110 protein-coding genes, 21 tRNA genes, 1 rRNA gene, 4 pseudogenes, 1 riboswitch and 1 other annotated feature (1 of these 138 running past the window's edge) are annotated in these 115343 nt (G+C 41.5%); of the genes and pseudogenes, 35 read left to right on the top strand and 101 right to left on the bottom strand.

The window, feature by feature from the left end; genetic code table 11:
* Positions 1–34, bottom strand: the 5' portion of a protein-coding gene (locus E2R53_RS19980) for a DUF948 domain-containing protein (protein ID WP_070876543.1). Its footprint begins 413 nt before the window's first position; only the first 34 of its 447 coding nucleotides appear in the window; its start codon is at positions 32–34; the stop codon falls past the left edge of the window.
* Between the two features lie 214 nt (positions 35–248).
* Here E2R53_RS19980 and E2R53_RS19975 point away from each other — a divergent pair, with 214 nt between their 5' ends.
* A complete protein-coding gene (locus E2R53_RS19975) occupies positions 249–1364 on the top strand; it encodes an aminopeptidase (protein ID WP_133313493.1) in 1116 nt (371 codons plus the stop codon).
* A gap of 48 nt (positions 1365–1412) precedes the next feature.
* Here E2R53_RS19975 and murC read toward each other — a convergent pair whose 3' ends face one another.
* The 6 genes from murC to E2R53_RS19945 form a co-directional block, all read right to left on the bottom strand.
* Positions 1413–2711 carry a UDP-N-acetylmuramate--L-alanine ligase gene (murC, locus tag E2R53_RS19970; protein ID WP_133313492.1) on the bottom strand — a complete coding sequence of 433 codons (1299 nt, stop codon included), beginning with the start codon at positions 2709–2711 and terminating at the stop codon, positions 1413–1415.
* 499 nt (positions 2712–3210) lie between these two features.
* Positions 3211–5919 carry a DNA translocase FtsK gene (locus E2R53_RS19965; RefSeq protein WP_133313491.1) on the bottom strand — a complete coding sequence of 903 codons (2709 nt, stop codon included), beginning with the start codon at positions 5917–5919 and terminating at the stop codon, positions 3211–3213.
* Between the two features lie 152 nt (positions 5920–6071).
* On the bottom strand, positions 6072–6683 hold the full coding sequence (gene ytpR, locus E2R53_RS19960) for a YtpR family tRNA-binding protein (protein WP_133313490.1): 612 nt from the start codon (positions 6681–6683) through the stop codon (positions 6072–6074).
* Positions 6684–6685: 2 nt separating this feature from the next.
* Positions 6686–7504, bottom strand: a complete 819-nt coding sequence (locus tag E2R53_RS19955) for a DUF1444 domain-containing protein (RefSeq protein ID WP_133313489.1) — start codon at positions 7502–7504, stop codon at positions 6686–6688.
* 29 nt (positions 7505–7533) lie between these two features.
* Positions 7534–7851, bottom strand: coding sequence for a thioredoxin family protein (locus E2R53_RS19950; protein WP_133313488.1), 318 nt, complete (start codon positions 7849–7851; stop codon positions 7534–7536).
* Positions 7852–7989: 138 nt separating this feature from the next.
* Positions 7990–8490: a hypothetical protein gene (locus tag E2R53_RS19945; RefSeq protein WP_133313487.1), complete on the bottom strand. Its 501-nt coding sequence runs from the start codon at positions 8488–8490 to the stop codon at positions 7990–7992.
* Positions 8491–8629: 139 nt separating this feature from the next.
* On the opposite strand from E2R53_RS19945, the gene E2R53_RS19940 reads away from it, so the two are divergent.
* A complete protein-coding gene (locus tag E2R53_RS19940) occupies positions 8630–9064 on the top strand; it encodes a YtoQ family protein (protein WP_133313486.1) in 435 nt (144 codons plus the stop codon).
* A gap of 11 nt (positions 9065–9075) precedes the next feature.
* On the opposite strand, the gene E2R53_RS19935 is transcribed toward E2R53_RS19940, so the two are convergent.
* Positions 9076–9603 (bottom strand): DUF84 family protein, encoded by a 528-nt coding sequence (locus E2R53_RS19935; RefSeq protein WP_133313485.1) that lies wholly within the window; start codon positions 9601–9603, stop codon positions 9076–9078.
* Positions 9604–9693: 90 nt separating this feature from the next.
* On the bottom strand, positions 9694–10767 hold the full coding sequence (locus E2R53_RS19930) for a M42 family metallopeptidase (RefSeq protein WP_133313484.1): 1074 nt from the start codon (positions 10765–10767) through the stop codon (positions 9694–9696).
* 319 nt (positions 10768–11086) lie between these two features.
* Between E2R53_RS19930 and E2R53_RS19925 the strand changes: the two genes are divergently transcribed.
* The gene (locus tag E2R53_RS19925; protein ID WP_133313483.1) at positions 11087–11398 is read left to right on the top strand and encodes a PepSY domain-containing protein; all 312 of its coding nucleotides are present in this window, start codon (positions 11087–11089) and stop codon (positions 11396–11398) included.
* 61 nt (positions 11399–11459) lie between these two features.
* Here E2R53_RS19925 and E2R53_RS19920 read toward each other — a convergent pair whose 3' ends face one another.
* Positions 11460–12308, bottom strand: a complete 849-nt coding sequence (locus E2R53_RS19920; protein WP_133313482.1) for a YtnP family quorum-quenching lactonase — start codon at positions 12306–12308, stop codon at positions 11460–11462.
* 53 nt (positions 12309–12361) lie between these two features.
* Positions 12362–13006, bottom strand: coding sequence for a tRNA (guanosine(46)-N7)-methyltransferase TrmB (gene trmB, locus E2R53_RS19915; protein WP_133313481.1), 645 nt, complete (start codon positions 13004–13006; stop codon positions 12362–12364).
* Between the two features lie 343 nt (positions 13007–13349).
* On the opposite strand from trmB, the gene E2R53_RS19910 reads away from it, so the two are divergent.
* Complete coding sequence (locus tag E2R53_RS19910) at positions 13350–13628, top strand: YtzH-like family protein (protein ID WP_133313480.1); 279 nt, start codon at positions 13350–13352, stop codon at positions 13626–13628.
* Here the strand turns inward: E2R53_RS19910 and E2R53_RS19905 are convergent.
* From E2R53_RS19905 to thpR, 7 genes are all read right to left on the bottom strand, one after another.
* Positions 13625–14431, bottom strand: a complete 807-nt coding sequence (locus E2R53_RS19905) for a phosphotransferase family protein (protein ID WP_133313479.1) — start codon at positions 14429–14431, stop codon at positions 13625–13627. The genes E2R53_RS19910 and E2R53_RS19905 overlap by 4 nt on opposite strands.
* A 191-nt stretch (positions 14432–14622) precedes the next feature.
* A complete protein-coding gene (pulA, locus tag E2R53_RS19900) occupies positions 14623–16761 on the bottom strand; it encodes a type I pullulanase (protein ID WP_133313478.1) in 2139 nt (712 codons plus the stop codon).
* Between the two features lie 71 nt (positions 16762–16832).
* Entirely contained in the window at positions 16833–17783 is a 951-nt protein-coding gene (locus E2R53_RS19895; RefSeq protein WP_133313477.1) for a diacylglycerol/lipid kinase family protein, read from the bottom strand.
* Positions 17784–17879: 96 nt separating this feature from the next.
* Positions 17880–18821 (bottom strand): NERD domain-containing protein, encoded by a 942-nt coding sequence (locus tag E2R53_RS19890; RefSeq protein WP_133313476.1) that lies wholly within the window; start codon positions 18819–18821, stop codon positions 17880–17882.
* A gap of 13 nt (positions 18822–18834) precedes the next feature.
* Entirely contained in the window at positions 18835–19524 is a 690-nt protein-coding gene (locus tag E2R53_RS19885) for an LrgB family protein (protein ID WP_133313475.1), read from the bottom strand.
* Positions 19524–19901 carry a CidA/LrgA family holin-like protein gene (locus E2R53_RS19880; RefSeq protein ID WP_133313474.1) on the bottom strand — a complete coding sequence of 126 codons (378 nt, stop codon included), beginning with the start codon at positions 19899–19901 and terminating at the stop codon, positions 19524–19526. The genes E2R53_RS19885 and E2R53_RS19880 overlap by 1 nt, the downstream gene beginning before the upstream one ends.
* A 54-nt stretch (positions 19902–19955) precedes the next feature.
* Positions 19956–20507, bottom strand: a complete 552-nt coding sequence (thpR, locus tag E2R53_RS19875; protein WP_133313473.1) for an RNA 2',3'-cyclic phosphodiesterase — start codon at positions 20505–20507, stop codon at positions 19956–19958.
* A 172-nt stretch (positions 20508–20679) separates the two neighbouring features.
* Between thpR and cysK the strand changes: the two genes are divergently transcribed.
* A complete protein-coding gene (cysK, locus tag E2R53_RS19870) occupies positions 20680–21612 on the top strand; it encodes a cysteine synthase A (protein ID WP_133313472.1) in 933 nt (310 codons plus the stop codon).
* Between the two features lie 230 nt (positions 21613–21842).
* On the opposite strand, the gene E2R53_RS19865 is transcribed toward cysK, so the two are convergent.
* The gene (locus E2R53_RS19865) at positions 21843–23021 is read right to left on the bottom strand and encodes an MFS transporter (protein ID WP_133313471.1); all 1179 of its coding nucleotides are present in this window, start codon (positions 23019–23021) and stop codon (positions 21843–21845) included.
* A gap of 187 nt (positions 23022–23208) precedes the next feature.
* A complete protein-coding gene (gene pepV / locus E2R53_RS19860; protein ID WP_133313470.1) occupies positions 23209–24603 on the bottom strand; it encodes a dipeptidase PepV in 1395 nt (464 codons plus the stop codon).
* A 187-nt stretch (positions 24604–24790) separates the two neighbouring features.
* Between pepV and E2R53_RS19855 the strand changes: the two genes are divergently transcribed.
* Together E2R53_RS19855 and E2R53_RS19850 are read left to right on the top strand one after the other, a co-directional pair.
* Positions 24791–26092 (top strand): NCS2 family permease, encoded by a 1302-nt coding sequence (locus E2R53_RS19855; RefSeq protein ID WP_133313469.1) that lies wholly within the window; start codon positions 24791–24793, stop codon positions 26090–26092.
* A 308-nt stretch (positions 26093–26400) separates the two neighbouring features.
* Positions 26401–26625 carry a DeoR family transcriptional regulator gene (locus tag E2R53_RS19850; protein ID WP_029278908.1) on the top strand — a complete coding sequence of 75 codons (225 nt, stop codon included), beginning with the start codon at positions 26401–26403 and terminating at the stop codon, positions 26623–26625.
* Positions 26626–26727: 102 nt separating this feature from the next.
* Here the strand turns inward: E2R53_RS19850 and E2R53_RS19845 are convergent, their stop codons facing one another.
* Positions 26728–27453, bottom strand: coding sequence for a pseudouridine synthase (locus E2R53_RS19845; protein WP_133313468.1), 726 nt, complete (start codon positions 27451–27453; stop codon positions 26728–26730).
* Positions 27454–27550: 97 nt separating this feature from the next.
* A complete protein-coding gene (locus E2R53_RS19840; RefSeq protein WP_133313467.1) occupies positions 27551–29173 on the bottom strand; it encodes a putative polysaccharide biosynthesis protein in 1623 nt (540 codons plus the stop codon).
* A gap of 183 nt (positions 29174–29356) precedes the next feature.
* On the opposite strand from E2R53_RS19840, the gene E2R53_RS19835 reads away from it, so the two are divergent.
* Positions 29357–30634 (top strand): NAD(P)/FAD-dependent oxidoreductase, encoded by a 1278-nt coding sequence (locus E2R53_RS19835; protein ID WP_133313466.1) that lies wholly within the window; start codon positions 29357–29359, stop codon positions 30632–30634.
* Positions 30635–30647: 13 nt separating this feature from the next.
* Here the strand turns inward: E2R53_RS19835 and E2R53_RS19830 are convergent, their stop codons facing one another.
* From E2R53_RS19830 to E2R53_RS19745, 18 genes and pseudogenes are all read right to left on the bottom strand, one after another.
* Positions 30648–30830 carry a sporulation protein Cse60 gene (locus tag E2R53_RS19830; RefSeq protein ID WP_070876571.1) on the bottom strand — a complete coding sequence of 61 codons (183 nt, stop codon included), beginning with the start codon at positions 30828–30830 and terminating at the stop codon, positions 30648–30650.
* Positions 30831–31070: a DUF2553 family protein gene (locus E2R53_RS19825; protein ID WP_133313465.1), complete on the bottom strand. Its 240-nt coding sequence runs from the start codon at positions 31068–31070 to the stop codon at positions 30831–30833.
* A gap of 340 nt (positions 31071–31410) precedes the next feature.
* Positions 31411–31725, bottom strand: a complete 315-nt coding sequence (locus E2R53_RS19820) for a rhodanese-like domain-containing protein (RefSeq protein WP_133313464.1) — start codon at positions 31723–31725, stop codon at positions 31411–31413.
* Between the two features lie 351 nt (positions 31726–32076).
* Positions 32077–34491 (bottom strand): leucine--tRNA ligase, encoded by a 2415-nt coding sequence (gene leuS / locus E2R53_RS19815; RefSeq protein ID WP_133313463.1) that lies wholly within the window; start codon positions 34489–34491, stop codon positions 32077–32079.
* 104 nt (positions 34492–34595) lie between these two features.
* Positions 34596–34827: a binding site (T-box leader), on the bottom strand.
* A gap of 169 nt (positions 34828–34996) precedes the next feature.
* Positions 34997–35320, bottom strand: a complete 324-nt coding sequence (locus E2R53_RS19810) for a DUF4257 domain-containing protein (protein ID WP_133313462.1) — start codon at positions 35318–35320, stop codon at positions 34997–34999.
* A 241-nt stretch (positions 35321–35561) separates the two neighbouring features.
* Entirely contained in the window at positions 35562–36338 is a 777-nt protein-coding gene (locus E2R53_RS19805; RefSeq protein ID WP_133313461.1) for a 3-hydroxybutyrate dehydrogenase, read from the bottom strand.
* 18 nt (positions 36339–36356) lie between these two features.
* The gene (locus E2R53_RS19800) at positions 36357–37676 is read right to left on the bottom strand and encodes a GntP family permease (protein WP_133313460.1); all 1320 of its coding nucleotides are present in this window, start codon (positions 37674–37676) and stop codon (positions 36357–36359) included.
* Positions 37677–37687: 11 nt separating this feature from the next.
* Positions 37688–38029 (bottom strand): annotated as a pseudogene (locus tag E2R53_RS19795) (CoA-transferase); the annotation flags it as partial.
* A 203-nt stretch (positions 38030–38232) separates the two neighbouring features.
* Positions 38233–38409 (bottom strand): annotated as a pseudogene (locus E2R53_RS19790) (CoA-transferase); the annotation flags it as partial.
* Between the two features lie 240 nt (positions 38410–38649).
* Positions 38650–40017 carry a sigma-54 interaction domain-containing protein gene (locus tag E2R53_RS19785; protein ID WP_133313459.1) on the bottom strand — a complete coding sequence of 456 codons (1368 nt, stop codon included), beginning with the start codon at positions 40015–40017 and terminating at the stop codon, positions 38650–38652.
* Between the two features lie 108 nt (positions 40018–40125).
* Positions 40126–41316: an MDR family MFS transporter gene (locus tag E2R53_RS19780; protein WP_133313458.1), complete on the bottom strand. Its 1191-nt coding sequence runs from the start codon at positions 41314–41316 to the stop codon at positions 40126–40128.
* Between the two features lie 188 nt (positions 41317–41504).
* Complete coding sequence (locus E2R53_RS19775) at positions 41505–42839, bottom strand: ABC transporter permease (protein WP_133313457.1); 1335 nt, start codon at positions 42837–42839, stop codon at positions 41505–41507.
* Entirely contained in the window at positions 42829–43527 is a 699-nt protein-coding gene (locus tag E2R53_RS19770; protein WP_133313456.1) for an ABC transporter ATP-binding protein, read from the bottom strand. Before E2R53_RS19770 ends, E2R53_RS19775 begins: the two co-directional genes overlap by 11 nt.
* An 11-nt stretch (positions 43528–43538) precedes the next feature.
* Positions 43539–44528, bottom strand: a complete 990-nt coding sequence (locus E2R53_RS19765) for an ABC transporter permease (protein WP_133313455.1) — start codon at positions 44526–44528, stop codon at positions 43539–43541.
* Positions 44522–45400, bottom strand: coding sequence for an ATP-binding cassette domain-containing protein (locus E2R53_RS19760; RefSeq protein ID WP_133313454.1), 879 nt, complete (start codon positions 45398–45400; stop codon positions 44522–44524). Before E2R53_RS19760 ends, E2R53_RS19765 begins: the two co-directional genes overlap by 7 nt.
* Positions 45393–45782 (bottom strand): GntR family transcriptional regulator, encoded by a 390-nt coding sequence (locus E2R53_RS19755; RefSeq protein WP_133313453.1) that lies wholly within the window; start codon positions 45780–45782, stop codon positions 45393–45395. Before E2R53_RS19755 ends, E2R53_RS19760 begins: the two co-directional genes overlap by 8 nt.
* A gap of 754 nt (positions 45783–46536) precedes the next feature.
* Positions 46537–46698 (bottom strand): glycogen biosynthesis protein GlgD, encoded by a 162-nt coding sequence (locus tag E2R53_RS19750; protein ID WP_070876588.1) that lies wholly within the window; start codon positions 46696–46698, stop codon positions 46537–46539.
* A gap of 14 nt (positions 46699–46712) precedes the next feature.
* Positions 46713–46976 carry a YtzC family protein gene (locus E2R53_RS19745; RefSeq protein WP_133313452.1) on the bottom strand — a complete coding sequence of 88 codons (264 nt, stop codon included), beginning with the start codon at positions 46974–46976 and terminating at the stop codon, positions 46713–46715.
* Positions 46977–47155: 179 nt separating this feature from the next.
* Here E2R53_RS19745 and E2R53_RS19740 point away from each other — a divergent pair, with 179 nt between their 5' ends.
* Together E2R53_RS19740 and E2R53_RS19735 are read left to right on the top strand one after the other, a co-directional pair.
* On the top strand, positions 47156–48121 hold the full coding sequence (locus E2R53_RS19740) for a TIGR01212 family radical SAM protein (protein WP_133313451.1): 966 nt from the start codon (positions 47156–47158) through the stop codon (positions 48119–48121).
* Entirely contained in the window at positions 48118–48696 is a 579-nt protein-coding gene (locus E2R53_RS19735) for a class I SAM-dependent methyltransferase (RefSeq protein ID WP_133313450.1), read from the top strand. Before E2R53_RS19740 ends, E2R53_RS19735 begins: the two co-directional genes overlap by 4 nt.
* 35 nt (positions 48697–48731) lie before the next feature.
* On the opposite strand, the gene E2R53_RS19730 is transcribed toward E2R53_RS19735, so the two are convergent.
* Both E2R53_RS19730 and E2R53_RS19725 read right to left on the bottom strand, forming a co-directional pair.
* Positions 48732–49778, bottom strand: coding sequence for a tetraprenyl-beta-curcumene synthase family protein (locus E2R53_RS19730; protein ID WP_133313569.1), 1047 nt, complete (start codon positions 49776–49778; stop codon positions 48732–48734).
* 52 nt (positions 49779–49830) lie between these two features.
* Positions 49831–50619 (bottom strand): alpha/beta hydrolase, encoded by a 789-nt coding sequence (locus E2R53_RS19725; RefSeq protein ID WP_133313449.1) that lies wholly within the window; start codon positions 50617–50619, stop codon positions 49831–49833.
* Positions 50620–50712: 93 nt separating this feature from the next.
* On the opposite strand from E2R53_RS19725, the gene E2R53_RS19720 reads away from it, so the two are divergent.
* The 3 genes from E2R53_RS19720 (at position 50713) to E2R53_RS19710 (ending at position 53278) form a co-directional block, all read left to right on the top strand.
* Positions 50713–51234 (top strand): gamma carbonic anhydrase, encoded by a 522-nt coding sequence (locus tag E2R53_RS19720; protein ID WP_133313448.1) that lies wholly within the window; start codon positions 50713–50715, stop codon positions 51232–51234.
* 288 nt (positions 51235–51522) lie between these two features.
* Entirely contained in the window at positions 51523–52077 is a 555-nt protein-coding gene (locus E2R53_RS19715; protein WP_133313447.1) for a phosphatase PAP2 family protein, read from the top strand.
* 58 nt (positions 52078–52135) lie between these two features.
* Complete coding sequence (locus E2R53_RS19710; protein WP_133313446.1) at positions 52136–53278, top strand: glycosyltransferase family 4 protein; 1143 nt, start codon at positions 52136–52138, stop codon at positions 53276–53278.
* Positions 53279–53305: 27 nt separating this feature from the next.
* On the opposite strand, the gene asnB is transcribed toward E2R53_RS19710, so the two are convergent.
* Both asnB and metK read right to left on the bottom strand, forming a co-directional pair.
* Complete coding sequence (asnB, locus tag E2R53_RS19705; protein ID WP_133313445.1) at positions 53306–55195, bottom strand: asparagine synthase (glutamine-hydrolyzing); 1890 nt, start codon at positions 55193–55195, stop codon at positions 53306–53308.
* Positions 55196–55427: 232 nt separating this feature from the next.
* Positions 55428–56630, bottom strand: coding sequence for a methionine adenosyltransferase (gene metK / locus E2R53_RS19700; RefSeq protein ID WP_070876597.1), 1203 nt, complete (start codon positions 56628–56630; stop codon positions 55428–55430).
* A 190-nt stretch (positions 56631–56820) separates the two neighbouring features.
* Positions 56821–56954, bottom strand: a riboswitch (SAM riboswitch).
* Positions 56955–57265: 311 nt separating this feature from the next.
* On the opposite strand from metK, the gene pckA reads away from it, so the two are divergent.
* The 4 genes from pckA to E2R53_RS19680 all read left to right on the top strand — a co-directional run bounded on the left by pckA (position 57266) and on the right by E2R53_RS19680 (position 61584).
* Positions 57266–58855 carry a phosphoenolpyruvate carboxykinase (ATP) gene (gene pckA / locus E2R53_RS19695; protein WP_133313444.1) on the top strand — a complete coding sequence of 530 codons (1590 nt, stop codon included), beginning with the start codon at positions 57266–57268 and terminating at the stop codon, positions 58853–58855.
* Between the two features lie 167 nt (positions 58856–59022).
* Positions 59023–60210, top strand: coding sequence for a dicarboxylate/amino acid:cation symporter (locus E2R53_RS19690; protein WP_133313568.1), 1188 nt, complete (start codon positions 59023–59025; stop codon positions 60208–60210).
* A 243-nt stretch (positions 60211–60453) separates the two neighbouring features.
* A complete protein-coding gene (locus E2R53_RS19685) occupies positions 60454–60762 on the top strand; it encodes a CD3324 family protein (RefSeq protein WP_286166323.1) in 309 nt (102 codons plus the stop codon).
* Positions 60763–60915: 153 nt separating this feature from the next.
* Positions 60916–61584 carry a FusB/FusC family EF-G-binding protein gene (locus E2R53_RS19680; protein WP_133313443.1) on the top strand — a complete coding sequence of 223 codons (669 nt, stop codon included), beginning with the start codon at positions 60916–60918 and terminating at the stop codon, positions 61582–61584.
* A gap of 47 nt (positions 61585–61631) precedes the next feature.
* On the opposite strand, the gene E2R53_RS19675 is transcribed toward E2R53_RS19680, so the two are convergent.
* Positions 61632–61874, bottom strand: coding sequence for a DUF2584 domain-containing protein (locus tag E2R53_RS19675; RefSeq protein ID WP_070878780.1), 243 nt, complete (start codon positions 61872–61874; stop codon positions 61632–61634).
* Positions 61875–61938: 64 nt separating this feature from the next.
* Positions 61939–62721 carry an alpha/beta hydrolase family protein gene (locus tag E2R53_RS19670; RefSeq protein ID WP_133313442.1) on the bottom strand — a complete coding sequence of 261 codons (783 nt, stop codon included), beginning with the start codon at positions 62719–62721 and terminating at the stop codon, positions 61939–61941.
* Positions 62722–62855: 134 nt separating this feature from the next.
* Between E2R53_RS19670 and E2R53_RS19665 the strand changes: the two genes are divergently transcribed.
* From E2R53_RS19665 to E2R53_RS19650, 4 genes are all read left to right on the top strand, one after another.
* Positions 62856–63842: an ABC transporter substrate-binding protein gene (locus E2R53_RS19665; RefSeq protein WP_133313441.1), complete on the top strand. Its 987-nt coding sequence runs from the start codon at positions 62856–62858 to the stop codon at positions 63840–63842.
* 12 nt (positions 63843–63854) lie between these two features.
* Positions 63855–64628, top strand: a complete 774-nt coding sequence (locus E2R53_RS19660; RefSeq protein WP_133313440.1) for an ABC transporter ATP-binding protein — start codon at positions 63855–63857, stop codon at positions 64626–64628.
* The gene (locus E2R53_RS19655; RefSeq protein WP_133313566.1) at positions 64615–65421 is read left to right on the top strand and encodes an ABC transporter permease; all 807 of its coding nucleotides are present in this window, start codon (positions 64615–64617) and stop codon (positions 65419–65421) included. Before E2R53_RS19660 ends, E2R53_RS19655 begins: the two co-directional genes overlap by 14 nt.
* Positions 65422–65621: 200 nt before the next feature.
* Positions 65622–66590: a S8 family peptidase gene (locus E2R53_RS19650; RefSeq protein ID WP_133313439.1), complete on the top strand. Its 969-nt coding sequence runs from the start codon at positions 65622–65624 to the stop codon at positions 66588–66590.
* A gap of 41 nt (positions 66591–66631) precedes the next feature.
* Here the strand turns inward: E2R53_RS19650 and E2R53_RS19645 are convergent, their stop codons facing one another.
* The 5 genes from E2R53_RS19645 to E2R53_RS19625 form a co-directional block, all read right to left on the bottom strand.
* On the bottom strand, positions 66632–67183 hold the full coding sequence (locus tag E2R53_RS19645; RefSeq protein WP_133313438.1) for a hypothetical protein: 552 nt from the start codon (positions 67181–67183) through the stop codon (positions 66632–66634).
* A 107-nt stretch (positions 67184–67290) separates the two neighbouring features.
* Complete coding sequence (gene ytkD, locus E2R53_RS19640; RefSeq protein WP_133313437.1) at positions 67291–67761, bottom strand: RNA deprotection pyrophosphohydrolase; 471 nt, start codon at positions 67759–67761, stop codon at positions 67291–67293.
* A gap of 66 nt (positions 67762–67827) precedes the next feature.
* The gene (locus E2R53_RS19635; RefSeq protein WP_133313436.1) at positions 67828–68160 is read right to left on the bottom strand and encodes a hydrolase; all 333 of its coding nucleotides are present in this window, start codon (positions 68158–68160) and stop codon (positions 67828–67830) included.
* Between the two features lie 68 nt (positions 68161–68228).
* Positions 68229–68633: a phage holin family protein gene (locus E2R53_RS19630; protein ID WP_133313435.1), complete on the bottom strand. Its 405-nt coding sequence runs from the start codon at positions 68631–68633 to the stop codon at positions 68229–68231.
* Positions 68634–68921: 288 nt separating this feature from the next.
* A complete protein-coding gene (locus E2R53_RS19625; RefSeq protein ID WP_070878770.1) occupies positions 68922–69362 on the bottom strand; it encodes a Dps family protein in 441 nt (146 codons plus the stop codon).
* Positions 69363–69471: 109 nt separating this feature from the next.
* Between E2R53_RS19625 and ytzI the strand changes: the two genes are divergently transcribed.
* Both ytzI and E2R53_RS19615 read left to right on the top strand, forming a co-directional pair.
* Positions 69472–69639 carry a YtzI protein gene (gene ytzI / locus E2R53_RS19620; protein ID WP_133313434.1) on the top strand — a complete coding sequence of 56 codons (168 nt, stop codon included), beginning with the start codon at positions 69472–69474 and terminating at the stop codon, positions 69637–69639.
* Positions 69640–69909: 270 nt separating this feature from the next.
* A complete protein-coding gene (locus E2R53_RS19615; RefSeq protein WP_133313433.1) occupies positions 69910–71265 on the top strand; it encodes a S8 family serine peptidase in 1356 nt (451 codons plus the stop codon).
* A 43-nt stretch (positions 71266–71308) separates the two neighbouring features.
* On the opposite strand, the gene E2R53_RS19610 is transcribed toward E2R53_RS19615, so the two are convergent.
* Both E2R53_RS19610 and E2R53_RS19605 read right to left on the bottom strand, forming a co-directional pair.
* Positions 71309–72280, bottom strand: coding sequence for a TIGR03943 family putative permease subunit (locus E2R53_RS19610; RefSeq protein WP_133313432.1), 972 nt, complete (start codon positions 72278–72280; stop codon positions 71309–71311).
* A gap of 19 nt (positions 72281–72299) precedes the next feature.
* Entirely contained in the window at positions 72300–73307 is a 1008-nt protein-coding gene (locus E2R53_RS19605) for a permease (protein ID WP_133313431.1), read from the bottom strand.
* A 212-nt stretch (positions 73308–73519) separates the two neighbouring features.
* Here E2R53_RS19605 and folE2 point away from each other — a divergent pair, with 212 nt between their 5' ends.
* Entirely contained in the window at positions 73520–74422 is a 903-nt protein-coding gene (gene folE2 / locus E2R53_RS19600) for a GTP cyclohydrolase FolE2 (protein ID WP_133313430.1), read from the top strand.
* Positions 74423–74612: 190 nt separating this feature from the next.
* On the opposite strand, the gene rpsN is transcribed toward folE2, so the two are convergent.
* Positions 74613–74882, bottom strand: a complete 270-nt coding sequence (gene rpsN / locus E2R53_RS19595; protein WP_133313429.1) for a 30S ribosomal protein S14 — start codon at positions 74880–74882, stop codon at positions 74613–74615.
* A 237-nt stretch (positions 74883–75119) separates the two neighbouring features.
* Here rpsN and E2R53_RS19590 point away from each other — a divergent pair, with 237 nt between their 5' ends.
* Together E2R53_RS19590 and E2R53_RS19585 are read left to right on the top strand one after the other, a co-directional pair.
* Positions 75120–75287, top strand: a complete 168-nt coding sequence (locus E2R53_RS19590; protein WP_083328338.1) for a Fur-regulated basic protein FbpA — start codon at positions 75120–75122, stop codon at positions 75285–75287.
* Entirely contained in the window at positions 75287–75412 is a 126-nt protein-coding gene (locus E2R53_RS19585) for an FbpB family small basic protein (RefSeq protein WP_133313428.1), read from the top strand. The genes E2R53_RS19590 and E2R53_RS19585 overlap by 1 nt, the downstream gene beginning before the upstream one ends.
* A gap of 60 nt (positions 75413–75472) precedes the next feature.
* Here the strand turns inward: E2R53_RS19585 and purU are convergent, their stop codons facing one another.
* The 6 genes and pseudogenes from purU to E2R53_RS19555 all read right to left on the bottom strand — a co-directional run bounded on the left by purU (position 75473) and on the right by E2R53_RS19555 (position 79628).
* Positions 75473–76324, bottom strand: coding sequence for a formyltetrahydrofolate deformylase (gene purU, locus E2R53_RS19580; protein WP_286166322.1), 852 nt, complete (start codon positions 76322–76324; stop codon positions 75473–75475).
* 97 nt (positions 76325–76421) lie between these two features.
* A pseudogene (locus tag E2R53_RS23870) lies at positions 76422–77698 on the bottom strand (MATE family efflux transporter).
* The gene (locus E2R53_RS19570; RefSeq protein ID WP_286166334.1) at positions 77695–78294 is read right to left on the bottom strand and encodes an ABC transporter ATP-binding protein; all 600 of its coding nucleotides are present in this window, start codon (positions 78292–78294) and stop codon (positions 77695–77697) included. Before E2R53_RS19570 ends, E2R53_RS23870 begins: the two are co-directional and overlap by 4 nt.
* Entirely contained in the window at positions 78288–78530 is a 243-nt protein-coding gene (locus tag E2R53_RS19565; RefSeq protein ID WP_165971046.1) for an EamA family transporter, read from the bottom strand. Before E2R53_RS19565 ends, E2R53_RS19570 begins: the two co-directional genes overlap by 7 nt.
* Positions 78524–79011, bottom strand: a pseudogene (locus E2R53_RS19560) (opine metallophore biosynthesis dehydrogenase). Before E2R53_RS19560 ends, E2R53_RS19565 begins: the two are co-directional and overlap by 7 nt.
* Before the next feature lie 143 nt (positions 79012–79154).
* Positions 79155–79628: an S-ribosylhomocysteine lyase gene (locus E2R53_RS19555; RefSeq protein ID WP_070878755.1), complete on the bottom strand. Its 474-nt coding sequence runs from the start codon at positions 79626–79628 to the stop codon at positions 79155–79157.
* A 143-nt stretch (positions 79629–79771) separates the two neighbouring features.
* Between E2R53_RS19555 and yidD the strand changes: the two genes are divergently transcribed.
* Positions 79772–79999: a membrane protein insertion efficiency factor YidD gene (gene yidD / locus E2R53_RS19550; RefSeq protein WP_133313426.1), complete on the top strand. Its 228-nt coding sequence runs from the start codon at positions 79772–79774 to the stop codon at positions 79997–79999.
* Here the strand turns inward: yidD and E2R53_RS19545 are convergent.
* Positions 79990–80553, bottom strand: a complete 564-nt coding sequence (locus E2R53_RS19545) for a beta-class carbonic anhydrase (RefSeq protein ID WP_133313425.1) — start codon at positions 80551–80553, stop codon at positions 79990–79992. The two genes, yidD and E2R53_RS19545, sit on opposite strands and share 10 nt — an antisense overlap.
* A gap of 148 nt (positions 80554–80701) precedes the next feature.
* Between E2R53_RS19545 and E2R53_RS19540 the strand changes: the two genes are divergently transcribed.
* A complete protein-coding gene (locus E2R53_RS19540) occupies positions 80702–81877 on the top strand; it encodes a GTP-binding protein (RefSeq protein ID WP_133313424.1) in 1176 nt (391 codons plus the stop codon).
* 122 nt (positions 81878–81999) lie between these two features.
* The gene (locus E2R53_RS19535; protein WP_133313423.1) at positions 82000–83016 is read left to right on the top strand and encodes a metal ABC transporter substrate-binding protein; all 1017 of its coding nucleotides are present in this window, start codon (positions 82000–82002) and stop codon (positions 83014–83016) included.
* Between the two features lie 49 nt (positions 83017–83065).
* On the opposite strand, the gene E2R53_RS19530 is transcribed toward E2R53_RS19535, so the two are convergent.
* On the bottom strand, positions 83066–83992 hold the full coding sequence (locus E2R53_RS19530) for a CobW family GTP-binding protein (RefSeq protein ID WP_165971045.1): 927 nt from the start codon (positions 83990–83992) through the stop codon (positions 83066–83068).
* An 89-nt stretch (positions 83993–84081) separates the two neighbouring features.
* Positions 84082–84324 carry a type B 50S ribosomal protein L31 gene (locus E2R53_RS19525; RefSeq protein WP_133313421.1) on the bottom strand — a complete coding sequence of 81 codons (243 nt, stop codon included), beginning with the start codon at positions 84322–84324 and terminating at the stop codon, positions 84082–84084.
* A 194-nt stretch (positions 84325–84518) separates the two neighbouring features.
* On the opposite strand from E2R53_RS19525, the gene E2R53_RS19520 reads away from it, so the two are divergent.
* The 3 genes from E2R53_RS19520 (at position 84519) to E2R53_RS19510 (ending at position 87293) form a co-directional block, all read left to right on the top strand.
* Positions 84519–85874 (top strand): cytochrome ubiquinol oxidase subunit I, encoded by a 1356-nt coding sequence (locus E2R53_RS19520; RefSeq protein ID WP_133313420.1) that lies wholly within the window; start codon positions 84519–84521, stop codon positions 85872–85874.
* Between the two features lie 21 nt (positions 85875–85895).
* On the top strand, positions 85896–86939 hold the full coding sequence (locus E2R53_RS19515) for a cytochrome d ubiquinol oxidase subunit II (RefSeq protein WP_133313419.1): 1044 nt from the start codon (positions 85896–85898) through the stop codon (positions 86937–86939).
* Between the two features lie 195 nt (positions 86940–87134).
* On the top strand, positions 87135–87293 hold the full coding sequence (locus E2R53_RS19510; RefSeq protein WP_070878746.1) for a DUF1540 domain-containing protein: 159 nt from the start codon (positions 87135–87137) through the stop codon (positions 87291–87293).
* Positions 87294–87371: 78 nt separating this feature from the next.
* On the opposite strand, the gene E2R53_RS19505 is transcribed toward E2R53_RS19510, so the two are convergent.
* The 10 genes from E2R53_RS19505 to E2R53_RS19460 all read right to left on the bottom strand — a co-directional run bounded on the left by E2R53_RS19505 (position 87372) and on the right by E2R53_RS19460 (position 99463).
* A complete protein-coding gene (locus E2R53_RS19505; protein WP_133313418.1) occupies positions 87372–88262 on the bottom strand; it encodes a metal ABC transporter permease in 891 nt (296 codons plus the stop codon).
* Positions 88259–89584: a metal ABC transporter permease gene (locus E2R53_RS19500; protein WP_133313417.1), complete on the bottom strand. Its 1326-nt coding sequence runs from the start codon at positions 89582–89584 to the stop codon at positions 88259–88261. The genes E2R53_RS19505 and E2R53_RS19500 overlap by 4 nt, the downstream gene beginning before the upstream one ends.
* Positions 89585–89590: 6 nt before the next feature.
* Complete coding sequence (locus tag E2R53_RS19495; RefSeq protein WP_133313416.1) at positions 89591–90349, bottom strand: metal ABC transporter ATP-binding protein; 759 nt, start codon at positions 90347–90349, stop codon at positions 89591–89593.
* 15 nt (positions 90350–90364) lie between these two features.
* A complete protein-coding gene (locus E2R53_RS19490) occupies positions 90365–91291 on the bottom strand; it encodes a metal ABC transporter solute-binding protein, Zn/Mn family (RefSeq protein WP_133313415.1) in 927 nt (308 codons plus the stop codon).
* Between the two features lie 608 nt (positions 91292–91899).
* Positions 91900–93009, bottom strand: coding sequence for an o-succinylbenzoate synthase (gene menC / locus E2R53_RS19485; protein ID WP_133313414.1), 1110 nt, complete (start codon positions 93007–93009; stop codon positions 91900–91902).
* On the bottom strand, positions 93002–94453 hold the full coding sequence (locus E2R53_RS19480; protein WP_133313413.1) for an o-succinylbenzoate--CoA ligase: 1452 nt from the start codon (positions 94451–94453) through the stop codon (positions 93002–93004). Before E2R53_RS19480 ends, menC begins: the two co-directional genes overlap by 8 nt.
* Before the next feature lie 194 nt (positions 94454–94647).
* Positions 94648–95466, bottom strand: a complete 819-nt coding sequence (menB, locus tag E2R53_RS19475) for a 1,4-dihydroxy-2-naphthoyl-CoA synthase (RefSeq protein WP_070878739.1) — start codon at positions 95464–95466, stop codon at positions 94648–94650.
* 28 nt (positions 95467–95494) lie between these two features.
* Entirely contained in the window at positions 95495–96298 is an 804-nt protein-coding gene (gene menH, locus E2R53_RS19470; protein WP_133313412.1) for a 2-succinyl-6-hydroxy-2,4-cyclohexadiene-1-carboxylate synthase, read from the bottom strand.
* Positions 96295–98052 carry a 2-succinyl-5-enolpyruvyl-6-hydroxy-3-cyclohexene-1-carboxylic-acid synthase gene (gene menD, locus E2R53_RS19465; RefSeq protein ID WP_133313411.1) on the bottom strand — a complete coding sequence of 586 codons (1758 nt, stop codon included), beginning with the start codon at positions 98050–98052 and terminating at the stop codon, positions 96295–96297. The genes menH and menD overlap by 4 nt, the downstream gene beginning before the upstream one ends.
* On the bottom strand, positions 98039–99463 hold the full coding sequence (locus E2R53_RS19460) for an isochorismate synthase (protein WP_133313410.1): 1425 nt from the start codon (positions 99461–99463) through the stop codon (positions 98039–98041). Before E2R53_RS19460 ends, menD begins: the two co-directional genes overlap by 14 nt.
* Positions 99464–99762: 299 nt before the next feature.
* On the opposite strand from E2R53_RS19460, the gene E2R53_RS19455 reads away from it, so the two are divergent.
* Both E2R53_RS19455 and E2R53_RS19450 read left to right on the top strand, forming a co-directional pair.
* The gene (locus E2R53_RS19455) at positions 99763–100698 is read left to right on the top strand and encodes a 1,4-dihydroxy-2-naphthoate polyprenyltransferase (protein ID WP_133313409.1); all 936 of its coding nucleotides are present in this window, start codon (positions 99763–99765) and stop codon (positions 100696–100698) included.
* A gap of 120 nt (positions 100699–100818) precedes the next feature.
* Positions 100819–101562, top strand: a complete 744-nt coding sequence (locus E2R53_RS19450; RefSeq protein ID WP_133313408.1) for a TraR/DksA C4-type zinc finger protein — start codon at positions 100819–100821, stop codon at positions 101560–101562.
* Positions 101563–101688: 126 nt separating this feature from the next.
* On the opposite strand, the gene E2R53_RS19445 is transcribed toward E2R53_RS19450, so the two are convergent.
* Positions 101689–102141, bottom strand: coding sequence for an SRPBCC family protein (locus E2R53_RS19445; RefSeq protein ID WP_133313407.1), 453 nt, complete (start codon positions 102139–102141; stop codon positions 101689–101691).
* A gap of 105 nt (positions 102142–102246) precedes the next feature.
* On the opposite strand from E2R53_RS19445, the gene E2R53_RS19440 reads away from it, so the two are divergent.
* Positions 102247–103041, top strand: a complete 795-nt coding sequence (locus E2R53_RS19440) for a TIGR00266 family protein (protein WP_133313406.1) — start codon at positions 102247–102249, stop codon at positions 103039–103041.
* 336 nt (positions 103042–103377) lie between these two features.
* Here the strand turns inward: E2R53_RS19440 and E2R53_RS19435 are convergent, their stop codons facing one another.
* From E2R53_RS19435 to rrf, 27 genes are all read right to left on the bottom strand, one after another.
* Positions 103378–105786, bottom strand: a complete 2409-nt coding sequence (locus tag E2R53_RS19435; protein WP_133313405.1) for a glycogen/starch/alpha-glucan phosphorylase — start codon at positions 105784–105786, stop codon at positions 103378–103380.
* Entirely contained in the window at positions 105776–107227 is a 1452-nt protein-coding gene (gene glgA, locus E2R53_RS19430) for a glycogen synthase GlgA (RefSeq protein ID WP_133313404.1), read from the bottom strand. The genes E2R53_RS19435 and glgA overlap by 11 nt, the downstream gene beginning before the upstream one ends.
* The gene (locus tag E2R53_RS19425) at positions 107224–108252 is read right to left on the bottom strand and encodes a sugar phosphate nucleotidyltransferase (protein ID WP_133313403.1); all 1029 of its coding nucleotides are present in this window, start codon (positions 108250–108252) and stop codon (positions 107224–107226) included. Before E2R53_RS19425 ends, glgA begins: the two co-directional genes overlap by 4 nt.
* Positions 108253–108333: 81 nt before the next feature.
* Positions 108334–109479: a glucose-1-phosphate adenylyltransferase gene (locus tag E2R53_RS19420; protein ID WP_133313563.1), complete on the bottom strand. Its 1146-nt coding sequence runs from the start codon at positions 109477–109479 to the stop codon at positions 108334–108336.
* Positions 109433–111364, bottom strand: a complete 1932-nt coding sequence (glgB, locus tag E2R53_RS19415; RefSeq protein WP_133313402.1) for a 1,4-alpha-glucan branching enzyme — start codon at positions 111362–111364, stop codon at positions 109433–109435. The genes E2R53_RS19420 and glgB overlap by 47 nt, the downstream gene beginning before the upstream one ends.
* Before the next feature lie 1298 nt (positions 111365–112662).
* Positions 112663–112734: transfer RNA gene (locus tag E2R53_RS19410), tRNA-Glu, on the bottom strand.
* A gap of 16 nt (positions 112735–112750) precedes the next feature.
* Positions 112751–112841 (bottom strand) — tRNA-Ser (locus E2R53_RS19405).
* A gap of 5 nt (positions 112842–112846) precedes the next feature.
* Positions 112847–112921, bottom strand: a tRNA-Asn gene (locus E2R53_RS19400).
* 34 nt (positions 112922–112955) lie between these two features.
* Positions 112956–113032, bottom strand: a tRNA-Ile gene (locus tag E2R53_RS19395).
* A 4-nt stretch (positions 113033–113036) separates the two neighbouring features.
* Positions 113037–113110 (bottom strand) — tRNA-Gly (locus E2R53_RS19390).
* Between the two features lie 16 nt (positions 113111–113126).
* Positions 113127–113202: transfer RNA gene (locus tag E2R53_RS19385), tRNA-His, on the bottom strand.
* A 40-nt stretch (positions 113203–113242) separates the two neighbouring features.
* Positions 113243–113318 (bottom strand) — tRNA-Phe (locus E2R53_RS19380).
* A 192-nt stretch (positions 113319–113510) separates the two neighbouring features.
* Positions 113511–113586 (bottom strand) — tRNA-Asp (locus E2R53_RS19375).
* Between the two features lie 3 nt (positions 113587–113589).
* Positions 113590–113666, bottom strand: a tRNA-Met gene (locus E2R53_RS19370).
* Between the two features lie 230 nt (positions 113667–113896).
* Positions 113897–113989: transfer RNA gene (locus E2R53_RS19365), tRNA-Ser, on the bottom strand.
* A 16-nt stretch (positions 113990–114005) separates the two neighbouring features.
* Positions 114006–114082, bottom strand: a tRNA-Ile gene (locus E2R53_RS19360).
* Positions 114083–114087: 5 nt separating this feature from the next.
* Positions 114088–114164: transfer RNA gene (locus E2R53_RS19355), tRNA-Met, on the bottom strand.
* Between the two features lie 31 nt (positions 114165–114195).
* A tRNA-Ala gene (locus E2R53_RS19350) sits at positions 114196–114271 on the bottom strand.
* Between the two features lie 18 nt (positions 114272–114289).
* Positions 114290–114366: transfer RNA gene (locus E2R53_RS19345), tRNA-Pro, on the bottom strand.
* A gap of 4 nt (positions 114367–114370) precedes the next feature.
* Positions 114371–114447 (bottom strand) — tRNA-Arg (locus E2R53_RS19340).
* A 19-nt stretch (positions 114448–114466) separates the two neighbouring features.
* Positions 114467–114555, bottom strand: a tRNA-Leu gene (locus E2R53_RS19335).
* A gap of 9 nt (positions 114556–114564) precedes the next feature.
* Positions 114565–114636, bottom strand: a tRNA-Gly gene (locus E2R53_RS19330).
* Positions 114637–114645: 9 nt separating this feature from the next.
* Positions 114646–114726: transfer RNA gene (locus E2R53_RS19325), tRNA-Leu, on the bottom strand.
* A 14-nt stretch (positions 114727–114740) separates the two neighbouring features.
* Positions 114741–114816 (bottom strand) — tRNA-Lys (locus E2R53_RS19320).
* 169 nt (positions 114817–114985) lie between these two features.
* Positions 114986–115061 (bottom strand) — tRNA-Thr (locus E2R53_RS19315).
* A 60-nt stretch (positions 115062–115121) separates the two neighbouring features.
* Positions 115122–115197: transfer RNA gene (locus E2R53_RS19310), tRNA-Val, on the bottom strand.
* A gap of 21 nt (positions 115198–115218) precedes the next feature.
* Positions 115219–115334: ribosomal RNA gene (gene rrf, locus E2R53_RS19305) — 5S ribosomal RNA — on the bottom strand.
* Positions 115335–115343: the final 9 nt, after the last annotated feature.

Genomic DNA, 115343 nt, shown 5'->3' with positions numbered 1-115343 from the left:
TTAGTGCAACAGCTAAATATAAAATAATTTCCAACTTCAGCACCTCCAATAAGCGATAGTAACTGTTTCCCTCAAGTATTTAATTATAAACATAAAGATTTTTCATACAGCTAGTATTCTACAAAAAAAATGGGATTCCTTTTCTATTATGACCGTGTTTTTAAATTTTCAATAAATATTTTAAATTTTTTTCTGACATCGGTTACAATAGACATGTATTACTTATTCGCATACCGGGAGGAAAACAAGTGAAAGACCCAAGAATTCAAAAGCTTGCAAAGAACTTGATCAATTATTCAGTCAAGCTCCAAAAAGGAGAAAAGGTACTGATTGAAAACTTTGGCCTGCAAAGAGAATTAGTTACAGCACTCGTCCATGAAGCATATGCTGCAGGCGGATATCCGTTTGTTTCTCTTAAAGATCAGCAGGTGGACCGTGCTCTCCTGCTCGGGGGACAGGAAGAACAGTTTGGCATGATGGCTGAGTTTGAAGCAAATGTCATGAGCAAAATGGATGCCTATATTGGCCTTCGTTCAGGAGACAACATCAACGAGCATGCTGATGTGCCTGACACTCAAATGAAGCTGCATGGCAGAACAATCGGCCAAAAAGTTCACCGTGATATTCGTGTTCCTAAAACAAGATGGGTTGTTTTGCGTTATCCGAACTCATCAATGGCTCAGCTCGCAAAGATGAGCACAGAAGCATTTGAAGATTTTTATTTTGATGTGTGCAACCTGGATTACGGAAAAATGGACAAAGCTATGGACGCGCTTGCCGATTTAATGAATCAAACAGATGAAGTAAGAATTACAGGGCCGGGAACGGATTTGGTTTTCTCCATTAAAGACATTCCTGCTGTTAAATGTGCAGGGGAAATGAATATCCCTGACGGTGAGGTTTATACAGCTCCGGTTCGTGATTCTGTTAATGGAACGATTACATACAATACTCCGTCTCCATATAACGGCTTTACATTTGAAAATGTAGTGCTTACATTTAAAGACGGAAAAATTATTGAAGCTGCAGCAAATGATACTGAACGCATCAACAGCATTTTCGATACAGATGAAGGAGCAAGATTTATCGGTGAATTTGCAATTGGCGTTAATCCATTCATTCAGCATCCGATGCAGGACATTCTTTTTGATGAAAAAATTGACGGGAGTTTCCACTTCACTCCAGGTCAGTGCTATGACGATGCTTTCAATGATAACCATTCTAACATTCATTGGGATATGGTAAACATTCAGCGCCCTGAATACGGGGGCGGAGAAATGTATTTTGACGGCGTGCTCATCCGAAAAGACGGCCGTTTTGTCATTGAGGCGCTAGAAGGCTTGAATCCTGAAAATCTGAAATAAGCGCAAAAAAAGCATGAGGCGTTCTCGCCCATGCTTTTTTTGTACTTATTATGCCAGAGCCTTTTCGTAAGCCTGCTGGTATTTCTGAATGTCTCCAGCTCCCATGAAAACGAGAACTCCATTTTCATGCTGCTTTAAGACGGCCGTTTCTTCTTCATCAATTAAAGAGGCGCGATCGATTTTATCTTGCAGATCCTGAATCGACAGTTTCCCGATATTTTCGCGTGCAGAACCGAATATGTCGCAAAGGTAGACCGTATCAGCTTTCTTCAGGCTGTCCGCGAATTCCTCTAAAAACGATTGAGTGCGTGAAAAGGTATGCGGCTGGAATACCGCAACGATTTCACGGTCCGGATATTTCTGTCTTGCAGCGTCAATCGTAGCTGTGATTTCAGTAGGATGATGAGCATAGTCATCAATAAGAACCTGGTTGCCGATTTTCTTTTCATTAAAGCGGCGCTTGACACCTTCAAATGTTTGAAGCTGTGCCTGAATCACTTCTGCATCAATCTCTTCGTAATGACAAAGTGCAATGACAGAAAGTGCGTTCAGTACACTGTGATCGCCGAATGTCGGAATTTTAAAGGATGCATAAAAAGTGTTTCTGACAAATACATCAAAGCTTGTTCCATCAGTTGCTTTGACAACATTGCGTGCCTGAAAGTCATTTTCTTCACTGAAGCCGTAATAAACGACAGGGACGTTTGCCTGAATATGCTGAAGATGCTCATCATCACCGCAGGCAATAATGCCTTTTTTGACTTGCATAGCCATCTCTTGAAATGCTTTAAACACATCATCGATGCTGCTGAAGTAATCTGGATGATCGAAATCGATATTCGTCATGATGGCATAATCAGGATAATAGGACAAGAAATGTCTGCGATATTCACATGCTTCAAAAACAAAGTATTCGCTTTGCTCCATCCCTCTTCCAGTTCCATCTCCAATTAAAAATGAAGTTGGCTTCGCTCCCTGAATAACGTGGGCAAGCAAGCCTGTGGTTGAAGTTTTGCCATGGGCACCTGTAATGCCGACACTTGTAAACTTCTCCATAAACTCGCCCAAAAACGTATGATAGCGAATAACCTGAAGTCCAAGGCTGTGTGCTTCCTCAATCTCCGGATGGGAATCAGGAAACGCATTTCCAGCTATGATGGTTAATCCTTCTTTGATATTATCTTTTGAAAATGGAAAAAGCGGAATACCGCGCTGTTCTAAAGCTTTTTGAGTAAAAATGTTTTTTTCAATATCAGATCCCTGAACTTCGTAGTTCATATCGTGCAGAATCTGTGCAAGGGCGCTCATTCCAGTCCCTTTTATTCCAACGAAATGGTAAACAGTCATAAATAGAACCTCCAACAAACGTCTATCTGTTTGACATTATATGATTCTTATCCCAATTTGCAACCCAGGTTTAATTAGAATGCATAAGATAGCGGATATGTAGTATAGCTTACGATTTAACATTATAGCAGAACGCTATATAGATAACTATAAGAAAAGCGTCCGTCATAACTGACAAACAAACCAGGCATTTTTTATTTTTATTTATTAGGTGAATGTAACGGGTCGATTTATCCTGCCCAATGCATATTAAACGATATCCATGAACTTGGCAAGTGCGTAATAAAAAGGCAATGTTTTCCTGTCCCTTTAAACAATACGGGCAGATGCTTCAAAATCTGTCTTCATTCGCGCGGAAAAATTGGGGAAACTGTGTAAAAACAGTTTTCCCAATCCCTGGTGATAATAACTTCTTCAGAAAAAAATTTCTATTTGGGAGAAGATTTACCATAAAATACACCTTTTGTATTTTTATGATAAAGTCAAACCCAGCTCTCCATTACATTCCGCTTTCTTGAATGGTTTCAAGGTCCTGCTCTGAAATCAGGACTTCACGGGGTTTACTTCCTCTCGCTTCTGAAATAATTCCCTGTTTTTCCATCATGTCCATAAGCCTTGCTGCACGGTTGTATCCGATTCTGAATCTTCTTTGCAGGCTGGATGTTGATGCTCCTCCCTGATCTACCACATATTCACATGCTTCAAGCAGCAGTTCATCTTCTTCGCTTCCTATGCTGGACTTCTTCATCAGATCTTCCTGTTCAAATAAAAAGACCGGCTTCATCTGTTTTTTGGCATGGCTGACGACACGTTCAATTTCTTCGTCAGATACAAAGTTCCCCTGAATGCGGACAGCTTTGGATGTGCCATTTTCTAAAAAGAGCATATCCCCTTTACCGAGCAATTTTTCTGCTCCGGCTGAGTCGATAATTGTTCTGGAGTCCACTTGAGATGAAACAGAAAAAGCAATTCTGGTCGGAATATTCGACTTGATTAATCCAGTGATAACATCAACAGATGGTCTTTGTGTAGCAACAATTAAATGGATTCCGCACGCTCTTGCCTTTTGAGCAATGCGGCAGATTGCTTCTTCTACATCAGCTGGAGCTGCCATCATTAAATCAGCAAGTTCATCAATGACAATGACGAGATACGGCATGTGCTCACCGCTGTTATGCTTGGCAACAAGTTCATTATAGCGGGAAATGTCCCTTGCTCCTGCATGTGCAAGTAATTCATACCGTCTTTCCATTTCTTCCACAGCCCATTTCAATGCTCCAGTTGCCGCTTTTACATCCGTAATGACCGGACTGACAAGATGGGGAACATTGTGATACGGGGCAAGCTCGACCATTTTAGGGTCAATCAGAAGCAGCTTCACTTCATGAGGCGAAGCTTTGTAAAGCAAACTTACTAAAATGGTATTGATACACACGCTTTTGCCTGAACCTGTTGCTCCGGCAATTAATCCATGCGGCATTTTTTTCAGATCCGTCACAACAGCCTGTCCTGAAATATCAAGACCCAGGGCAGCTGTCAGCGGAGACGGATTATTTCTGAAGTCCGCGCTTCTTAGAATTTCGCGCAAATAGACCATTTTGCTGTGCCTGTTCGGTACTTCTATCCCAATTCTGTTTTTACCCGGAATAGGGGCTTCTATGCGGATATCTTTAGCTGATAAGCTAAGTTTGATATCATCTGTTAAATTGGTAATCTTATTTACTTTCACACCAGGTTCAGGCTGGACTTCAAGACGGGTAACCGCAGGACCCTGTGTAACATGAACAACTCTTGCTTTCACATTGAAATTTTCAAGAGTCACATTCAGCAATTCTGTTTGTTCCCGCAGCCAATCCACATCATCAACATATTCCTTAGGCGGAATGTTCAAAAGCTGCAATGAGGGGAAAAGATAAGATGATCCCGAATTTGAAGAGCTCTCGGACTTTTGAATTTTTTGTTTATCTCTTCCAAACATCATGACATTAAATGGAACGGTTGATCTGCCAGAACGAATTGATTCTCCTTCTTTTGAAGGCTGTTCATCCGTTATTTCAGGTGCAGTTTTTCCTGGTAAATCCATTATCCTTGTTTCCTCTTCTTTATCATGAGAAATCACTTCATGAGCATCCGTCTGAAACAATTCATAATCGCTTGCCGTTATAACGCCGGCTTCTGGAGTTTCTTCAGACTCTTCAGACTCTTCAACTGGGTTCCATTCGGGCATTGTTTGCTTTTCTTTGTTTACACCAATACTCTCGAAGGGTTCCTCTTCTGCCTTAACAATAGGCGGATCTACTTGTTCTGTCAGGAGCAATCCGGTTTCATCAGAAGCTGCCGCTACTTCTCTATTTTCATACGGAAGAGGCTGTACTTCTTTTTTATAAGTTTGAAATGATGAAAGAATGCTTATTTCTTCTTGATCGTCCTCATGCTCAAAAGAAAGGAGCTGGGTATCTGTCTTCAATTCTTCATTTGGGACGCTGATTTCTGGAATCATTACAGGTACAGGCTCTGTTTCTTCTGTACTTAGAATCACCTGCTCATCTTCTCTGGGAATTTCACGCACGGGTGATACAGGAATTTCCGCTGCTTCACGTTCTCTCATTCTCGCAGCTTCTCTTTTCAAAAGTTCGGCCCGTTTATGTTCATTTAATTTAGACATAACGGATTCAGTAGATTGCGCTGCCTCCTGAAAGCTTTTAAATAAACTTGAAACTGGCTCGCCGCTGCTTTGACCCGCTTCATTTCTTGGACTGATCCGATACTCCAGGGGCTCTTGGTTATCTCTTGGCCTGAAGCCGTAAATTGGAGAAGGTATTTCAGTTGGATGAAATGGCCTCTTTGAATCTGATTTTGTCTTTATTCTGGCTGATTTACCCGGAATACTCCCTGTGCTGCTTACTTTCTTAGGCTTCGTCCTTTCAGTCTTTGCACTTTTTGGACTTTTCCTTCTAGGTTCTGGACGGGTTTTTTGATGATCAGGAATCATCGGAAATTTAAAATTGCCTTTAGGATATTGATAGGCTACTTTTGTTTCTACATTTTTCACATTAGAAGGCTGCGTTTTTGGCGGCACAGGTGCTCTATGTACAGGCTGCTGCTGTTGTTCTGGAATTTGCCTTTTTTCAGCTGCTGTTTTTTCTAAGTGCTTGTCTGTCTCTGTTTCACCGGCAAAATAATTGATCATTTTTGAAAACCAACTCATAAAAACCACTCTTTCAAAGGTTTCGTCTTATTTACTATTGTAACAGTTAATCCTATCTTTTAAAGATGAAAAAAGCCACTAGAAAATTCCCTAGTGACTTTTTAACTTTTAAATAGAGTATTCGCTTTAAAAAATGTGTTTATGGGAGTCCGTTATTTTTTTAAAAAATCGGCCCCGATTTCATAATGATCGTCTAAAACTAAAATCCCTTTTTCCTGTGGTGCATCAGGCAGATCTAATTCCTTTGCAGAGCAGATCATTCCGCTTGAAGGAACGCCTCTGAGCTCAGCATCCTTAATCACGAGGCCGTTTGGCATGATTGCTCCAACTTTAGCCACAACAACTTTTTGTCCGCTGTCGACATTGGGTGCACCGCACACAATTTGAAGTTTTTCTCTGCCGGTATTAACTTGGCATATGCTCAATTTATCGGCGTTTGGATGTTTTTCTTTTGATTCTACCAAACCAACTACAAATTTCGGGGAAAGATCAGCATGCAGCTGTTCCTCAAAGCCATTTTGATGCAGGCTGGCATTCAAATCATTAAGCAGATTCTCAGTCAATTCAACAACGCCGCCGCTGCTCTTGATTACAAAATAAGAAGATGCATTGAAGAGATTGTATCCGGCCGTTTCTCCTGAAACACTGTTGAATATCCGGACTGCATTTCCCTTCTTTTCAAATGCTCTATCTTCTTCTGACACTTCAGTCATTGAGATCAGCAGGGTATCCCCTACACCTTCTTTGTTATAAGATACGCGCATTATTATTTCCCTTCCTCTTCCTTTTTTGCCCGGTTCTTTGCAAGAATAAAGATCGGCTCAAGCTCGCGGTTTTCATACAGAAAAGATAGAGCTGTAATAGGCACCCTTCCGCTTGCAAAAAAGCTCATGGCCATCTGGCCTAAAATATCATAACCTGTATCATTTCTGATGTCCGCAATAATCAGAACATCCTGATGCGGCACTGCAATGGCCATCGCCCCCTCCATTTTTTTATGGAACGAATCAAGGATGGTGTCATTAAGCAGACGGCTCGCATCATAGCCATCATTTGCATTTAAAAAGTAGAAGACATTTCCTGCAACATGATCTTCTTTTACACTGGTCTGCAGTGACCTGAGATTGAACCTTGCCATTTCTTTCATTTTGCTGAACGTCCAGTTCTCTCTTTCCATCATTTTCACATCAATTAAACGATAGGAATTTCCAAGGTCCAGCGCATAATAGATTCTCGTTTCAGCTGTATGTTCTTCATGAATCAGCAAAACGCCGTCAGAGGATTCCACAGGAAAGGATGTTGATCTGATAACAGGGAAAATCCCTTTTTCTTTGCCTGTCAGTTCCTGTTCAACATTCATAACTGTCAATGCTTCTTCGATGTAATAAATTAATTCATCAACAGCCGCGTCTTTTTTCTCTTCCCATTTAGCAATAATGCCGGGAAGAGATATCGTCATTCCCTTTTTAGTCGTATCATCTTCGACACGCAATTGATCCTTTTCTCTATCAAAATGGCTTGTCCAATCTTTGTGTTTTAAGCGCTCTTTGATTGTCTCTGCCATTTTTCTTGAAGTCATTTTCATGTTTCATTCCGCTCCCTGCCGAAACTGTTTTATGAAGATAATCCGTCTATAAATTCCTGAATCTGCTCTTTCGTTTTACGGTCCTTGTTCACATAACGGCCTGTTTCCTGTCCTTTGCTGAATCCGACAAAACTCGGTATGCCAAATACATTTAATTCAGCGCAAAGATCAATAAATTGGTCCCTGTCTACATAAAAAAAAGTGAATTTGTCATTTTCAGCCTGAAGTTCCGGCAAAAACGGGTCAATAAAACGGCAGTCTGGGCACCAGTCAGCTGAAAACATAAGAATCACATTTTCTTTTTGAATTACTTCGTTATATTGATCCATTGATTGTAATTTTTCCATGTTATAACCTCCAGTAATATCGTTTCCAATTTGTGTATTCATCCATTCGCATCATACCAAAAGAAGCAATTGGTTACCAACAGTTTTGCCTGTATAAAAGAAAAAGCCCCTTTGAGGCCAAAGGAGAATTCTCTTGTTTTAATAGGTAACAGAAGACACAATTCCCATCATTTGTTCAGCTGTATCTGCAACATTGCGCCCGTTTGTTTGTGTTGTCATTTTAACTCCGCCTATTCCGGCAGAAACCTCATACTCATCGTCTTTCAGTTTATCGACGAGAACGTATCCGAACCTTCCATTCTCCTTAAAGGTTTCTTCTACTATTGGATCTTTGTATTGCTCAAGCAGAGAATCGTAAAATACGGTACTGTCCTCTTTTTCTTTATCATTAACAAATAAAATATATTGGTCATCATCACGTTTGAAAATCAAATTATTATTTTTGGCAGATTCAACTTTATAGCCTTCAGGCAAATGATAGTTAAAAGTGCCGCTTTCTTCATTTGCAGCAGCCGGCTTGCTTGTAAAAGTCTTTTTTGTCTGATCGATCGTTGCCGTTTGCATTTCTTCTTCATTCATTGAACAGGCTAATAAGGAAAAAAGAGAAGCAAAGATGATGCCTGCTAGCATTTTCTTCAAGAAAAACCCTCCTTATTCAATAGGAAAATAGGACCCTTTTCTATAATAACCCTTTCATTTTAGAATTGACAAGAGAGCTTTGTTTTATGAAAAGAAAAAAAGGGTAAAGGAATTTTTAAAAAAGAGGTGTATTTTTGGAATGAAGCTGCATGTTTACTTAGCTGGAGAAATACATAGTAATTGGAGAAGTGAAGTTAAAGAGAAGACCGGGAATCTTCCAATCATTATTACAGGACCAATGGAAAACCATGATAGATCTGATCTGATTGGAGAAGAAATACTGGGCACACAGCCCAATGCTATTTTCAAAGATGAAGCTGCATCAAAAATTAATAATTTCAGATCAAAGATTTTGATGGATCAAGCAGATATTGTGATTGCTTTATTTGGAGAAAAATATAAACAGTGGAATACTGCAATGGATGCAAGCAGTGCATTGTCGAACAAAAAGCCGTTAATTATCATTCGGCCGGAGAATCTGCACCACCCTCTCAAAGAGCTTTCTTCCAAAGGCGATGTCACGGTAGAAACGATTGATCAGGCAATTGCAGTCTTATCCTATTTGTTTGAATAAAAGCAGCGGCTTTATTTGCCGCTGCTCTTGTTTTGCATGTAAAAATATTGTCCGAATAAAAGTTTTGAAATGTGAGTAAACATTTCTGTCCGGTTCACCATGCCATTTGTGAAAATTCCAATGGCTCCTTCATTCTGACTTACATTAAATTGGTTCGCATATTCATCCATAACGATGCCAAGCTCAACACCCGATTTCACCTTCGCGCCAACATCATCCGGGAGCAAGATTCTGGCGCCGCCTGCAACTATTGGTGCAAAGCCAGCTCCTGTCAAAGCACCCCAGTTGCATAAATAAAAACCTTGACTGGTTTCAATTATGCCTCCTTCAAGGCCTATGCCAAGATCAGCAAGCTCCATCTCTCTTGCATTTTCCGCCCTGTTAATGGCTCCCTGTATGGTTTCTTCATCTGAAAACGGCTGATCGGATACTCCGGATGGGACTTTTAAGCTTTGGAATGTAATATGATCATAATTAGATAGAGCTGCTTTTACCGCATTTATTTTTGCTGGGTTTAAGGTTCCAATTGCTGTTTTCATTCTTTTTTCTCCTAAGACATCTATAGGCAAATTTTTATCTTTTTATCTCTAAAAAAGGGAAACCACAGCAGTGATTTCCGCTTCTACTCTTTATGAATTTTGCTTAATTGTATCCAATGTCGTTTGATCACAAGCTTTTACAAGAGTGACTATTAATTCTTTTGCTGCAGCATAATCGTCAATATGGACAATTGAAGCTGCCGTATGAATATAACGCGAGCAGATGCCAATAACGGCTGAAGGAACACCGTCATTTGAAGTATGAACACGTCCAGCATCTGTTCCGCCTTGCGACACGAAATACTGATATGGGATATTATTGGATTCTGCTGTGTCTAAAACAAATTCCCGCATTCCTCTATGTGTCACCATTGTCCGGTCTAAAATGCGGAGCAGCGCGCCTTTGCCGAGCTGGCCAAACTCATGCTTTGCTCCGCTCATATCATTTGCAGGGCTCGCATCAAGAGCAAAGAACAAATCAGGCTGAATCATATTTGCAGCAGTTTGTGCTCCTCTTAGCCCTACCTCTTCCTGTACAGTCGCTCCGGAATAAAGAGTGTTTGGAAGCGTTTCGTTCTTCAGCTCTTTTAACAGCTCAATGGACAATCCGCAGCCGTAGCGGTTATCCCAGGCCTTAGCCATGATCTTTTTAGGGTTTGCCATTGGAGTAAAAGGACAAACAGGAAGAATCTGCTGTCCTGGCTTAATTCCAAGCTCTGCTGCATTTTCTTCTGAATCTGCCCCAATATCAATCAGCATATTTTTTATCTGCATCGGTTTGTTACGCTGATCCTCACTTAATAAATGGGGAGGAATCGATCCGATGACGCCGGGAATTGCTCCTTTATCTGTTATGACCTCAACGCGCTGTGCAAGCAGCACCTGACTCCACCACCCGCCAAGCGTCTGGAATCTTACCATTCCGTTTTTCGTGACCCCCGTTACCATGAATCCAACTTCATCCATGTGCCCTGCAACCATAATCTTGGGACCTTCTGAATGACCGCGCTTTACCCCGAAAATACTTCCTAAACGGTCTTGAACAATCTCATCTGAGTACTTGCTGAGCTCAGAACGCATGAATTTACGCACCGCATGCTCATTTCCCGGTGCACCCGGAAGTTCCGTTAATGTTTTAAAAAGCTCTAACGTCTCTTGGTTCATCCATCATATCCCCTTTACGTATGTATTCTTTTATTTTACAGAAAGTTATCGTTTCGTGCTACTAAAGAAAAGCACAGCAGCTGATCAAAAACTGAAGAAAGATAAAAATAATCTGTGAAAACTGGACTTCTTTGTTTCAATCTCATTGGTTAATTCTTTATGATAGTAGCGGTAAATTATATCTTTCTAACAATTTTCTGTTTTTTCCAGCTTTATTTAGCCGTCCGCCTTATGTTTCAGCTTAAAGCTCTATTCACTTAACAACCGTGCAAATCTTCGGTATACTTAAATCAAAGTGTTAAGGATGGAGGAGATCGTGATGAATTGCAGAAAAGCATTCATTGGTATTGGAATTGGCCTGGCTGCTGCATACATTTTCAAGGATCAATTAAAGCCGGCATATATTTCTTCTGAAAAAGCTCTTGCAGTTGTGAAAAATGCATTTAAGGAAAAAGGTCCAATCAATGGATCATGGATCTATACAGTCCGCGAATCCTATACCGATTCTGGTGAGACGTACAGTATTTATAAAGCAGGCATTACCAGAACAGCTGACTCGGAGCTCGAACAATATGAGGCATTTGTGGATGCAAAAAGCGGAAATATCCTTCACGTAGAACAAATTGCTTAAAGATAAACATCCTGATTGATATGTAAAATGGCATGGAGATACTGCTCTCCATGCCATTTTTTTATTCTGGTCGAATTCTCTCAACTTTATCGATCATTTCTCTTTTTTCATTAAACTTAATGGCGCGGTAAAAGGCGTCATGATAAAAAGACAGCCAAGTTTGTTTTTCGCCCGCATACCCGAGCCATTTTTGCTTCTGCTGAATCGAATTCATTGGATAATCATCGTATGCCAGCACCCATAAAGGATTGGAGTGGGCATGTGTAGGCATGAGGTCTGCCATATGGAGAAGTATTTCTCCATTATCCTCTACTTTGATTACGCTGTGTCCATTACTGTGGCCGCCCGTGTGAATCATTTCTATGCCCGGCACCGGTTCTGTTTTCTCTTCAAAGGGAACGACCTGTTTTTCGATAGCCAGCCAATTTTCCTTCCAGTATGTATTAGCGGACCTGATATTAGGTTCTCTCATTTCCTTCCATTCGGTTGAAGACGTGATAATTTTTGCACGTGGAAATACTGATACAAGTTCATCATTTACGAGCTTGGTCAGACCGGAAACGTGGTCGAAATGCAAATGCGTCATAAGAACATAATCAATATCTTCAGCTTTCAATCCCATTTCATTCAATGAAGCGATTACATTTGATTCAGCGGTTACACCAAAATTCCGCTTTTGCTTATCGGTAAGCCTTCCTGAACCAATACCGCTGTCGATCAGCAAATTGATGCCCTCTTTTTGAACAAGGATTGGATCCGTGCGAAGCTCAATCTGATTGAGTTCATTAACAGGATATTTTTTTGACCATAGCGGTTTGGGAACGACCCCAAACATTGCGCCTCCATCAAGATAAGTTACCCCGCCGTCAAGCCATGTGAACGTTGTTTGACCTATTTTTAAAGTTTCCATATTATCCCCTCCATTTCAATCATAACAAAAAAACCCGCGTCCGTGGACATGGGTTACTTTTTTAAAAATTTCACTTCAGAGCGATAGATTCTTTGCCCTTTTTGTGAAAATTTCTCTTCATATTCGGTCATGATGTTGCCTTCATATTCGCTCTTGTGCAAATCCAGGCTTACGTAAGTTAAAAGCAGGCCATAGGCTGAGAAGCTTTGAAGCGAATACTCGAACAGCCCCTGATTATCTGTTTTAAAGTGAATTTCACCTTCATCAACCAAGATATCTTCATACCTTTTAAGAAATGTTTTAAAGGTTAATCTGCGTTTTTCATGTCTCGTTTTCGGCCATGGATCAGAGAAATTCAAATAAACTCTCTCAATTTCGTCTTTGGCAAAAATGTCAGTCAGATCTTCTGCATTCTCATTGAGCAGAAGAATGTTTGTTCGTTCTGCGTCCGCCGCTCTTTGAAGAGCCCCAACAATGACACTTTCAGACAATTCTATGCCAATATAATTGATGTTTGGATTAGCGACTGCCATTCCAACCACAAATTGTCCTTTTCCTGTCCCAACCTCAATATGAATCGGGTTATGATTCCCAAAGAGTTCATTCCATTTTCCTTTATACTCTTTAGGATTTTGTATCACAATATTTGAATGCCCGGCAATAAAATCATTGGCCCAGGGCTTATTACGCAATCGCATGAAGCACACCTCTATCGATTTAATGTCGCCATAAAAGATATCATGAATGAGAAGGGTGTGCAAGAGGAATTCCATGTAAAAATGTGTATTTTAATGAAGGTTTATAATTGTCTATCGGCATGAATCAAAGCTCTATCAGTGAAAATCAAGTTTCTGTCAGTAAAAATCAGGATTTAAACCGGTTTCTATAGCTGTGAATCACTTCAACGCCAGGCTGAATTGAAGCGTATTTCACTTCGCGAAAAAATGACCAGGCCCGACGGGAACTGGTCATTTTTTATTCAGAATGAAATGGCTGTTTCCTGCACAAATTAAGACAAGAATCTGTAAAGGAGTGTTTGCCGTGCCGCTACAATATCAGCATCAAGTTGAATTATTAAAGGATATATTGACTGAACATCAAAGTGACTGCTGCGGAACAGTTGCAGAATGTGAACAGCTGGAGCGTGTCATCAAATCTCTGATGGTTAATTCAAACATTCAGCAGGATTTAAAAAACGTCCTGCAAAATATTTATTCGTACAGTCAGGACGGAAAAAATTCTTCAGAACTGAATTCCTATATAACATCTCAGCAAAATGTACTTACACAATGGATTGATGATATTGATTCATTTTCTTAATTTAACTTGGAAATCATTTGCCGAAGGTAGTTATGCCACTCATTTGTTTCCTTTTCGTTGTGTTTCGCCCGATACCACAGTGTATAGGTAATCGTTTGCGCAAGCACATACCAGTACATTCTTGCACGAAGCTGATCGGTCATATTCAGGCCATAAGTGGACAGCCAGCTTTCCCAGTCTTTTTCGTCTATATACCAGTATAAAAGCATGCCGATATCGATTGCAGGATCAGCAATCAAAGCCCCGTCCCAGTCTATCAGATATAGCTGTTCATCGTTGGACAGCAGCCAATTATTATGATTCACATCACAATGACAGACCACTTTATCTTCGCAGTCCACATAAGGGAGATTGGACTCCAGATAATGAAGCGCCTGTATGACTTCTGGGAGATAAAAGTTTTCAAACTCAACCGTTTGCTTTAAATCCTCTAAAATAATTGAAGGAGTAAGCGGTTGCTTTCCCAGACGTTTCAGCATATCCAGCAGCTCTTTAGAATGATGGATTTTATGAAGCAGTTCCGCAACATTTTCGCCGTTCATATCGCTTGGCTTCAGTTCACGGCCGCTTAGCCAGTGCTGTGCTGTTATCACATCGCCATTTTCCAGCCTTTTTGTCCATACCAGCTTAGGAACAATTCCTTCAGCAGACAGAACGGCCAAGAATGGAGAACTATTTCGTTTTAAGAACAATTTTTGCCCTTCTCGCTGTGCAAAATATGCATCGCCTGTTGCTCCGCCAGCAGGAGATAGCTCCCACTCGCTTCCTAGTAGTTGTTCCAACCAGTTCACCTTCAATTTCAACCCAACATTTCATTTATAAGTTTGGAATAGGGAAGGCAATAGGCAGTGTACAGCCTGTTTGCTTCACCTTCTGTTTTTTCATTAAGTCAATTAAAAAAGACAGCTATTCAAAGATAAAAAATCAGGTACCGATAGCTATCCTTTTAAATTTTATCGTTTATAAGCAATTTTAGTCAAGAAAAACCGAAAACCTACTTTTGGAATAAGACAAAAGTCCCTATTTCTTTCACCTCAAATGATTCACTTACAAGCTTGGCTGAGTTTCCTTCAATCTGATTGATATATGGACCTGAAGCAAATTCCCATTGACCTTCGCCCGGCAATGAAATAACCTTTCCATTTTTATGGCAGCAATGAATGACCGCAATCCTGCTCCATGGCCCATATGAGCCTACATCGTTTAAGCAGTAGGCGTAAATGCCATCCTCATTCATAAAAATCTGATAGTGCCTGCTTATTTCCTCTGAGGAATTAAATCTGAATGCACCATGAGATTTCCTAAGAGAAATAAGGTGCTGAATGTATTTGATATCTTCTGAGTGATGCTCTCTTTCATTCCAGTCCAGCTGATTGATCTTGTCTGGAGAGTTATAGCTGTTCTCCACACCCTGCTTTGTGCGGTAAAACTCTTGGCCGCTATGAAGAAATGGAATTCCCTGTGCAAGAATGACCATGCCGGCAGCAAGCTTCTGCCTCATCCGTTTATCTTCAATCGGATCATTCGGAAGACACAAATTCATTTTATCCCATAATGTATGGTTATCATGTGATTCTACATAATTGATTGATTGAGCGGGACTCTGAAAATGGGCAATCGAACCGCTCATGATTTTTGCCAGCATTTCTGGATTTCCAGTATTGCCCAGAATAAATCCCCTGTCCAGCACTTCAAAAGTGCTTCCTTTAATATTGTCTCTGAACTGATCGTTAAAAAATGCGATACCCGGCATTTTTGCGGCATTTGCAATAATCGCTTTTTTTTCAAATGCAAGCGGGGTAAGCAAATCCCAGCCCTCTCCTAAAATAAGAATTTCAGGCTTTAACCGTTTACAAACCTCGTTCACCATGTTCATGGTCTCAATATCCAAAATCCCCATTAAATCAAAGCGAAAACCGTCTACATCGTATTCCTTCAGCCAAAAAGTGACTGAATCCACAATAAACTTTCCCGCCATTTTCATTTCAGACGCAAAATCATTGCCTACTCCAGTTCCATTTGAAGGGAGACCATTATGGTCATGCCGAAAATAATATCCAGGAACAATCTTCTCAAATGCTGAGTTTTCCCTGATGTAAACATGATTGTAAACCACATCCATTATGACTCTTATACCCATTGCATGGATAGATTGAATCGCCGTCTTTAACTCCCTGATTCTTGAATAAGGATCTTCCGGATCAGATGAGTAGCTGCCTTCTGGCGCATTAAAATGAAGCGGATTGTACCCCCAATTATAATGCTCCAAAACATTCTGCTCATTAACTCCTTCGAAATCATTGAATGGGAGCAATTCCAAATGAGTAATGCCAAGTTCCTTCAAATAAGAAATGCCTGAAGTCATTCCCATCCCAGTTTTTGTGTCAGCTTCTGTGAACGCTGCATATTTTGCTTTTTGATTGTTTCCGCTGTTAGGATGGATGGTAAAATCACGTATATGCGCTTCATAAATAATGGCATCTGTTAATTGGCTAAGCGGAGCTGGTGTATATTTCTCAACCGCTGTCATGTCAAAATCTGCGATGACCCCGTAAACGCCATTCATGGATACCGCTTTTGCATAGGGATCAACTGCTTCATTCCAGATTAAATTCACACACACAAGATACGTGTAGAAAACGCTGTCAAAATTGCCTTTCAGTTCGATCGTCCAAACGCCTTTGTCCCAGCGCTTCAGCGGAAGTGTTTCCTCGCGCTGTTCGCTTGGAAACAGCAATTTCACCTGAACATCCGTCGCTGTAGGAGCCCAAAGTTTCATTGTGACAGAATCTTTGCTGAAACGCACTCCAAGGTCATCACCGTTATAATAAAAATGTTCATCAAAAGCAGCCGTCCGAATAACTGCACCTATTTGCAGATCTGTTTTATTACCCTGTTCATCACATACTTCATACAATTTCCCAAACGGTATTATGGATGAATCAAGTCTGCATTGATATTTAACTCTGTTTTCTATATCCTGCTGCCGCTCGCATTGAAGCTTCAGCCGGGTTTCGCCGTCCAGAAGAAAAAATGTCTTATTGCCAGTGGCCTGCATCTCTTTTGGGATAAGGATTGTAATTAAGTTCATTTCATCAAGGTATGCATGATATACACGTTGTACCGATAACATTTTATTCACCTGCCTGCAAAAGTTGTTTCATCACATCAGTATACCCATTGTGAAACAACTTGATATTAGAGTTACGTATAATACTTTATGCTTTTAGGTCTCAATGTGACTGTGACCGGTGTTTCGCCTATGTATTCTCCGTCAGCATGAATCATGAGCGGAGCAGCCCCGGCTATTTTTATTTTCCTTGCTGTAAACGTATGAATTTCTTTTAAAGATGTGTGCTTACCTGCAAAAACCAGACCAAAAAGCATCAGCAGCTTTAATCTTGATAAATTATGCACAACGATGAGATCAAGTACACCGTCATCTGGTTTTGCAGCTGGTGATATTTTCATTCCTCCCCCATAAAAAGGGTGATTGCTTACTGCAGCGAGCCAGACATTTTCAAATACATAATCTGTGTCATCAACAGTCAAAGTTACCGCGCTTGGCTTGTAATTAAAAAGCCCTTTCAGCAGGGCAGCTATATAAATAAAAGAACCTGCCCGGAATTTATTCAGCCATTTCTTTAATTCCATTTCGTTTGAAAGCTTTGCAACATACGCATCAAATCCTGCGCCCATGCTGTTTACAAAGAAACGGTTCATCTGCCCTGTATGATATTGACCAAGGTCAAAGCTTTTTACTTGCCTTTGCAGCCCGCGAAAAATGGATGACGGATCTTTAGAAGAAAGGTTGTACCCTCTCTTAAAGTCATTGCCGGATCCGGCTGGAATAAATCCGATTTGCACAGAATGAAATTCACTCAGCCCATTTACGATTTCATGAATTGTCCCGTCTCCGCCAATTCCAATAATTGTCTTCAGGTGATAATCCTGAATCGTCGCGATTTGCCTGGCCAGTATTTCAGCATGACCTGAATATTCAGTTAAAAAAGAACGATAGTCTGCTTGATTCCGTTCAAGTTCAGCTTTTACCTTTTTCCAAACACGTAATGATCTGCCATTCCCGGCAACAGGGTTAATGATAAAGTATATGCTGTTTTTCATTCTTAGCTCCATTATCTTCAATAATTCCATGAATATCTCCTGAGATATTCCCAGTCTAGTAAAATTATAGCTTTTTTTGGTGAAACTGTATGTATGAAACGATAAAAAAATACGCCTAAAGGCGCATTAATCGTTTCTGCGGAAGGAGTCAATCAAGCATTGAGACAAAAGAATCTCAGCAGCTTTCAGCTGATCATGCTTAATAGGGGTTGAAGAATCTCTGTATATTTGAAACCATTGACTGAAATTCCGTTTGTCTGCAATTGTTACGTCGTATGGCGCCTGGGGAAACTCAACGAACCCATTTTTGCACACCAGCACCTTTTTTATTTCAAGTTTGATATTTCTTTCTCTGAGTAATTGTTTCACGATTGTTCCAGTCCGATTCAGACTGATTAATGGAGAAAGCTGTTTTTTTTCATGACCTCCCGGATTCACTGTCCAGAAGCGTTCAGATGAACCTTCAAAAACATCGTGCTGTTCTCCTTCCAAATAATGTATACAAACGATTTCTCTCGGGCTTATTAAAATCGGGTCAAGCGCAATGGATGTATTCTTCATTTTGAAAACAGGATGATACATGATGAGATGCTGGTCCGGCAATTTCTGAAGAAGTTCATGCAACCTTTCATCTTCGAAAAATGATGCATCTGCATAAGATTTTTCACGAATGGTAGACGTTGCCCACTTCATTTGGAACCTAAAGATGTGATTCATAAATTTGACTTTCAACTCCTCCATGGACCGGGGAACAGAGTGAAAGATCAATTCCATTGTATCTGTTTGCTGGTCATCAGCCGGATTGGTCAAATCGTAAGACAGGGTTTCTTCTTTCTTCCCGATTTTTTTTCTCACCATGCTTAGAAAATTCTCTTTTTCCTCTTTTCCTTCTGCCTCATCCAATGTCTCCGTTTGGCGGCTTACAAAATGCTGGAACTCGTTATTTTCGTATGCCAGCTTGATCATTTGCCATTGCTGTTTTTTCAAGCGCAGAAATTGGCTTTGGTAGCGGTATAGATCCATTTCATAGCGTGATATGCAGGAATGAACCTTGATTAATTGAGCCAACTTTTTCAACTCCTCAAAGCATATTTAAAATAAATGGTGCGAGCAGCGGGCAAATAATCGCTGTAAAAATGGCACATAAAGTCATTGAAATCGAGCTGATTGCACCTTCAAGCTCTCCAAGCTCCAGTGCTCTGGCCGTCCCTGTTCCATGGGATGCCGCACCAAGTCCAATTCCTTTTGCTACTGAATGATGAATGCCAAAAAGATGCAGCAAAGATGGGCCAAACATGGCACCAGAGACCCCTGCAATGACAACATAAATGGCAGCAAGCGCAGGGATACCGCCCATCATATCTGCAATATCCATTGCAATCGGATTTGTGACTGATTTTGGTGCAAGAGATAAAATCAGCTCTTTATCCACATGAAAAAGCCCTGCAAGAAGCGTTCCGCTGCCTATGCCAATGATGCTTCCCGCAAAAACACTTGCAACAATCGTGAGAGCATATTTTTTCAGAATCCGGCGGCTTTCATATAAAGGATAGGCCAAAGCCACAACCGCAGGACCAAGCAGCCCGTCAATCCAGATGCCGCCTTTCATGTACTCTGCATAATCCGTTCCGCTTCCCATTAAAAGAAGAATGATAATAAAAGTGCATGTAGCTATAGGTACAAGAAAAGGAAGCGGATATTTCTTATAGAGCTGCCTCATGGCTGCATAAACAACAATCGTTAAAGCTATGTACAGTACTGCTAAAAACATTAGACTTCTCCTCTTTTTTCGGACACTTCCGAATTCATAAGCCTTTGACCGATGGCAGCGGACGAAATCATAACCAGTGCCGTACTGAATAGAGCGACAAGCGCACTGATGATTCCTTTTCCGCTGAACAAATCAAAATGATCGATTAAACCAACCGTCGCCGGTATAAAAAGCAGGGATAAATGACTTAACAGCATAGAACTTCCTGCTTTTAAAAGCGGCAGCCTGATGATCTTTAAAGAGAGGCAGAAAAACAGAAGAAACATGCCGATGATACTTCCTGGCATAGACAGCTGCAACATCTGCTGTATATAGATTCCAGCCAGGTAAAAAAGATATAAACAAGCAATTTGAATTAAAATTTTTATCCATTTCATGATTATCCCTGCTTTGCATTTGTTGGTACACAGGATGACAGGCAAACCTTTTTTTCAGCGCAGCATCACGTTGTGTATAGAATGATATTTAGGCACTTCATCCAGCTTTGTCTTGAAAAGATCCACAGAAGTCACTTTAAAGCTCAGCTTTTCAGGTGAAGGAATGAGCTGTTTTAAAAAATCATTTTCTGAGATCCATTTTCTTGCCACTGTAATATGAGGAGCAAACGGACGCTCGTCCAGTTTAAAACCAGCATCCTGACATATCTGATAAACCTCGCTGCGAAGCTCTGCGAGGTTTTCAGATTCCTCTATTCCCAGCCAGAAAATCCTTGGAGACTGCGGTCTCCCGAATGTCTGGAATTCAGTAATCTGCAGATCAAAGGAATGATAGCCGGCAAGGTTTTTCTCAAGAATCTGCTTCACCTGATTTAATTGATTTTCAGATGATGGATGGCCTAAAAAGGCCAGTGTAAGATGATAATCAAGCGGGTGCACCCAAGATTTAAACAGTTTTTCTTCCCTTAAGAGGGACGTTTGATCATAAATAGATTTTGCTACAGCTTCCTGAAGTGAAATACCTATAAAAAAATGTGTCATTGTCATTTTTTAAGACTCCTGTTCTTAATTGTTTTCAGAAGTGTCTTATTATAGCCAAGAACGCAAAAATTACTTTAGTTTTCATTTTATCAAAGATATAGGCAAGAATATAATCAAGCGCTTTGGATGGCTGATGAAAAATTATATGCTATCATATCAAATAAAGGAGCTGAGAGAAATGCGTGTAGTTGAAAATATAGCCGATTTAATTGGCAATACTCCCTTATTAAAATTAAATCGGCTGAACCCTTACAACGGAGCGGACGTCTATTTGAAGCTTGAGTTTTTCAATCCGAGCGGAAGTGTAAAGGACAGAGCCGCGTTAAATATGATCATTGAGGCTGAAAGACAAGGCCTTTTAAATAAGAACTCCACGATTATTGAACCGACTTCAGGCAATACCGGCATTGGGCTTGCAATGAACGCCGCTGCGAGAGGCTATAAAGCCATTCTCGTTATGCCCGACACGATGACCCAGGAACGAATTAATCTATTAAAAGCTTATGGCGCTAAAGTCGTTCTGACGCCTGGCGATGAGAAAATGCCGGGTGCCATCAATAAAGCGAACGAACTGGCAAAAGAAATTCCGGACAGCTTTGTTCCAATGCAGTTTGATAACGAAGCAAATTCAGATGCCCACCGCAAATCCACAGCGCCTGAAATTATTTCAGCAATGGACAAGCTTGGCAAAAAACTGTCTGCATTTGTGGCAACTGCCGGAACAGGCGGAACCATTACAGGAACTGGCGAAAGGCTGAAAGAGCATTATCCTGATTTGACTGTTCACGTTGTTGAACCAGCAGGATCTCCTGTCCTATCGGGCGGAAAACCCGGCAAGCATAAGCTTGTAGGCACCAGTCCAGGATTCATCCCTGAAATTCTGAATCAAAGCGTCTATGATGAAATTTTCAAAATTAAAGATGATCAGGCTTACGACATTACACGCCGCCTTGCCGCAGAAGAAGGCATATTGGTCGGCCCTTCATCAGGCGCTGCCTGTTTTGCTGCGCTGGAAGTAGCAAAACGTCTCACTCCTGATGATGTTGTCGTGTGCATCGCCTGCGACACAGGCGAGCGCTATTTATCAAGCGATTTATTTCTTCAGGAATAACGAAAAGCGGAATCGCCCGTTTAGCGCAGGCAGACAGATAAGGCTCAGACTGGAAAGTCCGGGTTTGACTTTTCAGGCTGAGACGTTCTGGCCGAGGACCTGGGCGATGGAGCTAGACAATACGAAAAGCGGAATCGCCCGTTTAGCGCAGGCAGACAGATAAGAAATCACCTATCCGCAGCCCATTCACTATTATCATTTCCTTAGCAGCAGAAAGAGCTGCCCGGCATTTAAACCGGAGCAGCTTTTCTCATTCTGATATTCATGATAGCTAAAACAAGTAACGCGATGGATGAGAGGATTCCAAAAAACAAATACACATATAGAATAGAAAAACCTTCTAAGATCAATCCTCCGAAAAAGGTGCAAAACCAGTTTCCGAGACCATTTCCTACAGATGAATAAAGGGAAATGGCTGTCGCCCCAACAGAAATTGGCGCAAGATCTCTCACATACTGAAGGGCTGCCGGAATAAACAAGCCGACTGAAAACCCTTGAGCGATGGTCGTCACATAAACGACTCCAAGCGGAGGTTCAATAAAATACAGAAACCATCTGATGCTTGAAATAAAAGTTGCCATCATGAGAATGTTCATCATCCCAAGTCTGCTGATCCAGCTGCTTGCGAATTTCATAAAAGGCGCTTCACTGCCTGCTGCAAGAAGAAAGGCTATGCCAATTCCAGTCAGTCCCCCGCCAAGCTCCGCCACAAAAATTCCAAAGTAAATATTGTTCGCTAAGATCGGACCGAGCACGAGAAACGCAACGAATAAAAACAAAAAATACCTTGGAACATTTGCAAGCTCTTTTATTCCTTCCCTGATGCTGATTTGCATTGTCTTATTTTCATTAGGAAGCTGATAGGCGAAAAACACTGCAATAAATAAAATAAGGGCAAACGCATAGAAGATCATGCTTAATGAAAAATGCTCGGAAAGCTGTCCGACAGCCATAACGGCAACCGCAAATCCAACCGCTCCCCACAGCCGGATCGAACCGTACTCCGTTTTCGTTTTTTGAACGTAATTCATGGAGATGCTGTCTGATAAGGGAATCAGCGCACTCTGTACAATTGCAAGGAGCGAAGCGATGGCGATCATCCAGATATATGTATCAATCATTGAAAAAACAAGTCCAAAAACCCCTGCAAGCGTCAGTGCAATTGTCAATAAAACAGTTGGTTTTTGCGTCATGTCACTCAAAATACCCCATAAAGGCTGAATTAAAATCATGACTACAGGACTGATGCTCATGATCATGCCAATCTGGCTTCCAGTAAGTCCGGCACTGTCTTTAAGATAAACCGGCAGCAGCGGAAACAGCGAACCGAAAGCAAAAAACACTAAAAAATAAAATGAATAGAAATGAACTCTAGTTGTACGATGCTCTCTTTGCAATGAATACTCCAATACAGCAGCCTTCTTTCTTTAATGTTCGCTTCAATTAAACTATAAAACCATATCAGAACACATAACCCTAATTAAATCGGGAGTTTCTATAAATGGCCAAACTCCCAGAAAAACCGCCCTCCAGTAACAGAGAGCGGCCAAAAAGCTTCTTCAATCATCCTACCACAACAGGATGGATTCGTTAACATTATTTTGCCAATTCATAAATGGCTTGTGCATAAATGGCAGTAGCTTTAAGCAGATCGTCAATGATGACATATTCATCTTTTTGATGAGCGACATCAGGTCTTCCCGGGAACATCGGTCCAAATGCCACACCAGCCTTCAGAGAACGGGCATAGGTTCCGCCTCCAATTGCAATCAGTTCAGCACGATCTCCTGTCTGTTCCTCATATACTTTTTTCAGTGTTTGAATCAATTCATGTTCAGCATCGACATAATGAGGCTTTGAATCACTGAAAGTTTCCAGCTGAAACTCGGTGATTGATTTTAATCCTTCAGAAATTCTTTCAACATCACCAGTTACAGGATAGCGGATATTCACACCAAGCTCACCTGATTTTTCACTGTCGAACGAAATGATGCCAAGATTAACAGTCAGCGGACCGCTCACCTCATCCTCACATTGAATGCCAAGCTTCTCACCGCTCGTGTCATTGCTGAAGAAGGCAACAATTTGTCTGATAAATCCTTTTCCGTTATGATCCAATTCTTCATCTGCAAGGAAGAGGGAGAGCAGAAGTCCCGCATTCTTGCCCGTGTGCGGCAGGCTCCCATGCGCAGAAACACCCTCAGCTTTAAGGGTAAGCACTCCATTTTCTTCAGAAGCGCTGCCTTTAATATCATATTGATTTAAGTACTTGTTATATTTTTCTTTAAGTCCCTGTGCATCCTCAGACTGAATCAGTGCTTCTGCATAATCAGGAACCATATTGAAGCGCCTTCCTGATTGAAAAGATAGAAGTTTTGTTCCGGCTTTGCTGCTTAGTGTTTTATCAAAGAAGTATGTAAGCTTTGCATCGATAATTCCTTTTTCAGCATTAATAATCGGAAAATCTGCATCAGGTGCAAAGCCGAGTGCAGGCATTTCTTCATGTTTAAAATAGTGATCAACACATCCCCAGTCACTTTCTTCATCTGTTCCAAGAATCATGCGGACTCTTTTGTTCAATGGCAGTCCAAGGTCTTTTACAATCTTCATCGCATAATAAGCAGCCATCGTCGGTCCCTTATCATCAATGGCTCCGCGCGCAAAGATTTTCCCGTCTCTTATTTCCGCACCAAAAGGATCGCTGCTCCATCCGTCACCTTCGGGCACAACATCGACGTGACACAGAATTCCAACGATCTCATCCCCTTGTCCCATTTCCAGGTGCCCTGCATAGCCTTCGAGATTCTTAGAAATAAAACCGTCTTTTTCTCCTTTTTCAAGCATATAAGTCAAAGCTTCATTAATTCCTTTTCCAAATGGAGCTCCTTCCTTGACTGTTTTTTTATCAAGCAAACTTTTAATACGCAAAAATTCTTGAGTGTCTTTAATAAAATCTTCTTTTCTGCTTAAAACTTCCTGCATCCAATCCATTTTCAAAACCCCTTTTCATATTTATTTCAATAGGTCCTTACCTAGTAAGATACCAAAGGACGGGGACATAAGAAAGCTTCTTTAGGAGAAACTATAAGAAGCATAAAAAGAATAATCCTTGCAATTTACCTGAAAAACGAATATTATTATAAATGTTTTGTAAAACGTTCGTTAATTGGAGGCTCTTATGTTTAAACTAAAAGAAAATCAAACGACAGTGCGCACAGAAACGTTGGCAGGTCTTACAACGTTTTTAACTATGGTTTACATTGTCGTCGTTAATCCTATTATCCTTGCAGACGCTGGTGTCCCTTTTGACCAGGTGTTTACTGCAACTATCATTGCAGCTATCGTCGGTACATTGTGGATGGCACTTGCAGCAAATTATCCGATTGCCATTGCTCCTGGTATGGGGCTGAATGCCTATTTTGCTTATTCCGTTGTCGGAGGCCATCAGGTTAGTTATCAAATTGCATTTGCTTCTGTATTTGTAGCAGGTATTCTATTTCTGATCTTATCTTTAACTCCGTTCCGCAAAAAATTGATAGAAGCGATTCCAGCCAATTTAAAATATGGAATCACAGCAGGAATCGGTCTTTTCATTGCCTTTATTGGTCTTCGCTTAACTGGAATTGTGACAGATCATCCAGAAAACCTTGTAACGCTTGGAGATTTGACTTCTCCTCCTGTCGTACTGGCACTTGCCGGTCTTGCTGTTACGCTCGTATTAATGAGTTTAAATGTACATGGCGCCCTCTTTTTCGGGATGATCATTACTGGAATTATCGCTTTCTTTACTGGTGAACTTTCATTTAAAGAAGGATTTGTTTCTATGCCGAGCCTGCCGGAAGGATTTATTATCCTGAATCCTGCTGAAGCAATCGGACAAGTGGTTCAGCACGGCCTTTATGCCGTGGTATTTTCTTTCCTGCTTGTTACAATCTTTGATACAACCGGCACGATGATCGGTGTTGCACAGCAGGCTGGATTAATGAAGGGCAATGAATTGCCGAATGCACGCAAAGCCCTTTTAGCCGACTCTGCAGCAACTACCGTAGGAGCCATGTTTGGAACAAGCCCTACGACGGCCTATATTGAGTCCTCTGCAGGAGTAGCTGCCGGCGGACGTACAGGTCTTACTACATTAACAGTTGCTGTGCTCTTCGGATTAACAGCGTTCTTCAGCCCTCTTGTCGGCGCCGTATCTGGAATTGCCGCAATTACCGCTCCAGCCTTAATTATTGTTGGAAGCTTAATGATGGGCAATATTGCAAAGATTAACTGGAATGAAATTGATGAAGCATTCCCGGCGTTTCTCGTCATCATCAGCATGCCGCTTACATCAAGCATTGCAACAGGTATTGCACTTGGATTCATTTCATACCCCCTTATGAAAATAGCAAAGGGTAAATGGAAAGAAGTCCATCTGTTCGTTTATATTTTTGCTGTTTTATTCTTTATACAGCTCGTTTTCCTTGGAGGACATTAATAATAATGTGAAAAAGCATCCATACTAAAAAATGGATGCTTTTTCTATATAAACACAAAAATGTCATACTATTCAGAATTAACTACATATAGTAAAATATGATATATAAGTTTTAACTTTATGTCATTAGATTAAAACTATGTAAAAATTTTGTTAATTCGAGCATTTCACTAGTATGAAGCTGTCGAAATCGTGTAAAATATTGTTGTAGCGTTCATAATTTAGATATGTACAGTAACATCTGCAGTAGGGGACATCGTAGGTTGTAGTAGGCTATGCCGTACGATCAAATGATAAGGAGTGGTTTTTTGAAACCTTCAACAAACCGTATGCTAACTCGTATCAAATCTGTCTACATGTTTATCCATGAAAGAGGTACTGTGACAACTCAGCAGCTTGTCGACGAATTTGGTATTACACCACGAACCATTCAAAGAGATTTAAATGTGTTAGCGTATAATGACCTGGTTCGGAGCCCAAGCCGAGGCAAATGGACAATTACACAGAAGAAGGTTAGAAAAATGTCTTCTTAATGAAGAGACTGAACAATGGAAAACCGAAACGTTTTGTATACATAAGAAAACCAGCCAATCATTATATGGCTGGTTTTTTTTCTGATGGTTTAAGTCGTTCTTTTATAATTCAACTGCTTTAGCATTCTGCAGGGCTTCCACTTCTTCATCCGTAAGCTCGCGGTACTCCCCTAATGCCAAATTTTCATCAAGCAAAAGCGGTCCCATGCTGATTCTTTTTAGGTAGGTTACTTTTTTTCCGACAGCTTCAAACATTCGTTTTACCTGATGAAATTTGCCCTCTGTGATGGTTATGTTTATTTCAGACTGCTCGTCTGCTGAAAGAATAACAAGAGATGCAGGTTTTGTCACATATCCATCATCAAGCTCTACACCTTGTTTAAACGCTGCTGCATCCTCTTCAGTCACTTTGCCGAGTATTTTTGCATAATACGTTTTGGGTACATGTTTTTTTGGAGACAACAGCTGATGTGACAGCTGGCCATCATTCGTAAGCAGCAGAAGCCCCTCCGTATCTTTATCAAGGCGTCCTACCGGAAACGGCTTGTAAACCGCGTCTTCCATTTCCAGCAAGTCAATAACGGTTTCCTGAACAGAATCCTCTGTAGCCGAGAGATAGCCGCCTGGTTTATTCAGCATCAAATAAATATGCTCCTTATATTCTACTGTCTCCCCATGTACGGTAATCATTTGCGCTGCAGGATCGACATGTGTCTTAGCATCTTTAATACTGATTCCATCCGCTTTTACTGCACCTGTTTTTAACAGCTGCTTGACTTCTTTTCGACTGCCGTAGCCGATGTTTGATAAAAGTTTATCTATTCTCATTAAGATCCTCCTATTAAGAAAAGCGCAAGCGCCCGATTAGCTCAGGCATGACAGAACGGATCCACTCGCCATCGAAGCACAAAATTTTATACTTTCTTTATTCAGCAGCCTTCTTCTTTCGATTTAAAAATGAAAAACGATTTCCCAGAAGTTTTTCAAGCAAGTGTGAACGGTGTGCAGCATACAAATAGGCTGCCGCTCCAAGACCTATTGAAATCAACAGGATAATAACAGATTGCATCTTGCCATCTGCATAATCTATGAAAATGGACAAGATCGATTGAGATACGGAAACTACAAGTGCCATAAAGGCTGTGAGAATCGCTATAAAAACCGTCCGTTTAAAAAGCAGTTTAAAGGAATAGCCGGCGTGACGGTGAATCATGGCAAAACTATATATAATAGATGCACCAAATCCGAGTGCAGTGGCCAATATCGAACCCAGGCCCTGATATGCTTCAATCAGCGGTGCATTTACTGCAAGCTTAATGATCAATCCGAACGCAAGTGATATGACTGCAAGCTTCTGCTTGTTAATTCCTTGAAGAACAGCCGCTGTAACAGTGAAAAATGAAAACAGAAGGGCTACGGGAGCAAACCATCTGAGTAGACCAGGCCCATCCGGGTCATTTTCATAAAACACCATATAAGCAGGCTCAGCAAGTATCACAAGGCCGACAATCGCAGGCAGTGTCAGAAAAATGATAATCTGAAATGCCTGGTCAATCTGCCGGTTCACAAGCGTCATGTTTTTATTCGTAAATGACTTTGTGATGGTAGGAACAAGTGTAAGACCAAAAGCAGTTGCAAGTGAAACAGGAATCATTACCAGTTTAGGCAAGTATAAAGTGACAATTGAAAAGATATCCGTTGAAATTTTTTCAAATCCGCCTGCCACCATTGCCTTATTAAAGGTATTTGTATCGATGTACGTATATAAAGGAATAGCAAGTCCAACAAAAACAAACGGGCCGGCATAGGAGAAAAGCTCCTTGAACATCCGGCCGGCCGGCATGTCAGCAGACGCTACAGCATTTTCCCTCAATGCATCAAGTGTATGTTTGCGTTTTTGCCAATAAACAAATAAGACCAGCAGCCCGCCTATTGCTCCTACAAATGCAGCAAATGTAGAATACCCGACAGCAGTGACAAGCGTTCCGTTAAACACTTTTAAAACCAGGTATGTTGAAGCGAGCAAGAAAGCAATTCTTACAATTTGCTCAATAACTTGGGATACAGCAGTCGGTCCCATAGATTGATGGCCTTGAAAGAATCCCCTGATTAAACTCATGATCGGAACAACAATCAGTGCAAGACTGACCATTCGAATAACCAGAACGGCATCATCTATCGTGGTATTTCCAAGCTCTCTCTGACCAAGCGAGCTTTCAGCCAAAAACGGAGCCAAAAAGTAGAGAATGGCAAAAGCTAAAACTCCTGTTCCAAACATAACGGAAATGCCGACTCTGAACATTTTCCTGCTGGTAGCGTAATCTCCGATGGAATTATACTTGGAGACAAATTTTGATACCGCCTGGGGAAAACCCATTGTCGCAATTCCAAGGAATACGGCGTACTGGGCATATCCTATTTGATATAATGCACCGCCGTCCTTTCCGACAAGCGCGTAAAATGGAATAATGTAAATCATCCCTAATAATCTCGATATATAGGTGCCGAGCGTTAATACTAACGTTCCTCTTAATAATTTATTCGACATTTATGAAATCACCAATTTCTCTCTGAAGATTCAACTTTTCTATTTTAACACAAGAAACCGCCATAACAATAATGTTTGTGCACAGCTCAACCGATAATAAAATGGCCGTATTTTGATTTCTTCCAGATTCAGCTATAATAAGATAGGAAATAAGGTTTTTAGAAAGAAAAAGGTTGTGAACAAATGAAATATGATGTGATCATTATCGGAGGCGGCCCTTCTGGTTTGATGGCGGCAATTGCGGCCGGCGAACAAGGTGCTGATGTACTCCTGCTGGATAAAGGAAATAAGCTGGGAAGAAAGCTCGCCATTTCCGGCGGGGGACGCTGCAATGTAACGAACCGGCTGCCAATCGATGAAATTGTAAAGCATATCCCGGGAAATGGACGTTTTTTATATAGTGCTTTTTCAGAATTCAGCAATGAAGATATCATTCGTTTTTTTGAAAAGCTTGGCATACAGCTTAAAGAAGAAGATCACGGCAGAATGTTTCCTGTAACAGATAAGGCTCAATCTGTTGTAGATGCGCTGCTTAATCAGCTGAAAAAACTTCATGTGACGATACGGACAAATGAACCTGTTGAAACAGTGGATTATAAAGAAGGAAAAGCTGCGGGAGTTCTTTTAAAGAATGGAGAATACATCAGCACAAACGCTGTGGTCATTGCAGTTGGCGGCAAAAGTGTCCCCCACACAGGAAGCACGGGGGATGGCTATGCATGGGCTGAAAAAGCCGGCCATACCATTACAGAGCTTTTTCCGACAGAAGTTCCGATTACTTCAAATGAGCCGTTCATTCAGGAAAAAACATTGCAGGGGCTGTCGCTCAGAAATGTTGCATTAAGTGTCCTGAATCCTAAAGGCAAAGTCATTAAGACCCACCAAATGGACATGATTTTCACCCACTTTGGCATCTCAGGACCTGCTGTTCTGCGCTGCAGTCAGTATGTGGTAAAAGCTATGAAAAAGTTTAAATCAACTTCGATTCAGATGAGCATCGATTCTTTCCCTGATGTAAATGCAGAAGAATTGTTCCAGCAAACAGTGAAGCTGTTAAAAGCAGAACCTAAAAAGGCCGTTAAAAATGTATTAAAAGGCTTTTTGTCTGAACGTTATCTTCACTTTTTATTGGAGCGGAACGGAATTGATCAGCAAGTGACATTTGCGAACTTATCCATGGAGAAATTGCGCGGTTTTACAGGAGACTGCAAGCAGTTCCAGTTTAACGTGCATGGAACATTGTCCATTGATAAAGCATTCGTGACTGGCGGAGGTGTATCCGTTAAAGAAATACATCCAAAACAAATGGCTTCCAAATTGATGAATGGTCTCTACTTTTGCGGAGAAATTCTTGATATCCATGGATACACCGGAGGGTACAACATTACGTCTGCGCTCGTTACAGGCAGACTCGCCGGCAAAAATGCCGCAGAATATGTAAAGGAAGCGGCTATCCTGTAGCTGCTTCCTTTTTTTAAGTTCTATATAAGACTAACGCTGAAAAACAATAAAGCTGCTCGCCATCTTCATTGCAGGCAGCCGCCACGTTGTACTTAATATCCACAAGCTGTTCGTCTGAGATTGATTTTAAAAAGTGGTTAATTTCACGTTCAAGATCTTTTTCATGCTCTTTATCAAAAACGGCTACCTTGTACATTTAACACCATCCCATATCATACCCTTCTGCATATTGCTGCTGAAGCTCGCAATTTCGTTCATAAATCCGGTAAAACCTGTCCTCTTCCACAACAAATCCGCTTTCTAATTCATATTCCCGTCCCTCAGAAGTTATGACAAGCTTCCCGATATACTCCTTTCCAATGTACAATTCCATGAAATCCCCATGGAGCCTTGCAAGCACCCGGTCCGTTACATCAAGCTTGTGATATTCAGACATATCACATCCCTCCTTATTTTATTGTATTTTGGCTGCTCTAAGATTATGATAGCGTTTTCATTGTTTGGTTGGTTTAAATGCTGAACAACCTAATCCGTTACACTGGGAGTAATATGGAAAAAAGTTAGTAATTCCTCCAGTACGGAAAGTATTTCTCCAGTTTTCGCCAGTAAAGAAGCTATTCCGGCAAGTAAAAATACGAATCTGGCAAGTAACCTATAAACTTACGCTCCCAAATTGGCGGCTCTTATTCCAGAACGCGAGTCCTAACAATCCCTTCTCAACAAATGCCGAAACAATAAAAAAAATCCCTGTTCTGAACAGGGATCCTACCTTAACTTTAACCTAATTCACTTTTGCGTTTAGTATCGCCCTTCCAGTCAAGCATGCCGCCGGCCATATTTGTAACCTTATAGCCTTGGTCCTCAAGGTATGCGCAGACATTTCCGCTGCGTCCGCCTGAGCGGCAGATAATGATATATTCTTTCTCTTTATCAAAAGCATCGAGCTTTTCAGGGATTTCTCCCATTCGAATGTGTTTTGCTTCTGGTATCATGCCTTCTTCTACTTCGTCATCCTCGCGCACATCTACAAGATTCAATGTTTCGCCGCTTTTAAGTTTCTTATGTAATGCTTCTGTCGAAATTTCTTTCATTTAGATTACTCCCTTTCACTAGCAGATGAGATTATTATACCAAAGCGGCATGAGGTCATACCAGTTTAAGACATCTATCCTGCGATAACAAAAAAGCAGGCACTGCATCAGCGCCTGCAACTGTTTTTTTAAATGTTAAACCGCCTTCTAAATGCTCGGTCAGTCAAACCCAGACTTTCGGGGGAATTCTTACTCTGCCTGCCTGTGCTGAACAGTCGGTTCCGCTTTTCTCATTGTCCAGCTACACCTCCTAGCCCCTCGGCCAGAACGGATCCGCCAGCAAAGGCAAAAAGCGCCTTTTCTGCCGAATCCTTATCTGTCTGTCGGGTCTGAACAGTCGGTTCCGCTTTTCTAGTTTGCTACGATGTTTACCAGCTTTCCTGGCACCGCAATGATTTTACGGACAGTCTTGCCGTCTACTTGTTCTTTAACTGCAGCATCAGAAAGGGCAATTTCCTGCATTTCCTCCCGTGTTGCATCTTTTGGAACATGTAATTTTGCCTTTAGTTTGCCGTTAACCTGAACGACAATTTCAACTTCATCTTCAACTAATTTGCCTTCGTCATAAGCAGGCCATGTTTCATAGGAAATCGTTCCTTCATGTCCAAGCTTTTCCCATAATTCCTCAGCAAGATGCGGAGCAACCGGAGACAATAATTTCACAAATCCTTCCACGTAGACTTTTGGAAGTACAGTTGCTTTGTATGCTTCGTTGATGAAGACCATCAATTGAGAAATAGCTGTGTTAAATCGCAAGCCCTCGTAATCTTCCGTTACTTTTTTAACTGTTTGATGGTAGACACGCTCTAAGCTGTCAGACATGTCATCTGTCACTTTTGGACTTAATGCCCCGTTATCTTCAATGAATAAACGCCACACACGATCCAAGAAACGGCGTGCTCCGTCTAACCCTTTTTCAGACCAAGCAATTGAGGCTTCAAGCGGCCCCATGAACATTTCGTATAAACGTAAAGTATCTGCTCCGTGACTTGCTACAATGTCATCCGGATTTACAACATTTCCTTTAGATTTACTCATTTTTTCATTGTTTTCGCCAAGAATCATTCCCTGGTTGAACAACTTTTGGAATGGCTCTTTTGTCGGCACAATTCCAAGGTCAAATAAAACCTTATGCCAAAATCTTGCGTACAGCAAGTGAAGAACAGCATGCTCGGCTCCGCCGATGTACGTATCAACAGGAAGCCACTTTTTAATTTTTTCCGGGTCTGCAAGATGATCTGAATTTTTTGGATCAATATAGCGCAAGTAGTACCAGCAGCTGCCGGCCCATTGAGGCATTGTATTTGTTTCGCGTCTGCCTTTTTTGCCTGTTTCAGGATCTGTCACATTCACCCATTCTTCAATCACGGCAAGCGGTGATTCGCCTGTACCGGATGGGCGGATTTCTGTTGTTTTCGGCAATGTTAACGGAAGCTGATCTTCAGGTACCGCAGACATTGTGCCGTCTTCCCAATGTATGATCGGAATCGGCTCACCCCAGTAGCGCTGACGGGAGAAAAGCCAGTCGCGGAGACGATATGTGATTTTCTTTTCGCCTTTTTTATTTGTTTCAAGCCAGTTAATCATATTTTCAATGCCGTCTTGTTTATTTAAGCCATTAAGGAAGTCAGAGTTTACATGAAGTCCATCACCTGTGTAAGCTTCATTCTCAACATTTCCGCCTTCTACTACTTCTTTAATAGGCAGATCGAATGTTTTTGCAAATTCATAGTCTCTTTCATCATGAGCCGGAACCGCCATAATAGCTCCTGTTCCGTAGCTGACTAAAACATAATCGGCAATCCATATTGGCATTCTCTCGCCATTTGCGGGATTTAGTGCATATGCGCCAGTGAATACACCCGTTTTTTCTTTAGCTAAATCTGTTCTTTCAAGGTCACTTTTGCTTTTTACTTTATTGATATAAGCGGCAACCGCTTCTTGCTGATCTTCAGTTGTAATCTCTTTTACAAGCACATGCTCAGGTGCAAGTACGGCATATGTTGCTCCGAAAAGAGTATCAGGTCGGGTAGTGAAGACAGTGAACGACTGTTCATGACCGTCAATGCCAAAATGAACGTGAGCACCTTCTGAGCGGCCGATCCAATTGCGCTGCATCTCTTTAATGCTCTCTGGCCAATCCACTTCTTCCAAGTCTTCAATTAATCTGTCCGCATATGCAGTAATTTTAAGCATCCATTGTTTCATTGGACGGCGCTCAACAGGGTGGCCTCCACGTTCACTTTTGCCGTCAATAATTTCTTCGTTTGCCAAAACCGTTCCAAGTGCAGGACACCAGTTTACAGCGACTTCATCTACATATGCCAATCCTTTTTTATATAGTTGAAGGAAGATCCACTGCGTCCATTTGTAATATTCAGGATCCGTTGTATTGATTTCACGATCCCAGTCATAAGAAAAGCCCAGACTCTGAATTTGACGGCGGAACGTATCAATATTTTTTGCTGTAAATTCAGCAGGGTCATTTCCTGTGTCAAGCGCGTACTGCTCAGCCGGAAGACCGAATGCATCCCAGCCCATTGGATGAAGAACGTTGAACCCCTGCATCCGTTTTACACGGGACAAAATGTCTGTTGCCGTAAAGCCTTCAGGGTGTCCTACATGCAAACCTGCTCCTGATGGATACGGAAACATATCCAGCGCGTAAAATTTCGGTTTGCCTTCGTCTTCTGTTGTTTTAAATGTTTTATTTTCAAGCCAGTAATTCTGCCACTTTTTCTCAACTTTTTCGTGCTTAAAACTCATATAGATCCTCCTCAAATTGGTGCGTTGCTCTTCGCTATTAGTATTCAGTCTGAACGGCTGTTCCCCGGATTAAACCGCACAACAGAAAAAAACCTCTCATCCCAATAAGGGACGAGAGGTTTGATTTCCCGCGGTACCACCCAATTTAGCGCCAGCAATAGGCACTCACTTAAGCATCCGTAACGTGGATCACGACAGACATTACTGTGCAGTCAGCACTGCAGTTGACGTCTGTAACTCAAAGGCGAGTTCACATACAATAGATGATTGACTCGCACCTGCCGTCAATTCTCTGAGCATCTATAGTCTGCTACTATTCCTTATCTCCGTTCATATCGTATACCTTTATATATTATATTTTATAGAAATTGTTACCGTGATGCAAGTTGTTAAATAAAGAAAAAAGCGGAAATCAGATGATGGGCGGCAGAGATATTCAATTTCTGCGAAATGAGAAGTGTAAGATGTTGAGAGAGTAAGAAGTGAGTTTGCTGTCATCAGGAGATTATTTTGCTTGACGCTCATTGTCTTTTTCTGGCTGCGCTGCGCTGTCCTGCTGCTGTCTGACAAAGTCAAAACTCCTTAATACCGCTTCCCCGCTGTACCCAGCGATAATAGAAAGCACGACAAGCTGAAATGAGGATGAGGGTTCTGTAGATAAAACAAGCAGGATTGAAGCTGTCATTCCCATTGCGATATCTTCCCAGAATCCTAAGTAGATAAACCGTTTCGTCATTCTTGGTTTTTCTATCCTTCCTTTCTTTTTAATATGACCGAGTAAACCCATTAACCCCCCAATCAATGACGCCACAACTACTGTCTGCAGCATAAGATCACCTTCCTAAAGCCGTAATAATTTCGGCACGCGACTTCAGGTACAAGATATTTAAGCTTCTCTTTGCTTGTACAGATTTATGAAAAAATAGAAGCTTGTTTTACTTCCATTATATGTGAATGGAGGTAAAACAAGCTTGATTAAATAGAAGGAATTTTCAGGAAACTATTTATCATACTTTTTCACTAGACCGAACGTTTTTTCGGTTTTTAGAATAAGCGATAAGTACCATTCATCACTGCACCGTGTATCCGCCATCAATGACAGCTGCCTGACCAGTCACTCCTTTTGCTTTTTCACTTGCCAAAAATAATGCATAATCAGCAATTTCAGACACTTGAAGCAATCTTTTTTGCGGGACAAGCGGATAGATGACTTCCTCCAGAACACTTTCTAAAGGAACGTTTCTTGTCTTTGCGAGATCACTCAGCTGATTTCTGACAAGCGGCGTGTCGACGTAACCGGGACAAATGGCATTAACAGTGATGCCGTCTGCAGCACCCTCAAGCGCTGCAACTTTTGTCAATCCAATCACACCATGTTTGGCACTGTTGTAGGCGGATTTTCCGGCGAACCCGACAAGACCGTTTATTGATGATAGATTGATGATTCTGCCGAATTTCTGCTTCTTCATGATTGGAAAAACATGTTTCGTAGCAATAAATGGTGCAACAAGCATCACATTGATAAGAAGCTCAAATTTTTCTGTCGGGAAATCTTCAATCATTGAGACATGCTGAAGTCCTGCATTATTCATTAAGATATGAATGGTTCCAAATTCTTCTACTGTCTGCGAAATGGCTGCCGCAATATCTTCTTCACTTGTCACATTGCATCTTATACCGATCGCCTCATACCCTGAGGCTTTCAAGGATTCGGCACTTTCGGCCACTTTTTCTTCGTTTAAATCTGTTAGGGCTACTCTAGCTCCGTTTTCTGCAAAAGCCTTTGCCATTTCAAAGCCAATGCCCTGCGCAGCTCCTGTTATAAAAACAACCTGATCTTTTACCAAAATAGTAAACCTCCAGTATTAAATTCCCAGTCCAAGAGAGAACAAGATGATTGCAAGTATTGTGCCTAATGCAGGAACAATTACGGTTAATGCACCCACAGCACCATACGCAGCCTGATGGGATTCTCCGCAAATTGCGCGGACCGTTGTAACAACATACCCATTGTGCGGCAATGAATCAAGCGCTCCGGAAGAAATCGAGATTGTGCGGTGAAGTGCTTCCGCATTGACACCCATATCCAAATAGTGAGGCGCAAGTAATGGAAGGGCAATTGCCTGGCCGCCAGAAGATGAACCTGTTATACCTGCAATAACACTGACAGCGATGGCTCCGCCGATCAGAGGGCTGCCCGGGATGCTCGTCATTGCATTGACAGCGGCTTCAAATGCAGGCACTGCTTTAGCAACGCCGCCAAATCCTACTACAGCTGCTGTGTTTCCGATTGCTATAAGAGCACCCATCGTTCCTTCGGAAACAGCGTTCCAGAACGATTTGAAATATTTTCTGTTTAATAAATAAGTCGCGATCACACCGCCAAGGAGAGCGATAATTAAAGCAGACTGCTTTAACGAATCATGGAAAATAAATGAGATGATAAGAACGACCAGCAGCGGAAGCATTCCAAGGAACGGATTCGGCAAATCACGATTTTCATTTTGAGGATCATTGTCCCTCGCTTCAAACCTTTCCCCTTTGCCCACTGCTTTGCTGATCATTCGTTTCAGCCACCAGTAGCCGAAAATCATCATGAAGATGGCAACGATTAAGCTGACTTCCCAGCCTGCATATGGAGTTGTGCCTAAAAACTCAATTGGGATCCAGTTTTGAATCTCAGGAGATCCAGCTGAAGTCATCGTAAAAGTAACAGAACCAAAAGCAAGTGCTGCCGGAATAAAACGGCGGGGCAGGTCAGCCTGTCTGAATAAGCTGATTGCCATCGGATACACAGAGAACGCTACAACGAATAAGCTTACGCCTCCGTATGTCAGTACAGCACAGGCAATAACAATGGCCAAAACAGCGCGCTTCATCCCAATTTTGGAAACGATCCACTGGGAAACGCTGTCTGCTGCACCGCTGTCCTCCATTACCTTACCGAATATGGCTCCAAGCAGGAACATTAAGTACCATGAAGTAACAAAGCTTGAGAACCCTGTCATATAATTTCCTACGAAATTGGCTTCCCCTTCACCTACAAGCTGCGGAAACAGCGGCATTCCGCTCAGAACCGCAACAAATAATGCACATAATGGACCTGCAACAAGCAGGTTCATGCCTTTCATTGTTAAAAAAATTAATAATGCCAGACCGCCGATTAACCCGATCATGCTTAACATTTACATTCCCCCTAGTCCAACTGTCTCTGTTTTAAAAGATGTTCACTGACAATCAGTTCAGGCTCTGTCACCGCCTGAATTTCTTCCACAGTATAACCGTCATAAACCTGGGCAAGCTTCAGACCATCCTCAGTCACGTCTATAACAGCCCGGTCTGTAATAATCCTGTTTACTACACCTTTTCCGGTAAGAGGAAGCGAGCATTCCTTTACAATCTTGGGAGCTCAATTTTTAGAGACATGCTCCATGATCACAACAATTTTTTTCGCACCATGCACAAGATCCATAGCGCCGCACATGCCTTTAATCATTTTTCCGGGAATCATCCAGTTTGCAGGATCGCCTGAAGCCGATCACCTCCTTGCGACAAGGTTTGGCATACCTATTCCCAAATTTACATAGTAACCGCTTTCAATTCCCTGTTCATCTCTTATTGCGATTTTTTCCCTCTGTGTATGCTTCTCTCCTGTCATCCTTTTCACCTTCATTACACTTTTTAACGGTCAATCTCTCAATCTTCTTTTGCTGTACAACTTGAATAAGACGCTGAACATAAACGATTTTTCAAAAGCAGTCCAAGACTCAAAATCATCTACACCGCAATGCTTGAGATCACAGTCAAAATCTTAACTTCTGTTTCTACTAGAGCAAACAGCAGATTTTCTGGAATGTTACAAAGACCAAATCCGTCGACCATAAGCGTTGATCCATCTTTTATTCCTTTAATGGCATCGCTAAAGGTTGATGAATTGTTTTTACCCTCCCTTCTTTGTTCTCGCTATTATATATGCAAGAGGCGTGCCAACTTTAAAAAAGAAGAAAAAGAGTAGTAAACTGTTCACAGATTCATTAAATATTCCGATTTTTCGGAAAATAAAATGAACTTGGACAAGTTTTATATGAAGTAGGCGATATGGCCTGTATAAGAAAAAGGAATAGTCCAGAATTCCGGACTCCATTCCGAAATTCTGGACTATATCGTCAGCTCATATTTTTGTATTTTCTCATACATGCTTGATTTACTGATGCCCAAAGATTTAGCCGCTTTCTGCTTATCGCCGCTCCATTTTTTTAAAGCAGCAATGATTACTCTTTTTTCCGTTTCTTCAAGCATCACTTTTAACGTAATATCTTCCGTTTCGAAGGAATGAATGTTCCGGATGTAGTCAGGAATGGCTTCAATTCCTATAATGACATCATCAGTCAGATGAATGGCCGCTTCTATGACATTTTCAAGCTCTCGGATGTTGCCTTGCCAATGATATTGATAGAAGGTATTCATCACATCTTCATGAATGCCGATAATCCGTTTGCCTGTGCGCAGGGAAATCTTCTTCATGAAGTGATTGACCAGAATCTCTATATCTTCAATCCGCTCCCTAAGCGCCGGAATATTAAACGGAATGACACTTATGCGGTAATAGAGATCTTCCCGGAAGCGATTTTCTTTCATCATCAATTCAAGCGGACGATTGGTTGCCGCAATCACCCGAACATCCAGCGGAATGCTTTTTATGGAACCAACCGGCTCGAGTTCCTTTTCCTGCAGCACGCGAAGCAGCTTAACCTGCATATGCAATGACATATCTCCAATCTCATCAAGAAAAATGGTTCCTCCATTTGCAAGCTGGAATTTCCCCTTCTTGCCGCCTTTTTTTGCCCCAGTAAACGCTCCTTCCTCGTAGCCGAAGAGTTCAGATTCAAGCAGATGCAGAGGTATAGCCCCGCAGTTTACTTTAATAAATGGCTGATCATTGCGGTGGCTCAGCTGATGAATGCTATGAGCAAATAATTCTTTTCCTGTCCCGCTTTCGCCCCTTAAAAGAACAGAGCTGTCGCTTGCAGCAATGGCTTTTACTTTTTCTTTTAATTCTAAAATTTTTCTCGAATTTGATTTAATATCATTTAACGTATACTTCGCACCCGTCTGCTCCTGCTGATCAAGATATTTTTGAATAGATGATAAATGATGCCTCACTTGGCTGTTCATTTCATTCCATTCTTTTGTATCTCTGAACATAACGGTCCCAAACGCTCCGACAATCTTCCCGTTTGCAAAGATCGGAATTCGGTTGGCAATCATGTAATTCCCTCTAATATATTGAAGATCTGCAATTTCTTCCTTTTCAGTCTGAACGACCAGATGCATTCTTGTATTTTCGATCACATCCGTTACGTGCTGTCCTTGTACGGTATTGCGGTCTACCTCGAGAAATTTGCAATAGTCTTCATTCATATAAATGACTTTCCCTTTATCATCTACAATCACTATCCAGGCAAATGCATTTTCAATAACGGTTTCAAAAATCTCTTTTGCATATGGAAAGCTTTGATTGAACATGGTTTCTCCCACCCATTAACCCTTTTTTATCATCGTATCACAAAAGATATGAAAACGGTTGCGTTCCTTATATTTAAAAAAGAGAAGCGCCTGTTTGCGCTTCTCTCCTTATGAATTCATTACTGGTTCACTTACAGTCTGTTCTTTCATTTTTTTATCGTAGATTGAGGTTGTGAACATTGCAAGGAAAAGCAAACCTATCAAAACGAGGAAAAGCATGTTCATTCCGTACATATCTACCAGAACCCCGCCGAGGAGAGGACCAATCATCCTTCCGCCTGTCGCTGTACTGTTGACGAATCCCTGATAAAAACCTTCTTTCCCCTTAGGTGCAAGGTCGTTTGCTATCGTTGGGACTGCAGGCCACACAAGCATTTCTCCAACTGTCAAAATAATCATTGCAGCCATAAATCCGCTGAACGCATCTGCAAACGAAACCACTGCAAACGAAACGATAAAAATAACAAATCCTATCATCATCTGTTTTTTAATGGATTCCGCAAAATACTTAACAAAGGTATTCACTAAAGGCTGGGCAAAAACAATTAATGCCCCGTTGATGGTCCATATTAAGCTGTATTGGGTAAGCGGAATGCCAAGCTCCTGAGTATGTGCAGCAATTGTCGATTGCCACTGCACATATGCCACCCAGCAAAGTGCATATCCTGAGCAAAGAATCATAAGGGCAGTAAATTTATCATTTTTTCTCACTTTAGATGACTGCTGCAGGATCGATGTTTGTGCTGCTGGACGTGCAGCTATATTTCGATATCCGAAACATGCAAGCAAGAAAAAAACAGCATACAAGGCTGCATTCGCAATGAAAATATATTGAAAGGAATACCCTGCAATTAATCCTCCAAGTGCTGCTCCGACAGCGACTCCTGCATTTTGAGAGACATAAATGGCATTAAAAGCCTTCCTGCCGCCCTCAGGCCAAACAGTTCCAGCGAGTGCATACATAGAAGGAAACACAATTCCGGATCCAAAACCTGCAAGTGTCAAAAAGACGATATATGATGGCCAGCCATGAAAAAACACCAGACCTAAAATAGCTGCAAACGTAAGGATAATCCCGCTTAAGATTGATCGATACCCTCCAAAACGGTCAAATAAAACACCGCCAATCAGATTTCCCGCCACACTCGCAGCAGAGTTTAACATCAGAACAAATCCGGCAACGGTTAACGATTTGCCAAGATGATCATGAATATAAATCGTATTTAAAGGCCATAGAAACGATGATCCCGTTACATTGATCAGCATGCCAATAATCAGTAGCCATAAAGAACGCGGCATGATAAAACCTCCTTCAAAAAACTCACAAAAAAGCACGAAAGCATCAGTTTGCCTTCGCGTCTTTTTTAATCCATTGAAGATTGTAGTCTTTTTTAGAGAAGAATGCAATAAAGAAATGCTGGATCCGCTGTTCAGTTCAAAGAAGCAGAAAAGGAATAACGGTTCGGGGGCTTACTCCCTGCTTCTCGTTATAGTTCACGTCTCAATGCTGAAAGGACATTAATGTTAGTTGCTTTCACTGCAGGTCTCAAGCCTGAGATAACTGCTACTCCCACGCTGATCGCACTCGCAATCAGGACAAGGCTGAGCGGAATAGAAGAGAAGGTAAAATCTACTCCATCCATACTTCCCTCTGAGACCGATTCTAAGATGAGAGGGATAGCGAAATTAGCAGCCAAACTGATTACGTAAGAAATCGCGACTCCGAGCAATGCGCCAAGGATGCCAATAAATGCACTTTCCAATAAGAATATTCTTCTAATTATACTAGGCTGCGCACCAATTGCTTTCATGATGCCAATTTCCTGTGTTCGTTCTGTCACAGCCATGGTCATCGTATTAAAAATTCCGATTGAGGCGATAAGGACTGCTACCGTTCCAATGAAAATCAGTCCTGCTTTAAATGCATTAAAGAATAAATTCAAATTATCCAGTTCTTCGGTAATTGAATACACGAGATAATCCTTTTCTTTTAATGCTTCAGTGACTCCTTCTACATGATCAATACTTGTTGTATAAACAAGTACATGATCATACTCAGCCATTTCAATTTCTGAAGCTCCATCTGCCGTCTCAGCAAAAGCAGTCATTTCAGGTTTCCATTTTTCACTGATATAGACAGAAGCATCTTCGATGTAATCCCTTGCAGGCTCTTTTGCAATCCCTGTGATTTTAAACTTCCAGCTTTTTTCTGCAGACTTCCCGTCTACTTGCTCGATCATTGAAAATACTATTTCTTTCCCAATCAGTTCCCCGCTGTATCCTTCTGGCGGTGTTAGAGCTGAGTCCGAATTTTGATCGATTTCATTCTGTGTTTTTCTTTCTCCTTCAGTAAGCAGGGCTTTCCCAAAGTGATAGCCCACAATTACTTCATTATCATTTTTTGGAATACTTCCAGTTTCAAGTTCTAAATTCCCTCTGAGCTCCTGTTCCATATTTGTGAGAATGGGGTTCGCAGAATAAGATGTCCTGTCTGAAAGCTTAACGGCTTTTTCAGCAGTTGGAGAAACACCTGATCTTCTCACTACTGCTGCAACATTCTTCATGTTCTCAAGCTCATTTATCTGAGCCGCTCCAGTCTCTTCATATTTGCCGTCTGTTTCTTTTCCGCTGATTTGAATTTCATTCAGTTTTTGTGCACTTAACAGCTCTTCCTGCATACTTTTTTGCATGCCAAATCCAACAGACGCAAGGACAATTAAAAAGGCGCAGCCTATCGTTGTAGCAAGGATGGTCATAAATACCCGCATCCGGTTTTTCTTCATATTGCGTTTCACTAAGCTTAGCTGGTCTTTAAATTTCAACCGGAACAACTCCTTCCTTTAGAACACCATCTTGAAGCTCAAATCTGCGGTCACTGTAGGCAGCTACTTCCTCATCATGCGTGATGATGAAAAAAGTAATACCTTTTTCAGCGTTTAATTTTTTGATCAGCAGAAGAATCTCTTTTTCTGTTTCACTGTCAAGGCTTCCTGTCGGCTCATCAGCCAGGATGATTTCCGGATTAGTAATTAAAGCACGGCCAATTCCAACACGCTGCTGCTGACCTCCGGAAAGTTCATTCGGATAATGGGATGAATGGTTTTCCAGTCCAATGCGATAAAGCATCTCTGTCACGATTGTTTTGCGTTCAGACGAAGGTATGCCCTTTAATGTCAAAGGAAGTTCTATATTTTCAAAAGTCGTCAGGCTGGGTATCAGCTGAAAGCTTTGAAAAATAAACCCGAAAGTGTTTAACCTGAACTCAGCCCATTCCTTCTCATTGAAATCTGTCACAACTGTACCGTCTACCAGGATCTTGCCGGCTGACGGCGGAATAAAACCGGATACAAGATTCAGCAAAGTCGATTTTCCGGAACCGCTTCTGCCGACTATCGATGCAATTTCCCCTTTTTTCACTTCAAGTGTTACATCTTTTAAGACCGGAATTTCTTTTTCACTGCCTTTTTTCCCAACCTTAAAGGAGTGACTTAAATGTTCAACTTTTATCATGTTTCCCTCTCCTATGACTGCTTTGTTTTTTTATAAATCAAGTAATAGCCAAGTATGATACTGACTGCTGCACCAATAATGGCACCTAAGATATAGCCTGTAAAACTTTCATTAGAGATACCGTATCCCATTGAACTGAAACCAAGCACACCGAGCAGAATAACTATTATTTGAACTGGTAAATTCAGCTGTTTCCACAAAAAGAAATTGCCGTTTCGCTCATTTGGATGCTTAATGAACGAAATATAACCAATAAGATAGAAAATGATCGCCATACTGCCTGGAATGGCGAAATAGTACCTGTAAGCGGATGCGGTCTCCCGAAAGAACGTCCCCCCGAAAAATTGAAGAGCCGGAGTAAGTAATAACCCTGCTTCATACAACATTTCCATTTCTGGATAGGAAACAATCCTGAATGCCTCGACATTCATCCCAATAACAAACGTAAACAGCAGCGGCAGAACAGAAGCACTGATTGCTGTCAGCCCCTGCGCAAATGGTGTTCCGGTAAGTGCTCCTGCTGACAAGGTCAAAGTATAAAACATAGTAAGGGAAGAAAAGTAGATAAAATAATAATTAAGCAGAGGCTCTGAAACAGCGATATCGTGCCATTCGATATAGCTGCCTGATAAAATCAGCGAAATGAGTGTAGAAAATACGATTATTCCAATAGCTAAAATCCATTTCACAAAGAATATTTTCGACCTCTTATACGGCAGTGCTAAAGTAAAATCCATTATTCCCTTAGCCCGTTCTGTTCCCATTTGATTAATAGCAATAAAAAAGAGAAATAAGGTGCTGATGAAAAGAATCGGATCTTCCCCAAATCGAATGACAAAAGGTTCCAGAGTATAGGTTGGATGCTTTTTCAAAAATTCCATATAACTTGAATACTGTGACCAAATGGCAAATGGCAATGCGAACGAATTAAATATAAACAAGAAGAGAAAAAGTGTTCTTACTTGCTTAAATTCTTTTTCAAAAAGACCTCCTCCTACCATCTCCGCTTCCCTCCAAACTTAGCGATAAATACTTCTTCTAAATTGACCGGAAGCTGATTCCACACTTTAGGATTCAGTGCTCTCAGCCAATTCTGACTCTCTTCGTCATCTCTTTTTAGAAGAAGGGTATAAAAGACACCCGTATAATCTAGAATTGAGATGTTCCGTTTTCTGATTTTCAGATGAACATCCTCTTCAAATACAGCCTGAATTTTCATGTAATCTTCTTTAACTGCGTCCATTTCCATCACATTTGTAAGAGATTTCCCTTCCAAAAAACCAATGCGGCTGCTAATTCGTTCAATATCTTCTAACCGATGGGATGTTATGAGAATAGCCGTTTCCCTTTCTGCAACTTCATCTATCATCAGCTGCAGGAGATCATGACGTGTTACAGCGTCGATGCCGTCTGTCGGTTCATCAAGGAGAATCACTGCAGGCCGGGTCGCAAATGCAAGAATCAGGGCGAGCTGTTTTTTCAAACCTGTTGAAAGCTCACGGTATTTTTTCGTTTCAGGAATAGCGTATCTGTTGATCAGTTCATTTGAGTAGGTCACATCAAAATCAGGATAAAGCGGCTTTAGAATACGCACTAGTTCCCTGTATGTGTATCTGTCATAGAAAGGATTCTGAACAGACACGAAAATGACTTTTCGTTTGATAAGAGGATTTTCTTTAATAGAGACACCCTCAAACAAAATCTCACCTTCATCCGGGAGAATAATTTGCTGAATCAACCGTAAAATCGTTGTTTTCCCTGAACCATTCCGGCCAAGTAATCCAAATATTTCTCCCTTGCCAAGCTTCAGTGAGATGGAATCAAGAACTTTTTCTCCATCAAGCGTTTTCGAAAGATTCTTCAGCTCAATCATCTTTTCCACCTCTCATTTCCCTGCTGATTTCCTCAATCCATCTATGGAGGATTTCAATGTCCACACCTGCATATACCGCATCTACAATAAGCGGTTTTAACTGTTCTTTAATCATCTCCATCTTCCCCTGATCCAATGTTATTTGGGCATTCTCGGATACAAAGGTTCCTCTGCCCCTTAATGTTTCAATCATGCCTTCCCGTTCTAATTCTTTATAAGCTTTGCTCACTGTATTTGGATTGGCAATAATCATTGTTGAGAGCTCCCTTACAGACGGCAGTTTTTCACCTGGCTTTAAAACTCCCTTTAAACAAAGTTCTTTCATCTGCTGTATGATTTGCTCATAGATTGCTGTTGAACTGCGCGGATCAATGTGAATCATCGGTCTCCCTTCTTTCTTTAACCGGGATATATATAGTTTCTAATGTACTAGGTGTATTATGTTATATAGTACACTTAGTACATTATATTTTTTTACATACATTGTCAATTGCTTTTTTAAAAAAAAGGCTGTTTTCGCATAGATTGTTGTTTTTGATTCCCTCTATAAATTTGGTTATTGTGCAGAAAAGTAGAATCAACCGCATGTCATGTTTCCACTCTTTTGGTTTTTGCACTTTAAGGTGGAATCAACCACATGCTTTGTTTCCACCCTTTTGGTTTTTGCACGGAAACGTGGAATCAATCGCTTGCTTTGTTTCCACCCTTTTGGTTTTTGCACTTTAAGGTGGAATCAACCACATGCTTTGTTTCCACCCTTTTGGTTTTTGCACTTTAAGGTGGAATCAACCACATGCTTTGTTTCCACCCTTTTGGTTTTTGCACGGAAACGTGGAATCAATCGCTTGCTTTGTTTCCACCCTTTTGGTTTTTGCACGGAAACGTGGAATCAATCGCTTGCTTTGTTTCCACCCTTTTGGTTTTTGCACTTTAAGGTGGAATCAACCGCATGCTATGATTCCACAATTTTGGTTTTTGCACTGAAACGTGGAATCAGCCGCATGTTATGATTCCACAATTTTGGTTTTTGCATTAAAAAGTGGTTTCAACCGCATGTTCTAGCCTAAAACAACAAGCCTTAAGAAAAGAGCCTAAAAAAATGAAAACTGCCTCCATAATGGAAGCAGTTTTCATTCTTATTCTGAACGCTGTTTTGATTTTACAGGCTGTCCCTGCTGCTCGTACTTTTTCTTGGATTGCTTAACAGGATCGAAATCTTTTCCAAATTCAACATCCTGATTATTTGCGCCGTTTCTTGTCTTTTGTTCAGGATTATTCTGTTTTGAACGTTTTTTCATCTGACACAGTCCTCCTAATGATCCAGTAAAATCATTTCATTTTGAAGCTGCTGAAGCTGAAGGCGCATTCTGTAAAGCTGCTCTTTTTGCTGATCGTCGGCGCTTAATGTTAAAGAATTGCACTCATTTACCGCATCCTCAAGCATTTGCTGAGCTTGTGAATACTCTGTGTCATTGTAATGCTCCTGCTTAGATCCTTCAGCATATTGATTTCTGGCATAGTCATACGTATTTGTGCATCGGTCGAGACATTCAGTTACAGATTGTCTTGTTGCCATTTTGCAAACCCCCTATAAGTAAATGAAGCATTTCACTTCATTACGGATAGTTTGCTCAATTTCAGCATTCAAATTACGGAAAAACAATTGGAAATGACGGCACATGTGTTTGTCAGGGAGACAAACACCATGATAAAATGCTCTGATGGCTATTTACGATTTAAGGAGGTTTTTCTAGTTTGAAGCAGATAAACCCTTTTCCATTTGCAGCAGATGAAAAACGGTATCATACATGGAATTATCATTTAAGAAATCACTTTGGACATAAAGTTTTTAAAGTAGCATTAGACGGAGGGTTTGACTGCCCCAATCGCGACGGTACAGCAGCATACGGCGGCTGCACATTTTGCAGTGCAGCCGGTTCAGGCGATTTTGCAGGAAACCGGGCAGAGGATCTTGTTACTCAATTCAATCAAATAAAAGATAAAATGCACGAAAAATGGAAGAACGGCAAATATATGGCTTATTTTCAAGCATATACAAATACTCATGCACCAGTTGAGGTCCTGCGTGAGAAATTTGAATCTGTTCTTAAATTGGATGGCGTTGTCGGATTATCTATTGCAACACGGCCTGACTGCCTTCCCGATGATGTTGTTCAGTATCTTGCCGAATTAAACAAAAGAACATACCTTTGGGTCGAACTCGGGCTGCAGACTGTTCATGAGCGGACAGCACTGCTTATAAACCGTGCTCACGATTATGAATGCTATAAAGAAGGCGTAGAAAAGCTCCGCAAACATAACATTCGGGTTTGTTCCCATATTATTAACGGTCTTCCGCTTGAATCAAATGAAATGATGATGGAAACAGCCCGTGCCGTTTCAAAACTGGATGTCCAGGGGATTAAAATCCATCTTCTTCACTTATTAAAAGGGACGCCAATGGTAAAGCAGTTTGAAAAGGGAAAAGTGGAATTTTTAACAAAAGAAGACTATGTTAGCCTGGTATGCGACCAGCTTGAAATTCTGCCTCCGGAAATGATTGTTCACCGGATTACAGGGGATGGACCAATTGATTTAATGATTGGGCCAATGTGGAGTGTGAATAAGTGGGATGTTCTGAACTCCATTGATGCAGAACTTAAAGCACGGGGCAGTTATCAGGGAAAATATTTTCAGAAAGAACAGGTAATCGCAGAATGAAATTAGAACGGGTGCTTCCTTTTGCAAAATCCATCTTATCCAAGGCAGTGACTGAAGGTGACATTGCAATAGATGCGACAATCGGAAACGGGCATGATACGGTTTTTCTCGCAGATCTTGTCGGTGCAACCGGGCATGTTTATGGGTTTGATATTCAGGATGATGCCATTTTGGCTACATCAGCAAAACTGTCAGAACACTCATTATCAGACCGCGTGACACTATTCAAAGAAAGTCATGAAAAGGCAGCTGCCTGCTTGCCGGCGTTTGTCTCAGGAAATATAGCTTCTGCAATCTTCAACTTAGGCTATTTGCCTGGCGGCGACAAAGAAATCGTCACGAAGCCAGAGTCAACGATTGGAGCAATTGAACAGCTCTTTTCCATGATGAAGCAGGGCGGAGTCATCATTCTTGTCATATATCACGGTCACCCTGGCGGGAAAATGGAACGTGATGCTCTATTAGAATATGCAGGACAGCTCGATCAAAAAAAGGCGCACGTTCTGCAATATCAATTTCTTAATCAAAAGAACAGTGCTCCATTTGTAATAGCAATTGAAAAAATGCAGGCATAGCAAGAGACCGGGAAAAAAATCCCGGTCTCTTTTCCTTAAGAGCTTCTGGCAGCCATTTTCTGAATAGCCCGGTAGGCCCGTCCATTCCAATAAAAGAACGAAGACGTTTTTCCGCCAAGTTTAATTAACTGTCTGGCAAGCTTCCCGAGGTCTTTTCTTGACGTTACTTTCTCGTCGGATAAATAAACACCAAGCAGTCCTCTGTGAATAAGTTTATGAAAGTTTTCATGAGGAATTCCGCTGAGGTTTGATTCAGCCTGAAGGATGAAATGCTCAAGCCTCATCATCATTTCCTTCTCGGTCTCATAGTAATTGCAGAAATTCAAATCTCCGCCGATCCGGTCTTCTTCCTGATCAATTAGATAGTCGAGCAGAATGTGCAGGCCTTGAACGTACGGAAAATAGCTTTCACGGATGCGGAATGCTTCTTTTTCGCTGAAATCATCCCGGAATGCGTAAGAGACCAGACAAAAAATGCCTAAAGTTGATCCTGCGCATGCAGAAAATTCATACCACTTCATGTCCGGCAATCCCTGTTTGTTTTTTTCAAACCATGTTTCAAGCCTTGGAATGCGCTCATCCATAGTTACATGCTTATGTACTTGCAAATCACAGTAATAACAGGACAATTCGAGCAGATGCTCAGAAATAAGAGAGTAGTTACCGAGTCTGCTTAATATATTCTGGCAAGTGGATACGAGTGCGTGCAAATATCCGCCGTCATTTTGATCGGTGCGGTAAGAATAGTAATTCTTCAGGGGTGCTCCTACAGTCAGTGCATCATTCATTGATTGATGAAGCATGGCAAAATCCAATGGATCAAGCGATGTACTTCGGTCGCATAAATTATCAAGATAATCACTTATGGTCTGATAAGCTACAATAAATTCAATGCATTCATGCTTGTTTGTCTCTGATAAAAGGCCAAAAATCCCTCCGCCCTCACAGTGGAAGGATTTATCATTTATACTTGCCAGCGCCTGGTTTCTTAGTTCCGCATTTTGAATCTGATTTGCTTTTTCTCTCCATCCATTTAGATGGGTATGCACAATCGGAAAAATATCTTTATAAATTTTCGCCATTAGTCGCAGCGGGTGCTGCGGTATTGCCGTCAATAAGATCACCTCTTTATTCTCACCTCTCTAAATGTGCATCCACAAATGATTGAGCATACTTAAATACTTGATCCCGCTCAGGCTCATTAAAAATTTCATGATAAAAGCCTTTCCATTCTTTAAAAGCTTTTTCTGACAAAGCAGCACGGTTGAACCATGTCTTAACAGCCGAGCTGTCAACCACTTTATCGTCCCCGCCCTGCATAACAAGAAGGGGTAAATCAGGAAACTTCTTCACGTTAATATGCGCCTGCTCAATTGCCTTAATTAATTCACGATACCATCTTATGGACACCTTTGTCACATAAAGTGTATCATTCTCATCGGCGTCTCTCACTTCTTTATTTCTTGTAGCTATACTTACAGATAAGCCGGAATCAACTCTCAATGCCGGAGCAATAATGTTTAATGGTTTAGAAATCAGCTCCATCGCTTTACTTGGCTTATATACGAGGCCCAGGCATGGTGAAGATAAAATAACACCGTTTATATGCTGGTGTTTTTCCTGCATAGCCCGTATGACGATCAGCCCGCCCATGCTGTGACCCAGTAAAAAAAGAGGCAATCCAAGCTTACGTGCTTCATCCACCCATACATTAAATTCCGTGATATACTCGTCAAATGACAGAATATGACCCCGTCTTCTCGTCGATGTCCCTTGACCTGGGAGATCTCCCATAATGACATGATATCCGGAGCACTTCCACATTTCAACGAGCCAGCGGTAACGTCCGTGATGTTCTGCTGCACCGTGCACAATTACGATAACACCCTTAGGATTCGGGTCTTCACATTCCCATTTCCACACGATCTTGTTCACACCTTTCTTTTCAGAAAATAAGTTTTAGTTTGCTATAATAACGATGTGTACATTTTACATATATAAAGGAGATTTTAATTTATGATATACCCTTATAAAGAAAGCTTTCCGCAAATTTCAAAATCGGCATTTATCGCAGATTCCGCTGTAATTACCGGTGACGTCATAGTTGGTGATGAATCAAGCATCTGGTTTCATACGGTGATAAGAGGCGATGTTTCACCTACAGTTATTGGAAGCAGGGTTAACATACAAGATCAGTGCTGTCTTCATCAAAGCCCGGATGCTCCTCTTATCATTGAAGATGAGGTAACTGTGGGCCATCAAGTCATTTTACATAGCTCGATTATTAGAAAGCAATCATTAATCGGGATGGGTTCCATTATACTCGATGGTGCAGAAATAGGCGAAGGTGCTTTCATTGGTGCTGGCAGCTTAGTCCCCCAAGGTAAGAAGATTCCGCCAAACACACTTGCGTTCGGAAGACCTGCCAAAGCAGTCCGCGAATTAAATGAGGAAGATCGAAAAGACATGGAGCGCATTCGCCGCGAGTATGCTGAAAAAGGTCAATATTACAAGAAGATTCAGGAGAACCAAGAATAAATGATCCTCTCTCTTCATATAAGTTAACACCGAGTAAAGGGTGTTTTCATCTGCGTATTTCCGTGAAATTGCCCTTGTCTGCGATTTCACGGTTTTTTTATTAGCTGAAATTTATCAGCTCCTTAAATCTTTTCGTGAAAATAGCTTTAGTATGGTTAAGGCTGTTCTAAACTATCCTGGTGTTATTTTGTAAATAATTTACTTGTGAATTTTACATTTCCTTATTATTTGCTAAATATTTGTGTTTTACAATGTGGTTAAACAGTGTTGAAAAGGAGCATCCGATTGATGACCAAACTAATGGAAAACATGTACGATTTCGAATGCAGATTGTTCCGCAGTGTTAACCGGCATTTTGACCGGAAATTTATGAATTGCTTTTTCCGCAATATTACACATATTGGCGGAGCTACCTTCACGATTTCCATTTGTCTGCTGCTTATATTTATGACGGGCGGCGAAACACGCATCGCGGCCATCGCAAGTGCAGCAGCACTGCTCATTAGTCATCTGCCTGTAGCATTTGTCAAAAAACGCTATCCGCGGAAACGTCCCTATCTTGCTTTATTAGAAATAAAAGTAACGGCAAACCCGTTAGAAGATCATTCTTTTCCATCAGGACATACAACAGCAATATTTTCAGTTATTATTCCTTTTATTTTCATCCTCCCTCAGTCAGCCATCCTGCTTCTGCCGCTTGGAATCATCATCGGTGTCTCAAGAATGTATCTGGGCTTGCACTACCCTTCTGATGTCCTGGCAGGTTGTTTACTCGGCACTACAGCAGGCATTACTTGTTTTCTTCTTATTAATAAATATTTCGGGGCTTCTCTGATTCTCTAAGTTCCAGCTGAATTTGAAATAAACTCAGGCTACTGTAACTGATTTATGGAGGGATAAGATGAAAATTGCGATATTCACAGACACGTTTGCACCGGATGTAAATGGTGTTGCGAGAACGTTAAAACGTCTTACCGATTATTTAGAAAGCAAAGGGCATGAATACAAAGTTTTTGCTCCCGAAAGCACAAAGGAATCTCTTTTTTCAAGCCATATCCACAGGTTTGCGAGTTCTTCCTTTTTTTTATACCCGGAATGCAGGCTTGCCTGGCCGAACATGCTGCAAGTAAAGTCTGAGCTCACCAGGTTTAAGCCTGACATTATTCATGTAGCCACTCCTTTTAACATTGGTTTATGCGGACTGCATTATGCCAAGAAATTAAATATCCCCATTGTCGGTTCATATCATACGGACTTTGATCAATATCTGGAGTTTTATGATCTTCAGATATTCTCAAAGATTTTATGGAAATATATGCATTGGTTCCACAGGCCTTTGGAGAAAATCTTTGTGCCTTCTGAAGAAACAAAGCAGCAAGTGCTTCATCAGGGATTTGAAAATGTCCATATATGGTCCAGGGGTGTAGACTGCGAATTATTTCATCCTAACTATCTGCGGAAAGAAGTCACGCTGGAATATCAAATAAGAGAAAAATTCATCTTAACTTATGTTGGACGGCTTGCTCCCGAAAAAGATGTTCAGACATTAATGAAGATCTCTCACCAGCTTCCTCTGCACATAAAAAGCAAAGTCCACTTTTTAATTGTCGGGGATGGACCGTCCAAAGAAGAAATGATGAAAGATGCACCGGACAATATGACATTTGCCGGTTACGAAAGCGGCGAAAAGCTTGCAAAGATCTATTCTAGCTCTGATCTATTTGTCTTTCCCTCACCTACCGAAACTTTTGGAAACGTTGTTCTTGAATCATTCGCTGCAGGGACTCCTGTTATCGGGGCAGACTCAGGCGGAGTAAAAAACATTATCCAGCAGGGAAAAACAGGGTATTTATGCAGCTCAGGATCTGCCTCAGAGTTCATCAGCGCCATTGAAACTCTTTTGCAAAATGATGCTTTGAGGTATCAGATGGGAATGAGTGCTCGTGCTTATGCCCTTAGTCAAACATGGGACAGCATATTTGAAGGACTCCTTAATGAGTACAGTGAAGTCCTTCATCAGCATGAGTTTATCCGTTATGCTTAAAAGCCTCTTCATATGAAGAGGCTTTTCTTATATTGCAGCAGCATGCTCGTCTCGGTTAAAGCTGTATACATTTTCTATAAAAACCTGATGCCAGAGAATAAATGTTAAAATCGTCCATATCCTTCTGCTGTAATCCGCTTCCCCTTTTCTATGCTTCTCAAGAAGTTCATGTGCAAATCCCTTATTGATCAGACCATCCAATTCACTTTCTGAAATGAGGGCACTCGCCCACTCATACATCTCATGTTTCAGCCAATTTCGGATTGGTACTGGGAACCCAAGCTTTCTTCTGTTAAGAACGTGTGGTGGAACTAGATCACGGACAGCCTGGCGAAGCAGATATTTGGTCTCGCCATTTTTCACTTTCCATTCATAGGGAATAGCAGCTGCTGCTTGAAATACCTCTTTATCCAGAAAGGGAACTCTTAATTCAAGAGAATGAGCCATTGTCATTTTATCCGCTTTAACTAGAATGTCTCCTTTCAGCCACGTCATGAGGTCGATATACTGCATTTTTGAAACACTGTCAAGATGACGGACATTTTCAAAAAGATCTCCTGTGATTTCTGTTGGATTGACATACTGATCTCTTCCTGTAAGCAGCTGTTTTTTCTCATCTGCAGAGAAAATGTTGGCATTTCCTATATAGCGTTCCTCCAGAAGGGTTGTTCCCCTTTCAATAAAGCTTTTGCCTTTCATTCCCTCAGGAAAGATGGATGCAAGCTGTTTTAATGCCTGCCTGATGCTTGCTGGAAGATGCCCAAAGACAGACAGATCATAAGGCTCTTTATAAATGTTATAGCCTGCAAACAACTCGTCTGCCCCTTCACCTGATAAAACAACCTTTACATGCTTGCGCGCTTCCCGGGCAAGAAAATACAGCGGTATAGAAGCAGGATCTGCTACTGTATCATCCATATGCCAGATTATCCTGGGAAGCTCTTTCATAAACTCCGTATGATCTACATAATACGAGAAGTTTTCTACTCCAATGGCAGCTGCGGTTTCTTTTGCAACATCGATTTCACTGTAGCCCTCCTGCTTAAATCCTACAGAAAATGTTTTCAGGCTTGGATGGAACTGACTTGCAATGGAAGCAATGATACTCGAATCAACACCGCCTGACAGAAAAGAGCCAACCGGAACATCGCTTCGCATATGCATTTTCACAGAATCGACTAACACAGTTTGAATGGCATCAATCATTCTGCTCCCATCACTGGCAGGGACCGGATTCATCTTTGGTTCCCAATACTTCTCCAAAACCATTCGATCGCCAGCCTCTTTTGTCACACAATATCCTGGCGGTACTTTGTGAACCTCTTTCTGGATGGTATCAGGATCAGGGACATATTGAAAAGAAAGATAATGCTGTAAAGATACATCATTAACATGAGAGGTTCTTATGTATTCCTTCAAGCATTTCATTTCAGAAGCAAAAAGCACAGTGGATCCATCTTCTATGTAGTATAGAGGCTTTATCCCAAAATGATCTCTTGCAGCAAAAAGGTGCTGCTCCTGCGCATCCCAGATCAGAAAGGAAAACATCCCCCTCAAATAGCGAAGAACATCCTTGCCAAATAGATGATACAGGGCAACGATCACTTCTGTATCTGTTTCTGTTTTTAACCTTTCTCCTTTTCGGAATAGGAGTTCTCTAAGCTCCACATAATTATAAATTTCGCCGTTAAAAACAATCTGATAGCGGTCATCGTCTCCATATGGCATAGGCTGATGCCCGCCATCTACATCAATAATGCTAAGCCGCCTAAAAGCAAGGATGGCATGCTCATCCTCAAACATTCCGCTGTCGTCAGGTCCTCTATGCACAATTTGCCTGCTTGCTGCCTCTATATACTCCCGGTACCTTTTTGTTTGTACTTTTTCAAAATCAATAACTCCTGCAAAACCGCACATGTTTTTTCCCTCCATAAATACTGATTGTTTATTAAACGACAGTTATTGGGATAATGTTGCAGGTTTTTACAAAATAATACAAAATAAAGTCTAAGGATGAGATTATGTATTTGAATAGCAATGGTACAATTACTTCAATTACCTCAGTCAATCTCCCGCTGATCAGAACCAGCTATTACGCATAAAAAAAAGGATGAAACCCGCCGCAAAGCAGGGTTCATCCTTCATTTAATTAGCGGTTTAACGCTTGCTCTTTAAGAGCTTCTGCTTTATCCGTTCTTTCCCATGGAAGGTCAAGATCGTTACGGCCGAAGTGTCCGTAAGCAGCTGTTTGTTTGTAAATTGGGCGGCGAAGATTCAGCATATTGATGATTCCTGCCGGACGAAGGTCAAAGTTAGCACGAACAACGTCAACTAACACATCTTCTTTCACTTTGCCTGTTTCGAATGTATCGATTGCGATTGATACTGGCTGTGCCACACCAATTGCGTAAGCAAGCTGAACTTCACATTTATCAGCAAGGCCTGCTGCTACAATGTTCTTAGCTACATAGCGTGCTGCATAAGCTGCAGAGCGGTCAACTTTTGTCGGATCTTTACCGGAGAATGCGCCGCCGCCGTGACGGGCATAGCCTCCGTAAGTATCAACGATGATTTTACGGCCTGTTAAGCCTGCATCGCCCTGTGGTCCGCCGATAACGAAACGGCCCGTCGGGTTGATGAAGTATTTAGTATCTTCATCAATTAATTCTTTTGGTACAACAGGGTTAATAACATGCTCTTTTACGTTGCGCTGAATTTGCTCCAATGAAATTTCAGGGTGGTGCTGAGTTGAAATAACAATTGTATCAATGCGAACTGGCTTGTCATTTTCATCGTACTCAACTGTTACTTGAGTTTTACCATCCGGACGAAGGTACGGAAGAATTTCTTCTTTGCGTACTTCCGTTAAACGGCGTGAAAGTTTGTGAGCAAGCGAGATCGGAAGCGGCATTAATTCTTTCGTTTCGTTATTGGCAAAACCGAACATTAATCCTTGGTCACCTGCACCAATTGCCTCAATTTGCTCATCTGTCATTTTTCCTTCACGTGCTTCAAGCGCCTGGTCAACACCCATCGCGATGTCTGCTGACTGCTCATCAATTGAAGTAAGTACTGCACATGTTTCTGCATCAAAACCATATTTTGCACGAGTGTAGCCAATTTCTTTAACCGTTTCGCGAACGATTTTTGGAATGTCCACATAAGTAGAAGTTGTAATTTCACCAGCAACCAGAACAAGACCTGTTGTAACAGATGTTTCACAAGCTACACGGGCATTTGCATCTTTTTCTAAGATTGCATCTAAAATCGAGTCAGAAATCTGGTCACAAATTTTATCAGGATGACCTTCAGTTACAGACTCTGAAGTAAACAGACGACGTTGTTTAGTCATTAAAGTTTTCCTCCTCAAAAGGTTAGATGATACGGAACTCATTCCCTTTCATATTTTGACCATTCGGCAAAATATTTCAGTTGGCATGTTTTAGGAGAATCCACGAGTACTTTCAGGCAAAATATATTTATTCGAAATAAAAAATCCTTTCCCGCGAGGAAAGGTTATTTACTAAAATCGTAGCCTTTCGCTCTTATCGATCAAGGGCTTTCGCCTTGCATCAGGTTAGCACCTTTGCTCGCAAAAATTCATGAATGAATTTTAAGAATAAAGCAGGTTGCTGGGTTTCATTGGGCCTGTCCCTCCACCAGCTCGGGATAAGAGAATCCGTTCAAGGACATATAATATCGTATATTTCCTACAGGTGTCAACAAAAAATGACAAGGTTTTCGGATAAGATTTTTCTATTCCCTTCAGATATGTTTCCACAAAATGCGGAAATAAAAACACTTCCTATTATATATGTATCATTTTCATCAAAAACGTTCTTTAAACAGTTCCATTTCATCAAATTGTACGTAGAATAAGTTAAATAGTATAGACTATTTATTTTAATGTGTTATACTAATTAAGAAGAGTCACTTAAGATATAGTTAAAAATAATAATAGAAATATAGGTAAAGGATGGGTATGGGATGAATTCAATCGAAATTACAAATGAGCTTGATGTGTTACTTAAAGGGGAAAATGCATTTCATAACTTATCAGTTCCTGTTCTTGTTGAAAAAGTCTTAGAACGGGGTGAAGGAACATTAACTTCGACGGGAGCAGTCCGGGCAACAACGGGTACTTACACAGGACGTTCACCTAAAGATAAATTCATTGTAAATGAAAATTCAACAAATGACAAAATTGAGTGGGGAGCTGTTAATCAGCCTTTCTCAGAAACGGCATTTGAAAAGTTGTACTTAAAAGTTCTTTCATACTTAAAAGACCGCAATGAGCTCTTTGTTTTCAAAGGCTTTGCCGGCGCTGACGCAAAATACCGACTGCCGATCCAGGTTGTAAATGAATTCGCATGGCATAACCTGTTTGCTCAGCAATTATTTATCCAGCCAGAGAGCGGGGATGAGCTGATTCAGCACGACAATCCTTTCACAATCGTATCGGCTCCAAACTTTAAAGCAGATCCTGCAGTGGATGGAACAAATTCTGAAACATTTATCATCATTTCATTTGAGAAAAGAACCATTCTCATCGGCGGAACTGAATATGCTGGAGAGATGAAAAAATCCATTTTCTCTGTCATGAACTATCTGCTTCCTGAAAGCGGCATCCTGCCAATGCACTGCTCAGCAAATGTTGGCCAGGAAGGCGATGTTGCCCTTTTCTTCGGTCTGTCAGGAACGGGAAAAACAACCCTTTCCGCTGATCCAAAACGCAAATTAATCGGTGATGATGAGCACGGCTGGTCAAATGCAGGTGTTTTTAATATCGAAGGAGGCTGTTATGCCAAGTGCATCAACCTCTCACGTGAAAAAGAACCTCAAATTTTTGATTCAATAAGATTCGGATCAGTGCTTGAAAATGTAGTCCTTGACGATGATACAAGAATTGCTGACTATGATGATACTTTCTTTACTGAAAATACAAGAGCGGCTTACCCGCTTGAAGCAATGGATAACATTGTGAAGCCTAGTATTGCCGGGCACCCTCATACAATTGTCTTTTTAACGGCTGATGCATTTGGAGTACTGCCTCCTATCAGCAAGTTAACAAAAGAACAGGCCATGTACCACTTTTTAAGCGGATACACGAGCAAGCTTGCTGGAACTGAACGCGGCATTACATCACCTCAGGCTACATTCTCAACATGCTTTGGATCGCCTTTCCTCCCGCTTCCAGCTACTGTTTATGCAGAGATGCTCGGCCGGAAAATCGATGAGCATCAGGCTAATGTATTCTTAGTAAACACTGGCTGGACTGGCGGAGAATACGGAACGGGCCAGCGCATGAAACTGAAATATACCCGCGCAATGGTTCAATCCGCTCTTGAAGGTGAATTAGACAATGTGGAAACTGTCACAGATGAAAACTTCGGACTTCAAATTCCAATTCATGTACCAGGTGTACCTGATGAAGTGCTGCAGCCGGTTAAAACTTGGAACAGCGTGGATGCTTATAATGAAAAAGCAAAAGAACTAGCAGGCAAATTCAAACAGAATTTCAAAAAATTCAATAATGTTTCAGCTGAGATCGAGACCCTTGGCGGACCAGCTGTATAAACTTTTCAAAAGCTATGCCATACACTCTGGCATAGCTTTTTCATTTTCTTTTCCATATATTAATAAAATAAAAATGAACATTTTTATACCAAACCCTTCATACCTGTGCTAAAGTAATTCTATAACACATGTACACATGTATTTTTCAGGAGGACAACATCATGAAATTGAAGCTCGGTCTTTTGCCGCAAATCATACTAGCTATTATTCTCGGTGTCGTAATCGGCAGTATTTCACCAGAATGGCTGATAAAAGGATTTGCAACATTTAATGGGATATTCGGCAACTTTATAGGCTTTGTCATTCCATTTATCATTATTGGATTTATTGCACCTGGCATCGGACAGCTTGGTAAAGGTGCCGGTAAATTGCTTGGAATCACTACAGGTCTGGCCTATATCTCTACGATTTTCGCAGGACTGCTTGCATTCGCTGCCAGTTCTTCTATTCTGCCAAAATTCATTTCTGGAAATCAGCTCGTAAAGACTGATAATCCTGAGGAATTTTTATTAAAACCATACTTTGAAATTGGAATGCCTCCTGTTATGGAAGTCATAAGCGCTCTCCTATTCTCTTTCATCATTGGAATTGGACTTGCATCCATCAAAGGAAATACTCTTCAAAATGCGTTTGAAGATTTTCAAAAGATCGTTGAGAAATTGATAAAAACAGCGATTATTCCGCTTCTTCCATTCCATATTTTTGGCATTTTCGCAAATATGACTTACGGTGGACAAGTTCAGTCGATTTTATCTGTTTTTGCAAAAGTTTTTGCGCTTATTATCGTGCTTCATATCACAATGCTTCTTATTCAATATTGCACTAGCGGTTTGCTGACTAAAAACAATCCAATAAAGCTGCTGAAGATTATGTCTCCTGCATACTTTACAGCACTCGGGACACAATCATCCGCAGCTACAATTCCCGTTACGCTTGGACAAGTTAAAAAAACAGGCGTTCAGGCAAAGATAGCAGACTTCAGTGTACCTTTGCTGGCAACTGTTCACTTGTCAGGAAGTACGATTACACTTGTTTGCTGCGCAATGGGTGTTCTGTTTATGAACGGAACAACTCCTTCGTTTGAAATGATGATTCCATTTATCCTTATGCTTGGTGTTACAATGGTAGCCGCACCCGGAGTACCCGGTGGTGCAGTTATGGCCGCAATCGGCCTGCTAAAAACAATGCTCGGTTTTGATCCGACAATGGTATCACTTATGATTGCTCTATACCTTGCTCAGGACAGCCTGGGCACAGCCACAAATGTTACAGGTGACGGAGCTCTAACAATGCTCGTCGATAAATTCAGCACAAAAAAGCCCCAAAAGATTAAGGAATCACAGCTTGCTGGATAAAATGAAAAAGGTAACGTTCAGACTCAGGTCTGAACGTTTTTGTTTTTCGAGATAGATCCATATGATAAAATTGCATAAAAAAGTAAATTACTTTTAAGGGGGTGATGTTTTTGGTGAATTCAGTCCGTTTGCCAGATTCTGCAGCGTCTCATGCAAAGCCCGGCAGTAAAAAGGCGATACTTTGCATGGGGCGGACACTGATTTAAATCGCCCAAAGCGTTTGCCTTTTCTATTCCTGCGGCTTTGCGCCTTATTTATACAATCACAAATAAGGGGCTGGCAGAAATGAAATATGTGAACGCAACCGCTATCTTACCTGAGGAGCTGATTGCAGAAATTCAGCAGTACATTCAGGGAGAGACCCTCTACATTCCAAAACCGGAAACAGCGCACCATAAGTGGGGCACACGCTCCGGGGGAAGAAAGGCGCTTGACGACAGAAACCGTTCGATTAAAAACGGTTTTAAAAGCGGCAAAAAAATTCATGAATTAGCTGAAGAATTTTACCTTTCAGCCGAAACAATCAAAAAGATTGTCTATACGAAATCATAGTAAAACAGCACTGATTGATCCTATGGATAATCAGTGCTGTTTTGTGCAGAGTTTATTTCTTAATCATTCTCACCATATAAAAAATGAAGCACTTCTTTTATTATAAAATTAAGCCTTTTATTATTAAGGCTGCATGAATGGAGTGAACATACTATAGAACCTTTTATCAGAAGTGACCAATATAATTATATAAAGGCGCAAACACAGCTGCTTGTGAATGGATATGGAACGGTTAATGACCCGAACGTATTAAATGCCTTAAAATCTCTAGCACTGGAAAGGACATTAACTTTATTTGACGAAATTGAACCTGAACAAATTGATTTGCTCTCACCCATAAATGCGGTAAAAGATAAGTCTGATGCGGATGTCTTTCTCTTACGTTTGAAACCTTTTGTTATCCCGTTTAAACATGTAACCGAGCAAACGATAAAAAAGCTGTTTCCAAAAGCTAAGAAAATAAAGGCTCCTTCTTCATTAGAAGAACTGGATTTCACGGAAATTTCATACTTAAGCTGGCATGATAAAGGATCTGGCAAACAATATATAATAGCCCCTCAATCTAATAAACTCATCGGCCTGCAGGGCACGTTCAGCAGCATCCATCAAAAAGGCATCTGCACGATCTGCAACAGGTTTGAAGAAGCAGGAATGTTTACTGCAGAAATCAAAGGAGCCGAACCTGGAACTTTCATTAAACGCGGAAATTATATTTGCCAGGACCCTTATACATGCAACCAAAATATCACTTCAATGACGAAGTTAAATGAATTTTTGGCCTTGATGAAAAATAGCACGCTGAAGGACCGGATGTCTGAATAAATACACAAAAAAAGCTGCCAGCAGGCAGCTTTTCTTAAGTTAGAATGTTAATTTGTCGATTTCAGCGCAATCAGCTGATAAGTCAGAATGGTTTTAGAATCAGAAAGCTCAAGTTTTTTAATCAGAGCCTGTCCGCTAACGTCCCCTTCTTTTGTTTTTCTGACTTCAACGGGAATCTCAAGCGGATAAATGCGATAGCCCTCTTTCTCGAGAGAAAATAGATTCTCTTCTAATCGGTTTTCTCTCCCTTTTGTCACGATCATCGTGTTCAATTCTAAAGGCATACCCATCTCCATCACTCCTTTTTCATATATCGTTATTTTAACATATTCATTCGGCTCAGGATCTCCGTTTTTATTGCTTTTTCATCCAGGAAGTCAGCTCTCTTACTACTTTTCGGTTAACTGCAGGAGGAAAGTAATGTGTATATTCTTCAAAATACATCGTATCTGCGCTTTTTCCAAGTTCACCGAGTCTTTTTTCAAGAAGGTAAGCATGTTCGACTGATACATTTTGATCATGAGCACCATGAATAATAAGAATTGGAGCCTTTAATGAATCCAAATTATACAGCGGAGTTCTCCACTTATATCTTTCAGGATATTTAGAAGGTGTCCCTCCTATCACCCGCTTCATCATTCTCCGTAAATCCTCCCGCTCCTCATATGTAAGGGCCATATCAGAAACGCCGCCCCATGTAACGACTGATCGGACGTCCGGGTCTAAAATCCCTGCAAAAAGCGCCATCACTCCTCCCCTTGAAAAACCGAAGACATGTATTCGTTCCTGATTAACTTTAGGATGGTTTTTTAAAAGAGTGAGCGCATGCAGAGCATCGTATCTGTCATCTCCCGCGAAATCTTCGTTTCCTTCTCCCCCTTGATTGCCGCGGTAAAATGGAGCCATCACGACAAATCCTTCTGAAGCAAATTGCACAATTCGTCCAGCTCTGACCTTGCCAACATTTTTAATGCCGCCTCTTAAATATAGAAAACCTTCATATTTTCCTTCTTCCTCAGGTTCAGCAAGAAGTCCTTTTACCTTTAGCCCGTCGGATAAATAGGTGACGAGCTGCAGTCTGATTTTAGGATTAGGCGACGGCAGCAGCTGACGCTCGATAATTGAACCATTCTCCATTTTCTTGCACCTCGCAAAATCAATTATAGGCATTCACACATTTTTTTCGCTCTCATACATTATTCTAGGCGTTACAAAACAGGATACTCATTTTAATATTTTTTGATGGTGTCTGTCACCAAGGAGGATTTTATATGAAAAAAAGTCTCATCGGCTTTGCGGTACTCGCTCTTCTTATTTTTACACTAAGTGCGTGCAATCAAAACAAGCCGGAAAAAATCAGGTTGGCTGAGGTTACCCATTCCATTTTTTATGCACCATTATATGCGGCAATGTCTGAAGGTTTTTTTGAAGAAGAAGGTCTTGATGTTGAGCTTACAACAACATGGGGCGGAGATAAAACAATGACAGCTCTTCTCTCAGATGGTGCGGATATTGCACTTGTCGGCTCTGAAACGTCGATTTACGTTTCTGCTCAAGGCTCTAAAGATCCCGTAATCAATTTTGCCCAGCTTACACAAACGGACGGCACCTTTCTAGTCTCAAGAGAAAAAATAGAGAATTTCAGCTGGGATCAGCTGAAAGGCAGCACTTTCCTTGGCCAGCGGAAAGGCGGAATGCCGCAGATGGTTGGAGAATTCGTCTTAAAGGAGAATGGTATTAATCCGCAAAATGATTTAAATCTGATTCAAAATATTGATTTTGCCAATATTCCGAGCGCCTTTGCTTCTGGAACCGGCGATTTTGTCCAGCTTTTTGAGCCTACAGCAAGCATTTTTGAAAAAGAAGGCACCGGCCACATTGTGGCATCATTCGGGAATGAATCCGGAAAAGTTCCATATACAACATTTATGGCAAAAGAAAGCTTCTTAAAAGAGGATTCAGAAGCAGCAGAAAAATTCACAAAAGCCATTTATAAAGCTCAGCAATGGGTGGAAGAAAACAGCGCTGAAACCATTGCAAAGGCTATTGCCCCGCAATTTAAAGATACAGACCTGGAGCTTATCACAACAGTAGTCGAACGCTATAAAGAGCAGGGATCTTTTGCGACTGATCCAATCCTTGATGAGGCAGAATGGACGAATCTTCAAAACATCATGGAAGAAGCGAACGAATTGCCTGCACGCATTGAGCACGGAACACTGGTTAATACGAAGTTCGCAGAAGACGCTGCAAAGTAAGGAGGTTTCAGCATGTCTTTCTTGACGGTCCAGCATATCCACCATATGTACTTTACAAAAGAAACAGCAACTCTTGCATTAGAGGATATTGATTTACAAGTAGAGGAAGGAGAATTCATCTCCTTTCTTGGCCCAAGCGGATGCGGCAAAACTACATTGCTGTCCATTATCGCGGGCCTGATCTCACCTACAAAGGGCAGCATTTTAATGGAAGGCAGACCGGTCAAACATGACACATCTGCCATTGGATACATGCTGCAGCAGGATTACCTTTTCCCTTGGAAAACAATTGAAGAAAACATTCTGCTCGGATTAAAAATCGGAGGCAGCCTATCAGCTGATTCGAAAAAGAAAAGCCTTTCACTGCTGAAAGATATGGGGCTTGAGAATGTCGAGAAGAAATATCCTCGCCAGCTTTCAGGCGGTATGAGACAGCGTGCAGCTCTGGTCAGAACACTCTCAACGAATCCTAAGCTTCTCATGCTTGATGAACCTTTTTCTGCACTGGATTATCAAACAAAGCTTAAGCTCGAAGACCTGGTTTGGAGCACTTTGAAGGATTTCAGGAAAACAGCTCTGCTTGTCACACATGATATCGGCGAAGCCATCGCTATGAGTGACCGCATCTTTCTTCTTTCCTCAAAACCTGGCAGAATCGCTCAGATCTTTCAAGTTCCAGAAGAATTAAAAAGCATAACACCATTTTCAGCGAGACAGCATCCCTCCTTTACAGACCTGTTTCAGCACATTTGGAAGGAGCTGGATCAGCTTGATGGAAAAGAATGAATTAAACAAACTGCATCAATCCTATTTAAAAAGCTTAAAAAAAGAGAAAAACTGGGTAAGGTTTTATCAGCTTCTTATCTTTATCACGTTTTTCTCCCTTTGGGAAATAGCAGGAAAGAGAGAATGGATTGATCCTCTGCTGTTCAGTTATCCTTCTAAAATATGGAACTTATTTTTAGTAAAGATTGCTGACGGATCTCTTTTATCAAACTTGAGCGTCACCTTATTTGAAACCGTTCTTGGCTTTATCATCGGCACCCTCTCCGGTACTGTGCTTGCAGCTGTTCTATGGTGGTCTAAGCGGCTGTCAAATATTCTTGATCCTTACTTGGTCATTTTAAACGCTATGCCCAAGGTAGCGCTCGGACCTATTTTAATTGTTGCGCTTGGACCGGGTTATTTCTCTATCATTGCAATGGGTGCCATCATCTCTATCATTATAACAACAATCGTAGTTTATACGGCATTCAGAGAAATGGATTCCAACTATCTGAAGGTGCTTCAGACATTTGGCGCATCGAAATGGCAGATGTTCAAAGAAGCCGTACTGCCTGCATCATTTCCAACCATCATATCGACTCTTAAAGTCAATGTAGGCCTCTCTTGGGTTGGTGTCATTGTAGGAGAATTCCTGGTATCCGCAAAAGGATTGGGTTACATGATCATTTACGGTTTTCAGGTCTTCAACTTTACGCTTGTCCTTCTCTCGCTTATCATCATTGCCTGCTTTGCAACCATTATGTATCAGGCCGTTGAACTGCTGGAGAGAAAGCTGGTTAAGGATGATGAATAGCAAATACGGTCTTAATTGGGCCGTATTTTTGTTTTTTCATTCTGAATAGTCCCTATGCCATTTTCATTATTCATCACTAGTCTATTTGGCATTTGCCAGAATTCATAGAAAATGATAGTATTTAACAGAAAGTTCTGATTATTATACCTCTGTCTCTGGCCTTAACATTTGTTTCTTAAGAAATGATAGGAGGGGTTGTAATGGAAAAGTCTATTAAATTGATTCCGTACAAAGTTGACAATCATCTTGTAGAGGCTCAGCAAATCCCGGAAGGCGTGGATATGATTCAAGCCCCCGCATTATGGAGCAAAGGATTTAAAGGCAAAGATGTATTGATTGCAGTAATTGATACAGGATGTGACGCACAGCATCCGGATTTAGAGGGCAGAGTAATCGGCGGCCGCAACTTTACTGATGATGATAATGGAGACCCTGAGGTATTTACCGATTACAGCGGCCACGGAACTCACGTAGCGGGTACGATTGCTGCCGTAAATGCGGAATCAGGTGTGATTGGTGTTGCACCTGAAGCTAAGCTGCTTATTTTAAAAGCACTTGCTGGAGAAGAAGGGTCAGGTGCCTATGAGTGGATTATCAATGCCATTGAATATGCCATTTCAGAAAAGGCTGATATCATCTCAATGTCTCTCGGCGGACCATCCGATGTGCCTGAGCTTCACGAAGTGATACAAAAAGCTGTACAAAACCAAATTCTCGTTGTGTGTTCAGCAGGCAATGAAGGAGACGGCAACAGCAAAACATCGGAATTCTCATACCCCGGCTGCTACAATGAAGTCATTTCAGTCGGAGCTATCAGCCTCCAGCGAAAATCTTCTTACTTTACCAATTCAAATAATGAAATAGACGCCGTGGCACCTGGCGAGAAAATCATTTCTACCATTCCCGGCGGAAAATATGCCGTATTCAGCGGAACATCCATGTCTGCACCGCATGTTTCAGGCGCTCTTGCGATAGTCAAGAAGCTTGCTGAGAGTGAATTCGAAAGAAAGCTTTCAGAACCGGAAATCTATGCCCAGCTGATGAAACGCACGATACCGCTCGGCTTTCCTAAGAGTCTTGAAGGAAACGGCTTAATCTACTTGACGGCTCCAGACCTGCTGGCTGATTTTCTTAAAAAAGAAAATATTTCTTCATCAATTGGAGTATGACCACATTTAAAAAGGCTTTCAGGTATCCGAAAGCCTTTTTATTACTTTTCATTTATGCCTTTATAAGGAACTCCGTTCATTTTTGCAGCAGAATAAAAATTTGCGTGATCGCTGTTAAATCTTCTGTCACGAAGAAAGACAAGTTCTTCTCCATCTTTGAATAAAAACTTTACCTGCCAGTTAACTGCTGCATCATCAGAATCTTCCGTGACAATTTCTTTAACATCCTTCCATTTGTAGCTTGTTTCAGCAAAGGACCATGGCTTGCTGAACTTAATTTCATCGTAGGTCACTACTTTATAGTGATCTGTGCCAAGTCCAATTCCAATAAAACCGATAATAGCCAGAGGTAATGCAGCCTTCCATAATTTTTTCTGATTTATATACATCAAAAAACTCGCAAAAGCAAGGAGTCCAATTGAGATTCCATACAAATACAGCACAAGCTTAGGCGTTTGGATTGTTGCGGTATTCATCGTGTGAAATAAAATGTTATGTATAGTATACGGAACAATCAGGATGACAAAAAAACTTGAGACTGCTAATAACAAAGAAACGGCAATCCATATGTATCTGGGTTCACTGTGAGACATATTATTCATCCCCCTAATTTCATCTGCTCTACTTCATATTACTATATTTTCCATCGAGTTGTTTTATTTTTATAAAAAAATTCCCGGCATTCATTTGCCGGGATTCCCTAAATATACTCTGCTGTTACTTTCATCAAGCTCTTAACCAATACTTCATCTTTCATGATAAAACTAAACTTTCGATTTCTCCCGATATCCGAAGGCAGTGAGTCAAATAAGATAGGCCCTTTTGTCTCAAGATAGTCCGTTTGGGGGATAATCTCGCCGATTTCTGCGTAATAAATATTCTTGACGATTGTTTTTTCTTTTCCAAGCACCTTGTATTGTCCGATATACGTTAACTTCGACACAGTCGCCCCTGTTTCTTCTTTGACTTCTCTTACAGCAGCATCATCAGGACTTTCAAACTCTTCGACCTTGCCTCCCGGAAATTCATATCCCCGATCGCGATGAATCGTAAGCAGCCACTGATCTCCGTAACGGCAAATGACCCAAACATGCTTAGGATTTTTTGAGAATGGATATTCCTCAAAAGACAGATGAACTTCATTGTGATAATAATCTTTAAATCGAAACATTTTTCTATCCCTCAATTTCTATGTGTCCATAAAAATCTTATCACAATGAAAGAGTTTGTATAAGACCTATTGTTGTTCTTCAATCTTTTTTAAAATTCCCTGTGAGCGAATATGATTCTTGGCTTCTTCGTCTCCAAGCTGATAAATCATTTCATAAATTTTATAATTTGTTTGATCAATCGCATCATTCTGCCTGTCATAATGATATTCTAAGTACGGAACATGGGCTCTGAAAAATCCCTGCCAGTCAGATGAATACACCTGATCAAAATACTCTCTGAGCGATGTGATTTCGTCTTCTGTCGCTTCAATCTTATAATCCCACGGAGCTTCCGTGCTCAGCTGTGATATTTCACCGTTCGCAACCGTTACATAATAAGTTTGCTTCGTATCTGACATTTCTTTAAGCACCCCTTTACTTGTCCATTGTTTATTTTTTTCCTATTCATGAACAAATTATTCGGCACTCATTTTCTAAACAATTGCTCAATAAATTCTAAAATCCTGATCAAAAATCTAGGGACAGGCAGCTTGACGTGATGGGCGTTTCGCAATATGCGCAGAGCTTCAAAAACAATATAGAAACAAATCGTTTCATCACGCAGAATATAATTCGTATTAAGCACAAGATCAATCAAATTTGCAACGGCCACAACAGAAATGATGATAACTTTTGCACCAAGCCTTGAAGCCGAATTTTTCAGCAAATTCTCGGTATTAGTAAGAGCGTCAGCCAAAATGAAAGTTAAAAACTCGATTAACATTAACGATAGCAGGATTAAAAAAATTTCATGAAGCTCGCCAATTATAAAGGTTAGGACAGTGAAATAGATGGAGGTAAGCATAAGCAAGCCCATTTCCAGACGAGACATGTTCTTGCCATCCTTTCTAAAAGAATAAATTCCATATATTCTATGTGTTCTATCTCACCTTGCTCTAGCAGTTATCCCATCATTATAGAAATGTGCTATTTTTAAGCACCCAAAAGGCCGGTTCATGTACTATGAACCGGCCTTTTGGGTGCTCAAGAAATTCTAAAAGAGCAACTTCTTCAAACTGGGCATGGAAAATCTACTAGCTATATGAATCTAAAACGCACTTTTTCAGGAGCGATCGTTTTAAATTTATTGAACAACGGAAAAGACTGCCCTGCGGCAGCCTTATTTCCCTAAGAATGATTTCAGCATCCAGTTATGCTTCTCCAGACTTTGGTGAATAGCAAGGAGCATGTCACCCGTTGTTTCATCACCGACCTCATCTGCAAGGTCCATGCCTTCTTTTAGTTCATCGGCAACCTTCGAAAAGTCGTCATAGACGGTTTGCACCATTTGCTCTGCTGTTTCCTTACCTTCTGCTTCACTAACTGTTGAAAGTTCCAGGCACTCTTTCAGCGTTGCTACAGGTGCTCCTTCAAGAGCCAATAGACGTTCTGCAAGTTCGTCGATATGAACGTGCGCTTCATTGTAAAGCTCTTCGAATTTTTCGTGCAGAGTAAAGAAATTCTGTCCTTTTACATACCAATGGTAATTATGTAGTTTCTCATATAAAACTGTCCAGTTTGCTACTTGTTTATTGACGGTTTGCACTAATTTTTCAGACATATTCAATCTCCTCCTTATCTACTTTTAAATTACCCCTTTTAAGAAAAATTAAAACAGATTCCTGTCGGATTTCTGATACAATTAATGGTATACAGGGGGAGATTTTCACATGTTTTATATCTTTGCGATTTGCATTCTCATCATCATTATCGTGCTTCTGCTCAGTGTTCTGACTACCTCAAAAGCGTATAAATATGAGCATAAAATCGATCCTCTCCATAGGGAAGATCAAACTCCGGAACCAGAGTCCAAACAAAATAACAGAGAGAACGTCTGACAAGTTCAGACGTTTTTTATTTATTTTTAGAGCACCATGCCAAAAGAATATTCATTTCGACAAAATTAGTTAACATGATAAAAAATAAACCTCCGTTATTGCATTCAAAAAGTCACTATGTTTTTTCAAATTCTGTAAAACAGAAAATAGTCTTATATCAATAGACTTATTCAAGCATTTAAATAGTAAAAATCATGTCGAATAATAATCATTTCCCTTCTATTTTTTATAATATAATGAAAATTAAGAAAACAAAGGGGGTTAAAATTAATGACATTAAAAAAGGGTATTTTTGCAGGCATCTTGACTACTGCTCTGTGTGCTTCTGCCGTATTTGGGGGAGCTGCGCAAACTGGACAGGCTCAGTCAGTTGAGAAGAATTACATAGTTATCTTCAAAAATGAGACTAATTTACCATCCGGGTATAAGGACTTAGTAGAAGGCGCTGGAGGAAAAATTACAGACACACTTGAACGTGTTGGAGCAGTAGAAGTTGCTTCTTCCAATCCTGAATTTTTAATAGAAGTCAAAAAATCCTCCCAGATTGCTGAAGCCGGCGTTCAGAACAAATTATACCCTGAAACTCCTGCAGTTGAAGCTGACTTCACCTTACAGGATGCTGCAACAGCAAAGGCAGATCTGTATGAGTCGCTTCAATGGGATATTAAGCAGGTTACAAACAATGGTGACTCATGGAAACTTCCCGGAGGTACTGGAAAAGCAGTCAACGGCAAAGATATTGTAGTAGGGGTCATTGATACAGGAATTGATTATAACCACCCTGATTTAAAAGAAAACTATGTATATGGAAAATCCTTTGTACCTGGTTATCCAGATGCAATGGATCAAAACAGCCATGGCACACATGTAGCCGGTTCAATTGCAGCTAAAGGGAGAACAATGGGTGTCGGCCCTGATTTAAAAGTAGCTGCATACCGTGTGTTTGGGCCAACAGGAGGAGCTGAAACAGCTCATATCGCTGAAGCCCTTATGACGGCTGCAGATGATAATGTAGATGTAGTGAACATGTCTTTAGGGGGGTATGACTGGTTCCAGAACCCTGATTATGCTACAAAAGATATCGTTGCTGATGTTCGGCTCTTTAACCGTGCCATTAAGTATGCGATTCAAAAAGGAGTAACAGTTGTAGGCTCTGCCGGCAACAACGCAGTCGATATCAGCAGCCCAGGCAAATTGTCAGGTGATGATAACGGTGCTACTCACAGAAGCCCAAGCAGCCAGAGCATGATTCGCGTTTCAGCCGGCGGCCAGCTTAAAAACTTGGCTTTCTATTCTAACTATGGCGTTGGGAAAATTGACGTAATCGCTCCCGGCGGAGATTTAGGGCCAAATTATGATCCGGCTACTGGAGCAGGCAGAGATAATACTTATTTATGTCTGGCGACCATTCCTGGAGGAGGTTACGGGTATAAGGGCGGAACATCAATGGCAGCACCTAAAACAGCTGCTCTAGCAGGAATTATCATTGCAAAGCACGGAAAAGACAAGCTCTCTCCTGCACAAGTAAAGCATATTGTTCAATCTTCATCGATCGATTTGTTTAAAAGTGGATATGACGGCGAAGCAGGACATGGATTAATCAATGCTGTAAATGCTTTAAAATAAGACCAAAACCAGCAGGAATTTAAATTCCTGCTGGTTTTTTCATTCAATATTCTTCATAAACATAAGGTTCCTTTGGCTGTTCGATTTTTTCGATTGATTGAATATCCACACTTGGAAGAACCCAATCCTGGTATTTAACGCTTTTGATAGTCCCGGAGACTTTCACCCATTCATCCTGCTGATATTTTTCTCCCTCGTCAATCGAAGCAAGCGTTCCATAAACAGATGCATCAGCAACACAGCACGATAGTCCGAAACGCGCTACAACGAATTGATCTTCTTTAAAGTCATCTTCCCGGTAAACAAATCCGAGCATTTCTACTTCTTTCCCGGCAAACTTTTCTGGATTTTCATCCATAATGTTTGTCATGGCAATGTAATTCTCTTCTGTTAGAACGATTTTTTTCATCTTCAGCATTTTTGCTTCCAGCTCTTTGTAGAACTCTTCCGGAGGAGCCTGGATTTGGAATCCATCCGGATGTTCAAGCGGAACATCAGGACTCGATTCCGGGGATTGAGATTTTTCCTGCACCCTTTCTTCAAGCTGCTTCATATATTCATCAGGATCCTGCAGATAAAGATTGGCTAAGTCCTCATCCATTGGTGCTTCTTCATTTTCAGCCGTTTCTTGAGACTGGCTTAAGCCCGTTTTGAAACCGCGTTTTGCCGCTATCGAACTGTCTAAAACTACATCCGGGAAAACAAAACCGGTGACAACCGGGAAAATAAACATCGCGTATATAATGACCGATTGAACCGGCGTGCTTTTTCCTGAATGATCGAAACCGCAATTGCAGTATATTTCTTCTTCATTTTTACTGCCGCTTCTCCAAATCTGGACAACTCCAAGCAGCAAAAAGGTGATCACTGCAAAATAGATAAACGGCAGCATACGGGGAGCTATAAAATTTCGAATATCTCCCGTTATGATCAGCTTAAAGAGGAGCATTGTAAACCCCATTAAGATAATTCCGCGCAGGTAGAGGTGAAAACGGTAATCTCTTTGCTTTTCCATTTCTTATGGACTCCTTCTTTTATAAAATTAACTGCTGATAAACTATGACGGACACATAAACGGCTGCCGTTACGATCCCAATAAACGCTGCCACGAATTTCACTCTGAAAAAAGCAAACAGCATAATCGTATTCTTTAAATCTATCATAGGACCATAAACTAGGAATGCCAGCAGCGAGCCAGCAGTAAACGTTCCTCCGAATGAAGCGGCAACAAATGCATCGGCTTCTGAACATAGCGAGAGAATATAGGCGAATGCCATCATAATTGCTGGTGACAAAAAGTCACTGGAGCCTAGTTCAGCTAATAGAGATCTGTCTAAGAAGGTCTGAAAAACACTGGCGATAAATGCACCTAAAATCAAATATTTTCCCATTTCGAAAAATTCATCACTTGCATGGAAAAGTGTTTCCTTAAATTTATTCACACCTTTAACAGGCTCTGCCCCGGCAGTTCTTCCTGCCAATTCTTCTCTTGTCCACTTCAGCTGATCGCGGTTTTTAAATAACAGATACACCGCGAATCCAACCAATATGGAAACGACGAACGCAAGTCCCATCCTTCCATATACTATTTCTTTTGAAGACTGAAATGCATAGTATGTAGATCCAAAGACGACCGGATTTACTATTGGAGCGGCCACTAAAAAGACAATTCCTACATGCAGAGGCATACCCTTTTTGATTAAACGTCTGACAATCGGGACAATCGCACACTCGCAAACTGGAAAAATAATGCCGAGCAGGGCCGCCGGAAATAAAGCAATAATTGCATTCTTTGGCAAAAACCGCTGAATCATTTCCTCAGATACAAACGATTGAATGAGTGCCGAAACAAATACGCCCAGCAAAATAAATGGGATGGCCTCAAGCACGATACTTAAGAAAATGGTATTCAAGTTGAGAAATGCTTTTGGGGCATCAATCTGAAAATCTTTGAAATCTATGAAAACAAATAGATAAATAAACAATCCTATCAAGGCAAGAGCAAACGACTCTTTCACAATAGAAGAGGCTGGTTTTTTCATTTTAAAACTCCAATCCTATTTTTTCTTCTAGCAATATATCATACTGGTGTTGTCGTTGAATTATGCAAAATAGTGACAACTCTGCTCATTTAGATTTGTAAAATCTTTCGTCCTAGCTTCCTTGACCCTCTGTTTAAAGCATTTTTAATTGCCGTTATCTATCTTTGTACAGTATACTCTCTATTATTGAGGCACTTGAGAGGAGATCATCCATGATTAGAGAGATTACATTACCGCCGAAAAAAGAGAGACATAGACTCTTCGGCTCTGTTGAACCAGGTTTAAAAACAAAACCAACCGAAAAAGACAAAATGCCTGATCTGCAAAATTCTAAAAAAGATTTTCTTTTTCATATAAATGCAGTTGGAATCAGCAACGTGAAATACCCTGTTCATATCCTATCTTCATTAAGTCCAATGGAGCAGACGACAGTTGCTTCATTTAAGATGACATCTTCCATTTCTTATGAAGCGAAAGGCACAAACATGAGCCGCTTTACAGAACAGCTTGAGAAGTACCGCATAAATGGAGGATTCACACTTTCATTAAACGAGCTTTATGATTTTACTAAAGAGCTTGCAGAGCGCCTTAAACAAAAAGATGCCGAAATTGAAGTCACCTTCCCATGGTTTTATGAGAGAAAAGGACCAAGCTCTGAGCTTGCCGGTTTAAACCATGCAACGGCAGGCTTAAAAATTAAGTATGAAGAAGATAAAGGGTTCACTTCCAGTGCAAAGCTTACTTGTGCAGTCACAACTCTTTGTCCGTGCTCAAAAGAAATCAGTGAATACAGCGCGCATAATCAACGGGGATTTATCACAATGGATGTTGAATTTACAGAAGACTTCCGTGAGGAGCAGGACTGGAAAGAAGCACTGCTTGCTGCGGCAGAAACAAACGCAAGTGCCATGATCCACCCCGTCCTAAAGCGTCCTGATGAAAAAATGGTAACCGAAACAGCCTATGAAAATCCGCGTTTTGTCGAAGATATGGTGCGGTTAGTTGCAGCAGACCTTTACGAGCTGGATTTTGTGGCAGCTTTTCATGTCGAATGCCGAAATGAAGAATCCATTCATCTTCATGATGCTGTTGCAGAACTTTCTTACCGAAAATAAGAAAAGCGGAAACGCCCGTTTAGCGCGGCATGACAGATAAGGATCCGCCTGAAAAGGCGCTTATTGCCTTTACAGACGGATCCGTTCTGGCCGAGGAACCTGAGCGGTGGAGCTAGCCAGCGTACCGCAAACCATATAAATTCTGATTCTATTAAAAAGCGGGGGACGCCAATATCCCCGCTTTTTTTCTCTACCAGCTTGCTTTCTTCACTCCTGGCAGCTGTCCTTTGTGGGCATATTCTCTAAATGCAATTCTTGAAAGGTTAAACTTCCGCATGTATCCTCTCGGTCTTCCGGTGATTGCACAGCGATTCTTCAAGCGTGCCGGCGAGGAATCACGCGGCAGGTTTCTTAAAGCCTCTAAATCTCCTTCCGCTTTCAGATGCAGTCGTAGTTCTCTATATTTTTCAACCATTTCCTGACGTTTAAATTCTTTCATAACCTTTGCTTTTCTTGCCAATTTCCTCTTCCTTTCATTAAACAAATTAAATCGTAATTATTACTATTTGTATGATAAACCATCTATCCTCAAAAAACAAATTTTCTGGTTTTATTTTCTTCATTTGGTGATATATATAATGGGATACATTTTCGGCCTGTGAAAATTCAGAAAATATTTGCATGAAGGATCAATTGCAAGTATACTTTAGTTGAGAATGATTATCGTAATCATTTATATCGAGGTGAGTTTTTCTAAATGAAACCAACAATGCATGGAGCTGCTGACTCAAGGAAAAACGAATTAATTGAACAGCTGCTTGATATGGGGATATATAGAACCGCAGAAGGCCAGCTTTATGAGCTTTGCGAAACCGAGCTTGAAAAAGAGTTCAGCGAAAAAATGCAGCGGAAGGAGATAACCTGATGAGAATTAAAAAGAAATCGTTTGAAGAACTGGTTGAAGAAAATAAACAAACCATCTTGAATGATAAAATGTTGCTTGATAAGGTGTACGAGAAAATCGATTCAAAGCAGAGTGTAAAAAAATAGGCCCTTCGACATCACATGAAAAAAGCCGCTATTAGCGGCTTTTTTGCATGATTTATTTTCTTATGGAAACACAACAGTCTTGTTTTCATAAACAAGGACCTTATCATCTAAGTGCCAGCCTACTGCTCTTGATAGAACAAGCTTCTCGACATCTCTTCCAATTCTTTTTAAATCCTTAATTTGATAGCGGTGACTCACCCGCTCAACATCCTGTTCGATAATCGGGCCCTGATCGAGCTCTTCTGTAACATAGTGCGCTGTAGCACCAATGATTTTTACACCGCGGTCATATGCCTGATTGTACGGTTTACCGCCGACGAATGCCGGAAGAAACGAATGATGAATATTGATGATTTGGTTTTGATATTGCTCGATCATGACAGGCGGAATGATTTGCATATAACGCGCAAGCACAACTGTATCCACATTGGCTTCTTCAAGTAATGAAAGATGACGTTCTGCTGCTTCCTCCCTTGTATCCTTTGTTGCCGGAACATGATGGTACGGAATGCCGTATGGCTTCACAATTTCTCTCATGTCATCATGATTGCTGACGACCATTGAGATGTCCGCAGACAGCTCTCCAAGCCGGAAACGCTGAAGAAGATCCTGCAGACAATGATCTTCTTTAGAAACAAAAATGGCTATTTTCTTTTTCTCACTGGCACAGGACATGCGCCATTTCATATGAAAAGATGCTGCTGTTTGTTCAAATCTGGTTCTGAGTTCATTTATATGATCTTCAATGCCATGAAGCTGAAATTCAATCCTCATAAAAAAAAGCCCGCCGACCGGATCGGTTGAGTGCTGATCCGAATGGATAATATTTGCCCCCTCATCTGCCAGAAACCTTGATACCGCGGCGACAATTCCCGGACGGTCCTCACATGAAATCAATAGTCTTCCTATCATATTGAATCCTCCTAAGTCCGCATGTATTTCTTGTACGGACATCTGTATAAGCAATGCAAACAGTATAACGAATTGATTTCTGTTAAGCAACCGTATTTTACTGCGAGCTAACCTCTTCACGGCTAAACAGGTTTTTTCTTAATCGCGGCACATACATTATTAAAAAGACAGATCTGCAGAAGCTAAATGCAAGAAATGCTGCCCATAAGCCATGATTGCCGAATACGGGCAAAAACGCCCAAAGAAAAAGAAGGTAGACACTTAAAGAAAAGATCATTGAATTTCTTACATGAACGACAGATCTTGCACCGGTGAACACACCATAGATAACCAATCCGGCACAGGCAGAAAGAGGATACAGCAGCAGCCAGTCTCCATAATAAGCAGATAGCTCTGCTACGGCTGGAATTTGCGTAAACATCCCGATTGCGCTGTCCTTCACAAAAAAATACATCAATGTAATCAGCAAAGCGGCATATACAGACCATTGATAGGAAAGGGAAAGAATTTTATGAAAACCGTTTCGATCTTTGGCCCCTATCGCCTTTCCGGTTAAGATACTGGAAGCATTGGCAAATCCGTCAAAGAAGTAAGCCATGAGGTAATGAATTTGAATTAAGATGGCATTTGCTGCAAGTACGTCTGTTCCTAAGGAAGCTCCGTACTTTGTAAATAAATTGAACATGATCAATAAACAGACTTGCGAAGAAGTAAATCCCTGTTCACAGTCATCATTTTCATTAAGGAAGTAATATCTCCCATTTTCTTTAGATTAGGATGCCTCAGTAAATTGCGCTGACTTTTAAGGATATACCCTAAACCAGCTGCAGCATTCAAGGAAAATCCAAATACAAAAAGCAGGTCAAGAAGAATATTCAGCACATTCATTCCGACTTGCAAATAAAACGCGAACTTGATTTTTGACAGTCCCATAAGCCAACCGAGGATCACATAATTAATTAAAGCAAATGGTGCTCCCCAGATTCTGATCGTAATATAGGTTTCTGCGTGTTCCTTAACTTGCTCCGACGGATCTATGATTGTCATGGCAAGATGTGCGATCGGCTGCTGAAAAAGGATAAAGAAAATGCCCATAACACCTGCTGCGATAAACGGCCTTATGAATGACAAAACAATTGCCTCTTCATCCATTGACCCATGTGCCTGAGCTGTAAAACCTGATGTACTGACCCTTAAAAAACCAAGCAGCCAGTACATCGTGTTGAAAAGAAGCGCTCCAACTGCCACTTCCCCAATATATGCGGGATCAGGAAGCACCCCCACTACGGCAGTATCCACAGCACCAATAAGCGGTGTGGTAATCGTTGATGCAATTAAAGGAAGGGCAAGCATAAGATAGGATTTATGATTCATGCCCCGCCTATCCCCATTCCTGCTTCTGTCAGCTGCTTCGTGTAAGGATGCCGTGTTTTCGAAAAAAGTTCATCGGCTGAAAAAGAATCTACAAGTATACCTTCCTTTAAAACAGCCATTCTGTCGCTCATAAACCGGACAGCCGCCATGTCATGAGAAATAAATAAAAAAGACATGCCAAACTCCTCCTTCAGATCTTTCAGCAAGTTCAAAATCTGCGCCTGGACCGAAACATCCAAACTTGAAGTTGTCTCATCGCATATAAGGATTTTAGGCTCTATGCTGATTGCCCGGGCAATGGCCACGCGCTGTCTCTGGCCTCCGCTGAGCTGATGGGGGTAGCGTTCAAGCAGCTGTCCGTTCAGTCCAACCATCTCAAGCAGCCTTAAGGCCATTTTTTTCCGGTCTTTATTTATGTCGAGTAAAAAGGCAGGAATCGCTTCAGGATAGTTTTCAAGCGGTTCTGCGACAGATTTCCATATTGTCAGTTTGGGATTTAATGAAGCATGAGGATTTTGAAATACAACTTGAATGTGGCGCCTCGCTTTTTTAAGAGCTTTTCCCTTCTGTTCATTTAGACGGACTCCGTTTAGAATGATCTCTCCTTAAAAGCGCCGAGAAGTCCTCTTATAAAGAGCATGGGCACTCCTTTTTTTGAAAAAATGACCCTGCTTTGTTTCATCATGATCAAGATAATGATTGTTCCAATCAAACTGCGGAAGAACATAATCTCTGACGCAGGTATATTCAGGCTGACCGCTTTCACAAGCGCGTTCATAATGCTGAAGACAAGCGATGATAAGACAGCGAGTATAACTCCATTTTTCAGCATGTCAAACATCTCCTGTCAATCTGATGATTGTCGAATGAAACATTGTGTTTTTTACTGAATCGGGATGCCTCTTCATTAAATGTCCGAAGCAGGGATTCAGCTGCCGGCATTTGAATGCCCGCTTTAATAGCAAGGTCTGTCACCAGTTTCAGCTTGTGGTAATCTTCAAGCGGAATCCGCGGAAGCAACCACTGTCCTGAAGCGGTTCTTTTTGCCTGAGTAAATGGCACTTTTGAAAAATCAAAATAAGTGCCGTTCTCGTCTGGAACTGAAAAGGATCGATTAAAATAGACGTATATCTGATGTACAGCAAATATTCTTGTTTCTCCGTACTGAACTCGGGGAAATGTTCAATGTCCTTTCTTGAAAGCGTATATTCATGAACCGGATAATTATCATTGGTCAGAAACTTCAGGAGATTAATAGGCTTGGCGCCAAAATAGGCAACCACGGCAGAAATTTCTTTCCAGAGAGCATTCATGGTTCTGATTGCGTGCTGAGTAATCGGTCCCTTTAAAACGTAATAATTACGATTTAAAATGTATCACTCTCCCCTTCTTTGCGTCAATCAGGTAAAAAGCCTCAAAAAAAAGCAGGCCCCGGATGCAGGGCACTGCTCTCTTCTTATCCGAATACTTTTGCCAATTCTTTTTTATCCTGATCAAGCCAGAAGCGCATCAAACGCTTTGCTCCTTCTAAATCGTGAAGCTTCGCCTGTCCGCATTGCTTTTCATTAGCTGCCGGAATTTCAGTAATTTCAATTGCATCTTTCAGCGTATCATCTAAAAGATCAATAATTTCTTCCACCGTTGGTTCACCGCTGACTACTAAGTAATAACCAGTCTGGCAGCCCATTGGAGAGATATCGATAATATCAAAGTGATCGTATTTCTCTGAATGTGTGCGGATGTTAAACGCAAGCAAATGCTCTAAAGTATGAATCACATCCGGCTTCATGGCCTGCTTGTTCGGCTGGCAGAAGCGGATATCAAATTTATTGACAAGTCCGTCGCTTCCTACTTTGTGGACGCCGCAATGTCTTACATACGGTGCTTTTACTGCATTATGGTCAAGGTCAAAGCTTTCTACTGATGGCATAATTACCACTCCTTCATAAGAGTTCTTTATTCATCATACAATTAATTCCGATAAAATTCATCTATTTTATCCGGATTAAACCTTCCAATTTTAACTTCTTCCCAGATTGCAGTATACTTAAGGCATTAAAAGAGGTGACATGAATGAAACAGCTATTTATAGCCCTTATCCGTTTTTACCAGAAATTCCTTTCGCCGCTGAAACCTCCGTCATGCCGATTTTACCCGACATGCTCGCATTACGGACTGGAATCCGTTAAGCGGTTTGGCGCTCTTAAAGGCGGGTATTTGACCGTCAAAAGAATTCTGAAGTGCCATCCCTTTCATCCTGGAGGCTTTGATCCGGTTCCTGAAAAAAAGGATCAGGCCTGATAGCCGTCTTCTACTAAGTCAAGCTTTCCGGTGGACGGATCGATTACAAGTCCGTGTACAGGAACATCAGCTGGAAGCAATGGATGATTGCGGATAACGTCTACACTGTGTTTTACACTGTCTTCGACTTTATCAAACCCTTTTAGCCATTCTTCCAGTTGAATTCCTGAATAATGAAGCGTATCTATTTTATCTTGGGAAATTCCCCGTTTTTTTGCCTTATCAAGAAATGAATCCGGGTTCAGGCTGCTCATGCCGCAGTCATGATGTCCGACCACGCACACTTCATCTGCTCCGAGCTCCATTACAGCTACAAGGATACTTCTCATGATGCTTCCAAATGGATGGGCAACAATCGCACCTGCGCTTTTTACAATTTTGACATCACCGTTTTTGACGTTCATTGCTTGTGGAAGAAGCTCGACAAGCCTTGTATCCATACAAGTTAGAATAACCATCTTTTTGTCGGGGAATTTCGTTGTCTGATACTTTTCATAGTCGCGTTTTTCTACAAACTGGGAGTTATGTTCAATAATTTCTTCTAACAATCTCATCTGCTATTCTCCTTATAAAGTGGTATAGTTGGGCTGCATGTAATTAGCAGCTTTTTATTTACTATATCATAACACTTGTTTTTTTGAAGCGTTTTGCTATATGATATAAATCGTAATAATTACTATTTATATTTTTTGGAGGATAATCATGATCAAGCAAATTCCCGTTACGGTTTTAAGCGGATATCTTGGATCCGGAAAAACGACACTTTTAAAGCATATTCTTGAGAACAAAGAAAACAAACGAATCGCTGTGATCGTCAATGATATGAGCGAGATCAACATTGACGGCAGTCTAATTAAAAATACCGTCAGCCGGACGGAGGAAAAACTGGTTGAAATGCAGAATGGCTGTATTTGCTGTTCTCTGCGTGAGGACCTGATGATTGAGGTCGAGCGTCTGGTGAAGGAAGGAAACATCGATTATATTGTCATTGAATCATCCGGTATTAGCGAACCGGTACCTGTCGCTCAGACATTTACCTATATTGACGAGGAAGTCGGCATTGATCTGTCTGCTTTCTGCCGTTTGGATACCATGGTAACCGTTGTGGACGGAAACCGCTTCTGGGAGGATTTCTCATCAGGGGAAAATCTTTTGGACCGGAAACAGGGAACAGATGAAAGCGATAAAAGAGAAGTCATTGACCTGCTGATTGACCAGATAGAATTTGCAGACGTTCTCCTTCTGAACAAAACAGATTTGCTTGAAGAGGAAGATGTGACTGAATTATTCGGTGTACTGAAAAAGTTAAATCCGGATGCAAAGATTTTGAAAACAGCCTTCAGCCGCATACCGCTCAGCGAAATTATGGATACAAACAGATTTGATTTTGAAAAAGCAAGCCAGTCCGCAGGCTGGATCAAAGAACTTAATGAAGAACATACACCTGAGACAGAGGAATATGGCATTTCTTCCTTTGTTTACAGAAGACGTAAGCCGTTTCATCCGGAGCGGTTCATGAACTGGCTTGAAAATTGGCCACAAGATGTTGTAAGGGCAAAAGGCTTTTTCTGGCTTGCATCAAGAAATGATACATCCGGCCTCCTGTCACAGGCAGGCACGTCAATCATGATTCAGGGAGCAGGCGAATGGGTGGCAGCTTATCCGGAGAATGAGCGGATTGAAACACTTAGAGAAGAACCTGAGCTGCTGGAACGCTGGGATAACACATTTGGTGACCGCATAACAGAACTTGTGTTTATTGGAATTGGTCTTTCAAGAGATGATGTAGAAACCTCGCTTGACGGCTGTCTGCTTACAGACGAAGAAACGTCATCAGATTGGTCTGTCTTAGCAGATCCTCTGCCTGCCTTTTCATAATTATTCGAATCCTTTTTCTTTTTCCGGATGAACATTCCCGGTTCTCAAATCGGAAGTATTACGATATAATGTGAAAGGATATATTGAAATTAACTCATTACCATATATATAAGGAGCACATTATGAAAAAAACAGGACTAACAATGGCACTTGCGCTAATGCTTGGAACAGCGCTTGCCGGATGCGCAGATAATGATCAAAATACAGCGGATAATGGTGAAGACAAGCTGAAGGTTTATACAACAATCTTCCCTGTTCAGGACTTTACAAAGAAAATCGGCGGCGATGCCGTTGATGTGGAAAGCATCTATCCTGCAAATACAGATGCACATACGTTTGAACCTTCCACGAAAGATATGGTTGCAATGGCAGAGGGAGACGCATTTATTTATTCAGGCGTTGGTCTTGAAGGCTTCGCAGAAAAAGCAACGGCAACCTTAAAATCAGAAGATGTGAAAATCATTAAAGCCGGTGAAGGAATTGAGCTTGCTGAAGCTTCCCACGATGAAGAAATTCATGAGGAGCATGAAGACGAGGAAGATCATGCAGAACATTCCGATGAGGAAAGCCATGATGAGCACGCTGATGAAGACGCTCATGCCCACGATCATGGAGATAAAGATCCCCATATTTGGCTGGATCCTGCCCTCTCCATTCAAATGGCTGAAACGATCAAAAATGGTTTAATAGAGCTTCAGCCAGAATCTAAACATGAATTTGAAAAGAATTTTGAAACCCTCAAATCAAATCTTGAAAAATTGGATGCAGATTATAAAGAAACAATTGATGCCGCTGGCAAAAAAGAAATTCTGGTTTCTCATGCCGCATACGGCTACTGGGAAGAGCGATACGGCATTCAGCAAATCAGTATCCTCGGATTATCGCCTGCCCAGGAGCCATCGCAAAAGCAGCTGCAGTCCATTATTGAGACTGCAAAAGAACATAACATGAACTATATTCTTTTTGAAAACAACGTAAACAGCAAAATTGCTGATATCGTCAAGGCGGAAATTGGAGCGGAGAGTCTGACCCTGTCTAATCTGGAGTCAATTTCTGAAAAAGATGCAAAAAACAATGAGGACTACTTCAGTTTAATGGAACGAAATTTGGAAACGCTGAAAACGGCATTATCGAAATAAGAGAAATCCCGGCCTTTTGAACAGGCCGGGATTTTTTAAATGGTTATTTTCACTGAAATGACTGGTTAAATGTCGTTTTGATCTCTTCAGCATTCAAATTCTGTCCGATTAAAATCAAAACTGTTTTCTCTCTATCGACTTTAGAATCGGAAAGAACGGCTTTTTTGGAAGCAAACTGCATCTCCCTCGGCTTACTTTCTCCCTCTATATACAGATAGCCTTTCGCACGAATCAGTCCATTTATTCCTTTCAGCCATGTTTCTAGCTTTTTCAGCCGAACCGCTGGAGGGTCAGCTATTTTTAGAGTTCCAATCGAATGATGGTGGTGATGATGCCCTTCAGTGTCTGTCAGGGTTACAAGGCTTTGCCTTTGTTCAGCAAGTTTTTCAAAAGGAACATCAGCGTATGAAGCTGCAAGGATTTCAACACCTGGAGGGATCACTTTTTCAATTTTTTGTCTGACTTTTTCTTGTTCTTTTTCATTAATCATGTCTATTTTATTTAGGATAATAAAATCAGATGAAATGATTTGATCTTTTAAAAGAGAGCGGATTTCCTTGGAGCTTACAAACATACTTTGATAATCGAGATAGTGGCTTGTGTCGACTATTCCGATCATGGACATAAGCTCAAATTCCTCAATCAGTTCAGGAGACAGCAGGATATCTTTAATTTCTAACGGATTGGCCACTCCCGTCCCCTCAATTAAAAGGACATCAGCTCCTTCACCTTCTAAAAAGCCTTTTAGTGTGGTTTTGAGGTCATCCTGAATCGTACAGCAAATGCATCCATTTAAAAGTTCATGAACGGTTTGATCCTCAAATAAATGCTTTTCTACATTTTCATCACCTAGTTCATTTAAGATAATTCCGACTTGTTTTCCTCTTTTTTTAAACTCATTGACCATCTTTCCCAACACAGTCGTTTTCCCGCTGCCAAGAAAACCGCTTATGGTATACACAGGTATGCGTTTCATGTTCAAGCCTCCTCTATATGTATGAATATCAAGTTTCCTCATTAAAAAAGATGCCCGGAAACAATTTGTTCCCAGGCGCCTTTAACAGATTACATATTGTATTTTTTCTTGAAGCGTTCTGCACGTCCATCGCGGTCTGCGAATTTTTGACGGCCTGTGTAGAATGGATGTGTATCTGAACTTACCTCTATTTTAATTAGAGGGTAGGTGTTGCCATCTTCCCATTCAGTTGTCTCATTTGATTTGATGGTTGACCCGCTCAAGAATTTAAACCCGCTGTTTGTATCCATATAAACAACTTTATGATAATCCGGATGGATTCCTTGTTTCATTGTAAAAGCACTCCTTTAATCGTAATTATTACGTTTTAAATGATACATGGTTTGTCCCCGATTGTCAATGTAAGTGATTTGCATAGAATCTGCTGTTTTATAAAATCCATACCATTTTTACCGCATATTTCCTGAAAATGTGCAGACAATAAGGGAAGATTGTTACAACCTTGGGAAAGAAAGGCGGAAATAAGATGGATGATCTCGTATTAGCCAGATCCTTGTTTGGGACGACAATGGGCTTTCATATTATCTTTGCATCACTTGGTGTAGGTCTTCCTCTCATGATTCTGATTGCTGAACTGCTGTTTCAAAAAACAAAGGATCATGATTATGCAGTCATGGCGAAAAGATGGACAAAAGGGCAGGCGGTGCTCCTCGGAGTTGCGATTCCTACAGGGACTATCGCAGGTGTGCAGCTTGCTTTGTTATGGCCGGGTTTTATGGAGGTTATCGGACGAGTAATGGCGCTGCCGTTTCAAATAGAAATCTATGCTTTCTTTGTGGAAGCCTTGTTTATGTCAATTTACGTTTACGCAGCTGACAGAATTTCTCCCCGAATGAGAATTGTCAGTGTTTCGCTAGTCTTGCTCGGGGCTGCAGCCTCCGCCATTTTAATTACAAATGTTCATGCATTTGAAGGAACTCCAGCCGGGTTCAGAATTGAAAATGGGGAAATTGTTGATGTTGACCCGTGGGCTGCCTTTTTCAATCCAAGCTTTATCGTTACAGCTGGACATGTTGTGGTTTCAGCGTTTATGACAGGTGCATTTGTTATTGCTTCAATATCCGCTTATAAGATGCTTAGAAATATGAAAAATGAACGCCTTTACCGCTTTCACCGCAAAGCTTTAATGATGGGTCTTGTTGTAGGGGGAATTTTCTCATTTATTACAGCTTTGAATGGGCATGAATCAGCGCAAATGCTCCATGAGTATCAGCCTGAGAAGCTGGCAGCTGCTGAAGGTTTATTTGAAACTCAGACGTATGCCCCCCTTGCAATTGGAGGCTTTACGGACCGGGAAACACAGGAGGTGAAATGGGGCATTGAAATTCCGTGGGCTCTGAGCTTTTTAGCTGACAACAGCTTTAAAACGGAGGTTATTGGCTTGAATGATTTCCCTGAGGAATATTGGCCCCCGCTGTTTGTACATACGCTGTTTAATGCAATGGTTGGAATCGGAAGTCTGCTGATCTTCCTGTCTCTTCTCGGATTCTTCTGGTACAAAATATTGAAGCGTCCGCACTTCCCTAAATGGATGCTCATCATATTTGTTCCTTCAGGAATTCTTTCCATGCTTGCGATTGAGTTTGGCTGGATTTTTGCCTGCACGGGAAGACAGCCTTGGGTTATTTATCGATTGCTGAAAACAGAAGATGTTGTGACAGCCTCCGGCCAGATCGGAACCCTTTTTATTCTTTTCACACTTGTTTATGCGATATTAGGACTCGCTGTCATTCTTGTTCTGGTCTATTACTTCAAGCGAAATCCAGTTGAAAAAGAACTTGATAAGTCAGCAGGTGATGGTGATGGCGTCAGTGTTTATTAAAGAAATGGAGGCGTTACTTGGATGATTACAACAGATGCACTGCTCGCCATTACAGTTGTGTGGGGATTTGTTTTTATCTATGCTGTCATGGCGACAATGGATTTCGGAGCAGGCTTTTGGTCCATGATCTACATTAACAGAGAAAAGACGAACGCAACCAATATTGCCAATCGTTATTTATCCCCTACTTGGGAGGTTACGAATGTATTTATTGTTGCCATTGTCGTAGCGCTTTTCAGCTTTTTCCCCGGAGCTACGTTTATTCTGGGGACCGTCTTGCTGATACCAGGAAGCATCATCCTGTTGCTTCTGGCGATTCGAAGCGGATTCCTTGTATTCTCCCATTACTCTAAAGGGTATGAAAAAGCACTTACTTATGTTTCCGGGATTTCCGGTTTCATTATACCCGCTATTTTATTGCTGGTGCTGCCCATCACTCATGGCGGGTTTATTGAGGTAGTAAACGGTTCACATCAGCTTCAGCTCGACAAATTGTTTACAAGCCCAAATGCCTACGCCTTTAGCGGGTTCGCAATTACCAGCACGCTCTTCCTGTCATCGCTGCTGCTTTCTGATTACTCAAATGTGGCCAATGAACCGGAAGCCTATAAAGTATACCGGCGTGATGCCCTGATCTTAGGTCCGTTGTCCCTAGTAATGGGTTTTTTGATTATGCTGACCCTTCGCACTGAGGCAAACTGGCTCTATATGAACATGATGAAGTATTTGCCTTTCCTGATTGGATCTGTTGCGATGTTTATGATTGCAGGGGGTGCTCTGTTTTTGCCGTCGCAAAAAGACAAAAGAACGCTTGGCAGACCTAGAATCGCGGTTGTAGCTGTAACCATTCAATATTTTCTTGCAAGCTATGCATACGGTCGGGCACACCTGCCTTATATGCTTTATCCAGATGTATCCATCCAGGATGGCTTTACCCATCCCAACACCTTCCATGCTGTATTTATTACTTACATCGTTGGCTTTTTAATTCTCTTTCCGGGATTCTTTTACTTCTGGCGTTTGTTTATGAAGGATAAACGATATTTGAAGCAAAATGAATCATAAGAAAAGCGCAAGCGCCCGTTCAGCGCTGGCATGACAGATAGGGCCGCTTGCCATCGAAGCACAAAATTTTATACTTTCTTATCTTTTGAAAAAAACAAGGTGCACCAGCTGCACCTTGTTTTTAAATCCTGCGTATGAAATACTCCCTATCATGTAAAACTAATTGTTGAACCCTAAATAAGGAGGTTTTGATGAATGCCAAGAGAAGTAAAGTGTGAAGTCAATAACTGTGAGTATTGGGGCAATGGCAATCAGTGTACAGCTGATGCCATCTATGTTGTCAGCCATAAAGGAGATACTGCTTCCCGCAGCGAGGAAACAGACTGCAAAACCTTTAAACCTCATGATCTGTAAAAGTAAGGACAGCTTTCCGCTGTCCTTTTTCTTTATTATTGATAATGAGAATCATTTTTATTCAAACTTCATACCATTTTATTCACTAACTTCTGCCGATGCAAATTTTCTCCTTGAAAGAAGCTTCGATAACAGCCCGTGTGAGGGTGAAAAGATAAATGTCAGGAAAAAGATCAGCCCTGCAGCAGTAGCCATTGCCCCTGCAATCGAGACATTCAGCCATGTTGCTGCATAATAGCCGGTAACTGCAGATAAAACTCCGATAATTGAACTGATGATCAGCATATGAAGCAATTTATCCGTCAGCAGGTAAGCAGCTGATGCAGGCACTATGAGCATGGCTACAACCAAAATGGCACCAACACTGTCAAATGATGCAACTGTTGTAATCGAGAGCATCCCCATTTGCAGGTAATGAATGAGAAGTACTGGTATCCCAATCGCAACTGCCATCTGAGGGTCAAACGAAGAAATCTTAAATTCTTTGTAAAAAAGAACGATAATCAATAGATTCACGATGAAGACGGAACCAAGCATCCATACTGCTTTTGGCCCAAGATCGGCACTGCCTAAGGTGATCGTATCCCACGGCACAAATGTGATTTCCCCCATCAGCGCGTGATTGACATCAAGATGGATGTTTCCTCCAAATAACGAAAGCAGGATAACCCCTATGGCAAAGAGAGATGTAAAGACAACTCCGATTGCAGCATCTGACTGGACACCTTTAGCATTTAATATTTGTACTAGAAACGCTGTAAGCAAGCCGACAACAGCGGCACCGATAAACATTGAAATTCCATCTAAGCTTCTGCTGACAAAATAGGCTCCTACGATGCCAAGCAAGACAGAATGGCTGATCGCATCTGCAAGCATAGCCATTTTTCTTAAGATCAGAAAGCATCCAATCATCGCGCATGTGATGCCGACCAGAGAACCTGTCAATAAAATCCATGCATCATAACTCATTGATACAGCCACTCCTTCCTGCTTAGGCTATTCTTCGTCTTAGGAAGCAGCATCGGCTCTCTATGATGATCTTTTAACAGGTTCATTAAACGATCCTTCATCTCGCTTGACATCATTTCCACATCAACATCATCACGGCTTGTAATTTGAAGCTGGGCAAGCTCCATTTCATGCATAAGGTACATTTCATAAAGGCGCTGATTTAAAGCAAGATGATAGGCAAGCTGCAGGCCATTTTCTGTAAGCCTCCATCTATCCCCTTCGCCTTTCATAATCAGGCGCTTTTTCAAAAGCTCTTTTAAAGATCTGGTGACAAGACTGTCGGCTGCTTTTCTTTTATTCACAATATCGTTAAGCGAGAAGGATGCAGCACAATGTTTTCCCCCTGCACTTTCTGTTAAATCATAAAAAGACAGAAGCAGCTGTTCAACCGATGTTCTTTTTCTCAGCTTGATTTGCTTTAACGCTTTTGAAACCAGCCCGCGTTTTGGAGCAAAAATCAATGAGATTAGAAAGAGCAATGTAGCTGCAACGATTATCAGAGGACCAGTTGCCATTCCTCTTACTGTTGTGCTCAGGAAGGTTCCAGCGACGCCGGAGATTCCTCCGATGATTCCAGCGATAATTACCATATGCCCAAGCTTATCTGTCCAATATCTCGCTGAAATGGCAGGGGTTATAAGCATTGCTGCCATTAAAATGACCCCTACAGTCTGAAGTCCGATCACGACTGCACAAACAATTAAAACCATAAGCAGGCCATTCAGAAATGTTGTTGGAAGTCCAATTCCTTTTGCAAACTGAGGGTCAAACGTCAAAATCTTAAATTCTTTAAAGAAAACAGCTGTCAGAAGGAGTAAAATCGCTGCAATCAGCGTAATAATCTGAACATCCTGACCGACCATTGAAGCTGCTTTTCCGAAAATAAAATCACTCAAGCCGCTTTGGTTTCCGCCGCTGTTGTGCTGAATATAAGTCAGCAGAACGATTCCAAATCCAAAGAATACGGATAAAACAAGACCTAGAGCTGAGTCTTCTTTAATTCGGGAATTCTGTATAATAAATTGGATAAGCCATGCAGCAAGCATCCCTGAAAGGGCTGCTCCGACAAGAAACCAAACTAATGATTTGGACCCGTAAAGCAGGAATGCCATACACACACCAGGCAAGGCGGCATGGGCCATTGCATCTCCTATCAGACTTTGTTTCCTTAGAAGAGCAAAGCTTCCGAGAACCCCGCTTGCAAGCCCAAGCAGCATCGTTCCAAGCAGAACCCACTGCGTATTCTGATTTTGCAATTGATAGAACAGTTCTTCCATCATCTTAACTCACTCCTGTTTTGTTTCATCCACAAGCACACTTTTATCCTGTAAAAATGTGAGCCTGCCTCCGTATGTTTTTTGAAGATTATCCATCGTAAAGACTTCACTCGTTGGACCAAATGCAATCTTCCTTAAATTCAGAAGCAGAACCCAGTCAAAATATTCTTCAACTGTCTGAAGATCATGATGAACAACCAATACCGTTTTCTGTCTTGCCTTTAGTTCATTTAAAAGGGAAATGATCGCTTTTTCAGTTGCTGCATCAACACCGACAAACGGTTCATCCATGAAATACACATCTGCATCCTGTGCAAGCGCTCTTGCTAAGAATACACGCTGCTGCTGTCCGCCAGACAGCTGGCTGATTTGTCTGTCAGCGAAATCAAGCATGCCTACTTTTTCGAGACATCCGCAGGCAAATTCGATATCTTTTTTCCCCGGACGCTTAAGCCAGCCAATATGGCCGTATCGTCCCATCAGCACGACATCAAGTGCATTCGTCGGAAAATCCCAATCCACTGATCCGCGCTGAGGGACGTATCCGACGCGTTTACGCTGTTTTTTATAATGATCGCCATAGATTTCAACTTCTCCCGATGGCACTGGAATCAATCCTAAAACAGCTTTAATTAACGTAGACTTCCCGGCTCCATTCGGGCCGATGATTCCAATTAATTTCCCTTCCGGAACTTCAAACCCCACCTCTTGCAAAACCGGTTTGCGGTGATAGGCTACTGTCAAGTTTTCAACAGTTACTGGATTCATTGTAAAACACCTGCCTTATTTCAATGATGAAACAATTGTATCGATATTGTGTTTAAACATTCCTAAATACGTTCCTTCTTCTGTTCCTTCTTCACCCATAGCGTCAGAATAAAGCTGTCCGCCAATGACGACATTATGGTCTCTCTTTTTTGAGCCTTCCACAACGGCGTTAATCGATTTCTCTGATATGCTGCTTTCTACAAATACCGCTTTAATTTCGCGGTCTACCAGTACATCAACTAAATTTTGCACATCACGGAGACCGTATTCAGAATCTGTGCTTAATCCCTGCAGCCCCATGACTTCAAATCCATAGGCATTTCCAAAGTAAGTAAATGCATCATGCGCTGTTACCAGAACTCTGCTTTCTTCAGGAATGGTCTGAACCTGCTCTTTTGCATATTGATCCATCTCCTGGAGCTTTTTCTTATATGCAGCTGCATTTTCAGCAAATTCATCTTTATTTTCAGGTGAAAGCTTAGTGAGTTCTTCTTCGACGATATCAACGGTATGAATCCATAACGAGATATCAAACCATACATGAGGATCGTGTATCTTCGCGTTCGTTTTATCATTTATTAATTTATTTTCTGGAATGGCACTTGCTACTGGCACTGTAGGCTTTTCATTCGACATTTTTTCGAAAATTTCACCCATCTTGCCTTCTAAATGCAGACCGTTATAAAAAATAATGTCTGCCTGATTCAGCTTTTGAATGTCTCCCTGTGATGCCTGATATAAATGGGGATCAATTCCTGGACCCATCAGCGACTGAACTTCTGCAGCGTCGCCGGCAACGTTTCTTGTGACATCCGCTATTTGCGCAGTTGTTGTGGTTACTTTGATCTTTCCGTTTCCATCCCCGCTTGCGCCCTGGCTGCACGCTGTCATCATAACGGACAGGGCCAGGATTGAAATCAGCATTAATAATCTCTTTTTCATTCTTGATCCTCCTCTTTCCTTCGTCAACAAATGTTTCCCTGATGCAAATTTTTGAGTAAAAAAATGACTTTCCTTCGCAAAAACCATTTTATGAAAGAAAGTTAGGTCATGTGCTAATAATTTAGCTTGTTTCATGTTTTGTTGATGAGTATAATTATTTTGCCTATATGCAACAATTTAAAGCATTTAAATCTTTCTGTCAATCATTCTTTCTCGACAAAAGAATTGCTGAATCGCGTTAAATCCGACAGACAGATGTCCAATTATTTTACTGGCCGAGGATTTAAAAGAACTCAATTGACATAGATGCGTAAAATTCTATACATATAATTAAGCTGTTTTCGCTTTGATTGTTGTTTTCGATTATAAATGTTGTCCGTTCCTTCCGCGGCCATCCACTTAAGGTTCTTAACTCTTTGTCCTAAAACTAAAAAGAGCCAGCTACATACATAGCTGGCCAAAGATTGAAGCAGAGAGGGCTGATTTTCGAAATGATGTCTCTAGCATCATTCCTTTTAGTTTTAACATGGAATGCAAAATTTCACAAAACCGCAAAATTAAATTTTGCAGAGCTAAAATCAGATTTTCCCCTAGAGAAAAATCAAATTTCATTTAGTAAAACGTTCGATATGAGTACAGTATTTTGCTAATTTGCTCCGATTTACTTCAAATCCGAGTCCAGGACCTGCAGGGACATCTATTTTCCCATTATTCACGGTAACGGGCGGAGAAATGATATCTTCTTCCCAATATCGCGCAGATGCAGAAATATCACCGGGTATCGTAAAATTCGGAAGTGATGCAAGAGCGATGTTATGTGCCCGCGAAACCCCTGTCTCAAGCATTCCTCCCACCCAAACCGGAACATTGTGCTGCATGCAATAATCGTGAATTTTTATCGATTCAAAAAGACCGCCGACTCTCCCCGGCTTAATATTAATGACGCCGCAGCTGCCCAGCTGAATCGCTTTTTTTGCATCATTGAGCGTAATAATGCTCTCATCTAGACAAATCGGTGTTTTTAATTGAGACTGCAGAACCGCATGATCGATAATGTCATCGTGAGCAAGCGGCTGTTCGATCATTAATAGATTATATTCATCAAGCTGCTTTAAAAGGCTGATATCATCAAGCGTATAGGCAGAGTTGGCATCTGCCATTAAAGGTATATCCGGAAAATGGCTTCTAATTTCATCAAGCAGAGCAGCATCTGATCCAGGCTTAATTTTTATTTTTATTCGTTTATATCCATCGCTGACATGCTTCCCGATTGTTTCAAGCATGTGTTCCATTGAGGCCAGGCCAATAACAACACCCGAATCAATTTGCTTTGCCGTTCCGCCTAAGATGGCTGCAAGCGGCTTTTCCTCAAGCTTTGCATGAAGATCCCATACTGCACCTTCAATTGCTGCTTTAGCCATTTGATTTCTTCTGATATAGGAAAAAGAATCAATGAATGCTTCCGGATCTTGAAATGGTTTTGCAAGCAGTTCAGGGATAAGAAATGATTTCAGCATGTGATGACAAGTTCCAATCGTTTCTTCTGTGTACCAGGGTGAAGAGAATGCAACAACTTCTCCCCATCCAATTTGTCCGCTGCGATTACGTACTTCGATCAGAATGCTCTCACGCTTAGAAACTGTTTCAATACTGGATTGAAAGGGGGTAACGAGTTTCATATCAAGGTGATGAAGCGTCACTTCCTGTACATCAATCATGAGTACCTCCAAGAAATTCTGCGAGCTTTCTGCGCACTAATTTATTTGAAGCATTTCTAGGCAGCTTATTAATAAAATGAATGCGTTTTGGAATTTTATATTTTGCAAGCAGGGCTGAGCAATAGGAAATCAGTTCTTCCTCACTTACTTCATCTTTTGCCGCAATGAATGCGTGCGGAACCTGTCCCCATTTTGCATCAGGCATTCCGGTTACACCGGCTTCATTGACCGAAGGGTGGGAGAGCAGGACAGCTTCTATTTCCGCAGGATAAATATTTTCACCGCCTGATACAATCAGATCCGAACGCCTGTCAAGAACATATAAAAATCCTTCATCATCAAAATATCCCATATCTCCTGTTTGCAGCCATCCATGGTGAATGTCTGCTTCACGTTTCCAATACCCTTTCGTTACATTCGGGCCTTGCACATGAATTTCTCCCTCTGTAAAAGGGGGGCAAGCCTGATTGTTCTTCAGAATTTTAATCTCGCAGGGAAAAAGCGGTTTTCCTGCTGAACCAAGCTTTGTCAGACTGTACTCTGGTGATAGCGTGACAATTTGCGAGGAGGTTTCTGTCATTCCGTATGTTTGATAGACAGGGATTTTTTTCTTTTCACATTCTTTCAATAGCGGCATTGGTGCAGGACCGCCGCCTAACAGCATGCATCTGAACGTCTTCGGATATTCACCTTCCCCAAGGTTTTCTATCATCTGAGATAGCATGGTTTGCACAACGGAAACGATTGTTGCCCCATTCTCCATAATTTCGCGGTTCGCTCTTGATGGATGAAAGGATTCATGGAGGATGACGGTCATTCCATAGATCACACCTCTCATTAAGATGGACAGTCCGCTGATATGAAAAAGAGGAACGGCGCAAAGCCACCTGTCGTCATGATGAAGGCCCAGGTTTAAAGAGGAACCGGCAGCGCTCCAATAATGATTGCCGAATGATTGAAGAACACCCTTCGGCTTGCCGGTTGTTCCTGATGTGTACATAATAGTTGCCGTCTGATCTAAATCAAATGAATGTTCATACTGAACAGAAGCTGTTTCTGCTGTTACAAGCTCTCCGCTATCTATTGTTATCCAGCTTGGATTCTCCCATTTTTGATTAAGTGCTGCATCACAAATGAGGAATGCTGCTTCTGAATCCCTCAATTGCCAATCAAGCTCTGAGGCAGTCAATCTTGTATTTAACAGCACGGCTGTTGCTCCAATGTATGTAAGCGCATGGATAGCAGCAGCCATTTCAATACTGTTTTTCATAAGGATTGCAGCATGCTGTCCTTTTCTGATCCCATGATGATGATAAGTAAATGCCATATGTTCTGTCAGTTCATGCAGTTCACGAAATGTTAATGTTCTCTCATCTGTCATCATCGCAATTCGGTCAGGGGTTAAATAGGCACGCTGCTTTAACCAATTGGGCATTGTATTCATGTTTGTTCACCGCCTTTATAGTAGAAAAGCGCAAGCGTGAAGACCTGCTCCGGCAGTCCGTGTCCCGACTTTTTTGGCTGAGCCGTTCCGACCGGGTATCCAGGCGCTTGCGCTAGACATAGATGCAAAAGACAAAATAAATTCTAAACTATAAGAAAGCAGCTTGATGAAATCATCAAGCTGCTGCATGTTGTTTAAGGGAATCTTGGGAACTGCTTGAAGTCAGGATTGCGTTTTTCTTTGAAAGCATCTCTGCCTTCTTTAGCTTCATCCGTTGTATAGTACAGCAGAGTTGCGTCTCCTGCAAATTGCTGAATGCCTGCAAGGCCGTCTGTATCGGCATTAAATGCAGCTTTAAGGAAACGAATGGCAGTCGGGCTCTTTTCTAAAATCTCCTCGCACCATTGAACCGTTTCTTCTTCAAGCTTTTCTAAAGGCACAACCGTGTTGACAAGACCCATGTCAAGCGCTTCCTGTGCATTGTATTGACGGCACAGGAACCAGATTTCGCGTGCTTTTTTATGCCCGACAATACGGGCAAGGTATCCTGAACCATAGCCGGCATCAAAGCTGCCTACTTTTGGACCTGTCTGGCCGAAAACAGCATTGTCCGCTGCAATGGTTAAATCACAGACAATATGAAGCACGTGGCCTCCGCCGATTGCGTATCCTGCCACCATGGCAATAACCGGTTTTGGTATCACGCGGATTAAACGCTGCAGATCTAGAACATTCAAACGCGGAATTTGGTCTTCGCCAACATAACCGCCATGGCCGCGCACCTTTTGATCGCCGCCCGAACAGAATGCTTTGCCGCCTGTTCCAGTTAATATAATTACCCCAACATTTGCGTCATCTCTTGCATAAGCAAAAGCATCAATTAATTCCATTACCGTTTTCGGACGGAATGCATTATGTACCTCTGGACGATTAATTGAGATTTTGGCAATCCCATTATACGTTTCATATAAAATATCTTCGTACTTGCGTTCAGCAATCCATTCTACTGTCATTTCGCGTACTGCCTCCTTATGAATACGTTTACGAATTAATAAACTCATTTACTATTCTACCAAAGATTTGCGGTTGTTCCACATGAACTGCATGACCTGCACCAATTATTTTAATAAATGTCGAAAGCGGGAGCAAATTTTTCATCTCTTTTGCGATTCCGCAGAACTTTTCATCCCGCTCTCCGCTTAATAGCAGAACTGGAATCTTTAGAGTATGGAGGCTGTCCCATAATGACCTCTGAGATCCTGTCCCCATCCCCAAAAGACTGTTCGCAAGCCCCGTCTCATCATTTTTCAGCCTTTGGATCCGCTGATTATTTTGTAAAGCCTCCGGCAGAGCTTTCTGAGAGGCAAAAAGCGGTATGTTCTCCCAAAAGTTAATAAAGTGGTTCATTCCCTGTTCTCTTATTAACTGAGAGAGATTTCGGTCATTTTCTCTTCTATTCATTCTCTCAGCCTCTGATTTTAAACCAGGAGAGGCACTTTCAAGTATCAGCTTGTCGATCTGTTCAGGGTGCTGAACGGCATATGTTAATGCCAGTCTTCCTCCCATAGAATAGCCTGCAAGAATGAAATTCTTAAGATGAAGTGCTGCAAAAATATCATATAAATCCTTAACCGATTCCTCCATGCTGTAGCGCTCAAATTCTGAAGGTGAATTTGTCTGTCCGTGTCCTATCAGATCAATTAAAATAACTTTATACTGGCTGAACATGTCCAGAAATGGGTGCCAGTTTTCAGCTGAGCCTGTAAATCCATGGAGAAGAACTAGTGGTGTGCCTTCTCCATATGTTTCGACATGATAGGATACTCCTCTTATCGTCAGCATCATTTTAAGATCTTCTCTCTTATTTCCTGGGAAACACGATTCATCAATTCACGATGAATACTGACACGGGTTTGACGATTTGTGCGCACCTCTATGATATTTAAGCCTTTTTTAATGACAGCATCTGACACTGCTGCCCGGAATTCTTCCCATGTCGCAGGCAATGTATAGGCAGCGTCATATAGATCGGCAGCATGTTTAAAATCAAGACCTGATGGCGTACCGAATAAAGTTTCAAAATGCTTTTCTTCTTTTGACTGCGGAAGAAACGAAAAGATGCCTCCCCCATCGTTATTAACAAGAATAATGGTCAAATTGAGCTTGTGCATTTTCGCAGCAAGCAGACCATTCATATCATGATAAAAAGATAAATCGCCGATGACTAAAAAAGTGGGATGATCTGTGCCGGCACCCGCACTCATTCCAAGCGCTGTTGATACGATCCCATCGATTCCATTCGCTCCGCGGTTCGCAAATACTTCAATGTCCTTTTCCGTGTTAAGGAAATAATTATCCAGGTCACGAATAGGCATACTGTTCCCTGCAATCAGCTGACACTTCTGTGGAAGTGCTTGCTGCAATTCACGGAAAACATTTCCTTCAAACAAGTCGCCGCCTTTGTCTTCAGCAGAGCCTGCTACCTCACGCGAAATGAGATTTACTTTCTGCCATGACTGTAGCCAATCCATATCTTCCCGCACTTTGGCCTGTTTGATAAGCTCCTTGCACAGCCAGCTTTCTCTGCATTCAATCATTTCCGCAGCCATTAAGGTCGGCTCCCGCCAGCCTCCTTGTCCATCCACAACAATTTGACGGATGTCAGCCGTTTTCTTCAAGAATAAAAACAGCGGCTTTGAAACCGGCATTGCTCCGAACCGGATAATGACTTGCGGCTTTAGCTGCTCTGTTATGTATTCATCCTTCATGAATGCATCATAGCATTCAATGACAGATGATTGATCATGAGAACCTGTTCTTAAATTAGAAAGAGGATCAGCAAGAATCGGGTACTTCAGGACAGAAGATAAGGTAACCGCCGCTTTCGCGAAATCAGGATCGCGAAGTTCCCCGCATATAATCAATCCCTTTTTTTCGTCTGAAAGGAGATCAGCTAAGCGCTGCACTTCGGAAACATCAATAACGGAAGAACCCGCTGTTACTTGAACATGTTTAGGACGGCTATTCAAGCTTGTCCATAAATCCTCAGATTCTAAATCAGGTACGAGAGGTTCTCTGAACGGAAAATTAAGATGAACCGGTCCGGATGGAGAAGAAATGGCTTTGCCCGCTGCACGTGCGGCCATTGTTCTCCCATAATGAAGAAGTTCACCAGTATGCTCCGGAATCGCCATATCAGCAAACCATTTTGCATAGCGGCCGAACAGATGCAGCTGATCGATTGCCTGCGGTGCACCCACATCTCTAAGCTCGTGCGGACGGTCTGCCGTTAAAACAAGCAAAGGCACTCTTGAATAGAATGCCTCAACAACTGCCGGATAATAATTAGCTGCTGCCGTTCCTGATGTACACAGCAATGCAACAGGTCTTTGCTGCACCTTAGCCATGCCAAGGGCAAAAAAACCTGCTGATCGTTCGTCAATCAGAACATGAATGTTGATATCAGGATGCTCAGCCATCAGCATGGCCATAGGCGTTGACCTTGAACCCGGGCTGATAACTGCATCCCGGACACCCGCTTTAGTTAATTCATCAACGAAACTTGCTGCATAAAGAGTTAAAGATTTATTTGCACTCATGGTTGACTCCTCCCAGCGCAGAGAGCATCGGCTTCAGCTTAATCAGGGTTTCCTGATATTCCATTTGAGGATCGGATTCTGCAACAATTCCGCATCCTGCAAACAGGATGGCCTGCTTGCCCTCAATTAAGCCGGAGCGGATGGCTACTGCAAACTCACCGTTGTTTTCAGCATCAAGCCAGCCTACTGGACCGGCATACCAGCCGCGGTCCATAGGTTCAATTTCTCTGATTATGTCAACAGCAGCCATTTTGGGATATCCGCCTAAGGCAGGTGTCGGATGGAGCTTCTCCACTAAGTTCAATAAAGAATAACCTGCTTTCATTGATCCTTCAATCGGCGTATACAAATGCTGAATATTTTTCGTTTTTAATAATTGCGGGTGATCTGAAACCTTAACTTTACTGCAGTATTCTTCAAATGAATCTTTGATCATTTTCACAACAATCGCGTGCTCAATCAGGTTTTTTTCATCATTCAAAAGCTCTGTTCCGAGCTCCGTATCTTCTTGCTTGCTCTTCCCTCTTTTAATGGAACCAGCAAGACATGTTGAAAGCAGCCTGCTGTTTTCCTTTTTGATCAAACGTTCAGGTGTTGCTCCAATGAACGATTGCCGGCCATTTTCAAAAGAAAAGATAAAGCTTGTAGGCTGCTCTGTCTGCAGTTTGCTTAAAGTTGAATAGATATTAATTTTGTGATCATACTCTAACTGTACTTCACGTGCCAGCACGACTTTATCCAGCTCTCCGCTTTTAATTAATTCTGTGGCTTTTTGTACAGCTGAAAGCCATGTTCCCGTATCCGCCTCTTTTAGAGTGTAATTGTTCACGGACTCTCCCCCGGTGCTTGCCTTTTCAGTCAGTACTTCGCCCGCAATCGATGTGAAATGCTTGGCACATGATTCAAGATCATCATCAGGATTAATCACACGATTAATTGTCAGAAAAGAAACGCCGTCTTTCACTGTAAGCATTACCGACGGCAAAAAGAATTTCGCCTCAGGATATTTATTCCAGCGCTCGTTTCTGCGGTTATGCGGATCAAAAGAAAAACCGCCGAATAATAAAGCGCCTGTACCTATATGAGATTTTGCACCATCTTCATAATGCACCATTTTTTTAAAGCGTTTCCAATCAGACTCAATCCGCCCGAAACGATCGCTTTCAGCAGAATCATTCTCTACTGTGCATTCGTTTCCCAAGCCTGTAATTGTAAAGCGTGAACCTGGAGTTGCCCAATAAAACCGCTCGCCTAAAAAAAGCCGCTCGCCAGCCGCATAAAAATGGAGGGGGTTCATTGAATCATTCAACGGCTTGACCTGACTTAATATGACCGGTTTATCAAACTGTCTGGCTTCCTCCAAAGCACGCTTCATAATCTCCGTAAATGTATGTTTTAATGCCGTAATCATTGGAAATCCCTCCAAAACCGAAAAATCGCTTATATTAAGATACACCTCAGAGGAAAGAGGTGTCAATAGTACTTGGACAAAGAAATGGTATAATAGAAATAACGACTATTATCCTTATTATATTACTACCCTGACAACATTAAAATCAAAAGCTCTCGCGGAAGAAATTTCCCGGTCAGGGAATTAAATGATTGTTCAAACATTTGTAAAAGGATTGACACAATATTGTAAATTTCCTACACTTAATTCTGGGAAGCAAACGTGCTCCATTTGGTTGACAAAAAGGGGAGAAATCTTTGATGCATACACAATCACACACTACACAAAATGTGCCCTCCATCAAAAAGGATAAAAGCTGGAAAGTATGGTGGATGCTGTTGCGTCCGCACACACTGTCTGCCGCCTTTATTCCTGTTACGATCGGTACGGTGCTTGCTTTAAATGAAGGTCAGGTTCATATCTTATTATTTCTAGCTATGCTGATTGCATCCATTTTAATTCAGGCTGCAACCAATATGTTTAATGAATATTTTGATTTCAAGCGCGGACTTGATAATGAAAATTCTGTCGGAATCGGCGGAGCAATTGTAAGAAACGGTGTGAAACCAAGGACGGTTCTAAACCTTGCCTTTGCATTCTTCGCCGTCGCAGCACTTTTAGGTGTTTATATTTGCATGACCTCCACTTGGTGGATCGCTGTTATTGGGTTAATCTGCATGGCTACCGGCTATTTTTATACAGGAGGCCCTATGCCAATTGCCTACACTCCATTTGGGGAGCTTGTTGCAGGTTTCTTTATGGGCATGGTTATTATTCTGCTTGCTTATTACATTCAAACTGGTACGATATCACCGATCAGCATCCTTATTTCCATTCCGATCGCTTTCCTGGTTGGAAACATCATGCTGTCAAATAATATCCGCGACCTCGACGGCGATAAAGAAAACGGGCGCAAAACACTGGCAATCCTGATTGGACGCAAAAAAGCGATTATTTTCCTCGCTTCCATGTTCGCTGCTTCATATGCGGTCATCTTGATCATGATTGCACTCGGCCACTTGTCCTTTTGGGCGCTTTTAGTCTTAATCAGCACACCTAAAGCATACAGTGCCGTAAAAAAATTCGTCGGCAAATCACTTCCGCTTGAAATGATGCCTGCAATGAAAGCAACTGCTCAGACAAATATTCAATTCGGCTTCTTGCTCGCACTTGGTTTATTCATTAGCACAATCTAACCTTTACACGGTCCTTTGACGGGCCGTTTTTTTTGTACATTATTTACAATCATGAATTGCCTTAATCTGTTCATACTAAAAAAAGAAGAAATTACTTCTTAAGGAAGGAGCGTGAACGGAATGCTTAACAGCGGTCAAATGGCTTCCTTTCGCTCACAGCTTGACGCAAGAAAAGCAGAAATTGAGCAGCACCTGCAGGAAAACAAACATTTCGGGCTCGAGCAAAGCTTTGGGCACGATTCTACCGGTGAGCTTTCAAGTTATGACAACCACCCTGGTGATGAAGGCACAGAGCTTTATGAACGTGAAAAAGATATTGCATTAAATGAGCATGTTGAGGAAGAATTAAGCGATATCAACCGAGCACTTGCAGCCATTGAAAAGGGAACTTACGGGGTTTGTGAAGTATGCGGAACTGACATACCAGAAGAAAGACTTGAAGTGCTTCCCACTGCTACAACTTGCAAGGAACATTCACCGGAGCAGGCAATTTCCCGTTCAAGACCGATTGAGGAAAGCATTCTTGAGCCGGCATTTGGACAATTCGAATACGATGAAAGCGATTCTGAAGCCTATGATGCAGAAGACTCATATCAAGATGTAGAACGCTTTGGCAACTCTGAAACTCCGTCTGACATGGAGTATCCTGTTGATTCCTACAATGACGTGTATATGGAGAACGATGACCCCACAGGGTATGTTGAAGATTATGAGAACTTCGCAGCTACAGATATCGAGGGTAAGAACGTAACCGTGTATCCAAACATACAGCATAGACAGTATGAACATACTCTTGATGAAGAAGGGATTATGACTCCTTTCGGTGACCTTCCTGCATCAGAGAAGGAACCTTATAGTGAATAATAAAAGCGGAATCGCCCTGTTTATCTCCTAAAGGCGGATCCGTTCTGACAGAGGAGTTAGGTGATGGCGCTATACATCAAGGCGCAAATTTCATCTTAAACAGAGTTCCCGCTAGGGGACTCTGTTTTATTTTGCTTCTGCGGTTTTTTTTAGTTCCTTCGCCCGGTCCGAGAGAAAATTTTTCATATACCTCTCTAAAAATAATAAATCTGCGGCTTTGCCTATACATCCTAATGGTGATTGATATTCAAAGCGGTCAGTCATCACTGTTTCATTACCTGAAGGAGCAAACGTATGTGTATGATTGAAAGACTTGAAAGCTCCTTTAACCATGATATCTTTAAATTCATAAGGCCGGTTCATTTCTGTTATTTTGGCAGTCAGCCTTTGCTTAATACTGAAGTGAACGGCCTCCCATTCTACTGTATCCCCTTCTTTAAGAAGCCCGGTGGTTACACCCCCAACCGCTTTCTCTTTTGTTTTCTCAGTCGTTCTCGTATGAACCTCTACATTTCTTGCAAGGTCGAAGCAGACTTCAATTGGCGCTTTAATGAGAATGGTGTTTTTAATGACAGGCATAGGCTTATCTCCTTTATGAAGAACTCCTTTCATTATAAATGGAAATCGGAAGGGTTTTCTTCCTTAATGACGAATGTTTACAAAAAAAGAAAAGAGGTGACCTTATTGAACGCACACGAAATTGATTACACGATTTATGGAGATGACATGCAGTTTGTTGAAATTGAGCTCGATCCAAGTGAAAGTGTAGTAGCCGAGGCCGGCGGAATGATGATGATGGATGACGGCATTGATATGGAAACCATCTTTGGAGATGGGTCTGAGCAAAAAGGCTTAATGAGCCGTTTAGTAGGTGCCGGTAAGCGTGTCATTACCGGAGAAAGTTTATTTATGACGGTCTTTACCAATAAAGCGGGAGGCAAAAAGCAGGTGTCATTTGCAGCTCCCTATCCAGGAAAGATCATCCCTGTCGACTTAAAAGAAATGCAGGGCAAGGTTGTTTGCCAAAAAGATGCGTTTCTATGTGCTGCTAAAGGCGTTTCAGTCGGGATTGATTTTCAGAAAAAATTAGGAACCGGCTTCTTCGGCGGCGAGGGATTCATTATGCAAAAGCTTGAAGGAGACGGTCTTGCCTTTTTGCATGCGGGAGGCACGATACATAAACGGCAGCTTGCACCCGGGGAACGTCTTAAAGTGGACACAGGCTGTCTTGTCGCGATGACGAGAGACGTTAACTACAATGTCGAATATGTCGGGAAAGTTAAAACGGCCTTTTTCGGCGGTGAAGGATTATTTTTTGCAACTGTACAAGGGCCTGGGACTGTATGGGTGCAGTCTCTTCCGTTCAGCCGTCTTGCCGACCGTATTTTTGCAAATGCTCCAAGTGCCGGCGGACACTCTTCAGGAGAAGGAAGCATCCTTGGCGGACTTGGACGATTGCTTGATGGGGATAACCGTTAAAAAGATGGGCTGTTCAGAAAGTCTAATTACGGAAAAAATGTTTTTCTCAATAATTAATGTTGTCCGTTCATTTCCGCTCAAGATTTTTAACATGTAGTCTGAAAACAACAAAGTTTATGAATAGAGTCTACTTAAAAAAGCAGGGAGGAAATAACATTTGTTTTTCCTCCCTGCTTCATTTTAGAGACTTATTGGGCAATCCCATCTTAATTTATATGATTTTGTCAAAGCAGCAGCTTTCTCACTTGTTTGCAATATATGCTAATTAACCTGATTTGTTGGAATCCCAAAACTCAGACAGCAGAAAACCCGCTCAATAAGCGGGTTTTCAAAAACTTAATGAATTACAGGAATCGGCTGTATGTCCCAAATGCCATCAGCATACTCATGGATCGTCCGGTCACTTGAGAAATAGCCTGAGTGCGCAATATTAAGAAGTGCTTTTTCAAGCCATTTATCCTGGTTTTTGTAGGCTTTTTCGAGCTGTTCCTGAGCATCCACATAGGATGCAAAATCACGCAGTACAAAGTAATGATCATTTTCATAAAGAAGGGAATCTTTTATTGCTTCAAACTCATCTTCGGTATCAGGAAAGAATCCGTTTGTGAGCTGATCAACCACTTGTCTGATCCGCAGATCATGATGATAATATTCAGATGAACGATATCCGCCATTTTCGTAATAGTTCAGAACCTCATCAGCCTTTAAGCCAAAGGTGAAGATGTTCTCTTTTCCTACTTCTTCTAAGATTTCAATATTCGCCCCGTCCAATGTTCCCATTGTAAGCGCACCGTTCATCATGAATTTCATATTGCCTGTTCCAGACGCCTCTTTACTGGCAGTAGAGATTTGTTCACTGACATCTGTCGCAGGGAAGATATGCTCGGCAAGTGAGACCCTGTAGTTTTCCATGAATATGACTTTCATCATCTTTGAAACTTTCGGATCACTGTTTACTTTATCAGCAAGAGAGTTAATAAGCTTAATGATTTTCTTAGCATAATAATAGCCTGGGGATGCCTTTGCTCCAAAAATAAACGTCCTTGGATAAATCGTAAAATTGGAATCCTCTTTCAGCCTGTTATACAGATACATGATGTGCAGCACATTTAAGAGCTGGCGTTTATAAGCATGAAGACGTTTCACCTGAACATCAAAGATTGAATGTTTATCAACGGAAATACCCGTTTTCTTTTCAATAATATCTGCTAGAATCTCTTTTCTTTTCCGTTTAACGGCTGCAAATTCTTCTTTTAATAGTGGATTATAGATATGTCGTTTTAGTTCAATCATGAGGTGAGGGTTTTTAATCCAGTCGGTTCCGATTGTTTCGGTAATGAGATTTGTCAGTTCTGGATTGGCTTTAATCAGCCATCTGCGGTGTGTGATGCCATTTGTTTTGTTGTTAAACTTTTGAGGATAAATTTGATGAAACAGTTTCATTTCACGGTTTTTCAAAATGTCAGAATGGATCTTTGCAACTCCATTGACGCTGTGGCTTCCTACAATTGCTAAATGGGCCATTTTTACGACGCCGTGAGCGATAATCGCCATATTTTCAATACGCTTCCAGTCTCCAGGGAAACGATTCCATAATTCTTTGCAGAATCTCTCGTTTAATTCTTCAACAATCATATAGATTCTTGGAAGCAGCGGCTTAAAGATATGCAGAGGCCATTTTTCAAGTGCTTCCGATAAAGTCGTATGATTTGTATAAGATATCGTATTAAACGTAATATTCCATGCTTCTTCCCATTCCATATGCTCTTCATCAAGCAGAATTCTCATAAGTTCCGGGATGGCAAGAACGGGATGAGTATCGTTTACATGGATGGCAACATGTTTATGAAATTCATGCAGGGTATCATTCTTTTTAAGGTATGACCGCACAATGGACTGCAGGCTTGCAGAAACTAGAAAATATTGCTGTTTAAGCCTGAGAATCTTTCCTTCATCATGTGTATCATCCGGATATAAAAACTCTGATACTGCTTCTGTTTCGCGTTTATAAGCAAGCACATCACGGTGGTGAGGCGGATTTGGAGCCGGCTCAGCGTTCCACAGCCTTAATGTATTAACTGTGCTTGTTTCATAGCCAATGACAGGCATATCATAAGGTACAGCCATAATATTCTCAGATTGAACGTGGCGGAATTCAAGCTTTCCATCTTCGTGTGAATGCTCAATCTTACCCCAAAATGGAATCTCAATTGCCTGATCCGGCTTGCGGACTTCCCACACATTTCCGTGCCTTAGCCATTGTTCAGGCAATTCCACCTGATAGCCATCTACAATCTTTTGGTCAAAAAGACCATGTTTATACCTGATGCCGAGACCATGTCCAGGTAAATTTAATGAAGCAAGCGAATCGAGAAAACAAGCAGCAAGGCGGCCTAAACCGCCATTGCCAAGCCCTGCATCTGCTTCACTTTCTTCAATCTCCTCAAGATCGATTCCAAGATCAGCGAATCCTTCAAGCACAACTTCATGAATGCCCAAATTCAAAAGGTTTTGTCCAAGCAGCCTTCCAAGCAAGAACTCAATTGACAAGTAATAAACTTGCTTGTTGTTGCTTGCCCGGTTCCATTCGTTCGTTGAGATCCAATTGCTGCTGATATGTTCTCTCACCATATTCCCAAGCGTTTGGTATTGATCACGTTTTGTTGATTCAGCGAATTTCTTTCCATAACTCATTTCCAAGCGCTTTAGAAAACTGTCTTTAAATTCATTTTTGTTAGAGAACATGACTCCCACTCCTAGTCATTAAATCAGCATAAAGCTGGTTGTATTTAAACGCAGACTGCGCCCAACTGTAGTCTTCTTTCATAGCTGTTTTGACAAGGCTGTTCCAAATGGTTTTTTTCTTATAAATCGTGCATGCCCGGTTAACGGTGTTCATCATATCATGAGCATTGAAGTTAGTGAACGTAAAGCCGTTCCCCTCACCTGTATCATCGCGGTAAGAAGTCACGGTATCATTCAGGCCGCCAGTTTCTCTGACAATCGGAATCGATCCGTATCTTAGAGCAATCAGCTGGCCAAGACCGCATGGCTCAAACTGAGAAGGCATTAAAAAGAAATCCGAGCCTGCATAAATGCGGTGTGCAAGCGGCTCATCAAAGCCTATGTATGCTTTGCACTTATCAGGATACAGCCACTCCATGTGCCTGAAGAAATCCTCGAACTTTTTCTCTCCGGTACCAAGGATGATAATCTGCATATCTGATTGAAGCATTTCATGCAGCACTCGCTCGACCAGATCAAGGCCCTTTTGCTGAGTTAATCGAGTGACCATTGTGAGAAGAGGCGTATCCTCTTTTTCCGGAAGGCCAAACATCTTCTGAAGCTCTTTTTTATTCTTTGCTTTGTTTTTGACTGAGTGCTCATCATATGGAAACGCTATGTATGGATCGTCCCCCGGATTATAAATTGCATCATCAATTCCATTTAATATGCCCACTAGGGAAGCTTCCTTCACCCGCAGCAGCCCGTCAAGCCGCTCGCCAAAATACGGGGTTTGGATCTCATTCTTGTAAGTTGGGCTTACCGTTGTAATTAAATCTGAAGCAACAAGAGCAGCTTTCATGAAGTTCACATAGCCATGGAATTCCAATTGATCTGCATTAAAATACCGGTCATCAAGACCAAGTAAATCATGCAGGATATCTCTTGGGAAAATCCCCTGAAATTGCAGGTTATGAATCGTAAAAACCGCTTTCATATTTTCATAAAATGATTGAGAAGCGTATTCTTCTTTTAAAAGGAATGGCACCATGCCTGTATGCCAATCATGGCAGTGAATCACATCAGGCTGGAATTCGACTGCTTTAATTGAATCCAGAACCGCTCTGCAGAAAAAAGAGAAACGCTCCCCATCATCAAAATGGCCATACAAAGAGTCACGATTAAAATAATATTCATGATCAATGAAATAATACGTGATTCCCTCAAATTCCAGCTGTTCGATTCCGCAATATTGGCGTCTCCATCCGACAGGAACAACAATATCTTTAATCTTTTTCATTTTTGAGCGGAATCGCTCCGGAATTTGACCGTATTTAGGCAAAATCACTCGAATATCCGTGCCAAGACGCTTTAATTCCTTGGGCAGCGCCCCTGCAACATCCGCCAGACCTCCGGATTTTACAAAAGGGACACATTCCGATACAACAAATAATACCTTCACGATTTCATCAGCGCTCCTTGTACTGTTCCTTTTCTAAGCACGATCGGCAGATCAGCAGATCCTTTTAATTCAATGCCGCTGCCTACTTTTACATCCTTATCAAGAACGACGTTCTCAAGCACGCAATTTTCTCCAACCTGAGATTTTTGCATGATGATGCCATTTTTTATGACCGTTCCTTTTCCGATATGAACAGCTCTGAAAATAATGCTGTTTTCTACATGTCCTTCTATCACGCTGCCATTTGCAATCATTGAATTTTTCACAACAGCATTCTGTCCGTGTCTTGCTGGCGGCTCATCCTTCACCTTAGTTAAGATAGGACGGTTTTTAAGGAATAACTGCTGCCAGACTTCAGGCTTAAGCATTTCCAGGCTGTGGCGGTAATAGCTTTCAATAGAGTCAATAATGGCAACATATCCATCAAACTCATAATCACAAATCAACATTTTATGGGTATTATCCATAATCACTTGGCCAATAGTTTTGTAACCTGTTTGATTATTGTCATGGATAAGATTCAGCAATAATTTCGTCGACATCACATACATATGCAAAGATTCGCCATCTTTGCGGATTTCCGTAATATCGCAGCCCATTTTCACATGTTTCGCAAGAACATCTTTGAAATCAATGTTGCAGACTGTATAGCTGTTTGTGATCACCGCATATTCCTGCTTGCTTCTCAAGAAATAATCAATGTGATCTGACAGCTGGCGGATCGATCCAAATTCATTATATTGGTCGTTTAAATGCGGAGACGGGAAAAAGAACAGCCCATCACGCTTTCTGTTTAAATCCCATTGCTTGCCTGACCCTAAATGATCCATCAGAGAACGGTATTGGTATTTTGGAAAAATAGCTACACTGTCAATATCCGAGTTCACCATATTTGATAAAACAAAATCGATTAATCTGTAACGCCCCGCAAACGGAATAGCAGCCATCGACCGATTCACCGTTAAGTCCTCGATGGCATTTGTATACGTTGTTGCATCAATAATTCCCAGCATCCTTTGATTCATAGCTGTTCCACCTCTCGCATTCGTTTATTTTCATCGGAAATAAATAGGATTTCTCTGCTGTTTGCACATCGTACTTACCGGTTATGCTCCTGCCGTTTGCTCTACTAGTTCTTCCGTTACTAAAATGACTTCTTCAATATCTTTATCCGAACGAATGACCATGCCATCCGGTACAACTAAACCTGATGGTACAATCGCATTTTCAATATAGACATTATTGCCAATGACCGCATCCGGCATGACAACCGTATTTTTCAGGAATGAATGCTGCCCCACTGTTACGCCCTGGAATAAGACCGAATGGTGAATGGTTCCATAAACCACGCATCCTTCGTTTACAAGGGACTCAGTAACTTCTGCACCCTCTGATAAATATTGAGGAGGCTGATTCGGGTTGACAGAATAGATGCGCCAGTTGTTATCAAACAAATCCAGCTCAGGCACTTCATTTAATAGATCCATATTAGCTTCCCACAGGCTTTTAACCGTACCAACATCTTTCCAATAGCCTTTAAATGGATAAGCCACAAGTTTTTTCTTTTCATCAAGCAGCAAAGGCAATACGTCTTTGCCAAAGTCATGGCTTGAGTACGGATTACGCTCATCCATTTCCAAGAACTCTTTTAAAATGGACCATTTGAAAATATAGATGCCCATCGATGCCAGGTTGTTCTTAGGATTTTGAGGCTTCTCGTCAAATTCAATGACTTCAAGATTGGCATCTGTATTCAAAATACCAAAGCGGCTTGCTTCGTCCCATGGCACTTCTTTTACAGAAATAGATACGTCTGCATCTTTTTCTACATGGTAATCCAGCATTTCCGAGTAATCCATTTTATAAATGTGATCTCCCGATAAGATCAGTACATACTCTGGATCATATTGTTTTAAATAGTTAAGGTTTTGATAGATGGCACTGGCTGTACCTTTATACCATTTCACTTCTGAGGACTCTGCGTATGGAGGAAGTACAGTAACTCCTCCGTTTTTGCGGTCAAGATCCCATGCACTGCCAATCCCGATATAAGAATTCAGTACAAGCGGCTGATACTGTGTCAGCACCCCTACTGTATCTACACCTGAATTGCAGCAATTGCTTAATGTAAAGTCGATGATGCGGTACTTTCCGCCAAATGGCACTGCTGGTTTTGCAAGGTTTTGCGTTAAAGAACTTAAACGACTACCCTTTCCTCCTGCCAATAACATTGCGACGCACTTTTTTTTCACCATGGTTGATTGTCTCCTCTCGTTTTTTAACTGCGCGTAAAATGGATATTCCATAAGGCGGAATGGTCATTGATATGTGATAAGGCTGATTATGCAGCGTGCCTTCTTGTGCTTTAAGATCTTTCTTATTAACCTGGCCTGATCCTCCAAATACAGTGTCATCGCTGTTCATGATTTCAATGTATTTTGTATCGGCCGGCACCCCCACTTTATATTCGTGGTAGGTTTGCGGTGTGAAGTTGCAGACTACAACGAGCTGCTCATTAGGCTTTAGGCCTCTTCTGATAAAGGAAAAGATACTTTGGTCGGAATTATTCACATCAATCCATTCAAAGCCTTCCTGTGAGTGATCCTGCTCATACAGAGGACGCTGTCTTTTATATACAGCCATCAGTTCCTTGAAATAGGTTCTTGACTTTTGATGCATGTCAAAATCATCAAGCACCCAATCAAGCTGCTCAAGATCCTTCCACTCATCAAACTGGGCAAATTCGCCGCCCATAAACAGCAGTTTTTTTCCTGGATGAGTCATCATATACCCGAGAAGCAGACGATACTGAGCAAACTTCTGCCAATAATCCCCCGGCATTTTATTCAGAAGTGAACGTTTTCCATGAACCACTTCATCATGTGAAAGCGGAAGGATAAAGTTCTCAGTAAAGGCATAAATCAGTGAAAAAGATACCTTGTGATGAAGGTGTTTCCGCTGTTCCGGAGGAGCTTCCATGTACTTGAGGATATCGTTCATCCACCCCATGTTCCATTTGTAGTTAAACCCAAGCCCTCCTTCAGAGGTAGGTGATGTCACCAGAGGAAAGTCGGTTGAGTCCTCTGCTATCATTAAAACACCAGGATCATAGGCAAATACATTTTCATTCAGCTTTCTCAAGAAATTCACTGCAAACGGATTTTCATGAGGCTCTTCAGTATTCTGCCAGTAGAGCATGTTCGCTACTGCATCCACTCTGAATCCATCAATATGATATTTTTCAAGCCAGAAAAGAGCATTTGAGATTAAGAAACTCTGAACCTCAGGCTTCCCTAAGTCAAAGTTAGCCGTACCCCAAACCTCATTCTCCCGGTCTTCATATCTCTCATATTCAAATGTCGGTTCCCCATCGAAATAATACAGACCATGCGCATCCTTGCAGAAATGGCCCGGCACCCAGTCCATGATGACGCCAAGATTATTCTGATGACAAAGATCGATGAACTTCATTAATTCATGAGGAGTTCCGTACCGGCTTGTAGCCGCATAATATCCGGTTCCCTGATATCCCCATGAACGGTCATAAGGATGTTCGATAATAGGCAGAAGCTCAATGTGAGTAAATCCATGATCGAGAACATACGGAATCAAAACATCCGCTAGCTCCAAATATGTATAAAGGCTGCCGTCCTCTTTCTTTTTCCAAGAACAAAGATTAAGCTCGTAAATATACATCGGCCGATTATAAATTTCCTTCTGACGCTTCTTCTTCTGCCACTTCTGATCATTCCACTCATAATCACCCAGATCATAAACAATCGAGGCAGTATTCGGTTTTACCTCTGCATAAAAGGCAAATGGATCAGATTTAAGAATTTTCTCATTTTTCCGTGTAATAATCTCGTATTTATACAGGTCGCCCTCTTTTATATCCTGAATAAAAGCAGACCAGATTCCTTGATCATTCACTCTTTCAAGCTTGTGATTCGAGCCGTCCCAGTGATTAAAATCACCTGCAACCCGCACCTCAAGCGCATGAGGAGCCCAAACAGTAAACACAGTACCGCAAACACCGTTCCGTACGCTGCTGTGAGCACCAAATAATTCATGAGCTTTAAACAAATTTCCCTCATGGAAAAGATGAACCTCAAAATCAGTTGGCGTAGCAAGATTCATTCCTAATCACCCTTTCTATAAGTTTATCTTAATTCTAATTTCAATCAGAAGGAAGGATTACCTTTTTTGTAAGCGCTTCTACTTATTGACATGATATGTCATGAATCATTATTCATTTTTCAAAAAACTATTCTTTTAAAATGATGTCGAATGAGGAAACGAAAGAAATAAGGATAATCGAAGAATTTGGCGAAATGAACATCAGTCAAATATACTAAAAAAATCAATATACGTAAGAAAATACAGGTATTTCTAACAGGATATTCCAATTGTGTATTTTGAGTAAGTTATATCACAAAAATAGTAAATTCGACAAAATGAGTAAGAATTGTCGAAATCTTTTTATTCTTCATTTTCGTTTTTTCTTTTTTTTCTTTATTACCATTACATATACCTCTCTTTAAGATATTTCAAACCTTCTTTCATAAAGTATTTATATAGATTTATATTATTTGTTGAAAATATATTTTAAGTTCATGAAAAAGAATATGAATCATTTTTTTACATGACTTTTCCTGAAGGTAGTAGAACCGCAGTTATTAATTTCTGAATTGTTTTTAAGTAAGTTCTGTTAGATAAAATACTGCCTGAGCACTGGAAAGCTGGTTTGTTAAGAGGTTAATGGGAGAGTTAGAAATATTTGGCGAATAGTTGGAGACTAGTTAAGAGTTAAGAGCTTTCATTTTAATCAACATTGAACGTAGGTTCTCTTTATCAAGGCACTTGCAGAAACTGGCAAAGGCAGCTATAAGAGCTTATTGTTTATAGAATCATGACTGAAGGGTTAGTTAGAAGAGGTTCCATACAGGCGCATAGAATGGGTAGGAGAAGGTTGAGACAGATAATAAAGGGGATGGGGTACATAAAGCTTTATTACTGCTTAAAAAGATCCTCTTACATAACTTCTCATAGATTGTTTTCGAGTATAAATGTTGTTCTTTACTTTCCGCTGCAGGAACTTGCTTTCCGCGGTCCTGCTGGGAGCCTACCCGGCTTGCCTGCGGGTTTTATGAGGACAAAAATCTAAAATGGAAGCTGTAAAATGGAATTAACAACGCTGTATAAGGACAAAAATTCAGAAAGGCGGCTGCAAAGTGGAATTAACCACGCTGTATAAGGACAAAAATCCAGAAAGGCGGCTGCAAAATGGAATCAACCATTTCCCTCTGTTTCCCGCAGGAATGTTCCATTCGCTACAATCCACTTAAAGTTTTTATCATTTAGTCTAATAACAACAATATTTATAAACAAAGTCAATTAAAAAGAGTGCTGCACATAGTGCAGCACTCTTTCAAGTATGACCCGTACGGGATTCGAACCCGTGTTACCGCCGTGAAAGGGCGGTGTCTTAACCGCTTGACCAACGGGCCAAAAAACAAGGCTTTCTGGCGGAGAAGGAGGGATTTGAACCCTCGCGCCGCTTACGCGACCTACACCCTTAGCAGGGGCGCCTCTTCAGCCACTTGAGTACTTCCCCAGATATGGCTCCGCAGGTAGGACTCGAACCTACGACCGATCGGTTAACAGCCGATAGCTCTACCACTGAGCTACTGCGGAATAATATTGAAACCTAATTTCTCCAAAACAGAAATGGTGGGCCTAAATGGACTCGAACCATCGACCTCACGCTTATCAGGCGTGCGCTCTAACCAGCTGAGCTATAGGCCCATTATGGAGCGGGTGATGGGAATCGAACCCACGACATTAGCTTGGAAGGCTAGAGTTTTACCATTAAACTACACCCGCAATATGAATATAAAAATGGGGCGACTGATGGGAATCGAACCCACGAATGCCAGAGCCACAATCTGGTGCGTTAACCACTTCGCCACAACCGCCACTATTATATTTGTTTAGCATTTACAACATTAAGGTAAATGGTGGCTTGGGACGGAATCGAACCGCCGACACAAGGATTTTCAGTCCTTTGCTCTACCGACTGAGCTACCAAGCCATTTAATAATTTGCAGTACAATGATGTTACATTCTTGAAACCTTCGCCCAAATTTCAGTAAGCTTAACCAAGGAGCAGCTCAATTTGTGCGCTGATGCTTATGCTTCGAAGCTTATTCAATCGTGCTCTACCGACTGAGCTACCAAGCCATTTGTATGAATTAAATCTTTACTAAACTGTACATAGTAAAAATGGCGGTCCCGACCGGGATCGAACCGGCGATCTCCTGCGTGACAGGCAGGCATGTTAACCGCTACACCACGGGACCATTTGGTTGCGGGGACAGGATTTGAACCTGCGACCTTCGGGTTATGAGCCCGACGAGCTACCAGACTGCTCCACCCCGCGATAGTAATAAATTAAATCTTTTTTCAATGCTCATTGTTCGCGTTCTCCGTCCCGATTTCAGAAAGCTTAGCCAAGATGCGGCTCAATCGGTACGCTGGAGTATTTTCGAAGAAGCTTATTCGATCGTGCTCCACCCCGCGACAATATTAATTAAGTTCATTTAATCCGATTATTATGGTGTGAATCAATCGGCTTGCTGAAGTAAGTTATTCCACTTATCAAAATAAAAATGGAGGAGGTAGAGGGATTCGAACCCCCGCGGGATTTGACTCCCCTGTCGGTTTTCAAGACCGATCCCTTCAGCCGGACTTGGGTATACCTCCGAATGACTAAATAGAATGGTGGACCTTGTAGGACTCGAACCTACGACCGGACGGTTATGAGCCGTCTGCTCTAACCAACTGAGCTAAAGGTCCTTTTTTGGTAGCGGCGGAGGGAGTCGAACCCACGACCTCACGGGTATGAACCGTACGCTCTAGCCAGCTGAGCTACACCGCCCCAGGAACAAAGTCAATTAATTCTATTTAATTGGTGGAGCCTAGCGGGATCGAACCGCTGACCTCCTGCGTGCAAGGCAGGCGCTCTCCCAGCTGAGCTAAGGCCCCTAATTAAAAGTTTGGAAATGGTCGGGAAGACAGGATTCGAACCTGCGACCCCTTGGTCCCAAACCAAGTGCTCTACCAAGCTGAGCTACTTCCCGTATATGGCGCGCCCGATAGGAGTCGAACCCATAACCTTTTGATCCGTAGTCAAACGCTCTATCCAATTGAGCTACGGGCGCATATATGATATGAAATAAGTGGTGCCGAGGACCGGAATCGAACCGGTACGGTAGTCACCTACCGCAGGATTTTAAGTCCTGTGCGTCTGCCAGTTCCGCCACCCCGGCGCAAGCAAGAGCGGAAGACGGGATTCGAACCCGCGACCCCCACCTTGGCAAGGTGGTGTTCTACCACTGAACTACTTCCGCAAAATATGATGCGGGTGAAGGGACTCGAACCCCCACGTCAAAGACACTAGATCCTAAGTCTAGCGCGTCTGCCAATTCCGCCACACCCGCATATTAAGGAAAAATGGTGTGCCATGAAGGACTCGAACCTTCGACCCTCTGATTAAAAGTCAGATGCTCTACCGACTGAGCTAATGGCACTTAATTTAGAAAACACTCTATAGTTTTGCAAGACACCCAAATCTCAGAAAGATTATTCAAGGAGTGGCTCTATTTGTGTGCTGAAGCATAAGCTTCGAAGATTACTCGATCGTGCTCTACCGACTGAGCTAATGGCACATATTCAAACTTGATTCGGTATAGAACCGAATGGTGCCGGCAAGAGGACTTGAACCCCCAACCTACTGATTACAAGTCAGTTGCTCTACCAATTGAGCTACACCGGCATATAAAGTAAGTGATACTTTTTTGCTGATCTGAAGCAGCGTTTTAATACCAAAAATAAATGGTGGAGGATGACGGGCTCGAACCGCCGACCCTCTGCTTGTAAGGCAGATGCTCTCCCAGCTGAGCTAATCCTCCGCTTGAATATTTTTGTCATTAGCCTGGCAACGTCCTACTCTCACAGGGGGAAACCCCCAACTACCATCGGCGCTAAAGAGCTTAACTTCCGTGTTCGGCATGGGAACGGGTGTGACCTCTTTGCCATCATCACCAGACATAGTGAC

Source organism: Peribacillus frigoritolerans, assembly GCF_004358755.1.
Lineage (GTDB): Bacteria > Bacillota > Bacilli > Bacillales > Bacillaceae > Bacillus_P.
Note: the sequence above shows the minus strand (reverse complement) of the source record. Positions and strands in the feature narration are given on the sequence as shown.

What these genes read in the sequence shown, in the direction of transcription:
- murC (WP_133313492.1), bottom strand. Translation starts at nt 2,711, where the DNA reads ATGACTGTTTACCATTTCGTTGGAATAAAAGGGACTGGAATGAGCGCC.
- E2R53_RS19965 (WP_133313491.1), bottom strand. Translation starts at nt 5,919, where the DNA reads ATGAGTTGGTTTTCAAAAATGATCAATTATTTTGCCGGTGAAACAGAG.
- ytpR (WP_133313490.1), bottom strand. Translation starts at nt 6,683, where the DNA reads ATGCGCGTATCTTATAACAAAGAAGGTGTAGGGGATACCCTGCTGATC.
- E2R53_RS19955 (WP_133313489.1), bottom strand. Translation starts at nt 7,504, where the DNA reads ATGAAAATGACTTCAAGAAAAATGGCAGAGACAATCAAAGAGCGCTTA.
- E2R53_RS19950 (WP_133313488.1), bottom strand. Translation starts at nt 7,851, where the DNA reads ATGGAAAAATTACAATCAATGGATCAATATAACGAAGTAATTCAAAAA.
- E2R53_RS19940 (WP_133313486.1), top strand. Translation starts at nt 8,630, where the DNA reads ATGAAGCTGCATGTTTACTTAGCTGGAGAAATACATAGTAATTGGAGA.
- E2R53_RS19935 (WP_133313485.1), bottom strand. Translation starts at nt 9,603, where the DNA reads ATGAAAACAGCAATTGGAACCTTAAACCCAGCAAAAATAAATGCGGTA.
- E2R53_RS19930 (WP_133313484.1), bottom strand. Translation starts at nt 10,767, where the DNA reads ATGAACCAAGAGACGTTAGAGCTTTTTAAAACATTAACGGAACTTCCG.
- E2R53_RS19925 (WP_133313483.1), top strand. Translation starts at nt 11,087, where the DNA reads ATGAATTGCAGAAAAGCATTCATTGGTATTGGAATTGGCCTGGCTGCT.
- E2R53_RS19920 (WP_133313482.1), bottom strand. Translation starts at nt 12,308, where the DNA reads ATGGAAACTTTAAAAATAGGTCAAACAACGTTCACATGGCTTGACGGC.
- trmB (WP_133313481.1), bottom strand. Translation starts at nt 13,006, where the DNA reads ATGCGATTGCGTAATAAGCCCTGGGCCAATGATTTTATTGCCGGGCAT.
- pulA (WP_133313478.1), bottom strand. Translation starts at nt 16,761, where the DNA reads ATGTTATCGGTACAACGTGTATATCATGCATACCTTGATGAAATGAAC.
- E2R53_RS19895 (WP_133313477.1), bottom strand. Translation starts at nt 17,783, where the DNA reads ATGGAATTATTGAAGATAATGGAGCTAAGAATGAAAAACAGCATATAC.
- E2R53_RS19885 (WP_133313475.1), bottom strand. Translation starts at nt 19,524, where the DNA reads ATGTTTTTAGCAGTACTGTACATAGCTTTAACGATTGTTGTTTATGCA.
- E2R53_RS19880 (WP_133313474.1), bottom strand. Translation starts at nt 19,901, where the DNA reads ATGAAATGGATAAAAATTTTAATTCAAATTGCTTGTTTATATCTTTTT.
- thpR (WP_133313473.1), bottom strand. Translation starts at nt 20,507, where the DNA reads ATGACAATGACACATTTTTTTATAGGTATTTCACTTCAGGAAGCTGTA.
- cysK (WP_133313472.1), top strand. Translation starts at nt 20,680, where the DNA reads ATGCGTGTAGTTGAAAATATAGCCGATTTAATTGGCAATACTCCCTTA.
- pepV (WP_133313470.1), bottom strand. Translation starts at nt 24,603, where the DNA reads ATGGATTGGATGCAGGAAGTTTTAAGCAGAAAAGAAGATTTTATTAAA.
- E2R53_RS19855 (WP_133313469.1), top strand. Translation starts at nt 24,791, where the DNA reads ATGTTTAAACTAAAAGAAAATCAAACGACAGTGCGCACAGAAACGTTG.
- E2R53_RS19845 (WP_133313468.1), bottom strand. Translation starts at nt 27,453, where the DNA reads ATGAGAATAGATAAACTTTTATCAAACATCGGCTACGGCAGTCGAAAA.
- E2R53_RS19840 (WP_133313467.1), bottom strand. Translation starts at nt 29,173, where the DNA reads ATGTCGAATAAATTATTAAGAGGAACGTTAGTATTAACGCTCGGCACC.
- E2R53_RS19835 (WP_133313466.1), top strand. Translation starts at nt 29,357, where the DNA reads ATGAAATATGATGTGATCATTATCGGAGGCGGCCCTTCTGGTTTGATG.
- E2R53_RS19830 (WP_070876571.1), bottom strand. Translation starts at nt 30,830, where the DNA reads ATGTACAAGGTAGCCGTTTTTGATAAAGAGCATGAAAAAGATCTTGAA.
- E2R53_RS19825 (WP_133313465.1), bottom strand. Translation starts at nt 31,070, where the DNA reads ATGTCTGAATATCACAAGCTTGATGTAACGGACCGGGTGCTTGCAAGG.
- E2R53_RS19820 (WP_133313464.1), bottom strand. Translation starts at nt 31,725, where the DNA reads ATGAAAGAAATTTCGACAGAAGCATTACATAAGAAACTTAAAAGCGGC.
- leuS (WP_133313463.1), bottom strand. Translation starts at nt 34,491, where the DNA reads ATGAGTTTTAAGCACGAAAAAGTTGAGAAAAAGTGGCAGAATTACTGG.
- E2R53_RS19810 (WP_133313462.1), bottom strand. Translation starts at nt 35,320, where the DNA reads ATGCTGCAGACAGTAGTTGTGGCGTCATTGATTGGGGGGTTAATGGGT.
- E2R53_RS19800 (WP_133313460.1), bottom strand. Translation starts at nt 37,676, where the DNA reads ATGTTAAGCATGATCGGGTTAATCGGCGGTCTGGCATTATTAATTTTT.
- E2R53_RS19785 (WP_133313459.1), bottom strand. Translation starts at nt 40,017, where the DNA reads ATGTTCAATCAAAGCTTTCCATATGCAAAAGAGATTTTTGAAACCGTT.
- E2R53_RS19780 (WP_133313458.1), bottom strand. Translation starts at nt 41,316, where the DNA reads ATGCCGCGTTCTTTATGGCTACTGATTATTGGCATGCTGATCAATGTA.
- E2R53_RS19770 (WP_133313456.1), bottom strand. Translation starts at nt 43,527, where the DNA reads ATGATAAAAGTTGAACATTTAAGTCACTCCTTTAAGGTTGGGAAAAAA.
- E2R53_RS19765 (WP_133313455.1), bottom strand. Translation starts at nt 44,528, where the DNA reads ATGGTAGGAGGAGGTCTTTTTGAAAAAGAATTTAAGCAAGTAAGAACA.
- E2R53_RS19760 (WP_133313454.1), bottom strand. Translation starts at nt 45,400, where the DNA reads ATGATTGAGCTGAAGAATCTTTCGAAAACGCTTGATGGAGAAAAAGTT.
- E2R53_RS19755 (WP_133313453.1), bottom strand. Translation starts at nt 45,782, where the DNA reads ATGATTCACATTGATCCGCGCAGTTCAACAGCAATCTATGAGCAAATC.
- E2R53_RS19750 (WP_070876588.1), bottom strand. Translation starts at nt 46,698, where the DNA reads ATGAAAAAACGTTCAAAACAGAATAATCCTGAACAAAAGACAAGAAAC.
- E2R53_RS19745 (WP_133313452.1), bottom strand. Translation starts at nt 46,976, where the DNA reads ATGGCAACAAGACAATCTGTAACTGAATGTCTCGACCGATGCACAAAT.
- E2R53_RS19735 (WP_133313450.1), top strand. Translation starts at nt 48,118, where the DNA reads ATGAAATTAGAACGGGTGCTTCCTTTTGCAAAATCCATCTTATCCAAG.
- E2R53_RS19730 (WP_133313569.1), bottom strand. Translation starts at nt 49,778, where the DNA reads ATGGCGAAAATTTATAAAGATATTTTTCCGATTGTGCATACCCATCTA.
- E2R53_RS19720 (WP_133313448.1), top strand. Translation starts at nt 50,713, where the DNA reads ATGATATACCCTTATAAAGAAAGCTTTCCGCAAATTTCAAAATCGGCA.
- E2R53_RS19715 (WP_133313447.1), top strand. Translation starts at nt 51,523, where the DNA reads ATGACCAAACTAATGGAAAACATGTACGATTTCGAATGCAGATTGTTC.
- E2R53_RS19710 (WP_133313446.1), top strand. Translation starts at nt 52,136, where the DNA reads ATGAAAATTGCGATATTCACAGACACGTTTGCACCGGATGTAAATGGT.
- asnB (WP_133313445.1), bottom strand. Translation starts at nt 55,195, where the DNA reads ATGTGCGGTTTTGCAGGAGTTATTGATTTTGAAAAAGTACAAACAAAA.
- metK (WP_070876597.1), bottom strand. Translation starts at nt 56,630, where the DNA reads ATGACTAAACAACGTCGTCTGTTTACTTCAGAGTCTGTAACTGAAGGT.
- pckA (WP_133313444.1), top strand. Translation starts at nt 57,266, where the DNA reads ATGAATTCAATCGAAATTACAAATGAGCTTGATGTGTTACTTAAAGGG.
- E2R53_RS19675 (WP_070878780.1), bottom strand. Translation starts at nt 61,874, where the DNA reads ATGGGTATGCCTTTAGAATTGAACACGATGATCGTGACAAAAGGGAGA.
- E2R53_RS19670 (WP_133313442.1), bottom strand. Translation starts at nt 62,721, where the DNA reads ATGGAGAATGGTTCAATTATCGAGCGTCAGCTGCTGCCGTCGCCTAAT.
- E2R53_RS19665 (WP_133313441.1), top strand. Translation starts at nt 62,856, where the DNA reads ATGAAAAAAAGTCTCATCGGCTTTGCGGTACTCGCTCTTCTTATTTTT.
- E2R53_RS19660 (WP_133313440.1), top strand. Translation starts at nt 63,855, where the DNA reads ATGTCTTTCTTGACGGTCCAGCATATCCACCATATGTACTTTACAAAA.
- E2R53_RS19655 (WP_133313566.1), top strand. Translation starts at nt 64,615, where the DNA reads ATGGAAAAGAATGAATTAAACAAACTGCATCAATCCTATTTAAAAAGC.
- E2R53_RS19650 (WP_133313439.1), top strand. Translation starts at nt 65,622, where the DNA reads ATGGAAAAGTCTATTAAATTGATTCCGTACAAAGTTGACAATCATCTT.
- E2R53_RS19645 (WP_133313438.1), bottom strand. Translation starts at nt 67,183, where the DNA reads ATGTCTCACAGTGAACCCAGATACATATGGATTGCCGTTTCTTTGTTA.
- ytkD (WP_133313437.1), bottom strand. Translation starts at nt 67,761, where the DNA reads ATGTTTCGATTTAAAGATTATTATCACAATGAAGTTCATCTGTCTTTT.
- E2R53_RS19635 (WP_133313436.1), bottom strand. Translation starts at nt 68,160, where the DNA reads ATGTCAGATACGAAGCAAACTTATTATGTAACGGTTGCGAACGGTGAA.
- E2R53_RS19630 (WP_133313435.1), bottom strand. Translation starts at nt 68,633, where the DNA reads ATGTCTCGTCTGGAAATGGGCTTGCTTATGCTTACCTCCATCTATTTC.
- E2R53_RS19625 (WP_070878770.1), bottom strand. Translation starts at nt 69,362, where the DNA reads ATGTCTGAAAAATTAGTGCAAACCGTCAATAAACAAGTAGCAAACTGG.
- ytzI (WP_133313434.1), top strand. Translation starts at nt 69,472, where the DNA reads ATGTTTTATATCTTTGCGATTTGCATTCTCATCATCATTATCGTGCTT.
- E2R53_RS19615 (WP_133313433.1), top strand. Translation starts at nt 69,910, where the DNA reads ATGACATTAAAAAAGGGTATTTTTGCAGGCATCTTGACTACTGCTCTG.
- E2R53_RS19610 (WP_133313432.1), bottom strand. Translation starts at nt 72,280, where the DNA reads ATGGAAAAGCAAAGAGATTACCGTTTTCACCTCTACCTGCGCGGAATT.
- E2R53_RS19605 (WP_133313431.1), bottom strand. Translation starts at nt 73,307, where the DNA reads ATGAAAAAACCAGCCTCTTCTATTGTGAAAGAGTCGTTTGCTCTTGCC.
- folE2 (WP_133313430.1), top strand. Translation starts at nt 73,520, where the DNA reads ATGATTAGAGAGATTACATTACCGCCGAAAAAAGAGAGACATAGACTC.
- E2R53_RS19590 (WP_083328338.1), top strand. Translation starts at nt 75,120, where the DNA reads ATGAAACCAACAATGCATGGAGCTGCTGACTCAAGGAAAAACGAATTA.
- E2R53_RS19585 (WP_133313428.1), top strand. Translation starts at nt 75,287, where the DNA reads ATGAGAATTAAAAAGAAATCGTTTGAAGAACTGGTTGAAGAAAATAAA.
- purU (WP_286166322.1), bottom strand. Translation starts at nt 76,324, where the DNA reads ATGATAGGAAGACTATTGATTTCATGTGAGGACCGTCCGGGAATTGTC.
- E2R53_RS19565 (WP_165971046.1), bottom strand. Translation starts at nt 78,530, where the DNA reads ATGCTGAAAAATGGAGTTATACTCGCTGTCTTATCATCGCTTGTCTTC.
- E2R53_RS19555 (WP_070878755.1), bottom strand. Translation starts at nt 79,628, where the DNA reads ATGCCATCAGTAGAAAGCTTTGACCTTGACCATAATGCAGTAAAAGCA.
- yidD (WP_133313426.1), top strand. Translation starts at nt 79,772, where the DNA reads ATGAAACAGCTATTTATAGCCCTTATCCGTTTTTACCAGAAATTCCTT.
- E2R53_RS19545 (WP_133313425.1), bottom strand. Translation starts at nt 80,553, where the DNA reads ATGAGATTGTTAGAAGAAATTATTGAACATAACTCCCAGTTTGTAGAA.
- E2R53_RS19540 (WP_133313424.1), top strand. Translation starts at nt 80,702, where the DNA reads ATGATCAAGCAAATTCCCGTTACGGTTTTAAGCGGATATCTTGGATCC.
- E2R53_RS19535 (WP_133313423.1), top strand. Translation starts at nt 82,000, where the DNA reads ATGAAAAAAACAGGACTAACAATGGCACTTGCGCTAATGCTTGGAACA.
- E2R53_RS19530 (WP_165971045.1), bottom strand. Translation starts at nt 83,992, where the DNA reads ATGAAACGCATACCTGTGTATACCATAAGCGGTTTTCTTGGCAGCGGG.
- E2R53_RS19525 (WP_133313421.1), bottom strand. Translation starts at nt 84,324, where the DNA reads ATGAAACAAGGAATCCATCCGGATTATCATAAAGTTGTTTATATGGAT.
- E2R53_RS19520 (WP_133313420.1), top strand. Translation starts at nt 84,519, where the DNA reads ATGGATGATCTCGTATTAGCCAGATCCTTGTTTGGGACGACAATGGGC.
- E2R53_RS19515 (WP_133313419.1), top strand. Translation starts at nt 85,896, where the DNA reads ATGATTACAACAGATGCACTGCTCGCCATTACAGTTGTGTGGGGATTT.
- E2R53_RS19510 (WP_070878746.1), top strand. Translation starts at nt 87,135, where the DNA reads ATGCCAAGAGAAGTAAAGTGTGAAGTCAATAACTGTGAGTATTGGGGC.
- E2R53_RS19505 (WP_133313418.1), bottom strand. Translation starts at nt 88,262, where the DNA reads ATGAGTTATGATGCATGGATTTTATTGACAGGTTCTCTGGTCGGCATC.
- E2R53_RS19500 (WP_133313417.1), bottom strand. Translation starts at nt 89,584, where the DNA reads ATGATGGAAGAACTGTTCTATCAATTGCAAAATCAGAATACGCAGTGG.
- E2R53_RS19495 (WP_133313416.1), bottom strand. Translation starts at nt 90,349, where the DNA reads ATGAATCCAGTAACTGTTGAAAACTTGACAGTAGCCTATCACCGCAAA.
- E2R53_RS19490 (WP_133313415.1), bottom strand. Translation starts at nt 91,291, where the DNA reads ATGAAAAAGAGATTATTAATGCTGATTTCAATCCTGGCCCTGTCCGTT.
- menC (WP_133313414.1), bottom strand. Translation starts at nt 93,009, where the DNA reads ATGATTGATGTACAGGAAGTGACGCTTCATCACCTTGATATGAAACTC.
- E2R53_RS19480 (WP_133313413.1), bottom strand. Translation starts at nt 94,453, where the DNA reads ATGAATACAATGCCCAATTGGTTAAAGCAGCGTGCCTATTTAACCCCT.
- menB (WP_070878739.1), bottom strand. Translation starts at nt 95,466, where the DNA reads ATGACAGTAGAATGGATTGCTGAACGCAAGTACGAAGATATTTTATAT.
- menH (WP_133313412.1), bottom strand. Translation starts at nt 96,298, where the DNA reads ATGATGCTGACGATAAGAGGAGTATCCTATCATGTCGAAACATATGGA.
- menD (WP_133313411.1), bottom strand. Translation starts at nt 98,052, where the DNA reads ATGAGTGCAAATAAATCTTTAACTCTTTATGCAGCAAGTTTCGTTGAT.
- E2R53_RS19460 (WP_133313410.1), bottom strand. Translation starts at nt 99,463, where the DNA reads ATGATTACGGCATTAAAACATACATTTACGGAGATTATGAAGCGTGCT.
- E2R53_RS19455 (WP_133313409.1), top strand. Translation starts at nt 99,763, where the DNA reads ATGCATACACAATCACACACTACACAAAATGTGCCCTCCATCAAAAAG.
- E2R53_RS19450 (WP_133313408.1), top strand. Translation starts at nt 100,819, where the DNA reads ATGCTTAACAGCGGTCAAATGGCTTCCTTTCGCTCACAGCTTGACGCA.
- E2R53_RS19445 (WP_133313407.1), bottom strand. Translation starts at nt 102,141, where the DNA reads ATGCCTGTCATTAAAAACACCATTCTCATTAAAGCGCCAATTGAAGTC.
- E2R53_RS19435 (WP_133313405.1), bottom strand. Translation starts at nt 105,786, where the DNA reads ATGTTCTCTAACAAAAATGAATTTAAAGACAGTTTTCTAAAGCGCTTG.
- E2R53_RS19425 (WP_133313403.1), bottom strand. Translation starts at nt 108,252, where the DNA reads ATGAATCAAAGGATGCTGGGAATTATTGATGCAACAACGTATACAAAT.
- glgB (WP_133313402.1), bottom strand. Translation starts at nt 111,364, where the DNA reads ATGAATCTTGCTACGCCAACTGATTTTGAGGTTCATCTTTTCCATGAG.